The organism is Escherichia sp. WS1451, assembly GCF_046487365.1.
Classification (GTDB): Bacteria; Pseudomonadota; Gammaproteobacteria; order Enterobacterales; family Enterobacteriaceae; genus Escherichia; species Escherichia coli.
This window is the reverse complement of record NZ_JBJQJP010000009.1, coordinates 57,672-173,014: the sequence shown is the minus strand read 5'-3', so window position 1 is coordinate 173,014 and position 115,343 is coordinate 57,672. Positions and strand designations below refer to the sequence as shown.

General features: G+C 49.4%; 103 protein-coding genes, 1 tRNA gene and 1 pseudogene (2 of these 105 cut by a window edge). 60 read left to right on the top strand and 45 right to left on the bottom strand.

The window, feature by feature from the left end; translation table 11 throughout:
* The 3 genes from ibpA to ACJHX7_RS13790 form a co-directional block, all read left to right on the top strand.
* Positions 1-120, top strand: the 3' portion of a protein-coding gene (gene ibpA, locus ACJHX7_RS13800) for a small heat shock chaperone IbpA (RefSeq protein ID WP_001243437.1). 294 nt of this gene lie to the left of the window's left edge; 120 of the gene's 414 nt are visible here — the last part of the coding sequence; its start codon lies beyond the left edge, outside the window; it ends in the stop codon at positions 118-120.
* A gap of 111 nt (positions 121-231) precedes the next feature.
* The gene (ibpB, locus tag ACJHX7_RS13795) at positions 232-660 is read left to right on the top strand and encodes a small heat shock chaperone IbpB (protein WP_001243431.1); all 429 of its coding nucleotides are present in this window, start codon (positions 232-234) and stop codon (positions 658-660) included.
* Positions 661-855: 195 nt separating this feature from the next.
* Complete coding sequence (locus ACJHX7_RS13790; protein WP_001279763.1) at positions 856-2,517, top strand: putative transporter; 1,662 nt, start codon at positions 856-858, stop codon at positions 2,515-2,517.
* On the opposite strand, the gene ACJHX7_RS13785 is transcribed toward ACJHX7_RS13790, so the two are convergent.
* Positions 2,514-3,230 carry a GntR family transcriptional regulator gene (locus tag ACJHX7_RS13785; protein ID WP_001300779.1) on the bottom strand — a complete coding sequence of 239 codons (717 nt, stop codon included), beginning with the start codon at positions 3,228-3,230 and terminating at the stop codon, positions 2,514-2,516. The genes ACJHX7_RS13790 and ACJHX7_RS13785 overlap by 4 nt on opposite strands.
* Positions 3,231-3,525: 295 nt before the next feature.
* On the opposite strand from ACJHX7_RS13785, the gene ACJHX7_RS13780 reads away from it, so the two are divergent.
* Complete coding sequence (locus tag ACJHX7_RS13780; protein WP_089583464.1) at positions 3,526-5,142, top strand: PTS sugar transporter subunit IIB; 1,617 nt, start codon at positions 3,526-3,528, stop codon at positions 5,140-5,142.
* Positions 5,142-6,464 (top strand): 6-phospho-alpha-glucosidase, encoded by a 1,323-nt coding sequence (locus ACJHX7_RS13775; RefSeq protein ID WP_094030240.1) that lies wholly within the window; start codon positions 5,142-5,144, stop codon positions 6,462-6,464. Before ACJHX7_RS13780 ends, ACJHX7_RS13775 begins: the two co-directional genes overlap by 1 nt.
* On the opposite strand, the gene ACJHX7_RS13770 is transcribed toward ACJHX7_RS13775, so the two are convergent.
* Complete coding sequence (locus ACJHX7_RS13770; RefSeq protein WP_012311585.1) at positions 6,461-7,354, bottom strand: helix-turn-helix transcriptional regulator; 894 nt, start codon at positions 7,352-7,354, stop codon at positions 6,461-6,463. The two genes, ACJHX7_RS13775 and ACJHX7_RS13770, sit on opposite strands and share 4 nt — an antisense overlap.
* A gap of 166 nt (positions 7,355-7,520) precedes the next feature.
* Here ACJHX7_RS13770 and ACJHX7_RS13765 point away from each other — a divergent pair, with 166 nt between their 5' ends.
* A complete protein-coding gene (locus tag ACJHX7_RS13765) occupies positions 7,521-9,236 on the top strand; it encodes a solute:sodium symporter family transporter (RefSeq protein ID WP_001087117.1) in 1,716 nt (571 codons plus the stop codon).
* Positions 9,233-10,726 (top strand): sulfatase-like hydrolase/transferase, encoded by a 1,494-nt coding sequence (locus ACJHX7_RS13760; protein WP_000828491.1) that lies wholly within the window; start codon positions 9,233-9,235, stop codon positions 10,724-10,726. The genes ACJHX7_RS13765 and ACJHX7_RS13760 overlap by 4 nt, the downstream gene beginning before the upstream one ends.
* Before the next feature lie 46 nt (positions 10,727-10,772).
* On the opposite strand, the gene yidI is transcribed toward ACJHX7_RS13760, so the two are convergent.
* A complete protein-coding gene (yidI, locus tag ACJHX7_RS13755) occupies positions 10,773-11,222 on the bottom strand; it encodes a protein YidI (RefSeq protein WP_094030241.1) in 450 nt (149 codons plus the stop codon).
* Positions 11,223-11,329: 107 nt separating this feature from the next.
* Here yidI and ACJHX7_RS13750 point away from each other — a divergent pair, with 107 nt between their 5' ends.
* From ACJHX7_RS13750 to ACJHX7_RS13740, 3 genes are read left to right on the top strand one after another with little or no spacing between them, the layout of a single operon-like run.
* Positions 11,330-11,677 carry a YidH family protein gene (locus ACJHX7_RS13750; RefSeq protein ID WP_000703959.1) on the top strand — a complete coding sequence of 116 codons (348 nt, stop codon included), beginning with the start codon at positions 11,330-11,332 and terminating at the stop codon, positions 11,675-11,677.
* On the top strand, positions 11,667-12,029 hold the full coding sequence (locus tag ACJHX7_RS13745; RefSeq protein ID WP_001113432.1) for a DUF202 domain-containing protein: 363 nt from the start codon (positions 11,667-11,669) through the stop codon (positions 12,027-12,029). The genes ACJHX7_RS13750 and ACJHX7_RS13745 overlap by 11 nt, the downstream gene beginning before the upstream one ends.
* Positions 12,026-12,523: a radical SAM protein gene (locus tag ACJHX7_RS13740; RefSeq protein ID WP_000148045.1), complete on the top strand. Its 498-nt coding sequence runs from the start codon at positions 12,026-12,028 to the stop codon at positions 12,521-12,523. The genes ACJHX7_RS13745 and ACJHX7_RS13740 overlap by 4 nt, the downstream gene beginning before the upstream one ends.
* A gap of 7 nt (positions 12,524-12,530) precedes the next feature.
* Here ACJHX7_RS13740 and emrD read toward each other — a convergent pair whose 3' ends face one another.
* Positions 12,531-13,715 carry a multidrug efflux MFS transporter EmrD gene (gene emrD, locus ACJHX7_RS13735; RefSeq protein ID WP_032172559.1) on the bottom strand — a complete coding sequence of 395 codons (1,185 nt, stop codon included), beginning with the start codon at positions 13,713-13,715 and terminating at the stop codon, positions 12,531-12,533.
* Between the two features lie 81 nt (positions 13,716-13,796).
* On the opposite strand from emrD, the gene ysdE reads away from it, so the two are divergent.
* A complete protein-coding gene (gene ysdE / locus ACJHX7_RS13730) occupies positions 13,797-13,871 on the top strand; it encodes a protein YsdE (RefSeq protein ID WP_211180519.1) in 75 nt (24 codons plus the stop codon).
* Positions 13,872-13,994: 123 nt separating this feature from the next.
* Here ysdE and tisB read toward each other — a convergent pair whose 3' ends face one another.
* Positions 13,995-14,084, bottom strand: coding sequence for a type I toxin-antitoxin system toxin TisB (tisB, locus tag ACJHX7_RS13725; protein ID WP_000060506.1), 90 nt, complete (start codon positions 14,082-14,084; stop codon positions 13,995-13,997).
* Between the two features lie 564 nt (positions 14,085-14,648).
* On the opposite strand from tisB, the gene ivbL reads away from it, so the two are divergent.
* From ivbL to uhpT, 9 genes are all read left to right on the top strand, one after another.
* Entirely contained in the window at positions 14,649-14,747 is a 99-nt protein-coding gene (gene ivbL / locus ACJHX7_RS13720) for an ilvB operon leader peptide IvbL (protein WP_001312198.1), read from the top strand.
* A 105-nt stretch (positions 14,748-14,852) separates the two neighbouring features.
* Positions 14,853-16,541 (top strand): acetolactate synthase large subunit, encoded by a 1,689-nt coding sequence (gene ilvB, locus ACJHX7_RS13715; protein WP_094030242.1) that lies wholly within the window; start codon positions 14,853-14,855, stop codon positions 16,539-16,541.
* Between the two features lie 3 nt (positions 16,542-16,544).
* A complete protein-coding gene (gene ilvN / locus ACJHX7_RS13710) occupies positions 16,545-16,835 on the top strand; it encodes an acetolactate synthase small subunit (protein ID WP_001181706.1) in 291 nt (96 codons plus the stop codon).
* A 1,063-nt stretch (positions 16,836-17,898) separates the two neighbouring features.
* Positions 17,899-18,381, top strand: coding sequence for a hypothetical protein (locus ACJHX7_RS13705; RefSeq protein WP_097465944.1), 483 nt, complete (start codon positions 17,899-17,901; stop codon positions 18,379-18,381).
* Positions 18,382-18,657: 276 nt separating this feature from the next.
* Complete coding sequence (locus ACJHX7_RS13700; protein ID WP_410231634.1) at positions 18,658-20,097, top strand: hypothetical protein; 1,440 nt, start codon at positions 18,658-18,660, stop codon at positions 20,095-20,097.
* Between the two features lie 161 nt (positions 20,098-20,258).
* A complete protein-coding gene (gene uhpA, locus ACJHX7_RS13695) occupies positions 20,259-20,849 on the top strand; it encodes a transcriptional regulator UhpA (protein ID WP_000633668.1) in 591 nt (196 codons plus the stop codon).
* A complete protein-coding gene (uhpB, locus tag ACJHX7_RS13690; RefSeq protein ID WP_001361972.1) occupies positions 20,849-22,351 on the top strand; it encodes a signal transduction histidine-protein kinase/phosphatase UhpB in 1,503 nt (500 codons plus the stop codon). The genes uhpA and uhpB overlap by 1 nt, the downstream gene beginning before the upstream one ends.
* A gap of 9 nt (positions 22,352-22,360) precedes the next feature.
* Positions 22,361-23,680 (top strand): MFS transporter family glucose-6-phosphate receptor UhpC, encoded by a 1,320-nt coding sequence (gene uhpC / locus ACJHX7_RS13685; protein ID WP_000936560.1) that lies wholly within the window; start codon positions 22,361-22,363, stop codon positions 23,678-23,680.
* 137 nt (positions 23,681-23,817) lie between these two features.
* On the top strand, positions 23,818-25,209 hold the full coding sequence (gene uhpT, locus ACJHX7_RS13680) for a hexose-6-phosphate:phosphate antiporter (RefSeq protein WP_000879194.1): 1,392 nt from the start codon (positions 23,818-23,820) through the stop codon (positions 25,207-25,209).
* A gap of 46 nt (positions 25,210-25,255) precedes the next feature.
* Here uhpT and adeD read toward each other — a convergent pair whose 3' ends face one another.
* Entirely contained in the window at positions 25,256-27,022 is a 1,767-nt protein-coding gene (gene adeD, locus ACJHX7_RS13675; RefSeq protein WP_094030244.1) for an adenine deaminase, read from the bottom strand.
* Between the two features lie 174 nt (positions 27,023-27,196).
* On the opposite strand from adeD, the gene adeQ reads away from it, so the two are divergent.
* Together adeQ and ACJHX7_RS13665 are read left to right on the top strand one after the other, a co-directional pair.
* A complete protein-coding gene (adeQ, locus tag ACJHX7_RS13670; RefSeq protein ID WP_001349999.1) occupies positions 27,197-28,531 on the top strand; it encodes an adenine permease AdeQ in 1,335 nt (444 codons plus the stop codon).
* Positions 28,532-28,583: 52 nt separating this feature from the next.
* Positions 28,584-29,036, top strand: a complete 453-nt coding sequence (locus tag ACJHX7_RS13665) for a DUF1198 domain-containing protein (protein ID WP_001572096.1) — start codon at positions 28,584-28,586, stop codon at positions 29,034-29,036.
* Between the two features lie 115 nt (positions 29,037-29,151).
* Here the strand turns inward: ACJHX7_RS13665 and ACJHX7_RS13660 are convergent, their stop codons facing one another.
* Both ACJHX7_RS13660 and ACJHX7_RS13655 read right to left on the bottom strand, forming a co-directional pair.
* Positions 29,152-29,475 (bottom strand): helix-turn-helix domain-containing protein, encoded by a 324-nt coding sequence (locus ACJHX7_RS13660; RefSeq protein ID WP_000125643.1) that lies wholly within the window; start codon positions 29,473-29,475, stop codon positions 29,152-29,154.
* Positions 29,459-29,767, bottom strand: a complete 309-nt coding sequence (locus ACJHX7_RS13655; protein ID WP_240090941.1) for a type II toxin-antitoxin system RelE/ParE family toxin — start codon at positions 29,765-29,767, stop codon at positions 29,459-29,461. Before ACJHX7_RS13655 ends, ACJHX7_RS13660 begins: the two co-directional genes overlap by 17 nt.
* A gap of 278 nt (positions 29,768-30,045) precedes the next feature.
* Here ACJHX7_RS13655 and nepI point away from each other — a divergent pair, with 278 nt between their 5' ends.
* Positions 30,046-31,230 carry a purine ribonucleoside efflux pump NepI gene (gene nepI / locus ACJHX7_RS13650; protein ID WP_001288548.1) on the top strand — a complete coding sequence of 395 codons (1,185 nt, stop codon included), beginning with the start codon at positions 30,046-30,048 and terminating at the stop codon, positions 31,228-31,230.
* 201 nt (positions 31,231-31,431) lie between these two features.
* Entirely contained in the window at positions 31,432-39,942 is an 8,511-nt protein-coding gene (gene iatC, locus ACJHX7_RS13645) for an inverse autotransporter adhesin IatC (protein WP_104888970.1), read from the top strand.
* 51 nt (positions 39,943-39,993) lie between these two features.
* Here the strand turns inward: iatC and eilA are convergent, their stop codons facing one another.
* From eilA to yicS, 7 genes are all read right to left on the bottom strand, one after another.
* Positions 39,994-41,691: a HilA family transcriptional regulator EilA gene (gene eilA / locus ACJHX7_RS13640; RefSeq protein WP_410231632.1), complete on the bottom strand. Its 1,698-nt coding sequence runs from the start codon at positions 41,689-41,691 to the stop codon at positions 39,994-39,996.
* A gap of 202 nt (positions 41,692-41,893) precedes the next feature.
* Complete coding sequence (locus ACJHX7_RS13635) at positions 41,894-43,243, bottom strand: IpaD/SipD/SspD family type III secretion system needle tip protein (protein ID WP_000608461.1); 1,350 nt, start codon at positions 43,241-43,243, stop codon at positions 41,894-41,896.
* Between the two features lie 43 nt (positions 43,244-43,286).
* Positions 43,287-44,438, bottom strand: a complete 1,152-nt coding sequence (locus ACJHX7_RS13630; protein ID WP_094030283.1) for a hypothetical protein — start codon at positions 44,436-44,438, stop codon at positions 43,287-43,289.
* Between the two features lie 12 nt (positions 44,439-44,450).
* Entirely contained in the window at positions 44,451-46,232 is a 1,782-nt protein-coding gene (locus ACJHX7_RS13625) for a YopB/SseC family type III secretion system translocon subunit (protein WP_001275753.1), read from the bottom strand.
* Positions 46,233-46,287: 55 nt separating this feature from the next.
* Complete coding sequence (locus ACJHX7_RS13620) at positions 46,288-46,470, bottom strand: hypothetical protein (protein WP_001024521.1); 183 nt, start codon at positions 46,468-46,470, stop codon at positions 46,288-46,290.
* 9 nt (positions 46,471-46,479) lie between these two features.
* Positions 46,480-46,977 (bottom strand): SycD/LcrH family type III secretion system chaperone, encoded by a 498-nt coding sequence (locus ACJHX7_RS13615; protein WP_001604188.1) that lies wholly within the window; start codon positions 46,975-46,977, stop codon positions 46,480-46,482.
* A 301-nt stretch (positions 46,978-47,278) separates the two neighbouring features.
* A complete protein-coding gene (yicS, locus tag ACJHX7_RS13610; protein ID WP_001306625.1) occupies positions 47,279-47,572 on the bottom strand; it encodes a protein YicS in 294 nt (97 codons plus the stop codon).
* A 208-nt stretch (positions 47,573-47,780) separates the two neighbouring features.
* On the opposite strand from yicS, the gene nlpA reads away from it, so the two are divergent.
* Positions 47,781-48,599 (top strand): lipoprotein NlpA, encoded by an 819-nt coding sequence (gene nlpA, locus ACJHX7_RS13605; protein WP_000779398.1) that lies wholly within the window; start codon positions 47,781-47,783, stop codon positions 48,597-48,599.
* A gap of 3 nt (positions 48,600-48,602) precedes the next feature.
* On the opposite strand, the gene ACJHX7_RS13600 is transcribed toward nlpA, so the two are convergent.
* The 4 genes and pseudogenes from ACJHX7_RS13600 to ACJHX7_RS13585 form a co-directional block, all read right to left on the bottom strand.
* A complete protein-coding gene (locus ACJHX7_RS13600; RefSeq protein WP_000535959.1) occupies positions 48,603-49,526 on the bottom strand; it encodes a carboxylate/amino acid/amine transporter in 924 nt (307 codons plus the stop codon).
* A gap of 110 nt (positions 49,527-49,636) precedes the next feature.
* On the bottom strand, positions 49,637-50,821 hold the full coding sequence (locus ACJHX7_RS13595; RefSeq protein WP_001172866.1) for a sugar efflux transporter: 1,185 nt from the start codon (positions 50,819-50,821) through the stop codon (positions 49,637-49,639).
* 396 nt (positions 50,822-51,217) lie between these two features.
* Positions 51,218-51,379 (bottom strand): annotated as a pseudogene (gene rhuM, locus ACJHX7_RS13590) (RhuM family protein); the annotation flags it as partial.
* Between the two features lie 78 nt (positions 51,380-51,457).
* Positions 51,458-51,552 (bottom strand) — tRNA-Sec (locus ACJHX7_RS13585).
* 292 nt (positions 51,553-51,844) lie between these two features.
* Between ACJHX7_RS13585 and ACJHX7_RS13580 the strand changes: the two genes are divergently transcribed.
* The 10 genes from ACJHX7_RS13580 (at position 51,845) to ACJHX7_RS13535 (ending at position 62,793) form a co-directional block, all read left to right on the top strand.
* A complete protein-coding gene (locus ACJHX7_RS13580) occupies positions 51,845-53,227 on the top strand; it encodes a glycoside-pentoside-hexuronide family transporter (RefSeq protein ID WP_094030282.1) in 1,383 nt (460 codons plus the stop codon).
* 9 nt (positions 53,228-53,236) lie between these two features.
* Positions 53,237-55,555 carry an alpha-xylosidase gene (gene yicI, locus ACJHX7_RS13575; protein ID WP_094030281.1) on the top strand — a complete coding sequence of 773 codons (2,319 nt, stop codon included), beginning with the start codon at positions 53,237-53,239 and terminating at the stop codon, positions 55,553-55,555.
* Between the two features lie 294 nt (positions 55,556-55,849).
* Entirely contained in the window at positions 55,850-57,403 is a 1,554-nt protein-coding gene (locus ACJHX7_RS13570) for a BglG family transcription antiterminator (RefSeq protein ID WP_094030280.1), read from the top strand.
* A gap of 26 nt (positions 57,404-57,429) precedes the next feature.
* Positions 57,430-57,900 carry a PTS sugar transporter subunit IIA gene (locus ACJHX7_RS13565; protein ID WP_000355546.1) on the top strand — a complete coding sequence of 157 codons (471 nt, stop codon included), beginning with the start codon at positions 57,430-57,432 and terminating at the stop codon, positions 57,898-57,900.
* A gap of 17 nt (positions 57,901-57,917) precedes the next feature.
* Positions 57,918-58,232: a PTS fructose transporter subunit IIB gene (locus ACJHX7_RS13560; protein ID WP_001028073.1), complete on the top strand. Its 315-nt coding sequence runs from the start codon at positions 57,918-57,920 to the stop codon at positions 58,230-58,232.
* A 24-nt stretch (positions 58,233-58,256) separates the two neighbouring features.
* Positions 58,257-59,348, top strand: a complete 1,092-nt coding sequence (locus tag ACJHX7_RS13555) for a PTS fructose transporter subunit IIC (protein ID WP_000662199.1) — start codon at positions 58,257-58,259, stop codon at positions 59,346-59,348.
* Between the two features lie 11 nt (positions 59,349-59,359).
* Complete coding sequence (locus ACJHX7_RS13550; protein WP_000457128.1) at positions 59,360-60,211, top strand: class II fructose-bisphosphate aldolase; 852 nt, start codon at positions 59,360-59,362, stop codon at positions 60,209-60,211.
* An 80-nt stretch (positions 60,212-60,291) separates the two neighbouring features.
* Complete coding sequence (locus ACJHX7_RS13545) at positions 60,292-61,152, top strand: ketose-bisphosphate aldolase (protein ID WP_000961378.1); 861 nt, start codon at positions 60,292-60,294, stop codon at positions 61,150-61,152.
* A 47-nt stretch (positions 61,153-61,199) separates the two neighbouring features.
* Positions 61,200-62,132, top strand: coding sequence for an ROK family protein (locus ACJHX7_RS13540; RefSeq protein WP_000559089.1), 933 nt, complete (start codon positions 61,200-61,202; stop codon positions 62,130-62,132).
* Positions 62,113-62,793 carry a D-lyxose/D-mannose family sugar isomerase gene (locus ACJHX7_RS13535; protein WP_094030279.1) on the top strand — a complete coding sequence of 227 codons (681 nt, stop codon included), beginning with the start codon at positions 62,113-62,115 and terminating at the stop codon, positions 62,791-62,793. Before ACJHX7_RS13540 ends, ACJHX7_RS13535 begins: the two co-directional genes overlap by 20 nt.
* Positions 62,794-62,835: 42 nt before the next feature.
* Here ACJHX7_RS13535 and ACJHX7_RS13530 read toward each other — a convergent pair whose 3' ends face one another.
* Both ACJHX7_RS13530 and xanP read right to left on the bottom strand, forming a co-directional pair.
* A complete protein-coding gene (locus ACJHX7_RS13530) occupies positions 62,836-64,545 on the bottom strand; it encodes an AsmA family protein (RefSeq protein ID WP_094030278.1) in 1,710 nt (569 codons plus the stop codon).
* A 120-nt stretch (positions 64,546-64,665) separates the two neighbouring features.
* On the bottom strand, positions 64,666-66,057 hold the full coding sequence (gene xanP, locus ACJHX7_RS13525; RefSeq protein ID WP_410231631.1) for a xanthine/proton symporter XanP: 1,392 nt from the start codon (positions 66,055-66,057) through the stop codon (positions 64,666-64,668).
* A 279-nt stretch (positions 66,058-66,336) separates the two neighbouring features.
* Here xanP and gltS point away from each other — a divergent pair, with 279 nt between their 5' ends.
* Positions 66,337-67,542 (top strand): sodium/glutamate symporter, encoded by a 1,206-nt coding sequence (gene gltS, locus ACJHX7_RS13520; protein ID WP_000468822.1) that lies wholly within the window; start codon positions 66,337-66,339, stop codon positions 67,540-67,542.
* Positions 67,543-67,575: 33 nt separating this feature from the next.
* Here gltS and recG read toward each other — a convergent pair whose 3' ends face one another.
* From recG to gmk, 5 genes are read right to left on the bottom strand one after another with little or no spacing between them, the layout of a single operon-like run.
* Complete coding sequence (recG, locus tag ACJHX7_RS13515; RefSeq protein ID WP_094030277.1) at positions 67,576-69,657, bottom strand: ATP-dependent DNA helicase RecG; 2,082 nt, start codon at positions 69,655-69,657, stop codon at positions 67,576-67,578.
* 5 nt (positions 69,658-69,662) lie between these two features.
* A complete protein-coding gene (gene trmH / locus ACJHX7_RS13510; RefSeq protein WP_094030276.1) occupies positions 69,663-70,352 on the bottom strand; it encodes a tRNA (guanosine(18)-2'-O)-methyltransferase TrmH in 690 nt (229 codons plus the stop codon).
* A 6-nt stretch (positions 70,353-70,358) separates the two neighbouring features.
* A complete protein-coding gene (gene spoT, locus ACJHX7_RS13505) occupies positions 70,359-72,467 on the bottom strand; it encodes a bifunctional GTP diphosphokinase/guanosine-3',5'-bis pyrophosphate 3'-pyrophosphohydrolase (protein ID WP_000280488.1) in 2,109 nt (702 codons plus the stop codon).
* A gap of 18 nt (positions 72,468-72,485) precedes the next feature.
* Positions 72,486-72,761 (bottom strand): DNA-directed RNA polymerase subunit omega, encoded by a 276-nt coding sequence (gene rpoZ, locus ACJHX7_RS13500; RefSeq protein WP_000135058.1) that lies wholly within the window; start codon positions 72,759-72,761, stop codon positions 72,486-72,488.
* A gap of 54 nt (positions 72,762-72,815) precedes the next feature.
* Positions 72,816-73,439, bottom strand: a complete 624-nt coding sequence (gene gmk / locus ACJHX7_RS13495) for a guanylate kinase (protein WP_001295237.1) — start codon at positions 73,437-73,439, stop codon at positions 72,816-72,818.
* 257 nt (positions 73,440-73,696) lie between these two features.
* On the opposite strand from gmk, the gene ligB reads away from it, so the two are divergent.
* Complete coding sequence (ligB, locus tag ACJHX7_RS13490; protein ID WP_094030275.1) at positions 73,697-75,379, top strand: NAD-dependent DNA ligase LigB; 1,683 nt, start codon at positions 73,697-73,699, stop codon at positions 75,377-75,379.
* Here ligB and ACJHX7_RS13485 read toward each other — a convergent pair.
* From ACJHX7_RS13485 to ACJHX7_RS13475, 3 genes are all read right to left on the bottom strand, one after another.
* Positions 75,376-75,993 carry a trimeric intracellular cation channel family protein gene (locus ACJHX7_RS13485; protein WP_000924289.1) on the bottom strand — a complete coding sequence of 206 codons (618 nt, stop codon included), beginning with the start codon at positions 75,991-75,993 and terminating at the stop codon, positions 75,376-75,378. The genes ligB and ACJHX7_RS13485 overlap by 4 nt on opposite strands.
* Positions 75,994-76,284: 291 nt before the next feature.
* Entirely contained in the window at positions 76,285-77,109 is an 825-nt protein-coding gene (gene dinD / locus ACJHX7_RS13480) for a DNA damage-inducible protein D (protein ID WP_001297973.1), read from the bottom strand.
* A 220-nt stretch (positions 77,110-77,329) separates the two neighbouring features.
* Positions 77,330-78,193, bottom strand: coding sequence for a YicC/YloC family endoribonuclease (locus ACJHX7_RS13475; protein WP_000621336.1), 864 nt, complete (start codon positions 78,191-78,193; stop codon positions 77,330-77,332).
* 126 nt (positions 78,194-78,319) lie between these two features.
* On the opposite strand from ACJHX7_RS13475, the gene rph reads away from it, so the two are divergent.
* Together rph and pyrE are read left to right on the top strand one after the other, a co-directional pair.
* Positions 78,320-79,036, top strand: coding sequence for a ribonuclease PH (gene rph / locus ACJHX7_RS13470; RefSeq protein ID WP_410231630.1), 717 nt, complete (start codon positions 78,320-78,322; stop codon positions 79,034-79,036).
* A 65-nt stretch (positions 79,037-79,101) separates the two neighbouring features.
* The gene (gene pyrE, locus ACJHX7_RS13465; protein ID WP_089583370.1) at positions 79,102-79,743 is read left to right on the top strand and encodes an orotate phosphoribosyltransferase; all 642 of its coding nucleotides are present in this window, start codon (positions 79,102-79,104) and stop codon (positions 79,741-79,743) included.
* Between the two features lie 36 nt (positions 79,744-79,779).
* Here pyrE and slmA read toward each other — a convergent pair whose 3' ends face one another.
* From slmA to coaBC, 3 genes are all read right to left on the bottom strand, one after another.
* Positions 79,780-80,376 carry a nucleoid occlusion factor SlmA gene (gene slmA / locus ACJHX7_RS13460; RefSeq protein WP_000818598.1) on the bottom strand — a complete coding sequence of 199 codons (597 nt, stop codon included), beginning with the start codon at positions 80,374-80,376 and terminating at the stop codon, positions 79,780-79,782.
* Positions 80,377-80,482: 106 nt separating this feature from the next.
* Positions 80,483-80,941, bottom strand: coding sequence for a dUTP diphosphatase (gene dut, locus ACJHX7_RS13455; protein WP_000976070.1), 459 nt, complete (start codon positions 80,939-80,941; stop codon positions 80,483-80,485).
* Positions 80,919-82,139, bottom strand: a complete 1,221-nt coding sequence (coaBC, locus tag ACJHX7_RS13450; protein WP_000050139.1) for a bifunctional phosphopantothenoylcysteine decarboxylase/phosphopantothenate--cysteine ligase CoaBC — start codon at positions 82,137-82,139, stop codon at positions 80,919-80,921. Before coaBC ends, dut begins: the two co-directional genes overlap by 23 nt.
* Before the next feature lie 171 nt (positions 82,140-82,310).
* Here coaBC and radC point away from each other — a divergent pair, with 171 nt between their 5' ends.
* The 4 genes from radC to mutM all read left to right on the top strand — a co-directional run bounded on the left by radC (position 82,311) and on the right by mutM (position 84,527).
* A complete protein-coding gene (gene radC / locus ACJHX7_RS13445; protein ID WP_001297375.1) occupies positions 82,311-82,979 on the top strand; it encodes a RadC family protein in 669 nt (222 codons plus the stop codon).
* Between the two features lie 216 nt (positions 82,980-83,195).
* Positions 83,196-83,432: a 50S ribosomal protein L28 gene (rpmB, locus tag ACJHX7_RS13440; RefSeq protein WP_000091955.1), complete on the top strand. Its 237-nt coding sequence runs from the start codon at positions 83,196-83,198 to the stop codon at positions 83,430-83,432.
* 20 nt (positions 83,433-83,452) lie between these two features.
* The gene (gene rpmG, locus ACJHX7_RS13435) at positions 83,453-83,620 is read left to right on the top strand and encodes a 50S ribosomal protein L33 (protein WP_001051798.1); all 168 of its coding nucleotides are present in this window, start codon (positions 83,453-83,455) and stop codon (positions 83,618-83,620) included.
* Positions 83,621-83,717: 97 nt separating this feature from the next.
* Positions 83,718-84,527 (top strand): bifunctional DNA-formamidopyrimidine glycosylase/DNA-(apurinic or apyrimidinic site) lyase, encoded by an 810-nt coding sequence (mutM, locus tag ACJHX7_RS13430; protein ID WP_001114533.1) that lies wholly within the window; start codon positions 83,718-83,720, stop codon positions 84,525-84,527.
* A gap of 38 nt (positions 84,528-84,565) precedes the next feature.
* Here the strand turns inward: mutM and coaD are convergent, their stop codons facing one another.
* Complete coding sequence (coaD, locus tag ACJHX7_RS13425; protein ID WP_001171866.1) at positions 84,566-85,045, bottom strand: pantetheine-phosphate adenylyltransferase; 480 nt, start codon at positions 85,043-85,045, stop codon at positions 84,566-84,568.
* 7 nt (positions 85,046-85,052) lie between these two features.
* Positions 85,053-86,330, bottom strand: coding sequence for a lipid IV(A) 3-deoxy-D-manno-octulosonic acid transferase (gene waaA, locus ACJHX7_RS13420; RefSeq protein ID WP_094030274.1), 1,278 nt, complete (start codon positions 86,328-86,330; stop codon positions 85,053-85,055).
* 412 nt (positions 86,331-86,742) lie between these two features.
* Between waaA and rfaQ the strand changes: the two genes are divergently transcribed.
* The 9 genes from rfaQ to ACJHX7_RS13375 all read left to right on the top strand — a co-directional run bounded on the left by rfaQ (position 86,743) and on the right by ACJHX7_RS13375 (position 95,873).
* Complete coding sequence (gene rfaQ, locus ACJHX7_RS13415) at positions 86,743-87,801, top strand: lipopolysaccharide core heptosyltransferase RfaQ (protein ID WP_000360395.1); 1,059 nt, start codon at positions 86,743-86,745, stop codon at positions 87,799-87,801.
* Positions 87,798-88,922: a glycosyltransferase family 4 protein gene (locus ACJHX7_RS13410; RefSeq protein ID WP_000634231.1), complete on the top strand. Its 1,125-nt coding sequence runs from the start codon at positions 87,798-87,800 to the stop codon at positions 88,920-88,922. The genes rfaQ and ACJHX7_RS13410 overlap by 4 nt, the downstream gene beginning before the upstream one ends.
* Positions 88,915-89,712, top strand: coding sequence for a lipopolysaccharide core heptose(I) kinase RfaP (gene rfaP / locus ACJHX7_RS13405; protein WP_001330355.1), 798 nt, complete (start codon positions 88,915-88,917; stop codon positions 89,710-89,712). The genes ACJHX7_RS13410 and rfaP overlap by 8 nt, the downstream gene beginning before the upstream one ends.
* A 15-nt stretch (positions 89,713-89,727) precedes the next feature.
* Positions 89,728-90,744, top strand: coding sequence for a lipopolysaccharide 3-alpha-galactosyltransferase (gene waaO, locus ACJHX7_RS13400; protein ID WP_022646275.1), 1,017 nt, complete (start codon positions 89,728-89,730; stop codon positions 90,742-90,744).
* 16 nt (positions 90,745-90,760) lie between these two features.
* Positions 90,761-91,756 carry a glycosyltransferase family 8 protein gene (locus ACJHX7_RS13395; RefSeq protein WP_001001728.1) on the top strand — a complete coding sequence of 332 codons (996 nt, stop codon included), beginning with the start codon at positions 90,761-90,763 and terminating at the stop codon, positions 91,754-91,756.
* 9 nt (positions 91,757-91,765) lie between these two features.
* Complete coding sequence (rfaY, locus tag ACJHX7_RS13390; protein ID WP_000633082.1) at positions 91,766-92,458, top strand: lipopolysaccharide core heptose(II) kinase RfaY; 693 nt, start codon at positions 91,766-91,768, stop codon at positions 92,456-92,458.
* A 25-nt stretch (positions 92,459-92,483) separates the two neighbouring features.
* Positions 92,484-93,512, top strand: coding sequence for a UDP-galactose--(galactosyl) LPS alpha1,2-galactosyltransferase (locus ACJHX7_RS13385; RefSeq protein WP_000364800.1), 1,029 nt, complete (start codon positions 92,484-92,486; stop codon positions 93,510-93,512).
* Between the two features lie 78 nt (positions 93,513-93,590).
* A complete protein-coding gene (locus tag ACJHX7_RS13380; protein ID WP_060588562.1) occupies positions 93,591-94,574 on the top strand; it encodes a glycosyltransferase family 2 protein in 984 nt (327 codons plus the stop codon).
* A gap of 45 nt (positions 94,575-94,619) precedes the next feature.
* Entirely contained in the window at positions 94,620-95,873 is a 1,254-nt protein-coding gene (locus ACJHX7_RS13375; RefSeq protein ID WP_060588561.1) for an O-antigen ligase family protein, read from the top strand.
* A 69-nt stretch (positions 95,874-95,942) separates the two neighbouring features.
* On the opposite strand, the gene rfaC is transcribed toward ACJHX7_RS13375, so the two are convergent.
* From rfaC to rfaD, 3 genes are read right to left on the bottom strand one after another with little or no spacing between them, the layout of a single operon-like run.
* Entirely contained in the window at positions 95,943-96,914 is a 972-nt protein-coding gene (rfaC, locus tag ACJHX7_RS13370) for a lipopolysaccharide heptosyltransferase RfaC (RefSeq protein ID WP_094030273.1), read from the bottom strand.
* Positions 96,915-96,917: 3 nt separating this feature from the next.
* The gene (gene rfaF, locus ACJHX7_RS13365; protein WP_000699228.1) at positions 96,918-97,964 is read right to left on the bottom strand and encodes an ADP-heptose--LPS heptosyltransferase RfaF; all 1,047 of its coding nucleotides are present in this window, start codon (positions 97,962-97,964) and stop codon (positions 96,918-96,920) included.
* A 9-nt stretch (positions 97,965-97,973) separates the two neighbouring features.
* Complete coding sequence (gene rfaD, locus ACJHX7_RS13360; RefSeq protein ID WP_000587750.1) at positions 97,974-98,906, bottom strand: ADP-glyceromanno-heptose 6-epimerase; 933 nt, start codon at positions 98,904-98,906, stop codon at positions 97,974-97,976.
* A 213-nt stretch (positions 98,907-99,119) separates the two neighbouring features.
* Here rfaD and kbl point away from each other — a divergent pair, with 213 nt between their 5' ends.
* From kbl to waaH, 3 genes are all read left to right on the top strand, one after another.
* A complete protein-coding gene (kbl, locus tag ACJHX7_RS13355) occupies positions 99,120-100,316 on the top strand; it encodes a glycine C-acetyltransferase (RefSeq protein ID WP_001213845.1) in 1,197 nt (398 codons plus the stop codon).
* Positions 100,317-100,325: 9 nt separating this feature from the next.
* Complete coding sequence (gene tdh / locus ACJHX7_RS13350; RefSeq protein ID WP_000646018.1) at positions 100,326-101,351, top strand: L-threonine 3-dehydrogenase; 1,026 nt, start codon at positions 100,326-100,328, stop codon at positions 101,349-101,351.
* A 238-nt stretch (positions 101,352-101,589) separates the two neighbouring features.
* Positions 101,590-102,624 (top strand): UDP-glucuronate:LPS(HepIII) glycosyltransferase, encoded by a 1,035-nt coding sequence (waaH, locus tag ACJHX7_RS13345; RefSeq protein WP_000982118.1) that lies wholly within the window; start codon positions 101,590-101,592, stop codon positions 102,622-102,624.
* Here the strand turns inward: waaH and ACJHX7_RS13340 are convergent.
* The 3 genes from ACJHX7_RS13340 to gpmM are packed head-to-tail and all read right to left on the bottom strand — an operon-like array spanning position 102,611 to position 106,411.
* Positions 102,611-103,570: a divergent polysaccharide deacetylase family protein gene (locus ACJHX7_RS13340; protein ID WP_000483831.1), complete on the bottom strand. Its 960-nt coding sequence runs from the start codon at positions 103,568-103,570 to the stop codon at positions 102,611-102,613. The two genes, waaH and ACJHX7_RS13340, sit on opposite strands and share 14 nt — an antisense overlap.
* Before the next feature lie 3 nt (positions 103,571-103,573).
* Entirely contained in the window at positions 103,574-104,833 is a 1,260-nt protein-coding gene (envC, locus tag ACJHX7_RS13335) for a murein hydrolase activator EnvC (RefSeq protein WP_000196261.1), read from the bottom strand.
* Between the two features lie 33 nt (positions 104,834-104,866).
* A complete protein-coding gene (gpmM, locus tag ACJHX7_RS13330) occupies positions 104,867-106,411 on the bottom strand; it encodes a 2,3-bisphosphoglycerate-independent phosphoglycerate mutase (protein ID WP_094030272.1) in 1,545 nt (514 codons plus the stop codon).
* Between the two features lie 243 nt (positions 106,412-106,654).
* Between gpmM and ACJHX7_RS13325 the strand changes: the two genes are divergently transcribed.
* The 5 genes from ACJHX7_RS13325 (at position 106,655) to cysE (ending at position 109,929) form a co-directional block, all read left to right on the top strand.
* Positions 106,655-107,086 (top strand): rhodanese-like domain-containing protein, encoded by a 432-nt coding sequence (locus ACJHX7_RS13325; protein ID WP_001156181.1) that lies wholly within the window; start codon positions 106,655-106,657, stop codon positions 107,084-107,086.
* 141 nt (positions 107,087-107,227) lie between these two features.
* Positions 107,228-107,479: a glutaredoxin 3 gene (gene grxC, locus ACJHX7_RS13320; protein ID WP_000024392.1), complete on the top strand. Its 252-nt coding sequence runs from the start codon at positions 107,228-107,230 to the stop codon at positions 107,477-107,479.
* Between the two features lie 62 nt (positions 107,480-107,541).
* The gene (gene secB / locus ACJHX7_RS13315; protein ID WP_000003377.1) at positions 107,542-108,009 is read left to right on the top strand and encodes a protein-export chaperone SecB; all 468 of its coding nucleotides are present in this window, start codon (positions 107,542-107,544) and stop codon (positions 108,007-108,009) included.
* Positions 108,009-109,028 carry an NAD(P)H-dependent glycerol-3-phosphate dehydrogenase gene (gene gpsA, locus ACJHX7_RS13310; RefSeq protein WP_033807562.1) on the top strand — a complete coding sequence of 340 codons (1,020 nt, stop codon included), beginning with the start codon at positions 108,009-108,011 and terminating at the stop codon, positions 109,026-109,028. Before secB ends, gpsA begins: the two co-directional genes overlap by 1 nt.
* 79 nt (positions 109,029-109,107) lie before the next feature.
* A complete protein-coding gene (cysE, locus tag ACJHX7_RS13305) occupies positions 109,108-109,929 on the top strand; it encodes a serine O-acetyltransferase (protein WP_001277561.1) in 822 nt (273 codons plus the stop codon).
* Between the two features lie 52 nt (positions 109,930-109,981).
* Here the strand turns inward: cysE and trmL are convergent, their stop codons facing one another.
* The 5 genes from trmL to ACJHX7_RS13280 form a co-directional block, all read right to left on the bottom strand.
* The gene (gene trmL / locus ACJHX7_RS13300; protein WP_000932347.1) at positions 109,982-110,455 is read right to left on the bottom strand and encodes a tRNA (uridine(34)/cytosine(34)/5-carboxymethylaminomethyluridine(34)-2'-O)-methyltransferase TrmL; all 474 of its coding nucleotides are present in this window, start codon (positions 110,453-110,455) and stop codon (positions 109,982-109,984) included.
* Positions 110,456-110,502: 47 nt separating this feature from the next.
* The gene (gene lldD / locus ACJHX7_RS13295; protein ID WP_000586976.1) at positions 110,503-111,693 is read right to left on the bottom strand and encodes a quinone-dependent L-lactate dehydrogenase; all 1,191 of its coding nucleotides are present in this window, start codon (positions 111,691-111,693) and stop codon (positions 110,503-110,505) included.
* Entirely contained in the window at positions 111,690-112,466 is a 777-nt protein-coding gene (gene lldR, locus ACJHX7_RS13290; protein ID WP_001304974.1) for a transcriptional regulator LldR, read from the bottom strand. The genes lldD and lldR overlap by 4 nt, the downstream gene beginning before the upstream one ends.
* Positions 112,466-114,121 (bottom strand): L-lactate permease, encoded by a 1,656-nt coding sequence (gene lldP / locus ACJHX7_RS13285; RefSeq protein WP_001297977.1) that lies wholly within the window; start codon positions 114,119-114,121, stop codon positions 112,466-112,468. The genes lldR and lldP overlap by 1 nt, the downstream gene beginning before the upstream one ends.
* Positions 114,122-114,417: 296 nt before the next feature.
* On the bottom strand, positions 114,418-115,343 hold the 3' end of the coding sequence (locus tag ACJHX7_RS13280; RefSeq protein WP_410231629.1) for a YadA-like family protein. It continues 3,862 nt past the right edge of the window; 926 of the gene's 4,788 nt are visible here — the last part of the coding sequence; its start codon lies beyond the right edge, outside the window; the stop codon is at positions 114,418-114,420.

The window sequence follows — 115,343 nt, the reverse complement described above, 5'->3', positions numbered from 1 at the left end:
TTCCAGTTAGCTGAGAACATTCATGTTCGTGGTGCTAACCTGGTGAATGGTCTGCTGTATATCGATCTTGAACGCGTGATTCCGGAAGCGAAAAAACCGCGCCGTATCGAAATCAACTAATTCCTTAAGGCCGCCTGGCGCGGCCTGACATCTCCATGCTCGCCGTCAGGGAGCATATGCGAATCTTCGGATTTGCAGGTACTTACTCGCTTCTTAGAAGGAGAAATGACTATGCGTAACTTCGATTTATCCCCACTGATGCGTCAATGGATCGGTTTTGACAAACTGGCCAACGCACTGCAAAACGCCGGTGAAAGCCAGAGCTTCCCGCCGTACAACATTGAGAAAAGCGACGATAACCACTACCGCATTACCCTTGCGCTGGCTGGTTTTCGTCAGGAAGATTTAGAGATTCAACTGGAAGGTACGCGCCTGAGCGTAAAAGGCACGCCGGAGCAGCCAAAAGAAGAGAAAAAATGGCTGCATCAAGGGCTTATGAATCAGCCATTTAGCCTGAGCTTTACGCTGGCTGAAAATATGGAAGTCTCTGGTGCAACCTTCGTAAACGGTTTACTGCATATTGATTTAATTCGTAATGAGCCTGAACCCATCGCAGCGCAGCGTATCGCTATCAGCGAACGTCCCGCGTTAAATAGCTAACTAGCTATTCTCTTTGCCCCGCCATTCTGGTGGGGCTTTTTTTGTCTTTCTTCTTCAACAATGCGTTAAATTTCGCCTGTTTAAGATATTTCGGCACGTTCTTTCCCGTGATAATGTGCGCTATGAGGCAAATCTGCTTCACCGATTCAGCCATAATCCGTAGCAATTAAAATGTTATCTCAAGAGAAATGGACGATGAGTGATATAGCATTAACGGTCAGTATTCTGGCTTTGGTGGCAGTCGTCGGTTTGTTTATCGGCAACGTCAAATTTCGCGGCATAGGATTAGGTATTGGCGGCGTGCTGTTTGGTGGGATCATCGTCGGCCATTTTGTTTCTCAGGCGGGGATGACATTAAGTAGCGATATGCTGCATGTTATTCAGGAATTTGGCCTGATCCTGTTCGTTTATACCATCGGGATTCAGGTAGGGCCGGGCTTCTTTGCCTCATTGCGCGTCTCCGGATTACGCCTCAACCTGTTTGCTGTTCTGATCGTCATCATCGGGGGTCTGGTTACCGCCATCCTGCATAAACTGTTTGATATTCCACTGCCGGTAGTGCTGGGGATTTTCTCCGGTGCGGTAACCAATACGCCAGCGCTGGGGGCAGGGCAGCAGATCTTGCGCGACCTGGGTACACCAATGGAAATGGTCGATCAGATGGGGATGAGTTACGCGATGGCGTATCCATTCGGTATTTGCGGGATTTTGTTCACCATGTGGATGTTGCGGGTTATTTTCCGCGTCAATGTCGAGACAGAAGCCCAGCAGCACGAGTCTTCACGCACCAATGGCGGCGCGCTGATCAGGACTATCAATATTCGCGTTGAGAACCCTAACCTGCATGATTTAGCCATTAAAGATGTACCGATTCTCAACGGGGACAAAATTATCTGTTCGCGTCTGAAACGAGAAGAAACCCTAAAAGTACCTTCGCCTGATACCATTATCCAACTGGGCGATTTGCTGCATCTGGTGGGGCAGCCAGCGGATTTACATAATGCGCAACTGGTGATTGGTCAGGAGGTCGATACCTCGCTGTCCACGAAAGGCACTGATTTACGCGTCGAGCGTGTGGTGGTCACCAATGAAAACGTGCTCGGAAAGCGTATTCGCGATCTGCACTTTAAAGAACGCTATGACGTTGTTATTTCGCGTCTGAACCGTGCTGGGGTCGAACTGGTCGCCAGTGGTGATATCAGCCTGCAGTTCGGCGATATCCTCAACCTGGTGGGGCGTCCGTCCGCAATTGATGCCGTTGCCAATGTGCTGGGGAATGCGCAGCAAAAACTGCAACAGGTTCAGATGTTGCCAGTGTTTATTGGTATCGGGCTTGGCGTATTGTTAGGTTCTATTCCCGTCTTTGTGCCGGGATTTCCGGCCGCGTTGAAACTGGGGCTGGCGGGCGGTCCGCTGATTATGGCGTTGATTCTCGGGCGTATCGGCAGTATCGGCAAGCTGTACTGGTTTATGCCGCCAAGTGCCAACCTCGCGCTGCGGGAGCTGGGGATCGTGCTGTTCCTCTCGGTCGTTGGTCTGAAATCTGGTGGGGATTTTGTGAATACCCTGGTCAATGGCGAAGGGCTAAGCTGGATTGGTTATGGTGCGCTGATCACCGCCGTTCCGCTGATTACTGTTGGCATTCTGGCGCGGATGTTAGCCAAAATGAATTACCTGACCATGTGCGGGATGCTGGCTGGCTCCATGACCGATCCACCGGCGCTGGCGTTTGCTAATAATCTTCATCCAACGAGCGGTGCGGCGGCACTCTCTTACGCCACTGTCTATCCGTTGGTGATGTTCCTGCGCATTATCACCCCCCAATTACTGGCGGTGCTCTTCTGGAGTATCGGTTAACTCTTCTCCGGGTGGAGTCGCCGTAAATGGTACTCCACCTGGTATTCACTGGCATTTCTGAACATTACTGAATAATTCAAAAACTCCCCGCTCTCGCTATATGACAACGAGGTGATCCGCAGCAGTGGCGTGTGTTCCGCTACCTTCATTTGCCGCGCCAGTAGTCTATCGGCGAGCACCGGCGTCAGGCTTTCATAATTACCGCCAATCAGAATCCCGCACTCTTGTTCAATATATTCAAACTTCGACCCTTCAAGATGTTGCAGCGATAGGTTGCGGAACAGTTTTACCGGCATATAGCTGTCTTCCAGCATCAGCGGTTTCCCTTCCACAAAACGAACGCGACGGGAGAAGTAGATCTGCTCGTTGATTTGAATCCGTAACTGGCTGGCAATGGCCGGAGGCGCAGGCATGATTTCAAAAATCAGCACCTGGCTGGTGACCGTTTTTCCCTGGCGTTTTAACACCTCCACCAGCCCGGTCAGGCTGGCGGTTTGATGCAGTACATCTTTGCGCACCAGGTAAGTGCCGCTACCGTGGCGGCGGACCACCAGCCCCCACGCTACCAGCAGGTCAATGGCTTTACGGATGGTCATCCGCGATACCGCAAACTCTTCCGCCAGCTTTTTTTCACCGGGAAGAAGGCTGTTTAGCGTGAAATCTGCGGAATTAAGTCGAATTCTTAACCGCTCCGCAATGCTTTTGTAGATCATCTCTAGATCTCTTTTTTGCCTGCAAGCCCGGGTAATGCGCCCACAAGTTCTGCTTAATCGATTGAAAAAACATCTTTTTTTTAAAGATGTGTTCGTTGCTGTGTACCAGTGCTCACAGATGTCTACTTTTTTGCGAAAACGTAGATCTCTACCGCCCAACGAAAAGCATGAAAGCGATCACGAATCCCATTGGGTCGTCATGTTCTGCCGATCGCATCTTCCTATCCTCGCTCCAGGCCTGCCGCATAACCAATCAGGCTTCCTACTTACAGAATTGAGAAAAGAGGATGTGGAAATGCTCAGTCAAATTCAACGCTTTGGCGGCGCGATGTTCACGCCAGTGCTGCTGTTTCCCTTCGCCGGGATTGTGGTGGGTCTTGCCATCTTGCTGCAAAACCCGATGTTTGTCGGGGAATCACTGACCGATCCGAACAGTTTATTCGCGCAAATCGTACATATTATTGAAGAGGGCGGTTGGACGGTATTCCGTAATATGCCGCTGATTTTTGCTGTCGGTTTACCCATTGGCCTTGCTAAGCAAGCGCAGGGGCGAGCTTGTCTGGCGGTGATGGTGAGTTTCCTGACCTGGAACTATTTCATCAACGCGATGGGAATGACCTGGGGAAGCTACTTCGGCGTCGATTTCACTCAGGACGCGGTGGCAGGTAGCGGTCTGACAATGATGGCCGGGATTAAAACCCTCGATACCAGCATTATCGGCGCAATTATCATTTCCGGCATTGTGACGGCGCTGCATAACCGTCTGTTCGATAAAAAACTGCCGGTGTTTCTCGGCATTTTCCAGGGGACATCTTATGTGGTGATTATCGCCTTCCTGGTGATGATCCCCTGCGCCTGGCTGACGTTGCTCGGCTGGCCAAAAGTACAAATGGGGATTGAATCTCTGCAAGCGTTCCTGCGTTCGGCGGGTGCGCTTGGGGTCTGGGTTTACACCTTCCTCGAACGTATTCTGATCCCAACCGGTTTACACCACTTCATCTACGGACCGTTTATCTTTGGTCCGGCAGCTGTTGAAGGCGGCATTCAGATGTACTGGGCGCAGCATCTGCAAGAGTTCAGTTTGAGCGCCGAGCCGCTGAAATCGTTGTTCCCGGAAGGCGGTTTTGCCCTGCACGGTAACTCAAAAATCTTTGGTGCCGTGGGCATTTCTTTAGCGATGTACTTCACTGCCGCACCGGAAAATCGGGTAAAAGTGGCGGGCTTGCTGATCCCCGCAACCTTAACCGCCATGCTGGTGGGAATTACCGAACCGCTGGAATTTACCTTCCTGTTCATTTCACCGTTGCTGTTTGCGGTACACGCTGTGCTTGCGGCCTCAATGTCGACCGTGATGTACCTCTTTGGTGTGGTGGGCAACATGGGCGGAGGTCTGATTGACCAGGTTTTACCGCAAAACTGGATCCCGATGTTCAGCAACCACGCGGATATGATGCTGACCCAAATCGCCATTGGGTTGTGCTTTACCCTGCTGTACTTCGTGGTTTTCCGCACCCTGATTCTGCAATTCAACATGTGCACGCCGGGACGTGAAGATGCGGAAGTGAAACTCTACTCAAAAGCCGAATACAAAGCCTCGCGAGGCCAAACCACCGCTATAGAGCCAAAAAAAGAGCTGGATCAGGCTGCCGGTATCCTGCAAGCCCTGGGCGGGGTCGGCAATATCTCCAGCATTAACAATTGCGCGACGCGTTTACGTATTGCACTGCATGACATGTCACAAACGCTGGATGACGAAGTCTTTAAAAAGCTGGGAGCGCACGGCGTCTTCCGTAGTGGCGATGCCATTCAGGTGATCATTGGTCTGCATGTATCCCAGCTGCGTGAACAGCTCGATAGCTTAATTAATTCTCATCAATCAGCAGAAAATGTTGCCATTACGGAGGCAGTATAATGACCAAATTCTCAGTGGTTGTCGCAGGCGGTGGAAGCACCTTTACGCCAGGCATCGTGTTGATGCTCCTGGCGAATCAGGACCGTTTCCCGCTTCGTGCACTGAAATTTTATGATAACGATGGTGCGCGGCAGGAAGTGATTGCCGAAGCCTGTAAAGTCATCCTTAAAGAAAAAGCGCCGGACATTGCGTTTAGTTACACCACCGATCCTGAAGTGGCATTCAGCGACGTTGATTTTGTCATGGCGCACATCCGCGTCGGCAAATACCCGATGCGCGAACTGGATGAAAAAATCCCGCTGCGCCACGGCGTTGTTGGTCAGGAAACTTGCGGACCCGGCGGAATAGCGTACGGCATGCGTTCCATTGGCGGCGTCCTGGAACTGGTGGATTATATGGAAAAATATTCACCAAATGCCTGGATGCTCAACTACTCCAACCCGGCAGCCATTGTCGCAGAAGCCACGCGTCGTCTGCGCCCGAATGCGAAAATCCTCAACATCTGTGACATGCCAATCGGTATTGAAAGCCGGATGGCGCAAATTGTTGGGCTGCAAGATCGCAAACAGATGCGCGTGCGCTACTACGGCCTGAACCACTTTGGCTGGTGGACATCAATTGAAGATTTGCAGGGCAACGACCTGATGCCCCAGCTGCGGCAATATGTCTCTAAGCACGGTTATGTTCCACCGCAGCAAGATACACATACTGAAGCGAGCTGGAACGACACCTATGCAAAAGCGCGGGATGTCCAGGCACTGGACCCGGATACATTGCCGAACACCTATCTGAAATATTATCTCTTCCCGGATTATGTCGTTCAGCATTCCAACCCTGAACATACCCGCGCGAATGAGGTGATGGAACATCGCGAGAAACAGGTTTTCGATGCTTGCCGCGCCATTACGGCGGCAGGAAATTCAGCGGCGGGCAAGCTGGAAATTGACGAACATGCGTCATACATCGTCGATCTTGCGGCGGCGATTGCCTTCAACACTCAGGAGCGGATGTTGCTAATTGTGCCTAACAACGGGGCAATCCATAACTTTGATGATGAAGCGATGGTCGAAATCCCGTGTCTGGTCGGGCACAACGGACCAGAACCACTGGTGGTCGGCGAGATCCCGCAGTTTCAGAAAGGGTTAATGAGTCAGCAAGTGGCGGTGGAAAAACTGGTCGTGGACGCCTGGGAACAGCGTTCATATCAGCACCTGTGGCAGGCGATTACGTTGTCGAAAACGGTACCGAGCGCCTCGGTCGCCAAAGCTATTCTGGATGAGTTGCTGGAGGCCAACAAAGCGTACTGGCCAGAGTTACGTTAATTGTGTGGACTGGCATCCGTGGGGTGCTGGTCCGTATTCTTCAGCACGGCTGACGGCGCATAACCAAATTTATTTTTAAAGGCTTTGCTGAAATGAAAGGAGTCGAAGAAGTTGAGCGTATCAGCGACTTCGCCAACCGAGTTTCCTTGTTGTTTTAATAGCGATAGCGCCAGATCCAGACGCGCATCGAGGTAATATTCTTTCGGCGTCTTGCCGGTATAGCGTAAAAACAGACGACGCAACCAGGCCTCGCTACAGGGGATCGTGGCAGCCATATCAGCTACGCTCCAGCGTTGTTGCAGACTGGCATGTAAAGTGGCAATTAAATTTTCAATTTGCCGCCGTTGTGGATCTTTTTTACCGTCTGCGTACATAAGACAAATCCACTGATAAATAATTTTCGTCAGAAAAGCGACTGCCAGATTATTTTTTATTGCTTCTGGTGAAGTTATTAACTCAGCAACTTCGGTGAGTTCCTGATTATAAATTTCGCCATTATAAATAACGCTTTGCTGACCAACGGGAATATCCATCATACTGGTGGGGGTAAATTCCATCCAGTACTGTTCCCAGACTAAACCTTCACAGTGATAAGAGTGAATATCCATTGGCTTTAAAAATATAATACAGTTGCCATGCAGAGTTATTTGTTCGCCATTCTTTAAAATAATTTTCCCACATCCTTGTACGGTATACACCGCAACCCATGAGTTGGCGATAAGCGGTTTCTTCTTGTCCCGCGGCCAGATCACCCGGTAATGCTCGTCGGCGTAGGTATGCCAGAGCGAGATCAGAGAAATTCCGCTGGAGATCACATTTTCGTTAATCAATAAGGGAATATTGTACGGAGTTTCGTTTTTTACATCCGAACTTTGCAATTTTCCATTCATTTTAATATCCCTCCGGCGAATTATGCTCACAACCTGAACTTAACAGAAAACAATCCGTTCAGGGATACGACGTTTGTATTTTAAGAATCTGACTGCCTGACCCGACGCATTTTACCTCTCCCTATATTCATGCGTCCGGGACATAAACATAAATAAGGGCTATGAGATGAATTCGTTACAAATCTTGAGTTTTGTCGGTTTTACGCTGCTGGTGGCGATCATCACCTGGTGGAAGGTCCGCAAAACAGATACCGGATCGCAACAAGGCTATTTTCTTGCCGGACGTTCACTAAAAGCGCCGGTTATTGCCGCTTCGTTAATGTTAACCAACCTTTCCACGGAACAACTGGTTGGACTTTCCGGGCAGGCCTACAAAAGCGGCATGTCGGTGATGGGCTGGGAAGTCACTTCTGCGGTGACGCTGATCTTCCTCGCGCTAATCTTTTTACCGCGCTATCTGAAGCGCGGCATTGCCACCATCCCCGATTTTCTGGAGGAACGTTATGATAAAACGACGCGTATTATCATCGACTTCTGCTTCCTCATTGCCACCGGCGTCTGCTTTCTGCCGATTGTTCTCTACTCCGGCGCGTTGGCGCTCAACAGCCTGTTTCACGTCGGGGAATCGCTACAGATTTCTCACGGTGCGGCTATCTGGCTATTGGTAATTTTGCTTGGTCTGGCGGGAATTTTGTATGCGGTGATCGGCGGACTGCGCGCAATGGCAGTGGCGGACTCCATCAACGGTATTGGGCTGGTTATCGGCGGGTTGATGGTGCCGGTATTTGGCCTAATCGCGATGGGCAAGGGCAGCTTTATGCAGGGCATTGAGCAAATTACCACCGTTCACGCCGAGAAATTAAACTCAGTCGGCGGTCCAACCGATCCCTTGCCAATTGGTGCGGCATTTACCGGTTTGATTCTGGTTAACACCTTTTACTGGTGTACAAATCAGGGCATCGTGCAACGCACGCTGGCGTCAAAAAGCCTGGCGGAAGGGCAAAAGGGGGCGCTGTTAACGGCGGTGCTGAAAATGCTCGACCCGCTGGTACTGGTGCTGCCAGGGTTGATTGCGTTTCATCTGTATCAGGATTTACCTAAAGCCGACATGGCCTACCCGACGCTGGTCAATAACGTTCTGCCAGTGCCACTGGTGGGTTTCTTCGGCGCGGTGTTATTTGGTGCGGTGATCAGTACCTTCAACGGCTTTCTGAATAGCGCCAGTACGTTATTCAGTATGGGTATTTACCGGCGCATCATTAACCAGAATGCCGAGCCGCAGCAGCTGGTCACCGTCGGGCGCAAATTTGGTTTCTTTATCGCCATCGTTTCGGTGCTGGTCGCGCCGTGGATCGCCAACGCGCCGCAGGGGCTGTATAGCTGGATGAAACAGCTCAACGGTATTTACAACGTGCCGCTGGTTACCATCATCATTATGGGCTTTTTCTTCCCGCGCATCCCGGCGCTGGCGGCAAAAGTGGCGATGGGGATTGGCATAATCAGCTACATCACCATCAACTATCTGGTGAAGTTCGACTTCCATTTCCTCTATGTGCTGGCCTGTACGTTCTGCATCAACGTGGTCGTGATGCTGGTGATCGGTTTTATCAAACCACGCGCCACGCCGTTCACCTTCAAAGATGCGTTTGCGGTGGACATGAAACCGTGGAAAAACGTCAAGATCGCGTCAATTGGCATCCTGTTCGCTATGATTGGCGTCTATGCCGGGCTGGCTGAATTCGGCGGCTACGGTACGCGCTGGTTAGCGATGATCAGTTATTTCATCGCCGCCGTAGTGATTGTCTACCTGATTTTTGACAGCTGGCGGCATCGTCACGACCCGGCCGTCACCTTTACTCCCGATGCGAAGGATAGCCTATGAAACGCCCTAATTTTCTGTTCATCATGACCGATACCCAGGCCACCAATATGGTCGGTTGCTATAGCGGTAAGCCGCTGAATACGCAAAATATTGATAGTCTGGCGGCAGAAGGTATTCGCTTTAATTCTGCCTACACCTGTTCACCGGTTTGTACACCTGCACGCGCCGGACTATTCACCGGTATCTACGCTAACCAGTCCGGTCCGTGGACCAACAACGTCGCGCCGGGCAAAAACATTTCCACCATGGGGCGCTACTTTAAGGATGCGGGCTATCACACCTGCTACATCGGCAAATGGCATCTCGATGGACATGACTATTTCGGCACTGGCGAGTGTCCGCCTGAGTGGGACGCTGATTACTGGTTCGATGGAGCGAACTATCTTAGTGAACTGACGGAGAAAGAGATTAGCCTGTGGCGCAATGGCCTAAACAGCGTTGAGGATTTACAGGCGAACCATATTGACGAAACCTTCACCTGGGCGCACCGCATCAGCAATCGGGCGGTAGATTTTCTGCAACAGCCCGCGCGCGCCGAGGAACCCTTCCTGATGGTGGTTTCGTATGATGAGCCGCATCACCCGTTCACCTGTCCGGTGGAGTATTTAGAGAAATACGCTGATTTTTACTACGAACTTGGCGAGAAATCACAGGATGACCTGGCGAACAAACCGGAACATCACCGCTTATGGGCGCAGGCGATGCCATCGCCAGTCGGTGATGACGGGCTTTATCACCATCCGCTCTATTTTGCCTGCAATGACTTTGTTGATGACCAAATCGGACGGGTCATCAATGCCTTAACGCCAGAGCAACGTGAAAATACGTGGGTCATTTATACCTCCGATCACGGTGAAATGATGGGCGCACATAAGCTGATCAGTAAAGGAGCGGCGATGTATGACGACATCACCCGTATTCCGCTGATCATCCGTTCGCCGCAAGGGGAGCGGCGACAGGTCGATACGCCAGTCAGTCATATCGATTTACTGCCGACAATGATGGCGCTGGCAGATATTGAAAAACCAGAGATTCTGCCGGGGGAAAATATCCTTGCCGTGAAAGAGCCACGCGGCGTAATGGTGGAATTTAACCGCTACGAGATTGAGCATGACAGCTTTGGCGGTTTTATTCCGGTGCGTTGCTGGGTGACGGATGACTTTAAACTGGTACTCAACCTCTTCACCAGTGATGAACTTTACGATCGCCGTAATGACCTAAATGAAATGCATAATCTGATCGATGATATCCGTTTTGCCGACGTTCGCCGCAAAATGCATGACGCCTTATTGGATTACATGGACAAAATTCGCGATCCGTTCCGCAGTTACCAATGGAGTCTGCGTCCGTGGCGTAAAGATGCACGACCGCGCTGGATGGGGGCGTTTCGTCCACGCCCACAAGATGGCTATTCGCCAGTGGTACGCGACTATGACACCGGCCTACCGACACAAGGGGTGAAGGTGGAAGAGAAAAAACAGAAGTTCTGACGATAATGCCCGCTGATGAACACCCGGCGGGCATTATTCAGGCTGCTTAAACCAGTGAACTGCCGGTCAGGAAGGAAAAGATAAGGAATATCAGCAAAATGCTGCACACGATGCCGATACCAAAAAGCAAGGTATGGAAAGCCAGCGTTCCGCCGCCAAAAACCAGCGCGCCGTGAATGCCCCAGCGATTTTCCTTACGCATACCGCCAATAAATGCGCAAAGTAGCGCAGCAATGGCCAGTGCGATACCGCTTTGATCGAGGATTTTATCGACATCTACGTCCTCTTTTTTCTCCACGGTGGTAATTTTTTCGCCTTTTATTCCGGCGAGAAGACCTCTTTTAATTTCAGCCGTTTTGTCCGCCACGATGCTTTCAAGCGTTGGCGGTGGTGCGGAAAAAGGGCCGAATGAAAAGTGGATAATCCCCATTATTAAAGCGATGGCACCGAACAGCATGCCCAATGAACTGATTTTATTTTGCGCTATGATACCCATCTGACCTCCTTGTAGCGGATGGCAAAAGCATATCAGGAAACAGGTGGACGAAATTCTTAAAAAAACCGCTAAAGGTAGAGCGTTAGTGAAATTGCAAAGGAGCAACAATGAAAATTTCCCGCCTCGGAGAAGCGCCCGATTACCGCTTCTCGCTGGCTAATGAGCGTACTTTTCTGGCGTGGATCCGTACTGCACTAGGATTTCTGGCGGCGGGGGTTGGGCTTGATCAACTTGCGCCAGATTTCGCCACGCCCGTCATTCGCGAACTGCTGGCGTTGTTGTTGTGTCTGTTTTCCGGCGGGTTAGCGATGTATGGCTACCTGCGCTGGTTACGCAATGAAAAAGCGATGCGTCTGAAAGAGGACCTGCCCTACACCAACAGCTTATTAATCATCAGCTTAATATTGATGGTCGTAGCGGTGATCGTTATGGGACTGGTGTTGTATGCCGGATAGCCGCAAAGCCAGACGCATTGCCGACCCAGGGCTGCAGCCGGAGCGTACATCACTGGCGTGGTTTCGTACCATGCTGGGCTACGGCGCGTTGATGGCGTTGGCTATCAAACACAACTGGCACCAGGCGGGCATGTTATTCTGGATTTCGATTGGCATTCTCGCCATTGTGGCGCTGATCCTCTGGCACTACACCCGTAATCGCAATTTAATGGATGTCACGAATAGCGATTTTTCCCAATTTCACGTAGTCCGTGACAAATTTTTGATCTCCCTCGCGGTGTTATCTCTCGCAATACTGTTTGCTGTAACGCATATACATCAACTTATCGTATTTATTGAGAGAGTCGCATGACAGGAAGTCAGGTCATTGATGCTGAAGAGGACAGGCATAAACTGGTTGTAGAGTATAAGGATGCTCTGCAACCTGCCGATTTTTATCACAATTTCAAACAGCGGGGCATCCGCTCCGTACAGCTTATTCCCCATCTTGAATTTGATGACCGGGGCGATCTGACGGCCGCTTCGGTGACAGCAGAGCTGTGGGGGAAATTTTTAATTGCCCTGTTCGAGTGTTGGGTACGGGCAGATATCAGTCGTATCTCGATTGAGCTTTTTGACGCCACCCTACAAAAATGGTGTGGCAGCGAAAACCCGCAACCGCGCCGTGGCTGCCAGGCGTGCGACTGGCATCGGCTGTGCCCGCACGCTCGGGAGGAGACGCCAGACAACGTGCTTTGTGCGGGCTATCAGGCGTTTTATTCTTACTCCGCGCCGCATATGCGGGTGATGCGTGATCTGATAAAGCAGCATCGTTCTCCCATGGAGCTGATGACGATGCTGCGGTGACGTGAGCTTAAACGGGCTGCCCCTGATGCGACATCCGCGTCGCCAGCGGTAGCCAGCACAGCACGATCAACAATCCCATTAAGGTCATCAACAACCCCAGGCTGCCCTGACCGGTTTGCGGCAACATCGCAGAGAGCGACGCCAGCACGCCGGAACCAATGTTTTGTAGACCGCCGACCAGCGCGCCAGCCGTGCCCGCCAGGAAAGGGAACGGCTCCATCGCGCCGCTGGTCGCCAGCGGAAACAGCATCCCGGCACCGAAAAAGAACAGCGCGGCGGGAACGAGCAGCGTCCAGATATTCATCACGCCAAACCAGTCGGGGATCCACATCAGCAAGCCAGCCAGCAGGCAGCAGATAACCGACTGCCACATCAACGTTGAGAAGCGTTTATTAGGACGTCCGGCAAACCATGCCCCAAAAAATGCCGCCGGAATCGGCAGAATAAACAAAATACTGACCGTCATACTGCTCAGCCCTAACACCGCGCCCATCAGCACGCCGGAGCAGGCTTCAAAGGCGGCAATTCCGGCCAGACCGCCAATCAGCATCAGCAAATAACAGTTAAAACCGCTGTTACCGAAAAGCGTTTTATAACTGGTAAGCAGGCGCGTGCGCGGTGCGTCGACCGGACGCGTTTCCGGCATCCAGCGGGCCATACTGAAAGTCACACCGGCACAAAGTACCAACAAAAAGAGATAACAGGCGCGCCAGTTCCACATCGTATCCAGCAGACCGCCGATTAGCGGTGCGAGCAACGGACTGACAAGAATTCCCATGTTTAACAGGCTATTAGCATGGCGCAACTGTGTCCGTTCATATAAATCACGCGGCAAAGTACGCGCCATTACGCCGCCAACGCCGGTGCCCATCCCCTGCATCGCGCTGGCGGCAATCAATACTGTCAAACTGGAGGTCGTGACCGCGACCAGCGTTGCCAGCATAAAAATGGACATTCCGACGAGGATCACCGGTCGGCGACCCACACGGTCGGAAATCGGGCCATAAAACAGCTGTGAGACACCGTAAGTCAGCAGATAAGCGCCCATTACGCTCTGCACCGCCCCTTCACGGACGTTGAGATCGCGCGCCATATCGGCAATAGCTGGAATATATATGGTTTGCGCCATCTGACCGACGGCCACGAGTAATACCAACATCAATAACAAATTGACGTTTCTATGCCTTTTCATTATCACGGATGCTTTTATAAAAATAATTAGAATAAGTCACTACGCACTCCCATAAATGCGGGAGAGGAATCTATCACATTGATAAATGTTAGCCAGATATACGCCAGGAATGGGGAATTGTTTAGCGGCAGAATATGTAAACAAAAGCGGCAATAAATGTTGCCGGGAGGGATGGTAGGGCGGATAAGATGCATCAGCATTGCATCCGACACCAACCCGCACGCTAAATATGAAAGGGGAGCGGTTACCCGCTCCCCTTTGGTGCGACTTGAATCTGAATTACTTCAGGTATTTCAGAACAGCATCAAGCAGTTGCAGTGCTGCAACAATGAGTTTGAGGATAAGAATGGCGATATCCACCAGGCTCATACGCGTCTCCTGTGGTTCAGGAGCACTGCCAGCTGACGTACCTTTCCGCTGCCTGTTGCCAGCTGTTGTGCACGCGGTATCTCAAGGAGAAACGTTGTGCTTGTTGACATAACACAGTGTGCTCACGCGGGGTTAAGGCGCTGACGGCACCACCCGTTTCAGCCAGGACTTAGTGCGCCGGGTAACGATGCGGCCCCCGCATAACACATTGCGTACAGTGATATTATAGAAGTTTACTGTATAAATAAACAGTAATATTTGGACAAAACGAAAACTGTGAACGATACTCAACTATGTACTAAATACGTCAAAATTCGTGCCGAAATTGCGCGTTCTGCGCGGAACACGTATACTTTCAGTGTTGACATAATACAGTGTGCTTTGCGGTTACCAGCCGCAGGCGACTGACGAAACCTCGCTCCGGCGGGGTTTTTTGTTACCTGCAATTCAGTACAAAACGTGATCAACCCCTCAATTTTCCCTTGCTGAAAAATTTTCCATTGTCTCCCCTGTAAAGCTGTGCTTGTATAAATATTGTTAAACACAAAACCAACAAGGTCCCCAATGACTACTTCCATGTTCAACGCAAAACTACTACCAACTGCGCCATCCGCCGCAGTGGTCGTCGTGCGTGTGGTGGTGGTCGTCGGCAATGCGCCGTAGGGACTGGAACAACACACGATTCCAAAACCCCGCCGGCGCAAACCGGGCGGGGTTTTTCGTTTAAGCACCTCCCGGAAAGTCGGCCCAGAAGAAAAGGACTGGAGCATGGCAAGTTCGGGCACAACATCGACGCGTAAGCGCTTTACCGGCGCAGAATTTATCGTTCATTTCCTGGAACAGCAGGGCATTAAGATTGTGACGGGCATTCCGGGCGGTTCTATCCTGCCTGTTTACGATGCCTTAAGCCAAAGCACGCAAATCCGCCATATTCTGGCTCGCCATGAACAGGGCGCGGGGTTTATCGCTCAGGGAATGGCGCGCACCGACGGTAAACCGGCGGTCTGTATGGCCTGTAGCGGACCGGGTGCGACTAACCTGGTGACCGCCATTGCCGATGCGCGGCTGGATTCCATCCCGCTGATTTGCATCACCGGTCAGGTTCCTGCCTCGATGATCGGCACCGACGCCTTCCAGGAAGTGGACACCTACGGCATCTCTATCCCCATCACCAAACACAACTATCTGGTCAGACATATCGAAGAGCTCCCACAGGTCATGAGCGACGCCTTTCGTATTGCGCAATCAGGCCGCCCTGGCCCGGTGTGGATAGACATTCCTAAGGATGTGCAAACGGCAGTTTTTGAGATTGAAGAACAGCCCGGTATGACAGAAAAAGCTGCCGCGCCTGCGTTTAGTGAAGAGAGTATTCGTGACGCAGCGGCAATGATTAACGCCGCCAAACGCCCGGTGCTTTATCTGGGCGGCGGTGTGATCAATGCGCCCGCACGGGTGCGTGAACTGGCAGAGAAAGCGCAATTGCCAACTACCATGACCTTAATGGCGCTGGGCATGCTGCCAAAAGCGCATCCGCTGTCGCTGGGTATGCTGGGGATGCACGGCGTGCGCAGCACCAACTATATACTGCAGGAGGCGGATCTGCTGATTGTGCTCGGTGCGCGTTTTGATGACCGGGCGATTGGCAAAACCGAGCAGTTCTGCCCGAATGCGAAAATCATTCATGTCGATATCGACCGTGCAGAGCTGGGCAAAATCAAGCAACCGCACGTAGCGATTCAGGCGGATGTTGATGACGTGCTGGCGCAATTGATCCCGCTGGTGGAAGCGCAACCGCGTGCAGAATGGCACCAGTTGGTAGCGGATTTGCAGCGCGAATTCCCGTGTCCAATCCCGAAAGCGTGCGATCCATTAAGCCATTACGGCCTGATTAACGCCGTTGCCGCCTGTGTCGATGACAGCGCGATTATCACCACCGACGTGGGTCAGCATCAGATGTGGACCGCGCAGGCTTATCCGCTCAATCGCCCGCGCCAGTGGCTGACCTCCGGCGGGCTGGGCACGATGGGCTTTGGCCTGCCTGCGGCGATTGGCGCAGCGCTGGCGAACCCGGATCGCAAAGTGTTGTGTTTCTCCGGCGACGGCAGCCTGATGATGAATATTCAGGAGATGGCGACCGCCAGTGAAAATCAGCTGGATGTCAAAATCATTCTGATGAACAACGAAGCGCTGGGGCTGGTACATCAGCAACAGAGTCTGTTCTACAAGCAGGGCGTTTTTGCCGCTACCTATCCGGGAAAAATCAACTTTATGCAGATTGCCGCCGGATTCGGCCTCGAAACCTGTGATTTGAATAACGAAACCGATCCGCAGGCTGCATTACAGGAAATCATCAATCGCCCTGGCCCGGCGCTGATCCATGTGCGTATTGATGCCGAAGAAAAAGTGTACCCGATGGTGCCGCCAGGTGCGGCGAATACTGAAATGGTGGGGGAATAAGCCATGCAAAACACAACTCATGACAACGTGATTCTCGAACTCACCGTTCGCAACCATCCGGGCGTAATGACCCACGTTTGTGGCCTTTTTGCCCGTCGCGCTTTTAACGTTGAAGGCATTCTCTGCCTGCCGATTCAGGACAGCGACAAAAGCCACATCTGGCTACTGGTCAATGACGACCAGCGTCTGGAGCAGATGATAAGCCAAATCGATAAGCTGGAAGATGTGGTGAAAGTGCAGCGTAATCAGTCTGATCCGACAATGTTTAACAAGATCGCGGTGTTTTTTCAGTAAGGAGCGACATTAAACCGCCCGGGGGGGTACTGATGAGCGATTTTTGATAGATCCGTTCAGATATATAGGGTGAAATTGTGCCAGAGACCATCTCAGGCACAATTTATTAGCCCTGAATGTTAATTTAAGTCGCTGCACCGGTAATTTGGGGGTTAACAGTTAGGGCTAAAATTTCCAGCGATGGTGTTAAATTCTGATTGCTGTCTATACCAATGGTCATGACCAGCATTCTATTAATTAATGGTTCATCGTGAGGTATATTATGGCAAGCCCTATAATCAGCGGAACAATGATGTCAAATCCCTGCCCTTCCACCTTTTTGGATAAAAATAGAATTGTTGCTGCTGAGCTTAATATCACAAATAACGAGAAAAAATATTCACCTGGCAGTAATTTCGCAAAATGGATGTTGCAGGAAATAAAACGCTTAATAGCAAATATTATGTCCGGCTCTCGCAGTGTTAATACCGAAATCCTTAACTATTTTCACCCTATGCCAGGCACTGAAAATAATGGTAATCGTACCTGGATGGCGGCAACTGGAGAGGATGAGTATATCGAAATCAAACAAACAGGTGATAAGTTATTTAATATTACTCTGGTTGGTAGAGATAAACGTTTACGAAAAGAAACTCCATATTCAGGAGTGGCTGTAGCGACTATTATCAAATCGTTGTCTGAAAAAACTGCTGCGTTAGAAACACATTCCGCTGACACGGTTTTGAGAAAGAAATTAGTTAATAGTATTGTTATCAATAATACAGACTTTAATTACGAAATTTCTGCGGGAATTTTAAGTAATATATATGATTTATTAAGCCTGCGAGTTCAAAAAGATGAAGGATATGTACCTGTTCAGGAAAGTTTTAAAAGAACAGATGTTTTTTTTGATTCCATAATTATGGATGCTCATAGAACTATAAAAGAACAAAATCAACAAAATGGTGCTACTAAAATAACTTGCTGCGGTGTTGAGTTAAGTAAAGATATTCTTAAAATATTTGCAGAGAAAATTGAAATAATTGAACAAGATACAAAGAATAGTCAAAACACACTTGAACAAATGGTTGAACTGGTTTACTTTAATGATAATGACTGTGCTCGGGTAAGGGAATTATTAAAGAAATCAAATGGTAATATTGCGGATGATAAGATTGATGAAATAATCGCTTGCTTATCCAGTCATCAGGGGATTACATGTTTTTATTATTCTTCCGTACAAGGCTATCAGAGCTATTTAAAAAATACATCTCAAGATGTTAGCGAGTTACTCTTAAAGAGTTTGGATGGTTCCATTTCATCAATATCGGGTTTAAAAAACTCAGGAAATACCTTTTTTGGGACTGGGAAATATCTTAAAGAAATTGATTTTACTATAAATGGGTTTAGTCAGAAGATGTATTTGATGGCGGTTAATAATGTTGGAAATGAAGTTAAGCTTCAGTGTTCTCGTTATTTTACTACCGGTAGGGTCGACGAACAAAACTCCAAAAACGATAAAGTCGCTTTTACATTTTTCGGTGCCGCAACAACTGCTGATTTATGATTTTTGCCTGATAAATCGCGTTTATCATTAAGGTGAACGCTTATTCTTAACCGTCTGTGTGTAAACAGTCTTTTTGAAAAAAATGAGCGATTTTTGATAGTGAATAAGTAGAATTAGTGATGCAATTGCATTGGGAAAATCGTTAAAAATTAACGACACATGGTCTTATTATTGAAATAAATGAAATATAGCGGTTAGCAATGAAATATTTATCATGCTAGCCATTGATACTTCTAACAATGTCAAAATATGCAAGTGTCATATTGCGAGGTTACTATGGTTAGTGTGACGAGTTATACATATCCAACGGAAACAGAGAATGATAATAGTCATTTTCAGAGTCAAACTCAGAGTCAGGGCCTGAGCCAGAGTCTAAGAGATAGTATCGAGGGTAATATTGAAGCATTTGATGCGATGGAGCAAAGCGGCCTGCTCGATAATTGTAGAACATTATCTAAAGATGCCACTTTTCGTGAGGTTTTCCGAAATATATTATTATACATTTTAGATTCTTTTCATATATATCGGCATGATATCAGTGGTAAATTGGTTTCTTATTTTCATGTTACGCCTGAATCAGCGAATGCGAATTATAAGACATGGATCGCTACCACTGGCATGGATAGCTATATAAAAATTGAGCAGACCGGCAGTGATAAGTTTAAAGTCACTGATGTGTATCGTGAGTCAAAAGGCAACAGTTTGAAAAAACAGAGTAGAGACAGGGATTTTAGTGGTCGAAATGTGAAAGAGTTTATAGGGTTATTATCAGAGCACGATGTATTGGAAAAGTATCAACTCTCAAAAGTAACAGTTGCTGCAAATGCTCTTAAGCTAGAAGTTGTTAATAATAATTCTGAAAATAAACGCAGTTTTGGAGTTACTGATGCTGAGCGCCAATTAAAAAAAGCGTTAAATGAACAAACTCAATTAACTCCAGATAAATTAATTCCAAATGATTGTAGTTATAAATCAGACATAAAAAAACTAGATGTTCTGGAGGGAGAGTTTAGTTCACTTCTTGCTGATGCAGCAAGACACGTTGGAGAGGGTAGCTCAATTATTTCATGTTGTGGAGTTAAAATAAATAGCACAATCCATGAATTTCTGAGGAATAAAACCATGGCTTTGTCTGGCCATGGAGGTGTTAGAAAATATAAAGCTTTCGAAAAGCTTTTTAGTGAAATTGTATTTACGCCAGATGAATGTAATATTGTGAGAAACTCTCTACAGAAAAATGGTGTTGAGAAAAAAATCAGAGAAAATATTATTTCTTGCCTCTCCAGTATTTCAGGAATAGGTAACCTGTATTATGCTTGTTCACAGGCATTTCCTGTCGCGCTTGATAGGGGGGATATTAATGTAATACAGGCAAACGATTCTGTTTCTGCCGGGCTTGATGATAACCCAGGGTTTTGTGCTTTGCTGGGAAAAACAAATTTGCTTGTTGCTGACTTTTCACAGCATACATTCACACAAACCCATTATATTGTAAAAGCCGAAATAAATGAAGCTGGTAACGATTTTAATATTGCTAATTTCATTTATCGAACATACGGTGAGGATTATATTCATAACGACTCAGTGGATGACTCTCTTAATGAGCGTTCCGCTGAAGATTATAGGTTTCTGGATGACTCTTTGTTACCTGAAAACGATTTCCGCAACAGGAGGAGAAATTTTTCAGGCAATATTGCAATCGCAACCTACAAATAATTCGCTTTTTCTCAATAACACGCACCAAACGCTTACCTTTCAGGTAAGCGTTTTGACGATAAGCCCAACATCATTAGGCCAATACATACCCCATATCCAACTTGAACAACATCGCGCTTATCGTTAAGGTATGCGCGTTTTTTATCCGCCAGGACCCAATCATGATCACCGTTGCCCTTATAGACGATCACCTCATCGTCCGCTCCGGCTTTGCGCAGTTGCTGGGGTTGGAACCTGATTTGCAGGTAGTTGCCGAGTTTGGTTCGGGGCGCGAGGCGTTGGCGGGGCTGCCGGGGCGCGGTGTGCAGGTGTGTATTTGCGATATCTCCATGCCCGATATCTCCGGTCTGGAGCTGCTAAGCCAGCTGCCGAAAGGTATGGCGACGATTATGCTCTCTGTTCATGACAGTCCGGCGCTGGTTGAGCAGGCGCTTAACGCGGGGGCGCGCGGCTTTCTCTCCAAGCGTTGTAGCCCTGACGAACTGATTGCTGCGGTGCATACGGTTGCCACGGGCGGCTGTTATCTGACGCCGGATATTGCTATTAAACTGGCATCTGGTCGCCAGGACCCGCTGACCAAACGTGAACGGCAGGTGGCAGAAAAACTGGCGCAAGGAATGGCGGTGAAAGAGATTGCCGCCGAACTGGGCTTGTCACCGAAAACGGTACACGTCCATCGCGCTAACCTGATGGAAAAACTGGGCGTCAGTAACGACGTTGAACTGGCGCGCCGCATGTTTGATGGCTGGTGATGAAGACGTTTTTCTCTCGCTTAATTACCGTTATTGCCTGCTTTTTTATCTTCTCTGCCGCGTGGTTTTGCTTGTGGAGTATCAGCCTGCACCTGGTTGAGCGCCCTGATATGGCGGTGCTGTTATTTCCGTTTGGTCTGCGTCTGGGGCTAATGCTGCAATGCCCGCGCGGCTACTGGTCGGTGCTGCTGGGCGCGGAGTGGCTGCTGATTTACTGGCTAACGCAGGCGGTCGGTTTAACCCATTTCTCCTTATTGATGATCGGTAGTTTACTGACGTTATTGCCCGTGGCGCTGATCTCGCGCTATCGCCATCAACGTGACTGGCGCACCTTGCTGTTACAGGGTGCGGCGCTGACGGCGGCGGCGTTGTTGCAGTCGCTGCCCTGGCTTTGGCACGGGAAAGAGTCGTGGAATGCGCTGTTGCTGACTTTAACTGGCGGCCTGACGCTGGCCCCGATATGTCTGGTGTTCTGGCACTATCTCGCCAATAACATCTGGCTGCCGCTCGGGCCGTCGTTAGTTTCTCAACCGATCAACTGGCGCGGGCGGCATCTGGTCTGGTACTTGCTGCTGTTTGTTATCAGTCTCTGGCTCCAGTTGGGATTGCCGGACGAACTGTCGCGCTTTACGCCATTCTGCCTGGCGCTGCCGATTATCGCGCTGGCCTGGCACTACGGCTGGCAAGGGGCGCTGATTGCGACGTTGATGAACGCCATCGCGCTGATTGCCAGTCAAACCTGGCGCGATCATCCGGTGGATTTATTGCTCTCGCTGCTGGTGCAAAGTCTGACAGGGTTGTTACTGGGCGCAGGCATCCAGCGGTTGCGTGAACTTAACCAGTCGCTGCAAAAGGAACTGGCGCGCAATCAGCATCTGGCTGAACGTTTGTTAGAAACTGAAGAGAGCGTACGCCGCGACGTGGCGCGTGAGCTGCACGATGATATCGGCCAGACCATCACTGCCATTCGTACTCAGGCGGGCATTGTCCAGCGACTGGCGGCAGATAACGCCAGTGTGAAGCAGAGCGGGCAGCTCATCGAACAACTATCGCTGGGCGTTTACGATGCGGTGCGCCGTTTGTTAGGGCGGTTGCGTCCGCGCCAGCTGGATGATCTCACCCTGGAGCAGGCCATCCGCTCACTGATGCGGGAAATGGAGCTGGAAGGGCGCGGCATTGTCAGTCATCTCGAATGGCGAATCGATGAATCAGCGTTAAGCGAAAACCAGCGCGTGACGCTGTTTCGCGTCTGCCAGGAAGGGTTGAACAACATTGTGAAACATGCCGATGCCAGCGCGGTCACGCTGCAAGGCTGGCAGCAGGATGAGCGGTTAATGCTGGTGATTGAAGACGATGGCAGCGGTTTACCGCCAGATTCCGGGCAACACGGTTTTGGCCTTACCGGAATGCGCGAGCGCGTAACGGCGCTGGGTGGCACCTTGACCATCTCCTGCCTGCACGGCACGCGTGTCAGCGTTTCTCTACCTCAACGTTATGTCTAAGGTTCGATGATGTTGCCGTTTCTGAAAGCGCCTGCCGATGCGCCATTAATGACTGATAAACATGAAATTGATGCTCGCTATCGCTACTGGCGTCGGCATATTCTGCTGACCATCTGGCTGGGTTACGCGCTGTTTTACTTCACGCGTAAAAGTTTTAACGCCGCCGTACCAGAAATCCTTGCTAACGGCGTGCTCAGCCGTAGCGATATTGGCCTGTTAGCGACCCTGTTTTACATTACCTACGGTGTGTCGAAGTTTGTCTCCGGCATTGTCAGCGATCGCTCAAATGCCCGTTATTTTATGGGGATAGGGCTTATCGCCACGGGCATTATCAACATTCTGTTTGGCTTCTCGACGTCGCTATGGGCGTTTGCCGTGCTCTGGGTGTTGAACGCCTTTTTCCAGGGCTGGGGTTCACCGGTGTGTGCGCGTCTGTTAACCGCCTGGTATTCTCGTACCGAGCGCGGCGGTTGGTGGGCATTATGGAACACGGCGCATAACGTTGGCGGTGCGCTCATTCCCATTGTGATGGCAGCAGCTGCGCTGCATTACGGCTGGCGTGCCGGGATGATGATTGCGGGTTGTATGGCGATCGTCGTGGGGATTTTTCTCTGCTGGCGGCTGCGCGATCGCCCGCAGGCGTTAGGTTTACCAGCGGTTGGTGAATGGCGGCACGACGCGCTGGAGATTGCTCAACAACAAGAAGGGGCAGGGCTGACGCGTAAAGAGATCCTCACCAAGTATGTGTTGCTGAATCCGTATATCTGGCTGCTTTCGTTTTGCTATGTGCTGGTCTATGTGGTTCGGGCGGCGATCAACGACTGGGGCAATTTGTATATGTCCGAGACGCTGGGCGTCGATCTGGTCACGGCGAATACGGCTGTGACGATGTTTGAACTGGGCGGATTTATCGGTGCGCTGGTAGCGGGTTGGGGCTCGGACAAATTGTTTAACGGCAACCGCGGGCCGATGAATTTGATTTTCGCTGCCGGAATTTTGCTTTCAGTCGGCTCGCTGTGGCTGATGCCATTTGCCAGCTACGTGATGCAGGCAACCTGCTTCTTCACCATTGGTTTTTTTGTCTTTGGCCCGCAGATGTTAATCGGCATGGCGGCGGCAGAATGTTCCCACAAAGAGGCGGCAGGGGCGGCGACGGGGTTTGTCGGCTTGTTTGCTTATCTTGGTGCGTCGCTTGCTGGTTGGCCGCTGGCGAAAGTGCTCGATACCTGGCACTGGAGCGGATTTTTTGTGGTTATCTCTATCGCCGCCGGGATTTCCGCACTGCTGTTACTGCCCTTTTTGAACGCCCAGACACCGCGCGAAGCGTGATGCATCTCACCTTTTCACTTCATATCCGGCAAAACTAAGAAATTTTCCAGGTTTTGCCTGGACGCTATCTCAGGCCTGATTTGCTACTGATTTTTACAATGCATGCCTCACGCAGGTATTCATTTCAGGAGTAACCCATGCTGGCTTTCTTAAACCAGGTTCGCAAGCCGACCCTGGACCTTCCGCTCGAAGTGCGGCGCAAAATGTGGTTCAAACCGTTCATGCAATCCTACCTGGTGGTCTTTATCGGCTACCTTACGATGTACCTGATTCGCAAGAACTTTAACATCGCGCAGAACGACATGATCTCGACCTACGGGTTGAGCATGACGCAGCTGGGGATGATCGGCCTGGGCTTCTCCATCACTTATGGCGTGGGTAAAACGCTGGTTTCTTACTACGCCGACGGCAAAAACACCAAACAATTCCTGCCGTTCATGCTGATCCTGTCTGCCATTTGTATGCTGGGCTTCAGTGCCAGTATGGGCAGCGGCTCGGTTAGCCTGTTCCTGATGATTGCCTTCTACGCCTTGAGCGGCTTTTTCCAGAGTACCGGCGGTTCGTGCAGTTACTCCACCATCACCAAATGGACGCCGCGTCGTAAACGCGGGACATTCCTCGGTTTCTGGAACATTTCTCACAACCTTGGTGGTGCAGGCGCAGCAGGTGTGGCGCTGTTCGGCGCAAATTACCTGTTCGATGGTCATGTCATCGGCATGTTTATTTTCCCGTCGATTATCGCGCTGATTGTTGGTTTTATCGGTCTGCGTTACGGCAGCGACTCCCCGGAATCTTATGGCCTCGGCAAAGCTGAAGAGCTGTTTGGCGAGGAGATCAGTGAAGAGGATAAAGAGACAGAATCTACCGATATGACCAAGTGGCAGATCTTTGTTGAGTATGTGCTGAAAAACAAAGTGATCTGGCTGCTGTGCTTTGCCAACATTTTCCTCTATGTGGTGCGTATTGGTATCGACCAGTGGTCAACCGTGTATGCGTTCCAGGAACTGAAACTCTCTAAAGCGGTGGCGATTCAGGGCTTTACGCTGTTTGAAGCTGGTGCGCTGGTCGGTACGCTGCTGTGGGGCTGGCTCTCTGACCTGGCGAACGGTCGCCGTGGCCTGGTGGCCTGTATCGCGCTGGCGCTGATTATCGCCACGCTCGGTGTGTATCAACACGCCAGCAACGAATATATCTACCTGGCTTCTCTCTTTGCGTTGGGTTTCCTGGTCTTTGGCCCGCAATTGTTGATTGGTGTGGCTGCTGTTGGCTTTGTACCTAAAAAAGCGATTGGCGCTGCCGATGGTATTAAAGGCACCTTTGCTTACCTGATTGGCGACAGCTTTGCCAAGTTAGGTCTGGGGATGATTGCCGATGGGACGCCGGTATTCGGCCTTACCGGCTGGGCAGGCACCTTCGCCGCGCTGGATATCGCCGCGATTGGTTGTATCTGCCTGATGGCGATAGTGGCGGTGATGGAAGAACGCAAAATCCGCCGCGAGAAAAAAATTCAGCAGTTGACAGTGGCATAAACGTAACTGGTGACTTTTGCCCGGCATGACGCCGGGCTTTTTTTTATTATTCCGTGAATTCCAGCGTAGTGAAGGCAAACTTCTCGCCATCAAACAGCCCCTGACTGGTTAGTTTCAGCGCGGGGATCACTGGCAGGGAAAGAAACGCCATCTGAATAAACGGCTCATCCGGTAACGGACCGCATTCACGGGCGGCGGCTTTCAAGGCGTCAATTTGCTCCGCCAGTGACTGCGCCGTGTCGGTGCTCATTAGCCCGGCAATGGGCAACGGTAGATGACTTTGTACCTGACCGTTACGGACCACGCACAGCCCGCCGCCATCCTGAATCACCTGATTGACCGCCAGCGCCATCTCTTCTGCGCTACGACCTATCACCACAATATTATGGCTGTCATGGCTGACCGTCGCCGCCAGCGCACCTTCATTCAGGCCAAAGCTGCCAAGCAAACCACAAGCCGGAGCCAGACGTTGCCCGTAACGCTCAAGTACGGCAATAAAGCACACATCATCGCGATCAAAACCATTTTCGCTGTAGACGCTGGAGCGGGAGTGGGTAATCAATTCGTTATGGATGACGTCAATGACCCGATAGCGTTTTCCGGGCGTGAATTGCAGGGCAAAGTCGCTGGCGGAAACAGGCTGGCGATCAATGGTATTGCCATATGGCGGGGCGGATTGTGCCAGTCTCGCCGACTCTTCCGCCTGTAAGGTTTGCGCATCGATCGGCTCGCCTTTCACCAGTACCTGCTGCACCGTGACCTTACGCGCATCGCTCAACAGGACGATATCGGCCTGCTTGCCGGGTGCCAGTAAGCCGAGGTGATTCAGACCAAAATGGCGCGCCGTCGACCAGCTGGCTACGCGATATGCCACATGCAGCGGTACATTGTGTTGTTCGATCAGGCGGCGAATTAAGGCATCGATGTGTCCTTCATGGGCGATCTCCCACGGGTTACGGTCATCGGTACAGAGCATGCATTGCGGGCTGTTAAATTCGTTGATCAACGGTGCCAGCGCGTTGAGATTGCGGGCTGCGGACCCTTCACGGATCATCAACGACATGCCGAGTTGCAATTTCCGGCGTCCTTCTTCCAACTGATAACTTTCGTGGCAGTTTTCAATACCCGCAGCAATATAGGCGTTAAGTTCTTTACCACCCAAACCCGGGCAGTGACCGTCCAGCGTCAGGTGGCGAAATGCGTCCAGTTTATCGAGCAGCGCATTCTGCCCGCTAATTACGCCAGGGTAGTCCATCATTTCTGCAAGGCCGGTAACCTGCGGATGGTCCCGCCAGGCGAGCATCTGTTCAAGGGTAAAACTGGCACCGTTAACATCGCAGCCTTCCAGAGCGGGTACGCAAGAGCTGACCTGTAAGTACTGGTTTTGCCTTGCCTGTTCGGCACAGCGGGCAAACCAGGCGAATCCGGCTTCGCCCATCACGTTGACGATTTCATGAGGGTCGCAAATAACGGTCGTCAGGCCGCGCGGCAGGGTCGCGGTTTCAAAAGTGACCGGCGTCATCATGCTGGATTCAATATGCAGGTGAGCATCAATAAAACCTGGCACCGCCGTTGCGCCGCGGGCATCAATCCGCTGCAACGCCGGAGCATCAGCGTATTCTGCGCCAACACCGGCAATGTAACGTCCTTTAATCACAATTGGGCCGGAAATTTCTCCGCCATTGATCAGGTCGAGAATAGAGACATTATCAATAATATAATCGGCAACAGCGTCTCCACGGGAAACGGCTAACAATTCCTGGTATTCAGCCCGGCTAATGTGATGAAATTTATGGTTAATAGAATTATTCATATTTTTCTCATTTTGATTTTATCAATTTGATTATTATTTATCATAAAGAAACGTCGCGAGATTATTAAAGAATATCCATTAATGTGCAATTGAAATGTGATAATTATCACTGAACCGTTGTTGTCATTTGTTTTACAAAAGCAAGGGATTAAATCTCCTCCAATGGACAAAAAAATGAATAATGACAATACCGATTACGTGAGTAATGAATCAGGGACGCTTTCGCGATTATTTAAACTACCTCAGCATGGGACCACCGTCCGCACAGAATTGATTGCGGGGATGACCACTTTTTTAACCATGGTGTACATCGTTTTTGTGAACCCGCAAATCCTCGGCGCGGCACAAATGGACCCGAAAGTGGTGTTTGTTACCACCTGTTTGATTGCCGGTATCGGCAGTATTGCGATGGGGATATTTGCTAACTTACCCGTGGCGCTGGCTCCGGCAATGGGGCTGAACGCCTTCTTTGCGTTCGTGGTCGTGGGGGCGATGGGTATCTCCTGGCAGACCGGGATGGGCGCGATATTCTGGGGCGCAGTTGGGCTATTTTTGCTCACGCTGTTTCGTATCCGGTACTGGATGATCTCCAACATTCCATTAAGTTTACGTATTGGTATCACCAGCGGAATCGGATTATTTATCGCCTTAATGGGATTAAAAAATACTGGCGTTATTGTCGCCAATAAAGACACCCTGGTGATGATTGGCGATTTAAGTTCTCACGGCGTGTTGTTAGGTATTTTAGGGTTTTTTATTATAACTGTGTTGTCATCACGTCATTTTCATGCCGCGGTGCTTGTTTCTATTGTGGTGACGTCTTGCTGTGGATTATTTTTCGGTGATGTTCATTTTAGCGGCGTCTATTCCATTCCGCCTGATATTAGCGGCGTCATTGGTGAAGTGGATTTGAGCGGTGCGTTAACACTTGAACTCGCCGGTATCATTTTCTCCTTTATGCTGATCAACCTATTTGATTCATCAGGAACATTAATTGGTGTAACTGATAAAGCTGGCTTAATAGATAGTAACGGTAAATTCCCCAATATGAATAAGGCGCTGTATGTTGATAGCGTCAGTTCGGTGGCGGGTGCGTTTATCGGTACCTCGTCTGTTACCGCCTATATTGAAAGTACTTCAGGTGTGGCTGTCGGTGGTCGCACGGGGCTGACTGCGGTTGTGGTCGGCGTTATGTTCCTGTTGGTTATGTTCTTCTCACCGCTGGTGGCGATGGTTCCTCCTTACGCAACCGCCGGAGCGTTAATCTTTGTTGGCGTGCTGATGACTTCGAGCCTGGCGCGCGTTAACTGGGATGATTTTACCGAATCGGTGCCCGCATTTATTACCACGGTGATGATGCCCTTTACTTTCTCGATCACCGAAGGGATTGCACTCGGCTTTATGTCGTACTGCATCATGAAAGTGTGCACCGGGCGCTGGCGCGATCTGAACCTGTGTGTGGTGGTGGTCGCAGCTCTGTTTGCACTGAAGATTATTCTGGTGGATTAGTAACTGGCGAGGGTTTCCAGATATTATGAGTTCTGATTACGCAGGAGAACTCATGATCTGGATAATGCTCGCCACGCTGGCGGTAGTGTTTGTGATTGGTTTTCGGGTGCTGACATCCGGGGCCAGAAAAGCGATTCGCCGTCTCAGCGATCGGCTGAACATCGATGTCGTACCCGTGGAGTCGATGGTCGATCAAATGGGAAAGTCAGCCGGTGACGAATTTTTACGTTATTTGCATCGCCCGGATGAGTCGCACCTGCAAAACGCCGCGCAGGTGTTGCTCATCTGGCAAATTGTCATTGTCGATGGTAGCGAACAGAACATGCTGCAATGGCATCGGATTTTACAAAAAGCCCGCCTTGCCGCGCCGATTACTGATGCTCAGGTCAGGCTGGCGCTGGGTTTTCTGCGCGAAACCGAACCTGAAATGCAGGATATTAATGCTTTTCAGATGCGCTATAACGCGTTCTTTCAGCCTGCCGAGGGCGTTCACTGGCTGCATTAAAACCGCTTCGTCTTATCAGCCTACAGACCGCGCCTGACCTGTAGGGTGGATTAGGCGTTCACGCCGCATCCGGTATTGGAACTGACAGTAGGTGAACGCATTATCTACGTTCTATTTACAGCAGCACCTCCAGCCCGTGTTTTTGCACAATGCTGAGCAGTTTTAATGAAATGCCATTGGGGCGTTTAGCGCCACTTTCCCATTTTTGTACAGTTGAAACGCTGGTATTGAGATAGTGAGCGAAGACGGGTTGACTCACTTTTAATTTTTCCCGCAGTGCTTTTATCTCAACAGGTTGTAAGTCTTGCACGCTGGTCAGGCAGGCTTTGTCAAAAGTACGCATTGTTTCGGCAGAAATAGCATCGACGCTGGACAATCCAGCCGCTGCGCTGTGAATAGCCTCAAATGCAGGACTTTTAAATTTAGTTTTTGCAGTCATAGCAGATCTCTGTCAGTTCTTTAGTGTTAATCATTGCTGTCAGTTGGGCTTTCGTCAGGAAGGCATAATGCTTTGCAGGTTCACGAAACCCAGCCAGTACCTGACTATTAATGTTCGACATATCCTGTTTTGCATATAAAAACGTGTAAAACCAATTGCTTCCCCCTTTCGCCAGAATAATTGCACGCTCACGATTTCGGTGAAGGCGCTTTTTAAAAACGCCACCACCAAGTACATCAGCTTTACCTTGTTCCGTTTCTAAAATGGCCCGGCACAACTCTTCATCTGTCATTGCATGAGACCTGGCTTCCCTTGCAAACTATTTGGTTTTAAACACGCGTATATCGTTGAGATCCTGTTATTAAAGTATATCACCAAGTGCAATACTTTATCCCTTATTCCCAACCCAATCGCGAAAATGCATATCACCTTGCCCTATGATTTTTATTTCTTCGAGCAGCCTCGAACTTTTCCCACAACACCGTAAAAGTTGCAAAAACGTTAAATGTGTCACACATTTCAATGTTAAAGTGGTCGGCTTTTCCCCTGAAACATGCCACGGGTAACACCATGAGTGAATTTATTGCCGAAAACCGCGGCGCGGATGCCATCACCCGACCGAACTGGTCAGCCGTTTTCTCGGTGGCGTTTTGCGTCGCCTGTCTGATTATCGTTGAGTTTTTGCCCGTCAGTTTGTTGACGCCAATGGCCCAGGATTTAGGCATTTCGGAAGGGGTTGCCGGGCAATCGGTGACCGTGACCGCCTTTGTGGCAATGTTTGCCAGTTTGTTTATTACCCAGACAATTCAGGCCACTGACCGCCGCTATGTTGTTATTTTGTTTGCCGTTTTGCTGACGCTCTCCTGCTTGCTGGTTTCCTTTGCTAACTCATTCAGTTTGCTTTTAATCGGTCGTGCCTGTCTGGGGCTGGCGCTGGGTGGGTTCTGGGCGATGTCGGCGTCGCTGACCATGCGTCTGGTACCGCCGCGTACGGTGCCGAAGGCGCTGTCGGTGATCTTCGGCGCGGTTTCTATTGCGCTGGTGATTGCCGCACCGTTGGGCAGTTTTTTAGGCGAGCTTATCGGTTGGCGCAATGTCTTTAATGCGGCGGCGGTGATGGGCGTGCTGTGTATTTTCTGGATTATCAAATCATTGCCTTCGCTGCCAGGCGAACCCTCGCATCAGAAACAAAATACTTTCCGCTTATTACAACGTCCGGGTGTGATGGCAGGGATGATCGCCATCTTCATGTCTTTCGCCGGGCAGTTTGCTTTCTTCACGTATATTCGCCCGGTGTATATGAACCTGGCGGGATTCGGCGTGGATGGCTTAACGCTGGTGCTGTTGAGTTTTGGTATCGCCAGCTTTATTGGTACGTCGCTTTCGTCGTTCATTCTTAAACGTTCGGTAAAACTGGCCTTAGCAGGCGCGCCGTTAATACTGGCTGTGAGTGCGTTGGTGCTGACGTTGTGGGGAAGCGATAAAATCGTTGCTACCGGCGTGGCGATTATCTGGGGGCTAACTTTTGCATTGGTTCCTGTCGGCTGGTCAACGTGGATCACCCGCTCACTGGCCGATCAGGCAGAAAAAGCCGGGTCTATTCAGGTGGCGGTTATTCAGCTTGCTAATACCTGTGGCGCGGCAATCGGCGGTTATGCGCTGGATAATATTGGTCTGACTTCGCCGTTGATGTTGTCCGGCACATTGATGTTGCTGACGGCGTTATTGGTCACCGCAAAGGTGAAAATGAAGTAACGTATTTACAGGAGGGTTATTGCTCTGGCGGGAAAGCTCTCCTGTTCTTCCCCCTGATAACCCTTGATCAGGTATTGTTCTTATCTTGTTGTTATTTCCATTATTCCGCCTGTATTCATCATTTGCTAATCATGAATCATCATTTTCCCTCATGTTAAAGAAAGGTCATTTAATCTGAACGCATAGCGACAGGGATGACAAATGGCAGGGAAAGCGCATGGGAACGGCGATCGTCGGGGCGATAACATCATATGTGGATTGGGGGATCGTTTACGTCGTCTGACCGCCGGTATTTGCCTGATAACACAAACTATATTCCCTGTTATGGCTGCTGCCCCTACGCATATTAATCCTGCGCACTCGGATACTGCCGCGTCACTGATCCTGCCGAACGTTAAAACTATTCCATATACCCTGGGTGCGTTGGAATCGCCACCAACGGTCGCGGCACGCTTTGGTATCACCGTTGATGAATTACGTCGCCTGAATCAGTTCCGTACCTTTGCGCGGGGCTTTGACAATGTGCGTCAGGGCGATGAAATAGATGTGCCCCTCATTAACAGTAACAGCCCTGAAGCGCGCAACCTGAAAGCAATGCAGATGGAGCGCGATGGCAAAGATCCGCAAATGCAGGTCGCGGAAGTGGCGCAGCAAAGCGGAACACTTTTAGCGCGCGATATGGACAGCGAACAGGCTGCAAGTATGGCGCGTGGCTGGGTGGCTTCTTCTGCCTCTGCGCAGGCAACGGACTGGCTCAGTCGTTGGGGAACTGCCCGGGTATCTCTTGGTGTGGATGAAGATTTCAGCCTTAAAAGCTCGTCATTTGAATTTCTCCATCCCTGGTACGAAACGCCGGATAACCTGGTCTTCAGCCAGCACACACTTCACCGTACGGATGATCGCACTCAAACCAACCACGGTATCGGCTGGCGTTATTTCACATCGAGCTGGATGTCTGGCGTCAATATGTTTATCGATCATGACCTGACCCGCTATCACACCCGAACCGGGATGGGCGTTGAATACTGGCGCGATTACCTGAAACTGAGCGGCAACGGTTATCTGCGCCTCAGTAACTGGCGTAGTGCACCGGAACTCGACAATGACTATGAAGCACGTCCGGCGAACGGGTGGGATCTTCGCGCCGAAGGCTGGTTACCGGCCTGGCCGCAGCTGGGCGGCAAGCTGGTCTATGAACAATATTATGGCGATGAAGTGGCGCTGTTTGGTAAAGACGAGCGACAAAATGATCCTCACGCGATTACCGCAGGTTTGAGTTACACCCCCGTTCCCCTGATCTCCTTTAGTGCCGAGCAACGGCAGGGCAAACAGGGAGAAAACGACACCCGAATTGGTATGGAGTTGACGTTGCAACCCGGCCATTCACTGCAAAAACAGCTCGATCCGGCTGAAGTTGCAGCACGACGCAGCCTTGTGGGCAGTCGCTATGACCTGGTCGATCGTAATAACAATATTGTCCTTGAATATCGCAAGAAAGAGCTGGTGCGGCTGACGCTGACCGATCCGTTGAAAGGCAAGCCGGGCGAGGTTAAATCGCTGGTTTCTTCCTTACAAACCAAATATGCGCTGAAAGGTTATGACATTGAAGCCGCCTCCCTGCAATCAGCGGGCGGAAAAGTAGCAGTTTCCGGCAAGGATATTCAGGTCACTATTCCTCCCTACCGATTCACGGCAATGCCTGAAACCGACAACACTTACCCGATAGCGGTTACAGCGGAAGATTCGAAAGGAAATTTCTCCCGGCGTGAAGAAAGTATGGTGGTCGTGGAAAAACCCACACTAAGCCTCACCGATTCAACGCTTTCTGTCGATCTGCAAATCCTGCTTGCTGATGGAAAATCAACCTCAACGCTGACCTATACCGCGCGAGATTCCAGCGGCAAGCCAATCCCCGGTATGACGTTAAAAACACAGGTGAAAGGTTTGCAGGATTTCGCCTTAAGCGAATGGAAAGACAACGGTAACGGAACCTATACCCAAATAGTTACCGCCGGGAAGACGTCTGGCGCGTTATCGCTGATGCCGCAATTTAACGGCGACGATATCGCTAAGACGCCAGCGCTGATTGCTATCGTGGCGAATACGGCATCCCGCGCTGACTCCACGATTGAGACAGACCAGGATAATTACGTCGCGGGTAAGCCGATAGTCGTTAAAGTGACCCTGAGAGATGATAACGGCAACGGGGTTACCGGACGAAAAGAACTTCTCAAACAAACCGTTAAAGTTGACAACACGAAGGCTGATGACGTTAGTGCCTGGACGGAAGAAAGTGAGGGAATTTACAAAGCAAGCTATACGGCCCATCTCATTGGCGACAAATTAACGGCCCAGCTGACGATGCCCGGCTGGCAAACCAAACATTCGGATGCGTTCAGTATTGCGGGTGATAAAGATACCGCCAAAATCGCTGCGATGCAGATCACCGCGAATAACGCAGTTGCCAGACGCGATCACAATACCGTCGCTGTGACGGTCAGGGATGTGCATCAAAATTTACTGCAGGGACAAAATGTTACCTTCACGGTCGTGAATGGTGCGGCGGTTTTTGCCGATCCAAATGGCGGTATTGTGACGACAGATAAAGACGGGATTGCCAGCGTTAACCTTGCCAGTGACCAGGCGGTAAACAGTCTTATCAAGGCCGAGATCAATGGCAGTAGTCAGTCTGTGGAAGTGAGCTTTATCACTGGCGATATCTCGCAGCTGACCTCCACCATCAAGACGGACGATGTGTCATACACCGCGGGTGGCAAGATAAAAGTGTCAGTCACCCTTATGGATGAGCAGAAAAACCGGGTGAAAGGGATGGCTTCGCTGCTGGCTGGTAGCGGTGTGGTCGAGGTGAGCGGTACAGATAAAAATGAAACGGGTAACTGGAGCGAAGAGTCTGATGGCGTTTACACCACCACCCGAACCGCGAAGATTGCTGGCGATCGCCATTACGCCACGCTGAAACTATCGACATGGAGTAGCGCGCAGCAATCCGATGCGTATGCCATCCGCGAAAGCGGAGCTGTGCTGGCTTATTCCTCCATCGTTACCGACAAAACGGCCTACACCGCTGGCGGCGCGATAAAAGTTACGGTAACACTCAAGGATAGCTATGAAAACCTGGTCGGGGGGCAACGAGACGCTATCAACCTGGCTATCCAGCTGCCAAATACAAAAGCGGAAAGCATCGCCTGGAATGAAGATCAAAAAGGAATTTATACCGCAACGTATACCGCCTTACTCCCTGGCACCGGTTTAAAAGCACAGCTACAGATGTCCGGCTGGGCGAACGCTCTGACTTCAAATGATTACAGTATTAGTGGCGATGCCGCCAGCGCACAAATTGTCGCGATGCAAGTGACAACGGGTAACCCGGATGTGCTGGCGAATGGCAGCGATCGACATACGGTGAATGTCCGGGTGGAAGATCAGTTTGGCAATGTGCTGCCGGAGCAGACCGTCACCTTTACGGTGACGAAGGGGGCGGCTGTATTTGCCAATGCAGGGCAGAGCGCAGATATCAGGACGGATGCGCATGGCATGGCAGAGGTTGATCTGAGCAGTACCGTAGCGGATGCCAGCACTGTTGAGGCTAAGATCAATCAAAGCAGCGATAGTAAAACGGTGAACTTTGTTGCTGATGTCAGTACGGCGCAGATCGCTGATCTGGTGGTGACGCAGGACGGCTCAGTGGCAGATGGCGCGACGGCGAACACGCTGCGGGCGAGGGTCACCGATGTGTTCGGGAATGCACTTGCCGGGCAGACGGTTAGCGTGTTGGCAGGCAACGGCGCAACGACTGCTCCGACGGTCACCACGCAGCCGGATGGCACGGTGGAGATCAGTGTCACCAGCCAGACCGCCGGAACCAGTGTGATCACCGCCAGCGTCAACAACAGCAGCCAGAGCCGGGATGTGACGTTTATCGCCGATGTCAGGACGGCGCAGATCGCTGATCTGGTGGTCATTAAGGACGGTTCAGAGGCAGACGGTGCGACGGCGAACACGCTGCGGGCGAGGGTAACCGATGCATTCGGTAATGCGCTTGCCGGGCAGACGGTCAGCGTGTTGGCGGACAACGGCGCAACGGTCGCTCCGGTGGTCACCACGCAGCCGGACGGCACGGTGGAAATCAGTGTCACCAGCCAGACGGCGGGCAGCAGTGCGGTCACCGTCAGTATCAACAGCAGCAGTCAGAGCCGGGACGTGACATTTATCGCGGATGTCAGAACGGCGCAGATCGCGGACCTGGTGGTCATTAAGGACGACTCAGTGGCAGACGGTGCAATGGCGAATATGCTGCGGGCGAGGGTCACCGATGTGTTCGGTAATGCGCTTGCCGGGCAGTCGGTCAGCGTGTTGGCAGGCAACGGTGCCACGACTGCTCCGACGGTCACCACGCAACCGGACGGCACGGTGGAGATCAGTATCACCAGCCAGACGGCGGGCACCAGTGCCGTCACTGCAACCATCAACAACAGCAGCCTGAGCCGGAACGTGACGTTTGTCGCCGATGTCAGGACGGCGAAGCTCGCTGAGCTGGTAGTCACCCGGGATAACTCAGTGGCAGACGGTGCAATGGCGAATATGCTGCGGGCGAGGGTCACCGATGCGTTCGGTAATGCGCTTGCCGGGCAGACGGTCAGCGTGTTGGCGGACAACGGCGCAACGACTGCCCCGACGGTAATCACAGAGCCGGACGGCACGGTGGAGATCTCAGTCACCAGCCAGACCGCCGGAACCAGTGCGGTCACCGCCAGCATCAACAACAGCAGCCAGAGCCGAAACGTGACGTTTATTGCCGATGTCAGCACGGCGAAGATCGCTGATCTGGTGGTCATTAAGGATGGTTCAGAGGCAGACGGTTCGACGGCGAATACGCTGCAGGTGAAGGTCACCGATGCTAACGGTAATACGCTTGCCGGGCAGACGGTCAGCGTGATTGCAGACAACGGCGCAACGGTTGCTCCGGCGGTCATCACAGAGCCGGACGGGACGGTGGAGATCAGTGTCACCAGCCGGACGGCGGGGATCAGTACTGTCACTGCAACCATCAACAGCAGTAGTCAGAGTCAGAACGTGACGTTTATCGCCGATATCAGGACGGCGCAGATCGCTGATCTGGTGGTCATTAAGGACGGCTCAGCGGCAGACGGTGCGACGGCGAATACGCTGCAGGCGAGGGTCACCGACGCGTTCGGGAATGCGCTTGCCGGACAGACGGTCAGCGTGTTGGCAGGCAACGGTGCCACGACTGCTCCGACGGTCACCACGCAACCGGACGGCACGGTGGAGATCAGTATCACCAGCCAGACGGCGGGAGTCAGTGCAGTCACCGTCAGCATCAACAACAGCAGCCAGAGCCGGGATGTGACGTTTATCGCCGATATCAGGACGGCGCAGATCGCGAGTCTGGAGGTGACGCAGGATAACGCCGTGGCTGACGGCGCAATGGCGAATACGCTGCAGGTGAGGGTCACCGATGCTAACGGTAATACGCTTGCCGGGCAGACGGTCAGCGTGTTGGCGGACAACGGCGCAACGGTCGCTCCGACTGTCATCACAGGGCAGGACGGCACGGTGGAGATCAGTGTCACCAGCCAGACGGCGGGAGTCAGTGCAGTCACCGCCAGCATCAACAGCAGCAGCCAGAGCCGGGATGTGACGTTTATCGCCGATGTCAGGACGGCGCAGATCGCTGATCTGGTGGTCACCCGGGATAACTCAGTGGCTGACGGCGCGACGGCGAACACGCTGCGGGCGAGGGTAACCGATGCATTCGGTAATGCGCTTGCCGGGCAGACGGTCAGCGTGTCGGCAGGCAACGGCGCAACGGTTGCCCCGACTGTCATCACAGGGCAGGACGGTACGGTGGAGATCTCAGTCACCAGCCAGACGGCGGGAATCAGTGCAGTCACTGCCAGCATCAACAGCAGCAGTCAGAGCCGAAACGTGACGTTTATCGCCGATGTCAGGACGGCGCAGATCGCGGATCTGGTGGTCATTAAGGACGGTTCAGAGGCGGACGGTGCGACGGCGAACACGCTACGGGCGAGGGTGACCGATGCATTCGGTAATGCGCTTGCCGGGCAGACGGTCAGCGTGTTGGCAGGCAACGGCGCAACGGTTGCCCCGACTGTCATCACAGGGCAGGACGGTACGGTGGAGATCTCAGTCACCAGCCAGACGGCGGGAGTCAGTGCAGTCACTGCGACCATCAACAACAGCAGCCAGAGCCGGAACGTGACGTTTGTCGCCGATGTCAGGACGGCGCAGATCGCGGACCTGGTGGTCATTAAGGACGACTCAGTGGCAGACGGTTCGACGGCGAACACGCTGCGGGCGAGGGTGACCGATGCGTTCGGGAACATGCTAGCCGGACAGACGGTCAGCGTGTTGGCAGGCAACAGCGCAACGGTCGCTTCGACGGTGACCACAAAGCCGGACGGCACGGTGGAGATCAGTGTCACCAGCCAGACGGCGGGCACCAGTACAGTCACCGCCAGCATCAACAACAGCAGCCAGAGCCAGAACGTCACCTTTGTACCTGGTGATGCATCGCAGCTCACTTCAACCGTTGAAACAAATAAGTCGAACTATACGGTTGGAGAGACAATCACCATCACGGTAACGCTCCGGGATGCGTTCGATAATCTGGTAACCGGTGCAGCTTCACAGTTAGCCGCTGATGGTGTGCTGACGGTGGCTGGCACTGACCCGTCAGAAACGGGAAGCTGGGTTGAATCAGGTGGCGTGTATACCACAACCCGAATGGCGACGATTGCCAGTACCAATCAGCACGCCAACCTGCAATTGCAGACGTGGAGTGATGGCGTAACGTCAGATCGCTATGACATACAGTCCGGTTCTCCGGCGCAAGCCACATCAACTATCGCTACGGATAAAAACGCCTACACCGCTGGTGACACTATAACCGTCGCTGTGACGCTGAAAGACGCGCACGGTAACCTGGTTGAAGGGGGCGAGTCCTTATTGTCTGGTGATAACGTAACAGTAGAAGGAGCCGTACGTTCAGGAGGATGGTCTGAAACCGCCGGTGTTTATACTGCTACATGGTCGGCGCAAATGGCGGGAGACTCTCACCACGCGACGCTGAAGTTGTCTGAATGGGGCAGCAGTAAACAATCAGAGAGTTATTCCATCCACAGCGGTGCTCCGGTGCAGGCAAATTCTGCTATCAGGACAGATAAATCGGCATATATCGCCGGGGAGCCATTAACCGTCACAATAACGTTGCGGGATGAGTTTGGTAACCCTGCTTTAGGGCTGACATCAGAAGTCATCGAGTCTTATATTGATAGTTTCGCGGTAGGCGGCGCAACTCCCGATTCTATGCGGTGGGTCGAGCAGAATAATGGTGAATATACCATTGTCTGGACAGCATGGGTTGCCGAGGAAAATCTGGTTGCCAGTCTGAAATTAAAAACATGGGCAACGGAGATTAAGTCCTCGTTATACGGAATACAACCAGGTGCAGCGGCAAAAAATCAATCCACGATTGTCACGGACAAAACGATATATATCGCTGGGGATAGCATAACGGTAACCGTTGTTCTTAAAGACGCCCAGGGTAACTTTATTACTGATGGTGTCGTTCAGCTTAATGAGGAAAACGTACAAGTCAGGAATGCGGATCCTATCCAGGGCAATAATTGGGTTTACAACGGCAATGGGCAATATCAAAGACAGTATATGGCGCATTTTGCGGAAGCGAATTTGAATGCGCAACTGAAGATGGCTGGTTGGAGCGATGCCAATTATTCAAACAATTACACTATCAAACCAGGTGAAGTGAGTCCGCTTGGTTCACAGCTTCGTATACGAGAAGTTTTAGTAGTGGAAGGGGCGGATTTACCTGTCAGTGTTTTATTAGTTGATGATTTTGGAAATCCGGTGGATAACGGTCTGGATTTGCTGGATGATACAGTGTACTTACAAAATGTAGAAAAAAAAGAAGGGGAAAAATGGAGATATGTGGGTGATGGCATATATGAACGTACATATATGGCCTACCAAGAAGGAGAAAATTTAACTTCATTTATGGAGATTAAAGGTTGGCGTATATACGGACAACCATCCTATACCATCCTTCCTTTTGTGGAAGTCGAGTTGCTGAGTGTTAATGGTGTAAAATTCAGGGCGACAGATGGTTTTCCAGAAACAGGGTTTGATGGTGCAAAATTCACGCTGTTACTAACCCATAATATGAAAAATACGGATTATAATTGGACGGCTGGGATTTATGGAATTAATGTTGACAGTAATGGAGAAGTAACATTATCTGTGCTGATAAGAAGTGAAGTTACTATTACCGGGAAACCCAAGAATGGTAAAGGGAATGATGTTGTATTTAAATTCAAGATTAAAAAATGGTTTACTAGTTTAGGTGCTACCAGTAGTAATACCTGGGATATCATAAACACTTCATGTAGCTATGGTCAAATGCCGTCATCTTTAGAATTAGCGCAGCGGCCAAGCGGTGGGGTAGTACCGCGAAAAGTAGGTACGTTGTGGGGCGAATATGGTAATTTAAAAACTTATGGGAACGCTTTTAGCGGTACGGATTATTGGACAAGCACTCAGCTCATGGGAGTACACGAGAAATTTAATCCTGAAACTGGTATATCAGAGCTTGGGACAGGAAAGTCTTCTGGCTTGTGCGTAGAGTATTATTAACGAAGTAATTACTAAATTGCCCTGCATCAGCAGGGCAATTTATATTCGTCATTACGCAGAAGTACGCATCACACCAATAGTATTAAATTCGTTTTTCACACTGAGTAAACGGGGGTCATGAAGCAAAACATTTGACCATAAATCATTCTCTTTAATTAATTGTTGCCAGCGCTTTTCATATTCTTTCTTACCGTAAACAGTGTAAATTAACGGCAAAATAACACCATTGATTTTGTTAGTGTTAATATTTGCCAGTAACTTCATAATGTCATTTTTTATAGATGCGCCATAGATCAGAAACTTCGTATAAAGCGAGTTAACGCAGGTGTAATCAAGACCATGTTCAGGTTCAAGTTTAAGCAATAAACTTTTGGCTTTGTCATTATGTCCTTTCAGTGCCATGAACATAGCCAGAATAGAGGTAATAATTGGATTGTTACAGGTGTTTTGACTGTTAAGATTTAATGCAAAAGATATCGCGTTATCGAGTGGTGATGTATAATAAAGTATCATTAATTTAAGAATGCTTATGCCCATTTTATTGGGTTCAAGAGCAATGCTTTTTTCTATTAAATTAAATGCTCTTGCAAGGTCGCCGTTCAAAAAATATAGCAGCGACTGATAATAATAAACGTCTGGCGAATTAGGTTTGAGTAAATGTGCTTGTTTAAATAGCACATTAGAGACTGAATGTTCATCTTTTAGCCCACTGATTAAACCCAGTAAACCCAATGCTTGAGAATTTGAAGGGTTAATTTCCAGAGCCTTTTCAATGGAGGTTACTGCCGTAGTTATTGCTTGTTTTTGTTCACTGATTCCAAGGCGTGCTAATGATATATGGCATTCCGCCAGGCAACAGTAGGGCAAGGTATTTTGCGGTTGCGTACTCACACAATCTCTAAATATTACTAATGCTCGTTTCAAACTTTCTGGTGTATAACGGTACATTTCCATCCTGCCATTCATATACATAACAGCAGAATCCAGAGATGGCATTTGTTGTGTATTAATAGATTTAAAATTAATGTTGGGTATTTTTTCAATAAGAATATTAATTACTTGTGATAATAATACGGAAAGAGGATTATCGGGGTTGAAATCAATACTTTGATGATCAATCAATTTATGCGTTCTGGCATGGATTAACTCAATAAATAAACGCCAGTTTTTACCATAGTGAACGACCTGACCCATAATATAATATTCTGGACCTGTTTTATTGATAAACTGATGGATGGTGGAGAAATCACTGGCCTCATTTGTTACCGAAGCGGGTAAAATATCTAAACCACAAAAAGCATATTTTGAAAGGCCCTGGACAAGTTCGTAATGGAGTTTTAGAACATTGATCGAACCTTCAGTACGAAAGGGAAAAACGGCAAGAGTGGTGGTCGACTTTACCGGTTCATTATCGGTCACAATCACAATAGGTACAGTAAAACGGTATCCACGACCATAGACCGTTTCGATATACTTACACTGTTTATTCTCATGCAAAAGTTTGCGCAATGCATAAATACATCGTGTTAGAGATTCATCACTGGCAACACTCGCGCTCCAGACCTTATCGATAATCTCTTCTTTGCTAACAATTTCACCGTCAGCATTAAGTAATAGAATGATAACGCCAAGTTCTTTCGGGGGAATATGATATTCTTTGTTTTTGAATAATAATATTCCATTGTTTTTTAATACAAAGTCGCCAAATATATATTGTTGTGTATTATTTTTTCCATGTTGCAGTTGCATAGAACGCTCCTTCCGTTTTCTCTATTCATAGTATTAATTTGATTAATATAAAATAAAGTATTGGCAGAATTGCTCTATCAAAAAACGCTCATTTTGTAAGATTGTGATGAAGAAATGAATGAAAGCTGATGCTTAATAATATGAAACGCTGGTCCCATTTTTCGGGACCAGATAGTGGGCGATAATTGTGGGTATTACTTAATCAGAAACGTAAATAATCTTTCGCTGAATCAAACAACGCAGTAATGGTTGAAGATAATAATTTGATAATTGTATCGTAGGTGGAGTTAGCTGTACTGTATTTAGTCGTGATAACCTGCACGTCGGTTTTCATGTTTTCTGTCTGGCCGTTATAACCCGCCAGCCATGCCTGGTATTCAGCTGTGCTTATTTCATAACCGGTGAATTCTTTAGATATATTTTTTTCCTTCCCTTTATCGTCCCTATGCACCATTGAGTCTGAAGACTGACTCATACTGTCAATAATCTGAGGGTTGGGAATAATAACATACAGACCGCTACCTTGCGGTTCAACTTCGACAATCGGAGAAGGTGTGCGGTGTTTGGGATCGGGTGGAATTACCGGAAGTCCTAAAGCGGCGCACCATTTTTCTGCTTCTTCTAGTGGTACACCAATTTTGTCAGCAGGTGCCGGAGGGTATAAAACATAGTCTGGATTGTAATGATAGTGGAAATCACCATTAGGATATTTATCGATATAATAAAAATGCATCAAGGCTTTTTGGAATGCATTGACGTCAAAAACTATCGCATCGCCTTTTTTATTAGAGTGAGTCCATTTTCCCATATTGCTTTGGATATGTTCACTGAAGTCCTGCCAGTATGCGCTCATTATCTCAACGCTATTTGCATAGATTTCGAGGTAGTCGCTACCGAGCACACTCATCAAATCAGCAATATCACTGCATATATATTTATCACTTTTAAATTCGTTTGAACTACTGGCCGTTAAAGTACTGCTGGTTGCTGAACTTCTCATTTCAGGCACAGAACTGTCTAAAGAAGCGATAGCGTGATTTAAGGTACCTTTGGTCGTTGCCATTGCACTTGACCCGGTTGTGTTGTGAGCAACGTTAGCCAGGGTTTTTCTCACAGAGTTATGCAGGGTCAATATTGTAGCGGTATCCTTTAATTTTACGTCAATAGTATTAACATTTTCTGTAAGCTGCAGAACGTTTTTTATCAGCAAATAACTTTCGTGTAAGAGCGCGGATCCTTTCTCTGACAGGTTCTCAGTTGGGAAATTTCTGAGCATGTTTTTAACGAAGTTAAGCTGTATGTCATGCTGGCATTTCCAGTCTTCATTTCGCGGGCCACGTTCACTGACTAAAGTTGATAGTTTTTCAACATCTTTCTTGAGCATAGCGCCAATATTATTATCCTTACTGGCGCTGTTATGCAAATTACCCTCGCTTTTGCTGTTTCCCAGTTGATGAGGCTCCTCACTTTGCGAGGATGCCTCTTGAAGAGGAATGTTTGCATTCTGCTGACGTAGAATATCTATATTTAAATTATTATCTTTATTAATCATGTGTCATTCCTCCTTAAATATAAGAAACTATTATTGCAATAATTTATGAGCGAATTCCTTGAACAATAGCACTATCAGTATCAATAATGGTTTGTATTATTTGCTGTAATAAATTGAGTGCCTGATCTCTTCCTTGAACATCACGATTAATTTGATCCAGATAGCTACTCATAACTGAATGCATGACATTTTTAGCCTGTTCAACAATGTCTTTTTCTGCATGAGTAGTACTTTCTAGAATTCTAAGTGATGCTTGAGTTGATTGATTAACAAGCTGTGAAAGTACATCTGCTTTACCTATAGTAAAATATTTATTATATTTCCTGTTATGTTTTATACTAATACGCTCGTTTTTATCTCTAATTTTTTCTTCCGTAGTTTCTTTTTCTTTATCGTAATATTTCAGGGTCTCTTCTTTTTGTTCTTCATCAAGTGTTGTATCTTTCGTTGTTGTTTTTATTTCTTCATCTATTTGCTTGAGATAAGCTTGTTGATCTTGAACTTCCCTTTTTAATCCTCGCTGTGTTTTATCATCAGTTCCACTGATAGTGTGCTTCTGATCAGGTGTAAGGGTTTGCATCTTTTCGGGATGGCTTCTGAAATTTGCTACAACAGATGTTGCAGCTCCAGCTGCGCCAACTGTTGACCCGGCAAGAACACCTGCCGAACTTGCCATTGTGGCGTGTACGGTTTCTGTTTTCTGATACTGGACAAGTTGTTCAAAAACGTTGCTCATAATAGCCTCAGACATAGCAGAGGCTTTATACATTGATGTGAATACCCTTAAAAATTCCTCCATAACAGCCTGTTGTCGCATGGTCAAATTATCTAGCATATCAAGGATATTATATTTAGATATTTTAATAGAACTCTGTTCTGCAGAACTGCTTGATTGACTGAATGAAATTGTAGCTTGGTCAAGGTCACCCCTCAAATTATCTAGCGTATTCCTTGAGTAATTAAGATTATCCAAAAGTTTTACTCTTAGTTCCGGACAGACTTCTCTGTCTGTATTTTTTAATATTATAAACTGAGAGCTTATGTCATGCTTAATATCTTTAAGGTTATAGTATTGCACAATTTTATTATCATTTGGTATGTTGTTTTCTTTACCATAATCTCTATCAAAGATTGTTTTATCAAGACTGTTAATATTAGATGTGCTGGACGCATTTTTAATTTCATAGGTGGCCATGTTAAAACCCTCTTATACGATAGAATGGGAAGCAAATTTTAAGGCTTCAGTTCGGTGTTGTAATACTCGTACCATCTGGCTTACCTCTTGTTCGACGGTTTTATCCACCCTTTGCAATACTGAAAGCATTTGTTCACGCGTTTTTGATAGATTACTCATGTCCTGTTGTAAAATTGCCATGTCGGCAGAGTTTCCAGCAACAAAACAATTCATCGTCGATGTTGCTATTGCACAGATGAGTAAGCCTATTTTCTCCAGGCCATTACTTATTTTGGCAATCAACTTCAACACTACGGCTGATGTTTGTAGCACGCTGCATACGCTGTCTAATACCTTTATAATATTTTTTGAAACTGAATTAATAATTGATTCAATGGTTGATTTTATAGTGCTTGTTATTTCTTTGGTGACTTCTTCGGCGGCTGTTTTTGATAATGCAGAAACAACGGCCCCTATTGCTACAGAACATATTACAGCTGCACCAATCATTACTGTCGCCATGACAATAGAAGCGGCTGCACTTGCGTAAATACTTTTAACCAGTTCAATCGTATTTTGATCGACACCAATAACGTCCAGAAGCGCGGTGATTGCGAGCAGAGTGGGATCAACTGTTTTAATAGCAGCCGAAAGACCTTCAACAACTTTCCCTAAAATCCAGCCGGTAGCCGTGGTGCCCAGAGCGATTTGACAAGTGATATCTACACCTAATACTACTGCGCCCGCTATTCCTCCAATAAGTGCCAATGCACCCGCAATACTTGAACCACCACTTGGAACTGCAGCAAGAAGACCAACAACAATTAAGACTGCGCTTACGGCAAAGGTAACTACAGTTACACACTCATTAACGATTTTTAAAACTTTAGTCGTGGTAGTATATTTACGCGCTGTTTCATTGAGTTTATTTTCCCTGACATGGTTAATCTCTTTCATTACCTCAGATTGATTTTTAATAGAGTCGCAATTGGTATCACCAATAACTTCCATTACTGAAGTAATCAAAAGGATAAATGTGGCTGTCGCGTTTCTATTTTTCTGGTTTTCCTGTGTCAGGCAAATATTGGTGGTGAAGTTATTAATCTGTTCTTGCTGTTGAATTTCGTCAAAAATTTCCATACTTTGGCCGATCGCAGCATCAGCATCCATAATGGCTGTATTTAACGATTGCTCAGCTAACGATTTTTTTTGTAATGACAGCGTGAGTGTTTTTTCAGCCGCATTTTTTTGCGTCAGTACTTTATTATATTGCGGATCGCCAGGTTGCAGTTGTGACAGCTCTTGATTCAATGTGTTGACTTTTTTCTCCAGCGATTGCACCTTTTTATCGACCGCATTGTAATTATTATTGGCCTGATGCATGATATCGTCGGCTTTTTGCGCATCATCTAATGATGAGGAGTAAGCGTCACTTAATTCACGAAACTTATTATGTGCCATTTCGTGTCGAAGCAGGGTGCTGTCAAGGTTATTATGCAATCGTTTTGTAATATCCTGATCGGCAATGCCTGTTAAATTACCCAAAATCATTGTCAGGCGGGCATCATTCGTCTTTGCTGTAGTGGCGTTGTCTGAATCTGAAACCTGTATTTCAGGCGGAGCAAGCATCGGTTTGTTTTCAAGACGAGCGCGAATATCGTTATCAAGGGATTTCGGGTTTTTATTAAGCCGCATGGGATCAACTTGCGTTTTGCTGCTGTCCTGCAGTCTTTTTTCCGCATCGCTATACTGTGTACGCAATGTTTCACTGATTTGTTCAAACGTGATCGTTTGTCCCGTAATCGGTGCCGACATAATTCACCTCCTTTTTAAGCTATCATCGGGTGTAATTAATTCTTTTTTATTTAACTCATGGCAGATGTTTATTCCCATCTAAAATGGCATCAACGGGAAAGTAAGTAATGTGTTTATTGTTATTCTTCTCATTTATTTTATCGCCATGGTTATTTTTTAAATCAACCGTGGCTTCCTCATGATATTTCCTGGCTAACTCTTCAGACGTAAAAGAAGCGTTTTTTCCATTTATGTTCATTTTGCCGACTCACTCTGTTTGAACTTCCTCTTCGGTATTGGCTGTCAAAAGTTCAAGATAAGCAGTAGCCATCTCTTTAATTTTTTCATTTTGACTATAGGTTACGACAGTATTAAATAACTCAGTGGCCATTTTAATGTTTTTTAAGCCCATCTGGCATTGACCCATATAATAAACCAAAGAGAAATCGTTATCGGGAGATAGCATTAAACAGATATGATACATGTCGAATGCCTTTTGATAATCTTTCTTCAATTGACAGACGGCGGCATATCCTTTTAGATAGTTATAATTTTGGAAATCATAAATACAGAGAAATTTAAAAAAGAGTTCAGCTTCGTCAAGTCTTCCTTTTTCATAAAAGTTATAAGCGTAAGCATAAACGCCTTCAAGGGTATCCGGGGTTATGCCATGCAGCTCTGCAAGCGTTGCTCCCATACCTAATGCACGTTCGAACTTACTGGCAATTTCTTTATTTTCTTCTAAATCCAGATTTGCGCTTTCCATCTCTACTCTCTCCTTTCGAACATTCTTTGTTCAGACTTCACCATTTTTTAGAGGGTGGTGATATCAAAATTCGCTCATTTTTATGCCCATCCGTTGGGCTTCGTTTTCTGCATTAAAAACAAGTATTGTTTCAATGAGATAAGATTTTCTATGTGATGAAATGAAAATAATGTAGAGGGAAATTTATCCACAATCCTGATGAACGGGTTCAATTTTGATTGGAATTTGAAAAAGCAGGTGATTTACTGATGTGCGAGCTTAAGTCAGCGGCTGCTGGCCTGAGCGCGGAGGTGTGCGAAATTCACATATCCGGGCATTCCACCTTACCCAGCGCTTCCCAGTAGTTATTCTGATTATTACGCTCCATCGCCACAATAGCTTCGCGGATATGTTGTTTGTTACTCTCATCAGACAACATTAATTTTTCCCACGCTTCGTCTGATAATGACGCCTGTGGCGTGCAAATTTTACGTAAATCTTGCAATACCGTGGTTTTCTCTTTTGCCGACTGTAGCGAGCTGAATGGCGACTCGGCCTGAGAAATGGCTGGAAAAGTCAGGAATACGGTAATCATGAGTAGCATCGTTGGCTTCATAGCGGCAACCTTCTGCAAATGTGCATCGAATGAAGCATAAGTGTAGTTTGCTTTTACCGCTCTCATCATGCTGTACGAAAGGTGTTTGCGTGGTCAGTAAGAAGTGCCAGTTTTTTATACCTTTTTCTTCTATTCGATAGCTTTTCGTTTTTTAAATCGTAGTGATCTTGCCATTATAGTCAGTTAATGATTAAAAAAAGGATAAAAAATGAAACTGACAACACATCATCTACGGGCGGGGGCCGCATTATTGCTGGCAGGAATTCTGCTGGCAGGTTGCGACCAGAGTAGCAGCGATGCAAAACACATTAAAGTTGGCGTTATAAATGGCGCAGAACAAGATGTCGCGGAAGTCGCTAAAAAGGTGGCAAAAGAGAAATATGGCCTCGATGTTGAACTGGTAGGATTTAGCGGTTCGTTGCTACCGAACGATGCGACAAATCATGGCGAGCTTGATGCGAATGTCTTCCAGCATCGGCCCTTTCTTGAACAAGATAATCAGGCGCATGGTTATAAACTGGTAGCGGTGGGAAATACGTTTGTCTTCCCTATGGCGGGTTATTCCAAAAAAATCAAAACCGTGGCGCAAATAAAAGAAGGCGCGACAGTGGCGATCCCCAACGACCCGACCAACCTTGGTCGCGCGCTTTTACTGTTGCAAAAAGAGAAGCTAATTATTCTGAAAGAGGGAAAAGGGTTATTACCTACCGCGCTGGATATAACCGATAATCCTCGTCATTTGCAGATTATGGAACTCGAGGGGGCGCAACTCCCGCGCGTACTGGATGATCCCAAAGTTGATGTGGCGATTATCAGCACCACTTACATTCAGCAGACCGGGCTTTCTCCGGTGCACGACAGCGTATTTATTGAAGATAAGAATTCGCCGTATGTGAATATTCTGGTGGCACGGGAAGATAATAAGAATGCAGAAAACGTGAAGGAATTTCTGCAATCTTATCAATCATCCGAAGTCGCTAAAGCGGCAGAAACCATCTTTAACGGTGGCGCGGTGCCTGGCTGGTAATTCTCACTCATCCCGCGCCGGACGATTTATTTTTCTGGCGCGGCGACGGGAATCCATTGAAATCAAAATCACTGATGACAGAATCAGAAGCGTTCCCAGCCAGTCCGGTAATGTGAATGTGATCCCCAGCAACAGCAAAGAGAGCAGCGCGCTACTTAATGGTTCTGCACAGCTCAAAATGCTGGCTTTTGGACCGCCAATTAATTGTGCTCCTTTCAGGTACAGACTAAATGTCAGGGACGTACCAATGACCACCAAATAAAAAAACGCCAGAATCAAACTGCCGTTAACGACAAAGTTTGTCCCTTGTCTGGCATAAAAAGGCAACAGAATCAGACCGCCGATCAGCATACTCCAGCCGACGACAGGCAACGTGCCATAGCGGGCAATCAGCGTTGAGGGATAGGTGGTATAGAATGCAGCAGCAAATGCCGAGGCAATGCCCCAGAATAACGCGGCCGGAGAGATCGATAATGACGTCGGATTACCGTGTGTCACCAGTAAAAAAGTCCCGACCAGCGATGTCAAAATAGCGCAAAAAACCAGAATGCCCGGGCGCGATTTACGTACCAGTGAGAACCAGGCGACGATAATCGTCGGTGAGAGGAATTGCAGCACCGTTGCCGTGGCTGCGTTCGATTTTTCGATGGTTAGCAAAAAAGTGAGCTGTACGGTTAGCGCGCCAACCACGGAAAAAATCAGCAGACTAATGGCATCTTTGTGATTGTTAATAATAGAAAAGATTTTATCGCCATGAACAAATGACAGCGTCAGCAGAATCAAACCGGCGAATATCAAACGCGTCATAGTCAAAAACTGCGACGACATCTGGCTTTGCTCCATGATGTATTGCGCGCAGACCCCTGAACTTCCCCACAACACGGCGGCAATCAGAACGTTCAGCATCCCCTTTCTGGTGGAACCCATTTTTCCCTCTGCATACTGTTTTGTCGTTTATGTATGCAGGCATGATAGCAAAAATGGCGAGGATGGCTCTGTTTGCGCCACGCCGATTTTTCTTAGCCCAGACTGGTGAGCTAAATATCTTTAATAAACAGCAGGCAAATCATCGCAATACCCAACATCCCTATCGCCAGCCAGAACAACGCGTGGTAGCTCCAGATTTCAACCATAATTCCGTCAACAGAGCCGGCGATAATCCAGCCGACGCGTGAGGTATTTGCATATAACGTTGTCGCAGAGCCTATTTTTTCAGGCATCAGATCCTGAAAATAAAGCATGCCGATACCACAGAGAATACCAAGGAAAATGGCATTTAGAATTTGCAATTCCAGCTCAATTGCCGGAGTCGTCGCCATGAGTACGCTGGCGTAAAAACACATACCACTCACGATAGCAATGAGCATTAATAGTCGCTTGCCAATACGTTTCATGTAATAGCCTGCGATTAACATCATCGGAATTTCCAGACCGGCAGCAATACCAATCATTTCTCCAGCCAGTTTATCGGTTAGATGCAGTTCATCAATAATAAATAGCGGCATATTTATCATGTAGAGATTATTCGCCGCCCACATCATTGAACAGACCACAAAAAGTAGCCGTGTATCCCGCTTTCTATGGATGGAGGGTAAAATTTCTACGGGTTGGGTAACGACAGGAATATTTCTTTGTATTGATGGCAAAAACAACCAGACTATCAGCCCGCAAACAACAAATGCGATGGCTGCGGTGAGATACATCACTTTAAAACTAAATCCCATTGCCAGCTCATAAGCGAGCGGTGGCCCGATAACCCAGGCAAGCGAGATCTGAGCACGTAAAAATGTACTGAACATGACCGTCTCACGGCCTGTTCTGTCGGCGTGTTCACGGGCGAGGGCGAACATTTGCGGGTTTGCAGTGGAAGCAAAACTACTCAGAAGTACGCCCGTAGAGAGGAGAATGAAGTAGTTGCGATTCCACGCAAAAAGCGTGCAGGCCAACACTCCAAATAAGCAACATAGCAGGATCAGTAATTTACGGTCGCCTTGTTTATCGGAGTGCCTTGCCAGAAATTGACTGACCAGAATCCCCATAATAGCGCTACCGGTGAAGAAAAAACCTACCATTATAGGACGGGCTTTCAGTTCATCTGCGAGGAATATACTTAGGGTGGGAGTCTGGAGAGCGCCCGCAATACCCGTCAGAAAGGCGACAAGTAAAAATGCCGCGGCAGTGAGATCAAGTATTTTTGATGGAGTGGTAGCCGTTTTTTGCATTCTTCTGAATCACCGGGCGACAAAATATAACTGAGTTACAAATAAGTACCAGTCGAATGAGTATTGTATTAAGAATTTTTGAGTGTCGCTGATACAACCAGAAAGCAATGCTAGCGCAATATTATAGGGCCAGCAATTGAGATTATTAGCAAAAGCATGTTAAGAGTTAATCACCGAATTTATATATTAATTATAGTAAGGCAATGAGCTATTTTTGATAGTAAAAATAAAACAAGTTGATTTGATATATTACATGAATAAATTAATCTTGATGGCAGTCTGATTATTGGTGAAGTTTACAGGTCAGTTTTTTTCGCCAGCTGTTAAAGGAATAGAATAGTCGTATCAAAAGGGTGTGCAGAAGCGTGTAAAACAACATCTTCACCTTAATGGCGATACAGTTGGCTGAGAGTCAGCAGGGGGGCAAATCACCTGCAAATAAACACGGCGCATGCTGGCGCGAATATCGCGGATGCGTTCGAGGACAGAAGAACCGACAGGCGGATTCTTCAGCCGCTCATCGTCCATCACAAAACCTTTGACCAGGTATTCCTGAAGCCGATTGAATATTGAGCAGTAGAAAATATCTGGATTGACAGTATTACGAGGGGTTGGAGAACGTATGAAGAGGAATTTTGGCGGAAGATCACAGGAGTCGAACCTGCCCGGGACCGCTGGCGGCCCCAACTGGATTTGAAGTCCAGCCGCCTCACCGGAGACGACGATCTTCCGCGCCTCGATTGCTACATGGAGGCGGGGCGCATTATAGCTACTTCCTTGAGTTTCTACATCCCCCAGATCAGTTTTTTCCGCCTAATACACGCAGCGTATTATCACGAAAGCATTATAATTCATATAAAACCCATATTTTACAATGATATATGAGCGTAATTTACGCTACCACGATCACATAAAACAAGAATCATAAATTAATAACCAGATATCGGAATATTCGCTCTCGCAGGGATGGTTTACAAAATGCGTTATCGGTCTCAGCACCCCTATAGCATCAAGGAAAAGCAGATGAAGAGTGAAGTGTTGTCCGTTAAAGAGAAAATTGGTTATGGCATGGGAGACGCCGCCAGCCACATTATTTTCGATAACGTAATGTTATATATGATGTTCTTTTATACCGATATTTTTGGCATTCCTGCCGGATTTGTCGGAACCATGTTTTTGGTCGCTCGTGCACTGGATGCGATTTCCGATCCTTGCATGGGGTTGTTGGCCGATCGAACGCGCTCTCGCTGGGGTAAATTTCGTCCGTGGGTACTGTTTGGCGCACTGCCATTCGGGATCGTCTGTGTACTGGCCTATAGCACGCCAGATCTCAGTATGAACGGCAAAATGATCTATGCAGCAATTACTTACACCCTACTTACCTTACTTTATACCATCGTCAATATCCCTTACTGCGCATTGGGTGGTGTAATCACCAATGACCCGACTCAGCGTATCTCGCTGCAATCCTGGCGTTTTGTGCTGGCGACTGCGGGAGGCATGCTCTCTACTGTGCTGATGATGCCGCTGGTTAATTTAATTGGTGGTGATAATAAACCACTCGGTTTCCAGGGCGGTATCGCGGTCCTTTCCGTGGTGGCATTCATGATGCTGGCATTTTGTTTCTTCACCACTAAAGAACGCGTTGAAGCACCACCTACAACGACGTCTATGAGGGAAGATTTACGTGATATCTGGCAAAACGACCAGTGGCGTATTGTCGGTTTACTAACCATTTTCAATATTCTGGCGGTATGCGTACGCGGCGGGGCGATGATGTATTACGTCACATGGATTTTGGGTACGCCGGAAGTGTTTGTCGCTTTTCTTACCACTTATTGCGTGGATAACCTGATTGGTTCCGCACTGGCGAAACCGCTGACCGACTGGAAATGTAAAGTCACTATCTTCTGGTGGACGAACGCCCTGCTGGCAGTGATTAGCCTGGCGATGTTCTTTGTTCCTATGCAGGCCAGCATCACCATGTTTGTCTTCATCTTCGTGATTGGTGTGCTGCATCAACTGGTGACACCTATCCAGTGGGTAATGATGTCCGATACCGTCGATTACGGCGAGTGGTGCAATGGTAAACGCCTGACCGGGATCAGTTTTGCTGGCACGCTGTTTGTGCTCAAACTGGGGTTGGCCTTCGGCGGCGCTCTTATCGGCTGGATGCTGGCTTATGGCGGATATGATGCGGCAGAAAAAGCGCAGAACAGCGCCACGATTAGCATCATTATTGCGCTATTCACGATTGTTCCGGCGATCTGTTATTTGCTGAGCGCGATTATCGCTAAACGCTACTACTCACTCACGACGCACAATCTGAAAACCGTTATGGAACAGCTGGCCCAGGGCAAACGCCGTTGCCAGCAACAATTCACCTCTCAAGAAGTGCAGAACTAAGGAACGGCAATGAAAATTAGCGACGGAAACTGGTTGATTCAACCTGGTCTCAATTTGATTCACCCGCTTCAGGTGTTCGAGGTTGAAGAGCAGGGTAATGAAATGGTGGTCTATGCTGCCCCTCGTGATGTGCGTGAACGTACCTGGCAGCTTGATACGCCTTTATTTACGCTGCGCTTTTTCTCCCCACAGGAAGGTATTGTCGGTGTACGGATTGAGCATTTTCAGGGGGCGCTGAATAACGGTCCTCATTATCCGCTCAATATTTTGCAGGACGTGAAGGTCACAATCGAAAACTCAGAACGTTACGCTGAGTTTAAAAGTGGCAACTTAAGCGCGCGTGTCAGCAAAGGTGAGTTCTGGTCACTGGATTTTCTGCGCAACGGCGAACGTATTACCGGTAGTCAGGTGAAAAATAATGGCTACGTGCAGGACACGAATAATCAACGAAATTATATGTTTGAGCGGCTGGATCTTGGCGTTGGCGAAACAGTTTACGGTCTGGGAGAGCGCTTTACTGCCCTGGTGCGCAATGGCCAGACGGTAGAGACCTGGAACCGGGACGGCGGCACAAGTACTGAACAGGCGTATAAAAATATTCCGTTCTATATGACTAACCGTGGTTATGGGGTACTGGTCAATCATCCTCAATGCGTCTCTTTTGAAGTGGGATCGGAGAAAGTCTCCAAAGTGCAGTTCAGCGTTGAGAGTGAATATCTCGAATACTTTGTTATCGACGGCCCGACGCCGAAAGCGGTACTTGATCGTTATACCCGTTTTACTGGTCGTCCGGCGCTGCCGCCCGCGTGGTCCTTCGGCCTGTGGCTAACCACTTCATTTACCACCAACTACGACGAAGCGACGGTAAACAGCTTTATCGATGGTATGGCGGAACGCAATCTGCCACTGCATGTTTTCCACTTTGACTGTTTCTGGATGAAAGCCTTCCAGTGGTGCGATTTTGAGTGGGATCCGCTGACTTTTCCGGACCCGGAAGGGATGATCCGCCGTCTGAAAGCGAAAGGGCTGAAAATCTGCGTCTGGATTAACCCCTATATTGGGCAAAAATCCCCCGTCTTTAAAGAGTTACAAGAGAAAGGTTATTTACTCAAACGCCCGGATGGTTCGCTGTGGCAGTGGGATAAATGGCAGCCAGGTCTGGCGATTTATGACTTTACCAATCCGGATGCCTGCAAATGGTACGCCGACAAACTGAAAGGTCTGGTCGCGATGGGCGTTGATTGCTTTAAGACCGACTTTGGCGAACGTATTCCAACCGATGTTCAGTGGTTTGATGGTTCCGATCCGCAGAAAATGCATAACCATTATGCGTACATCTACAACGAACTGGTGTGGAACGTGCTCAAGGACACCGTTGGTGAGGAAGAAGCCGTCTTGTTTGCCCGCTCGGCCTCCGTTGGTGCGCAGAAATTTCCGGTACACTGGGGTGGCGACTGTTACGCTAACTACGAATCAATGGCGGAAAGCCTGCGCGGTGGTTTGTCTATTGGCCTTTCAGGTTTTGGCTTCTGGAGCCACGATATCGGCGGCTTTGAAAATACCGCTCCGGCGCACGTTTACAAACGCTGGTGCGCGTTTGGTTTGCTCTCCAGCCATAGCCGTTTACACGGCAGCAAATCTTATCGTGTGCCGTGGGCCTATGATGATGAGTCCTGTGATGTGGTGCGCTTCTTCACGCAACTGAAATGCCGCATGATGCCGTATCTGTATCGTGAAGCTGCACGTGCAAACGCGCGGGGTACCCCGATGATGCGGGCCATGATGATGGAGTTCCCGGACGATCCGGCTTGTGATTACCTTGACCGTCAATACATGTTAGGCGACAACGTGATGGTTGCGCCTGTGTTCACTGAAGCGGGCGATGTGCAGTTCTACCTGCCGGAAGGTCGCTGGACACACCTGTGGCACAACGATGAACTCGATGGTAGTCGCTGGCATAAACAGCAGCACGGCTTCCTGAGTCTGCCCGTTTATGTGCGTGATAGCACCCTACTGGCGCTGGGCAACAACGATCAACGTCCCGATTACGCGTGGCACGAAGGTACAGCATTCCACCTCTTTAATCTGCAAGACGGGCATGAAGCCATCTGTGAAGTGCCCACTGCTGACGGTTCGGTGATCTTTACTTTGAAAGCAACACGTACTGGCAACACGATTACTGTGACTGGTACGGGCGAGGCGAAGAACTGGACACTGTGCTTGCGCAATGTTGTGAAAGTAAATGGTCTGCAAGGCGGTTCGCAGGCTGAAAGTGAGCAGGGACTGGTGGTGACTCCTCAAGGGAATGTGCTGACAATTACGTTGTAATCTATTGAAGAATGCCGGATACGAATGGTTTTGTGTCGTATCCGGTAAATAATCTCACATCTGGTAATAAATATTTCTTCCATCGTATTTGCGAGCATGATCACGATTATTCATCACGAAAATGTGATCTGTGCTGAAAAATATCCCTTAACCGCCTTGCTTTGTTTTATCACTGTCCGGATTACGGACATATTTTAGTATTGTTGTGAAATTATTCTGCTTTATATTTACCCTCAGAGATGGCAACTGAAGCTCTTCCTCATGGGGCTTCTTAATCTGTGATAAGGGTAAAAAATGCAAATGATTACCTCGCGACAAAACAGATTATTACGATTCCTTCTACCACGAAGGGAATATACGACTATTGTTACGATTGCCGGCTATTTAAATGTTTCGGAAAAAACCATTCAACGTGATTTACGTTTACTTGAGCAATGGCTGGGGCAATGGAGAATAAATGTTGAGAAGCGTGCTGGCGCGGGTGTGATGTTAAGCGCGGAGAATATTGCTGATTTGCTGCATCTTGATCATTTGTTGGGAGCAGAATGTGAAGAGATTGATGGTGTAATGAATAATGCCAGGCGCGTTAAAATAGCGTCGCAGTTATTAAGTGAAACACCGAATGAAACGTCGATCAGTAAATTGTCAGAACGCTACTTTATCAGCGGAGCCTCTATTGTTAATGACCTGAGAGTAATTGAGTCCTGGCTTGCGCCGTTGGGGTTATCATTGATCCGCAGCCCAAGTGGTACGCATATTGAAGGTAGTGAAGGGCAAGTCCGACAGGCAATGGCATTACTGATTAACGGCATTATTAACCATAATGAGCCGCAAGGTGTCGTGTATTCACGTCTGGATCCCGGAAGCTATAAAGCATTAGTCCATTATTTTGGAGAGGAAGAAGTGTTATTTGTCCAGTCATTGTTACTGGATATGGAAAATGAATTAAGTTGGTCTTTGGGAGAACCTTATTACGTTAACATTTTTACTCACATCCTTATTATGATGTATCGCAACACGCACGGGAATGCGTTATCAAGAGAAGAAGAGCAAACCAGGCAATATGATGAAAATATCTTTAATGTTGCCAGTCAGATGATTCATAAGATAGAACAACGAATTGCACATACATTGCCCGATGATGAAGTCTGGTTTATTTATCAATATATCATTTCATCAGGTGTGGCGATTGATGGACAAAAAGATGTGAGCATTATTTCACATATGCAGGCCAGCAATGAAGCGCGTCTGATTACCTGGCGTTTAATTACGGTATTCAGTGACATCGTGGACTGCGATTTTAGTGAAGACAGCGCATTATATGATGGCTTAATGGTGCATATTAAACCGCTGATTAACCGACTAAATTATCGTATTCATATCCGTAATCCATTGTTGGAAGATATTAAAGCAGAACTAGCGGATGTCTGGCGGTTGACGCAATATGTGGTGAATCAGGTATTTAAAACCTGGGGTGAGAATGCAGTGAGCGAGGATGAAGTGGGTTATCTGACCGTTCATTTTCAGGCTGCGATGGAGCGGCAAATTGCCCGTAAACGTGTATTACTGGTCTGTTCAACCGGAATCGGAACTTCGCATCTACTGAAAAGCCGTATTCTGCGAGCATTTCCTGAATGGACGATTGTTGATGTTATTTCAGCAGCGAATTTATCACAGGTTTTGCCTGACAATATCGAACTGATTATTTCGACAATTAATTTGCCTACAGTCACTATGCCGGTCGCTTATGTTACCGCTTTTTTTAATGATGCCGATATTAAGCGGGTCACTGAAATGGTGATTACGGAAAAATTACATCATGCGACGTCTCGGGTCGTTGAAATTTAATGTCAGAATTTTATGAGGTATGACGAATGGACATAACAAAAATCCTGAATACGAATCGCGTTATTTTAGATATGCAAGCGACGAATAAAGCGGAGGCGATTGAAGAATTAACTAATCTTCTCAAAAAAGATGGTGCGATCGATTGTCGGGAAACCTTTATTAAAGATGTCTGGCAGCGCGAAGCGGAAGGCTCGACTGGTTTTGAAAATCATATTGCGATCCCGCATGGTAAATCTTCTGCGGTAATTAATACTACGCTGGCAATTGGCCGTACCCGCCAGGATATTCCCTGGGAAACGCTGGATGGCAGTAGCGTGCGCTGTATTATTTTATTTGCGGTACGTCTTGAAGATCAAAATACCACCCATATCCGTTTACTTTCCCAGGTCGCGGGCGCGCTGGCGGATGATGACATCATAGAACAATTGTTAGTTGAGACGAGTCCGCAAAAAATCATTGATCTCTTTAGTCAGTATGCACAATCCGATGTCTGCTAAATAACAGGGAGTATGTCATGAATATTGTCTGTGTTGCCGCCTGTACGGCGGGTATTGCTCATACCTATATTGCTCGTGAAAAGTTAATCAAAGGAGCAAAAGCTCTGGGCCATACCATTAAAGTTGAAACCCAGGGAACCATTGGTACAGAAAATGAATTACAGGCGGCAGATATCTCTGCTGCTGACGTCGTGATTCTTGCTGTAGATGTGAAAATAAAAGGAGAAGAACGCTTCACCAATAAACGTATTGTGCGAGTAAAGACAGAGATCGTCATTAAATCGCCCGTTCAATTTCTTGAAAAGGTCGAAAAATCACTGGGAAACAAATGATCCTTATACTGGAGGGATCTTAATATGAAAGAAAATAAAATTCCGGTTTCACAGGAAATTAAAAAACATTTATTAACCGGCATCTCGTGGATGATACCCCTTATTGTGGCCGCCGGGATATGTATTGCGTTGGGGCAAGTTCTTGGCGGTACAGATGTTGGTGAAAAAACAGGAACAATCCCGTGGATGCTTAATCAGATTGGCGGCTGGGGAATGGGGCTGATTGTGCCGCTGATTAGCGCGGCAATTGCCTATTCTATTGCTGATCGTCCCGGTTTTGCCCCGGGCCTGATTGTCGGCTTTCTCTGTGGGCAAATCCATACCGGATTTATTGGCGGTATGTTGGGTGGTTTCCTGGTGGGCTACACCATTTTGCTACTTAAACGCTATATCCGCCTGCCGCAGTCGATGCAAGGACTCATGCCAATCATGGTGTTGCCGGTATTAAGCACCATTATCGGTGGGCTGTTAATGATGACGCTGATTGGTAAACCCATCGCCTGGTTACAAGAAGCACTGATTCATTTGCTCGAGTCGATGCAGGGCGGATCGCGCTTCCTGATGGGGGCCATACTTGGCGCGATGGCAACCTTCGATTTCGGTGGTCCGGTCAACAAAACCATGTCGCTGTTTTCCGATGGCTTGCTGGTCAGTGGCGTCTACGGACCAGAAGCCGTGAAATTTGTCGGCTCAATCATCCCTCCGTTTGGCATCACACTTTCGTTCTTACTGACACGCCATAAATACACCCGTGCGGAGCGCGAGGCGCTGAAAGCCGCGTTTCCGATGGGGATCTGCATGATCACTGAAGGAGTCATTCCGATCGCCGCGCGTGACCTGCTGCGAGTAGTGGGATCTTGTGTGGTGGCATCGGCGGTTGCGGGCGGCTTAATCATGGTGTGGGGCGTGGAGAGTCCGGTTCCGCATGGCGGCATGTTTGTTGTGCCTCTGTTCACCCATCCTCTGCTGTTTTGCCTGGCGCTGGGTATAGGCACGGTGATTTGTGGCGTGATGCTTTCACTCTGGAAGAAACCGGTAACGGAACGCGACGAAGAGTTTGACGAACTGAGCGATCAAAAGCTGAAAGATGAAGAGATCACTTTCACCCTCGAATAACCGGAGGCCCTATGTTTGCCGATATGAAAAGTATGGTGATGAAAGCCTGGCATGAACATTACGCCTTACTGGCGATCAACTGTATGAATCTGGAAAGTGCTCACGCAGCTATCCGCGTGGCGGAGAAGAATCGCGCTCCGATCATTCTCAATCTCTATCAGGGGCATCTGGCGCATTTTCCAGCACCCGTCGCGGCGGCAGTGGTTAAAACGCTCGCGGAATCTGCCTCAGTACCGGTCGCTCTGGCGCTTGATCATGGCAAAAATCCGGACTGTATTCGTCAGGCGTTTCGTGCTGGTTTCAGCGGATTAATGATTGATGCTTCTGCTTTTCCCCTGGAGGAAAACGTGCGCCAGACCAGGGCGGTGGTGGAACTCGCCGCCAGCGTGCAGCTCTGCGTGGAAGGCGAACTGGGCCATCTGGCAGATGCGCCGCGTTACGACCAGGCCGCCAATGCAGACCTGATGACGCAACCCACTGATGTGGAACCGTTTATCGCGCAGACAGGCATTGATCTACTGGCCGTCTCGGTAGGCACGGCGCACGGCATGTACGCGCCTGGTGTTGTACCTGCTATTGATTTTCAGCGTCTGGCGGAGATTTTCCACTGCTCGAGCGTGCCTCTGGCATTACATGGCGGTAGCGGTACGCCGTTCGATCAGCTCCAGCTCTGTACGACGCTGGGGGTAGCAAAAATCAACGTGGGGGCGGCCATTTTTGAACGGGGGAAATCCGCGCTCCTGCATACCCTCTGTCACGATATATCCATTGAACTGGTGGACGCGCTGAAAGCTATGGAACTGGCCTTCGAAGAAGCGATTACACCGTATTTACAGGCGAGCGGCTCTATCGGCAAAGCCTGATTCATTTTCTGTCATGGCCTTTATGCCAGTGCAATAACGCACCGGCAGGGCGGACTACACGCTGAAACTGGAGATTTAACATGTTAGTTTCGATGAAAGAATTACTGCAACCTACCCGCCAGCACGGCTTTGCCATTGGCGCATTTAATGTGGCGGATAACTGTTTCCTTCGCGCAGTCGTGGATGAAGCAGAAGCGACAAATACTCCGGCGATTATTGCCATCCATCCCAGCGAACATGATTTTGTGGGCGATGCCTTTTTCGCTCACGTTCGCGAAATTACCCAGCGTAGTCCGGTCCCGTTTGTACTGCACCTCGATCATGGTGCCTCTGTAGAGCATGTTTTGCGTGCGATTCGCTGCGGATTTACCTCAGTAATGATCGACGGTTCGCTGCTGCCGTATGAAGAAAACGTGGCGCTGACCGCAGAAGTGGTTCGCCTCGCTCACGCGGTTGGAGTGTCGGTTGAGGGTGAACTGGGAACCATCGGACAAACAGGAACGTCGGTAGAAGGTGGTGTTTCACAAGTGACCTACACAGATCCGGCGCAGGCCGCCGATTTTATTGCTCGTACAGGTGCCGACACTCTGGCTGTGGCGATTGGTACAGCGCATGGCATCTATCCAAAAGGGATGCAGCCGAAGCTGCAAATGGACATTTTGCGCGACATTGCCGGACGTATTGATATTCCGCTGGTGCTACACGGTGGTTCGGCAAACCCGGACGCGGAGATTGCTGAATCAGTTACGCTCGGCGTCGGCAAAATCAATATCTCCAGCGATATGAAATACGCCTATTTCCAGAAAGTGCGTGAAATTCTCGCTAAAGAGAGCTGGTGGGACCCGAACGTCATCTATCCGGATGCGATTAACGCGGCGCGGGAAGTCATTCGCCACAAAATGAAACTGTTCGGTTCGCTCGGTAAAGCGTCACTGTACTAAGCCAGAAGGGCGGGGCAACCCGCCTTTTACGCAACAAGGAACGAGATATGCACTATCTGGGGTTGGATATTGGTGGGACCAAAATCGCCGCCGTCGTCATGGATGCGCATGGCTGGGAGATTCGCCGTTACCGCTGCCCGACGCAAAAGTCGACATATCAACAATTTGTCTCATGCGTTGTGGCGCTTATCGAGCAGATTAGGCGGGACGTTCAACGACCGATGCTGACAGGGATCGCCTTACCCGGCAGTATCTCGCCACTCACTGGCCTGATTAAAAACGCGAATATTCAGGTGATTAACGGTCATGCGTTACAGGCTGATTTGCAGCAATTGCTTGGGCAACCGGTGGTGATAGCCAATGATGGTAACTGTTTCGCGCTATCAGAAGCTTGCGACGGTGCCGGGCAAGATTATGACGTGGTATTTGGTATTACGCTTGGTACGGGCTGCGGCGGTGGCATTGCCATCAAGCAACGACCGTTTATAGGGGCCTGGGGAAATGCTGCCGAATGCGGTCATATCACGTTGCCAGGCTATACGGAGCAGGAAGATGGTCCATCAGTCAGTTGCTATTGCGGCAAACACAACTGCGTGGAGTCGTTTGTTTCCGGCAGCGGTTTTAGTGAACGCTATCAACAGATGACTGGTAACTTGCTCACTCCTGCGGCGATTGTCACCCTGGCACAACGTGGTGATGCTGGTGCCATGCAGCAGGTGGCACGTTTTCGCCAACAGCTTGCCCGCACGCTGGCAACCATCGTTAATGTTGTTGACCCTGGCGTGATTGTGATCGGCGGCGGGCTTTCGAATGTGGAACTGCTTATCACCGATCTGAACGCAGAAGTTGCTCCACTGGTTTTCACCGATCAATTCACCACTCCCATTGTAAAAGCACAGCACGGCGACAGTAGCGGAATGCGTGGCGCTGCCTGGCTTGCTATGCGCAACGGAGAAGCCAATGAAACGTTCACAAATTAATTATGTTATTGATAAAGCACATGCCATTGCGCAGACCTTCCGCGTTTGTTTGCCAGAGTTCGCCTATTTTACGGTGGATGACTGGCTGCAGCTGGAACGGGATAACTGGCAAGAAGTGGTCGACTTACAGCTCGGTTGGGATATCACCGATTTTGGTCGTGGTGATTTCAACCAAACGGGACTAACACTGCTAACGATGCGCAACGGCGCGCTGGGGGCGGCGGCATATCCAAAACCGTATGCTGAGAAAATGTTGCAGATCCAACAAGATCAGCAGACTCCCTGGCATTTTCACACCCACAAAATGGAAGATATCCTCAATCGGGGCGGTGGAGACTTATGCATGCAGTTGGCCTGGGCCAACGAAGCCAATCTCTGTGATGATCAGCGGGTTATTACCGTGAGTGTTGATGGTCAGCGGCGTACCGTGAAACCTGGTGAAACGCTGGTGCTAAAGCCGGGGCAGGGCATTTGCCTGCCGCCGCGTCTGTATCATCGCTTCTGGGCGGAAAAAGCGTTTGTTCTCGGCTGGGAAATTTCGATGGTAAATGATGACCAACATGATAACCATTTTCTTGAGCCGGGAGGACGTTTTCCGGCGATAGAAGAAGATGAACCGGTGAAATGGTTATTGTGTAGTGAGTATGCTGTTTTGCGGTAATAGCGGGGACGCTAACGTTGATATCCGTTAGCGCCCGCGTATTTACTGCACCGGCTCCGTCGATGTAACTTCGCCACTGGAAACGACGCCTGCATTCATGGTTTGAGTCACTTGCTGCTTTGTGGCGTTCACGGCATGCAATTGCCCGCTAACCGTAGGTTTCAGCGGGATATTGGCCTGAATATTGCCGCTGGCGGTAAGCTGAATATTGCCGTCGCCAGTCAACGGTAATTCAGGCCATCCCCACTGTTGCAAAATATTCACCGGCACACCGCGTCCATTCAGGCTGATATGGGTCTGACGTTGTGGCGTTTGTGAAACACTGGCGGTGGCTTCCAGAATGCCTTTTTCAGTAAATGCACTCAGTTCGCTGATATTCACCGTGCTGCTGTTGGCGGTCAGCGCCAGCGATGGGCGACGAACATCAACACGATTGAATGTCGCGGCGGCGGCATTCAGATTCGCCGAACCACTCCAGACGCCCCATTTATGATCGGTAACCAGCGTCAGGTTGGCACCGTAACCATCGAGCGCGGTGAGCTGCCACGGGAAGTCAGGGTCGATATCAATGATCAGATTGCGGCTGGCGCTAAATCTCTTCAGTTGCAGGCTGTTTAACCAACCGGGTGTCGTTTCCATCCACAACTGTTGCCAGTTTTTTGGCAAGGTATATTCCAGTCCGGCAATTGCCGCATCATCGAGGATCAACATTTTCCCGTCACGCAACCAGTACCCTGACGTTCTGACCATGCCCCCTTCCCAGCGGCTGGTGAACTGGCGCAGTGCTACGCCCTGCGGGGAAAATTCCGCGTTTATAATCGGATCAAATAAATGCAGCGAGCCATAAATAAACTCGCTGGCGTTCATCGACAGTTTACCTTCCTGTGTCTGCCAGTCATCTTTACTGAAGGTCATGTTGCGCAAGCTGAGATCGAGGTCGGTCACCGCCCAGTCCGGACCTTGCAAACGAGCGTCGATGACTTCCAGGCGACCAATCTGCAACGACGGGACAGAGCGTAATGGTGCAAAGAAGTCGGTTAGCGATTTTTCGCTTTGTAGACGGATATCCGCCATGCGCAGGTTTTCCACTTGCCAGCTGACGTCAGCGTTACGCTGCGCGTTTCCGGTTAATGTCCCGCGGGCGATGTCGGCACCCAGGTTAGTCAGCGTAACGCGATCGTTATCAATACTGCCTTCAATCAGTACATTGGTGGCAGGAACATCATTGAGCGAAAGCGATCCGGCACTAAACTGAATCTGCGCCTTCGTACCCAGCACTTTACCGGCTTCTGGTGACCAAGGAACCACGCCGCCATTTACCCGCTGCGCGCTCAGTTTCCATTCGCTATTCGGGCTATTAAACGCCATATCACGTAGTTGCAGACGATCGGCTTTGAACGGTAGCGGCGCGGTCTGGTCGGTGAGATTCAGCGTCCCGTTTTCCAGCAGGATGGTATCGACATGGCGTGGTTCGGTCAGTTGCCGACTGCTTAGCGCAATGTCGACACTTTTTGCCACCAGGGTCGCGGGCTGGCCATCACGGCCAAACGTGACGTTCTCCAGCACGATATGAGATGGCGCGGAAAAACGGTGATCCATCGCCCCGAAGGCCAGATGATAGTCGCTATTCTCGGAAACCCATGCGCTGATATGTTCTGCTCCCCAGCGAGTTTGCAGAAGAAAATAGAGGCCAGCGATCACCACTAACAGAGCGATGAGAATGTAGAGAAGCAGCTTCCCAATAAATTTCATGGTCTTCCATCCCGTGAAATGCACATAAGGGAGTTATGCACGATTTACGCGCAATCCTCAAGGCGGGAATGGTGAAAGAGGTGAGACTGCGGCGGTAATTATCTTACCGCCGCCAGTGAATTACTGTTTTTCTGGTGGGAAAATCAGATTCAGCACGATGGCAGTAATACCGCCCGCGGCGATCCCGGAGGAGAGCAGGTTTTTCAGCCATTCAGGGGCAAACTGCAAAATCAGCGGCTGCTGAGACACGCCCAGACCGACCGCCAGCGACAGCGCGATAATCAGAATCGCCCGGCGGTTCAGCGGCTCACGAGAAACGATACGCACACCGGAGGCGGCGATGGTGCCAAACATTACAAGCGTTGCGCCGCCCAGAACCGGTTCTGGAATGTGTTGTACAAAACCGCTCACTGCCGGGAACAGACCCAGCACGATCAACATCAGCGCGACGACAAAACCGACATAGCGGCTGGCAACACCGGTTAACTGGATCACCCCGTTGTTCTGCCCGAAGCAGGAGTTCGGGAAGGTATTAAATACCGCCGAGACAAACGAGTTCAGGCCGTTTGCCAGCACGCCGCCTTTCAGGCGTTTCATGTACAGCGGACCGGAAATCGGCTGTTCGGAAACGTCAGAGGTCGCCGTGATATCGCCAATGGTTTCCAGCGAAGTGATCATAAAGACCAGCATCAGCGGCAGCAGCAGACTCCATTCAATGCCAAGACCGTAATAGAGCGGCGTTGGCACCATAATCAGTTCTTGCGTCATCGGTTCGTTGCTTTCTGGCAACATGTCCATAAACCACGCCAGCGCATATCCGGCCGCCATCGCAATCACCAGTGAGGCCACGCGTAAGTAAGGGTTACGTTGACGGTTAAGCAGGATAATTAAGGCTAAGACCACGCCTGCCAGCAGCAGATTTTTCGGTGCGCCGAAGGTGTTATCGCTCATGGCTGCGTAACCGCCGCCAATGGAGGTCAGCCCCACCTGAATTAGCGACAGGCCGATAATCATCACCACAACGCCAGAAACCAGCGGCGTAATAATGCGGCGCGCCAGATGCAGAACGCGGGAGATCACCATCTCGGTACAACTTGCCAGCATCAACGTGCCGAACAAAGCCGCCATCATGGTAGGAACATCAGCACCACCGGTCTTCAGCGCTGTGCCGCCCATAATCAGCGGAGCAACAAAGTTGAAGCTGGTGCCCTGAATAGACAACAACCCGGAGCCAACCGGACCCCAGGCCTTAATTTGAATAATCGATGCCACACCGGAGGCAAACAGCGACATACTAATAATGTGTTGCGTGTCTTGTGCCGGTAAACCCAGCGCCTGGCAGATTAATAGCGCTGGCGTGATCACCGCAACGAACATCGCCAGCAAATGCTGACAGGCGGCAAACAGGGTTTGAGGAAGCGGCGGACGATCTTCAAGACGGTAAATCAGTTCGCTGTTTTGAGTCTGCGCAACCGGTTGCGCATTTTCTGACTCGAGGGTGGAAACAGACATCGAAAACAATCCCGTGGTAGCAAAGCGGGCATTTTAGCTGACCGAAAAAGAAAAGCAAACGTTTGCTACATCCTCATCTAAATATTTAAATGAGATAAATGTACTTTTTTATATAACTTTTAGTTGTTTTCTGCTTAAAATCCATGCCATTTTTCTATTTTCAGCGAAGAATTCGAACCAGGAAAGCATGACTCGATACTCGTCATATTTCGCCTTACTGCAAATGCGCGATGAAGTATGACGAGTATGAAAGAGTGATGCGGACACAAAGGAGTAACTATGTTTCATCTCGATACTTTAGCAACGCTTGTTGCCGCAACGCTGACGTTGCTGCTCGGGCGCAAGTTGGTCCATTCCGTCTCCTTTTTGAAGAAATACACCATACCGGAACCTGTTGCGGGTGGTTTATTAGTGGCGCTGGCGCTGCTGATACTGAAAAAAAGCATGGGCTGGGAAGTCAACTTTGATATGTCCCTGCGCGATCCGTTGATGCTGGCTTTCTTCGCCACCATTGGCCTGAACGCCAACATTGCCAGTTTGCGTGCCGGTGGGCGTGTGGTTGGCATCTTCTTGATTGTGGTTGTTGGTTTGTTGGTGATGCAAAATGCCATTGGCATTGGTATGGCTAGCCTGTTAGGGCTTGATCCGCTGATGGGGCTGTTGGCCGGTTCAATTACGCTTTCCGGCGGCCACGGTACGGGTGCTGCATGGAGTAAATTGTTCATTGAACGTTATGGCTTCACCAACGCGACAGAAGTGGCGATGGCCTGTGCAACGTTCGGTTTGGTGCTGGGCGGCTTGATTGGCGGTCCGGTGGCGCGCTATCTGGTGAAACACTCCACCACACCGAACGGTATTCCGGATGACCAGGAAGTTCCGACCGCGTTCGAAAAGCCGGATGTGGGCCGCATGATCACCTCGCTGGTGTTGATTGAAACTATCGCGCTGATTGCTATCTGCCTGACGGTGGGGAAAATTGTTGCGCAACTTTTGGCTGGTACTGCTTTTGAACTACCGACCTTCGTCTGTGTACTATTTGTTGGCGTGATTCTGAGCAACGGTCTGTCAATGATGGGCTTTTACCGCGTCTTTGAGCGAGCGGTATCCGTGCTGGGTAACGTAAGCCTGTCGTTGTTCCTAGCGATGGCGCTGATGGGGCTGAAACTGTGGGAGCTGGCTTCGCTGGCGTTGCCGATGCTGGCGATTCTGGTGGTACAGACCATCTTCATGGCGTTGTATGCCATCTTCGTTACCTGGCGCATGATGGGCAAAAACTACGATGCGGCGGTGCTGGCTGCGGGTCATTGTGGTTTTGGCCTTGGCGCAACGCCAACGGCAATCGCTAACATGCAGGCGATCACTGAACGCTTTGGCCCGTCGCACATGGCGTTCCTGGTCGTGCCGATGGTCGGTGCGTTCTTTATCGATATCGTCAATGCGCTGGTGATTAAGCTGTATTTGATGTTGCCGATTTTTGCGGGTTAACCGATGAAGCGGCGGTCTTCTCACCGCCGCTTTTTACGCATTCGAGTAACGTTCTGTTTCTGGCATCCAGCGTTCTATCAGGGCTTTTGCCTGCTGTGGGTAACGTTCGTGAATATGTCGCGCCAGGCGCTGAACTTCCGGGATCATCGCCTGATCGCGCAGTAAATCCGCCACTTTAAATTCAGCATTACCCGTCTGACGCGTACCTAACAGTTCACCCGGTCCGCGAATCTCTAAGTCTTTCTGTGCAATCACAAAACCGTCGTTGCTGTCGCGCAGCACTTGCAGCCGAATTTGCGCGGTTTTGGAGAGCGGCGTTTTGTAGAGCAGCACGCAGTGAGAAGCCACCGCACCACGACCTACACGCCCGCGAAGCTGGTGTAACTGCGCCAGACCCAGACGCTCAGGGTTTTCGATAATCATCAGACTGGCATTGGGCACATCAACACCGACTTCAATAACGGTAGTGGCAACCAGCAGGTGTAACTCGCCTTGTTTAAATGATGCCATGACGGCCTGCTTCTCGGCTGGTTTCATCCGTCCGTGTACCAGACCAACATTCAACTCTGGTAGCGCCAGTTTCAACTCTTCCCAGGTAGCTTCCGCCGCCTGTGCTTCCAGTAATTCTGATTCTTCAATGAGTGTGCACACCCAGTACGCCTGACGACCTTCAGTTATGCAGGCGTGGCGCACGCGGTCAATAATGTCGGTACGGCGGGTATCAGGAATAGCGACCGTAGTCACTGGCGTGCGGCCTGGCGGCAGCTCATCTATCACCGAGGTATCGAGATCAGCATACGCAGTCATCGCCAGCGTGCGGGGGATGGGCGTGGCGGTCATGATCAACTGATGAGGATGGAAGCCCTGCTGCTGGCCTTTCTCCCATAACGCCAGACGCTGATGCACGCCAAAACGATGCTGTTCGTCGATAATCACCAGCGCCAGACCGTTAAACTGCACCTGTTCCTGGAAGATGGCGTGTGTTCCGACAATCATCTGCACCTGACCGCTGGCGATGGCTTCCTGCTGTGCCAGCCGCGCTTTACCTTTCTGCTTACCGGCGAGCCAGCCCACTTCGATACCGAGCGGTGCAAACCAGTTACGGAAGTTATTGGCGTGCTGCTCGGCGAGTAATTCGGTTGGTGCCATCAATGCCACCTGTTTGCCGTGGGCAATCGCACGCAACGCGGCGAGGGCGGCGACCAGCGTTTTACCGGAACCTACATCGCCCTGCACCAGGCGCATCATCGGCGCATCCAGCGCCATATCGCGCTCGATCTCCGCCACCACGCGTGCCTGTGCGCCCGTTGGCTTGAACGGTAAGGCGGCGAGGAGTTTATTTTTCAGCGCGTCATTGGCGCTCAGCGGCTGGGCATGAAAACGCTGTGCTCCGGCACGTAAGGCTAACATGCTGAGGTTGTGCGCCAGCAGTTCTTCCAGAATCAGACGGCGTTGTGCCGGATGCTGGCCGGTGTCCAGATCGCTAAGCTGTAGCGTCGGCGGCGGGCGGTGCAAAGTGCGCAACGCTTCCGGTAGCGTCATCATTCCTTGTGACAGTTCCGGCGGCAGGAGTTCTTCAATGGCGCAGGTGTCGAGCAGATCAAGCGCCTGGTCGGTTAATTTACGCAGCGTGGCCTGCTTTACGCCTTCGGTTGTTGGATAAACCGGCGTAAGCGTTTCCTGCAACTCTGGCGTACTGAGATCGCCCTGCACGCGGTATTCCGGGTGGATCATCTCCGCGCCATATTTACCGCGCTTTGCTTCTCCATAGGCCAGCACGCGGCGGCCCGTCGCCAGGCTATTTTTCATTGCCGCGTTGAAGTTGAAAAAGCGCATGGTGAGAATGCCGGAACCGTCGCTGATCTGGCAGGTCATCATCCGCCGACCGCCGAAGGAGATATTGCAGTTCAGCACTTCGCCTTCCACCGTGGCATAAACGCCCGGTAGTAGTTCTCCGATGGGGTAGAGATGGGTGCGATCTTCGTAGCGCAGGGGAAGGTGTAAGAGTAGATCCTGCACGGTATGCAGGTTGATTTTCGCCAGCTTGTTACTAAGCGCTGCGCCAACGCCCGTTAGGGAACTGAGCGGGACAGCATCTAACAGGCGACCTTTCATGGTACTTACCCTGCAGCTTGCATAGTGGCCCACCAGTCGGCATCGGCTTCAATTTCGCCCTGCTGATTGACGTGGGGGTAAGGCAGGCCTTTGCGTTTTGCGACTTTCGCCAGCACCGGATAGCCGCCTTCAAACAACAGGCGTTGTTGCTCTGCTTCCGGCAACATGCTGTTTTCACGCAGGTACATGCCCGCATTTTGCCGCTGGCGCTGGGCTTCGTAAAGAATGAGGGCTGAGGCAACGGAAACATTCAGCGATTGCACCATGCCAATCATCGGAATGATGATGTCCCGATCCGCCAGGGCCAACGCTTCCTGCGTGATGCCTGTTTTCTCCTGTCCCATCAAAATACAGGTCGGGCGAGTGTAATCAATTTCGCGGAAATCGACAGCGTTATCAGAAAGATGGGTTGCCAGAATCTGCATGCCCTGGCCTTTCAGATGAGCGACGGCATCGCCAATGGTGCGGTGCGTTTTCACCTGTACCCAGCTGTTACTACCCGCAGCTGCCGAAGCCATGGTGCGCATCCGGCTACTAGGCCAGACAGCATGAACTTCATGTACACCAACGGCATCTGCGGTACGAATAATCGCAGAAACGTTATGAGGTTTGTGGACCTGCTCCATGCAGACGGTCAGATCAGGCTGCCGCCTGGCGAGCATTTCGCAGATACGTGCATAACGTGTTGGGTTCATAAAACATTAATTTCGGTTTCGGGTGACTTTAATCACGTCTGGCATCACGCGGATTTTGCGCATGATATTCGCCAGATGCACACGGTCACGGGCGGTCAGACGAATAAAGGCGCTGTAGACGCGACCATCTTTCTCTTCCGTATTCAAACTTTGAATATTCGAGGTCGTGGTGTTAATTGCCGCTGTCAGGTTTGCCAGCGCGCCCTGATGATTGAACATCTCCACTTTGATTTCGGTGATGAACTCCTGCGCCGTCTCTTTATCCCATTCCACAGCCATAAACTTCTCTGGCTCTTTCTGGTAGCCACGGATGTTACGGCAGGATTCATGGTGGATCACCAGACCTTTACCGGGGCTGACGTGGGCGATAATCGGGTCGCCAGGAATAGGGCGGCAGCATTTCGCAAAGGTGATCAGCACGCCATCGGCACCTTTAATGGGCAGATGTCCGTGACTTTGGGTTGCCGGTGGAATGGAGGCGTCCCCATGTTGCAGATTTTTCGCGACCACCACGCTCATTGCGTTACCAAGGCCGATTTCAGCCAGCAGATCGTCAAGCGTTGCCAGCTTCATGCGGTCCAGCTCGCGCTGAATATTTTCCTGCGGGATTTCATTGAGCTTACGGCTACCACCCAACGCATGGTTGAGCAGACGACGTCCCAGGCTTACAGAATCATCACGCTTGAGGTTTTTCAGCAACTGACGAATTTTGGCGCGCGCTTTCGAGCTAACGACAAAGTTCAGCCACGCGGCATTCGGGCGAGCGCCCGGTGCGGTAATAATTTCAACGGTTTGACCGCTGGTAAGCGGCTGCGACAGCGGGTAAGGCTGGCGGTCGACGCGTGCGCCCACGCAGGCATGGCCGATATCGGTATGCACCGCATAAGCGAAGTCGACGGGCGTTGCACCGGCAGGCAGCTCTACAATGCGCCCTTCCGGTGTGAAAACGTAAATCTCATCGGGGAAGAGATCGGATTTAACGCTCTCGATAAATTCAAACGAACTACCGGCGCTCTGTTGCAGCTCCAGCAGGCTTTGCATCCAGCGCTGGGCGCGGATTTGTGCGGTAGTACTGGTTTCGCCGTGCTCTTTATAAGCCCAGTGCGCGGCAACACCCATCTCCGCCATCTGATCCATATCTTCGGTACGGATTTGGACCTCAACCGGCACGCCGTGCGGGCCAATCATCGAGGTGTGCAAAGACTGATAGCCGTTCGCTTTTGGAATGGCGATGTAGTCTTTCACGCGACCCGGACGCGGCTTGTACAGGCTATGCATTTGCCCGAGCACGCGATAACAGGTGTCGGAATCATTGACGATCACGCGGAAAGCGTAGATGTCCATGATTGAGTGAAAACGCTGCTCTTTGAGCACCATTTTGCAGTAGATCGAATAAAGATGCTTCTCGCGACCACTGACGCGGCACGGTATTCCCGCTTCCTGCAAACGCCCTTCGATTTCAGAGAGGATTTTTTGGATCATCTCTTTACGGTTGCCGCGTGCGGCTTTCACCACTTCTTTGATTACGCGGTAACGGTTGGGATACAGCGCCTCAAAACCCAGCTCTTCGAGTTCGGTTTTAATGTGGTGGATACCTAAACGGTGCGCCAGCGGGCTGTAAATTTCGAGTGTTTCACGGGCGATGCGGCGACGTTTGTCCGGGCGAAGTGAGCCCAGCGTGCGCATGTTGTGGGTACGGTCGGCAAGTTTGATGAGAATGACGCGGATATCCTGCACCATCGCCATAATCATCTTGCGAAAGTTTTCGGCCTGCGCCTCTTTCTTATCGCGGAACTTGAGCTTATCAAGTTTCGACACCCCCTCTACCAGCTCGGCGACGCTTTTACCAAAAAGCTGTTCCATGTCCTGGTAGGTGGCGGGAGTATCTTCAATCACGTCATGCAGCAGCGCCGCCATCAGCGTTTCATAGTCGAGTTTCATCTCGGCCAGAATGCAGGCAACCGCCACCGGGTGCGTGATATAGGGTTCACCGCTTGAACGTGTTTGCCCCTCGTGAGCATCACGTGCAACGAGATACGCCTGCCGCAGACGCTTGATTTGGTCTTCCGGCAGGTAGGTTTGAATCAGTTGATTCAGGCTTTCAAACAGATACAAGGGCGACCCGCTTTGTGATTAACGACGACCTTCAGCAATAGCGGTAACGGCTTGTAATTCAGCGGCTTCCTGCTCTTGCTGTTCCTGGCGTTCACGAACGTCGAGGATCTGGTTGTTGATCAGACCTTCTTCGATTTCGCGCAGCGCGATTACAGTGGTTTTATCGTTTTCTTCCGGTACCAGCGGATCCTTTCCGCCTACCTGCATCTGACGAGCGCGACGCGCGGCGACCAGTACCAGGTCAAAACGGTTACCAATTTTCTCTACAGCGTCCTGAACAGTTACGCGTGCCATACTTAAAAAGCTCCACAGGTGAAGAAATGACTGGGCATGATACTGAAATCAGGTTCAGTCTGCCAACAATTTGCTGATTAAAGCGTCATGACGCTGCTTTTGGCGGCTCATGCGCAGACGTTCGGCGCGAATAATGGTCTTCAAATCGGTCAACGCGGTATCGAAGTCATCATTCACAATCAGGTAATCATATTCGGCGTAATGGCTCATTTCTGCAACAGCTTGCGCCATACGCTTTGCAATGACCTCTTCGCTGTCCTGACCGCGACCGCGTAGACGGCGGTCCAGTTCAATTTTGGACGGCGGTAAAATAAAGATACTCCGCGCGTGCGGCATCTTCTGGCGAATTTGCTGCGCGCCCTGCCAGTCGATATCGAGAAAAACATCGACACCGGTCGCCAGGACTTGCTCAATGGCCTCACGCGAAGTGCCATAGTAATTACCAAAAACTTCTGCGTGTTCGAGGAACGCATCTCTGCTAATCATTTCTTTAAATTCATCATGATTAACAAAGAAATAATGTTCACCGTGGACTTCACCAGGACGCGGTTGGCGTGTGGTGTGTGAAACAGAAACCTGGGTGTCATACAACGGTTGGGTTTTTAATAAAGCCTGAATCAGGCTGGATTTACCCGCGCCACTGGGGGCAGAAACAATATAAAGCGTGCCTTGAGCCATGAGTATCTTTCGTATGTGATTAGCGAAATAAAGCCTACATACGAGCTTATTATACACGGCGCGGCCATGTGACGTAGCCCTTGCTCACACTTTTTGCGCAAAGTTGTTGCGTTTTGCGTAGCTGCTTCCGCATTTGCCTGTGATTCACTGCAATAAAGACGATTCTCAGGAAGCGTCCTCGCAGACTCCGTTTTTGCCACTCGGCTTTGCTTTCATCACGTTGTATATCTGCCTGACTATCTACAGCGGAGGTGATGATGAAAGTATGGATGGCGATATTAATAAGTATCTTGTGCTGGCAATCATCGGCGTGGGCAGTCTGTCCGGCCTGGTCGCCAGCCAGAGCACAGGAAGAAATTTCCCGCCTGCAACAGCAAATAAAACAGTGGGACGATGACTACTGGAAGGAAGGGAAAAGTGAGGTGGAAGACGGTGTTTACGATCAGTTAAGCGCCCGTCTCACGCAGTGGCAACGCTGTTTTGGGAACGAGACTCGCGACGCTATGATGCCGCCTTTAAACGGTGCGGTTATGCATCCGGTTGCCCATACGGGTGTACGCAAAATGGCGGATAAAAACGCATTAAGTCTGTGGATGCGCGAACGTAGCGATCTTTGGGTGCAGCCAAAAGTTGATGGCGTTGCGGTAACCCTGGTTTATCGGGACGGGAAACTGAACAAAGCAATAAGTCGCGGTAATGGCCTGAAAGGCGAGGACTGGACGCAGAAAGTTCGCTTAATTTCCGCTGTGCCGCAAACCGTTAGCGGGCCTTTAGCCAACAGCACGCTTCAGGGGGAAATATTTCTCAAGCGTAAGGGGCATATCCAACAACAAATGGGGGGAATAAATGCCCGCGCAAAAGTTGCTGGCCTGATGATGCGCCAGGGGAATAGCGATACGCTAAACTCACTGGCTGTTTTTGTCTGGGCATGGCCGGATGGACCGCAGTTAATGACCGATCGTTTAAAGGAGCTGGCTACCGCAGGTTTTACTCTAACGCAGACGTATACCCGTGCGGTTAAAAATGCTGATGAGGTTGCGCACGTACGCAATGAGTGGTGGAAAGCAAAATTACCCTTCGTCACCGATGGCGTGGTTGTGCGAGCGGCGAAAGAACCCGAATCCCGTCATTGGCTACCGGGCCAGGCGGAGTGGCTGGTGGCCTGGAAATATCAACCTGTAGCTCAGGTTGCCGAAGTGAAGGCGATTCAGTTTGCGGTGGGTAAGAGCGGTAAAATATCGGTGGTTGCGTCACTCGCACCTGTCATGCTGGATGATAAAAAAGTCCAGCGGGTGAATATTGGTTCCGTCAGGCGCTGGCAGGAGTGGGATATTGCGCCTGGTGATCAGATCCTCGTCAGCCTTGCCGGTCAGGGTATTCCTCGCATTGATGATGTGGTCTGGCGCGGTGCAGAACGTACAAAACCGACACCACCAGAAAACCGCTTTAACTCGTTGACCTGCTACTTTGCTTCTGATGTTTGTCAGGAACAGTTCATTTCACGCTTAGTCTGGCTGGGGTCAAAACAGGTTCTGGGGCTTGATGGCATTGGTAAGGCCGGCTGGCGCGCCCTGCATCAGACTCATCGCTTTGAGCATATCTTTTCCTGGCTTTTATTAACGCCAGAGCAATTACAGAACACGCCGGGGATCGCGAAAAGTAAAAGTGCGCAGTTATGGCATCAGTTTAATCTGGCTCGTCAGCAGCCTTTTACTCGCTGGGTGATGGCAATGGGAATACCGCTAACCCGGGCGGCGCTTAATGCCAGTGATGAACGGTCCTGGTCGCAACTTTTATTGAGCACAGAACAGTTCTGGCAGCAGTTGCCGGGGACTGGATCGGGGCGCGCCAGACAGGTTATTGAATGGAAGGAAAATGCGCAAATCAAGAAGCTGGGCAGTTGGCTGGCTGCCCAGCAGATCACAGGTTTTGAACCTTAGTGACCTTCGTGGCTGTAGTAAAAGACCGGTAATCCCAGCTTAAGACGTAGCGCCAGTAAACGGGCAAAAAAGCCGAATACCAGGGTGGAGATAATCACCACATCATGGTTAGAAACATAGTGTTGCAGCGCGATGTACAGCACGGCGGAGGCAAATGAGACACCGGCATACAACTCTTTCTGGAATACCAGTGGGATGCGTTTACAGAACATATCGCGCAAAACGCCGCCAAATACGCCGGTCGTCACAGCTGCGACAACGGCAATGATCGGGCCGTGTCCCATATCCAGTGCAACCTGTGCGCCAATGATAGAAAAGACTACCAGTCCGAGCGCATCGAGCACCAGAAACACTTTGCGCAGGTAAGGCATTACAGGAGCAACGATAGTGGTGAGTACTGCGGCGGTAGCGACGATAATCACATATTCCGGGTGTTTGACCCAGCCGAGCGGATAGTGGCCCAGCAGAATATCGCGCACTGACCCTCCGCCAATTGCCGTGGCGGTCGCAATAATAATTACGCCAAATGTATCCATGCGCCGTCGTCCGGCCGCCAGCGCCCCCGTCATGGCTTCGGCAGTAATGCCAACCAAATACAAAATGTGTAACAGCATGGTTCTCTCCCTAAAAATCTGTCTGGAAGGGTAGCGATTTGTGCGCATTGTCACGATTGAGATTTTTTAAGGTGAGAGGAAATTGATAACTTGTAGTTATGTGAAATCGCTATTTTCTGTAGCGTAGATGCATTCTTCTGACTTCCTGTCTGAGAAAATGCATAAGAAAAAATAGGTTAAAATTGAGGAGTGGAAAAGAAAGGTGCAATGTTTAGCCATTGTGTTCACTGCACCTGGACCTTGGCTTACGCATCGGGTGTCTCAATCATCAAAAAGAGTTTTTAGTTTCTGCTATTTTTTCTCTGTAATTTTTACACTGTTTTCCAACTGCTTGATGCTGACCTGCGGGGTCGGCAACTCCTCAGGCATGGTTCCGCCAAGTTCCTGAATGGTTTGCCTCACCTTGCGACCCACGTCAAAGTGTGTGGTGTTAGCTTGCTGTTTTGAATTCACGCCATCCCGCTTGAGTTTTTCTTCTGTTTGGGTAGCTCGAAAGAGATTAGCCGCCAGTTCTGTTGAACCCATATGATCCAGGATCTTCTGACTCTTTTTCAGCCCCTTCCGCTGATGGATGGCTTTCTGATCTAATCCACCATACAGTCCCCGGTAACCATGATTCTGAAATATGGCGAAATCGATAGCTGTCGCTACCCCAGCTTGCTGCGCTGCCTCAACTAATTGTTTGTTATGTTCTTTCAACTCATTTCTCAGAAAAAGACGCTTTTCGTCTTCACGAAGTTGCCTGAAAGCTTCATCGTCAGCCAGCTCCTGCCGTCGGGTCTGGATAGCAAAATAAGTTTGCCCTGCCGCAATAACCGGTTTCGCAGGGTCGCCGTTTTGTACTACCAGGTAACAGGCATAGCGGGAGAGATGAACATCTTCAAGTTCTCGTTGAGCCCCTGAACCTAATACAACCATTTTGGTGGTTTCAACGAAATGGTCAGATGCAGCTTGATTGCTGGCTTCGCACGCTTGAGTCGCGCGGGCCAGTACCTTTTGAAAATTGCGCCAGTCCCGATAATCTAGTAACGGTGCCAATTCTCTCGCTGACCAAAATTCTTGCCCTTCAGTGCCATAATGCCGTATTTCTTCAAAAGGTTGATGATGTTCGTTCATTGCCCACTCCATGTGATATCGATTGCAAGGAAAGTAAGTTTACAACTGTGTTTATATACAGTTGTGAGTATCTCACGTTCTCAGTGTGCTGGGCAAAAAAACATCGCAAAATCTGGAGCAGGCACGCAAAACAGAATTGAAGTTGCGGGGAAGAAAAATGCCGCTCTGTTTGAGTGGGCGGCATTTGTGAAGGCTGAAAAGTAAGAATTGGCGTTACGAGTTATTCAATGTTCTGAATCTGCTCGCGCATCTGCTCAATCAACACTTTCAGCTCAATCGCGGAGTTTGTCACTTCGGCATTGATAGACTTCGAAGCAAGAGTGTTCGACTCGCGGTTGAACTCCTGCATCATAAAGTCCAGACGACGGCCAACCGCTTCTTTTTTCTTCAGAATGTTGTAGGTCTCTTTGACATGCGCTTCGAGGCGGTCCAGTTCTTCGGCAACGTCAATTCGTTGTGCCAGCAGAACCAACTCCTGCTCCAGACGGTTGTTTTCCAGTTGCACCTGAGCATCTTCCAGCTTCGCGACCAGACGCTCACGCTGCCATTGCAGGATTTCCGGCATATGGGCGCGGACTTTGACCACTTCGGCGGTGACGCCTTCCAGACGCTGCTCGATCAATGCTTTCAGCGCCTGACCTTCGGTTTCGCGCGCGACGATAAAGTCGTCCAGCGTACCATCCAACGCCGCGAGAATTTCAGCGGCAATCGCGTCGAGATCCTGCTCCTGGGCTGCCATCACGCCCGGCCAGCGTAGAATATCAACCGGGTTGATTTCCCCTTCATCACTCTGCATTTTTACCCAGTTCGCGGCGGTTACCAGCTGTTTAGCCAGTTTTTCGTTGAGGATCAGCTCACCTTGCGCGCTAACATCTGGCTCATAGCGCAGGGTACATTCCACTTTACCGCGCGTCAGGCGAGAACGAATACGCTCGCGAACGACAGGTTCAAGGCTACGGAACTGCTCCGGCAGACGAAAGTAAGTTTCCAGATAACGCTGGTTTACCGAGCGCATTTCCCAGGTTGCGCTCCCCCATTCACCCTTGATTTCACGCCGGGCGTAGGCGGTCATACTGCGGATCATAGACGTTCCTGTTTATAAAAGGAGAGGTGGAAGGATTATAGCCATCGATGCCTTGTCAGGATAGGAATAACCGCCGGAAGTCCGTATAATGCGCAGCCACATTTGTTTCAAGCCGGAGATTTCAATATGCGTCCAGCAGGCCGTAGCAATAATCAGGTGCGTCCCGTTACCCTGACTCGTAACTATACAAAACATGCAGAAGGCTCGGTGCTGGTCGAATTTGGCGATACCAAAGTGTTGTGTACCGCCTCTATTGAAGAAGGCGTGCCGCGCTTCCTGAAAGGTCAGGGCCAGGGTTGGATCACCGCAGAATACGGTATGCTGCCGCGTTCTACTCATACCCGTAATGCCCGTGAAGCGGCGAAGGGTAAGCAGGGCGGCCGCACGATGGAAATCCAGCGTCTGATCGCTCGTGCATTGCGCGCCGCGGTAGATTTGAAAGTCCTCGGTGAGTTTACCATTACGCTGGATTGTGACGTACTTCAGGCCGATGGCGGCACCCGCACTGCTTCTATCACCGGTGCTTGTGTTGCACTAGCCGATGCCCTGAATAAACTGGTTGAAAATGGCAAGCTGAAAACTAATCCAATGAAAGGGATGGTAGCCGCGGTTTCTGTCGGCATTGTCAACGGCGAAGCGGTTTGCGATCTGGAATACGTTGAAGACTCTGCCGCAGAGACCGACATGAACGTAGTGATGACCGAAGACGGGCGCATCATTGAAGTGCAGGGGACGGCAGAAGGCGAGCCGTTCACCCATGAAGAGTTACTCACCTTGTTGGCGCTGGCCCGAGGGGGAATCGAATCCATTGTAGCGACGCAGAAGGCGGCGCTGGCAAACTGATTTTTAAGGCGACTGATGAGTCGCCTTTTTTTTGTCTGTAGAAAAGTAAGATGAGGAGCGAAGGCATGAAACCATATCAGCGCCAGTTTATTGAATTTGCGCTTAGCAAGCAGGTGTTAAAGTTTGGCGAGTTTACGCTGAAATCCGGGCGCAAAAGCCCCTATTTCTTCAACGCCGGGCTGTTTAATACCGGGCGCGATCTGGCACTGTTAGGCCGTTTTTACGCTGAAGCATTGGTGGATTCCGGCATTGAGTTCGATCTGCTGTTTGGCCCTGCTTACAAAGGGATCCCGATTGCCACCACAACTGCCGTGGCGCTGGCGGAGCATCATGACCTGGACCTGCCGTACTGCTTTAACCGCAAAGAAGCAAAAGACCACGGTGAAGGCGGCAATCTGGTTGGTAGCGCGTTACAAGGACGCGTAATGCTGGTGGATGATGTGATCACCGCCGGAACGGCGATTCGCGAGTCGATGGAAATTATTCAGGCCAATGGCGCGACGCTTGCTGGCGTAATGATTTCGCTCGATCGTCAGGAACGGGGGCGCGGCGAGATTTCGGCAATTCAGGAAGTTGAGCGTGATTACAACTGCAAAGTGATCTCTATCATCACCCTGAAAGACCTGATTGCTTACCTGGAAGAGAAGCCGGAAATGGCGGAACATTTGGCGGCGGTTAAGGCCTATCGCGAAGAGTTCGGCGTTTAAAGAAACTCGCCGGATGAAAAGTCATCCGGCGTCATATTACTGCAACTGTGCGGCAATTAGCGGCCAGCGGGCGTCAAAATCATCCGTCGGGCGGTATTTAAACTCGCTGCGGACAAAACGTGACAGCATACCTTCACAGAAGGCCAGGATCTGGCTTGCCAGCAGGGTTTCATCCGTCGCGTAGCCTTCGCCCTCACGCATTCTCTTTTCGCGCAATACCTGACGCAACTGCGCTTCAATACGCTCGAATAGCTGGTTGATGCGCCCTTGCAGGCGATCCTGTTCAAACATTAGCGCATGACCAGTGAGGATGCGGGTCAGGCCAGGATTACGCTCACCAAAACCGAGAAGCAGCAACACAATCAGACGCAGGCGCGCTGTGGTGTCCTTCTCATCTTTCAGAATCAGATTGATGCGAGTAATCAGGCTATCTTCGATAAACTCAATCAGGCTATCGAACATGCGGGTCTTACTGGGGAAGTGGCGATACAGTGCCGCTTCGGAAACGCCGACAGAGGCGGCCAGTTTTGCCGTCGTGATACGTTGGCTTCCATCGCTGGATTCCAGCATCAGCGCCAGAGACTGAAGTATTTCCTCGCGACGGTTCCTTTTCGCAGTTTGTTTTTCTGCCATGTTACAAAATACCCCTGAAAATAAGCACTTGCCAGGCGGCACCCACGCTATGACCGCAAACGAAATGTTTGCGGCTATGTTATGACGTTATTCGGATGCGTATGTGTTACTGACGACCAGAGTGACCAAAGCCGCCTTCACCGCGGTCGGTGGCGTCGAAATCTTCCACCAGATTAAATTCAGCCTGTACTACCGGAACAAAAATCATCTGGGCGATGCGTTCGCCTGGTTGAATGGTGAAGCTGTCCTGACCACGGTTCCACACGGAAATCATCAACTGGCCCTGATAGTCAGAATCGATCAATCCTACCAGGTTACCAAGCACGATACCGTGCTTATGTCCCAATCCGGAGCGCGGCAGCATCATTGCCGCCAGTGAAGGATCGGCAATATGAATCGCCAGCCCGGTCGGAACCAGCGTAGTGTCACCCGGAGCCAGTTCTACGGCGTCGTCGAGACAGGCACGCAGGTCAAGTCCGGCAGAGCCAGAGGTGGCATAAGTCGGGAGCGGAAATTCCTTCCCAACGCGCGGGTCCAGAATCTTAACGTCGATTTTTTTCATCATAACGGGTCACGATCTCGTCGAGTAATAATTGGCCAAGGAGCTCTTTGCGCTCAAGCGGTAAGACTTTATCTCCGTCCTGCCAGAAAAGGTGTAATGCGTTGTTGTCGCTGTTAAATCCTTGAGTTGGCTGGGAAACATCGTTCGCGCAGATCAGATCAAGGTTTTTACGGATACGTTTTTGCCGAGCGTATTCTTCCACATTATTTGTTTCGGCGGCAAATCCAACGACGTAGGGTCGATGGTCTTTTAGTGCGGCAACGCCTGCGACGATATCGGGGTTTTTAACCATTTTTATTGTTAATTCATCACCCTGCGTGGCCTGCTTTTTGATTTTTTCTGGGGCCACGGTAGCTGCGCGATAATCCGCCACGGCGGCGCAACCGATAAAAATATTTTGCTGCTGTACAGATGCATTCACGGCGGCTTCCATTTCCAGCGCGGTCATCACATCAACACGTTTAACAAACGGTGGCGTCGGTAGCGAAACCGGACCTGATACCAGCGTGACGTTCGCGCCACGACGGGCAGCGGCGGCGGCGATAGCAAAACCCATCTTGCCGGAGCTGTGATTAGAGATATAACGCACCGGATCGAGCGGTTCACGCGTCGGGCCGGCGGTAATCATAATGTTCAGATGTTTCAGGTCGTTGACGGGCGAAAAATGCGCCACCGCCATATCCACAATGGTTAACGGATCGAGCATTCGCCCAGGGCCGATATCACCACAAGCCTGACTGCCACTGTCTGGCCCCCAGATGAGCAAACCACGGGAAGCAAGTACCTCTAAATTATGCTGCGTGGCGGCGGCACGGTACATCTGCTGGTTCATGGCGGGGAGCACGGCTACAGGCGCAGGTGTGGCCAGACAAATCGTCGATACCAGATCATTCGCCATTCCGGCAGCAACACGGGCAATCAAATCTGCCGTGGCAGGGGCGAGAATCACTAAATCAGCCCATTTACCCAGCTCAATATGGCCCATAGCGGCTTCGGCTGCCGGGTCCAGCAGACTGTCGGAAACGGGATAACCAGAAACCGCCTGCAAGCTAAGTGGGGTGATAAAGGCTTTTGCCGCTTCGGTCATGGCTACGCGGACGTCGGCCCCGCGATCGCGCAAACGACGCACCAGTTCAGGGGTTTTATAGGCAGCAATACCGCCGCTGACGCCGAGAACGATTTTTTTACCGGCCAGGCTCATGATGATTTTTCCTGTTGGGTGACACCAGAAGTTGGCGATTTTATCACAATACTTTTGTTGTCGTGCCTTCACCTGAGAATCACTTTGCGAGGCGCTTTCCAGGATTGAAAACTGGCCGTCGATTTAACGGAACGGCTATGACAGGATGCGAGCACCACAAAGGAGGTGAAGGTGAAAAACAATGCACAGCTGTTGATGCCGCGCGAAAAAATGCTGAAGTTTGGTATTAGCGCCTTAACGGATGTCGAGCTGCTGGCGCTATTTCTGCGTACCGGAACGCGCGGTAAAGATGTATTAACCCTGGCAAAAGAGATGCTGGAGAATTTCGGCTCTCTTTATGGCTTGTTAACCTCTGAATATGAACAGTTTAGTGGCGTTCATGGAATTGGCGTGGCGAAATTCGCCCAGTTAAAGGGGATTGCCGAACTGGCGCGGCGTTACTACAACGTGCGGATGCGTGAAGAAAGCCCTTTACTCAGCCCGGAGATGACGAGGGAATTTTTACAAAGCCAGCTTACGGGCGAGGAGCGGGAGATCTTTATGGTGATCTTTCTCGACTCACAACACCGGGTTATAACGCATAGCCGTCTTTTTTCCGGCACGCTAAACCATGTTGAAGTCCATCCTCGGGAAATTATCCGCGAAGCGATAAAAATAAATGCCTCGGCGCTGATCCTTGCACATAATCACCCTTCGGGTTGTGCTGAACCCAGTAAAGCGGATAAACTCATTACTGAACGGATAATAAAGAGTTGTCAGTTCATGGATTTACGCGTGCTCGACCATATCGTGATTGGGCGTGGAGAGTATGTTTCTTTTGCCGAACGCGGCTGGATTTAACCCGCTATGCGCGATCCTTCGGGATCTTTGTCTGTTCGGGACTTGAGCACATCGCTGAGTCAGCGTATACTACGCCACCTTTGAGAATCTCGGGTTTGGCATTTGGGCCTGGCAATCGAGAGTTCACATAGAACTGCGATGACCGGGCTGTAAAGCCTGACGAGGCGCCAATACCCCATACGAAGCTCGAGCTAATTTGATTTTTGGAGAATAGACATGTCCCGAGTCTGCCAAGTTACTGGCAAGCGTCCGGTGACCGGTAACAACCGTTCCCACGCACTGAACGCGACTAAACGCCGTTTCCTGCCGAACCTGCACTCTCACCGTTTCTGGGTTGAGAGCGAGAAGCGTTTTGTCACCCTGCGCGTATCTGCTAAAGGTATGCGTGTAATCGATAAAAAAGGCATCGATACAGTTCTGGCTGAACTGCGTGCCCGTGGCGAAAAGTACTAAGTACTTAGAGGAAATAAATCATGGCTAAAGGTATTCGTGAGAAAATCAAGCTGGTTTCTTCTGCTGGTACTGGTCACTTCTATACCACTACGAAGAACAAACGTACTAAGCCGGAAAAACTGGAACTGAAAAAATTCGATCCAGTTGTTCGCCAGCACGTGATCTACAAAGAAGCGAAAATCAAATAATTCTCGCTTTGATGTAACGAAAAACCTCGCTCCGGCGGGGTTTTTTGTTATCTGCTTGCCCCCATATTGACTGCATCTGTTCATTCCTGGAGATGCTATGCCTGAATTACCCGAAGTTGAAACCAGCCGTCGCGGCATAGAACCGCATCTCGTTGGTGCAACCATTCTTCATGCGGTGGTGCGCAACGGACGCTTGCGCTGGCCGGTTTCAGAAGAGATCTACCGTTTAAGCGACCAACCAGTGCTTAGCGTGCAGCGGCGGGCTAAATATCTGCTGCTGGAGCTGCCTGAGGGCTGGATTATCATTCATTTGGGGATGTCTGGCAGCCTGCGCATCCTTCCAGAAGAACTTCCCCCTGAAAAGCATGACCATGTTGATTTGGTGATGAGCAACGGTAAAGTGCTGCGCTACACCGATCCGCGCCGCTTTGGTGCCTGGCTGTGGACCAAAGAGCTGGAAGGGCACAACGTGCTGGCCCATCTTGGACCGGAGCCGCTTAGCGACGATTTCAACGGTGAGTACCTGCATCAGAAGTGCGCGAAGAAAAAAACGGCGATTAAACCATGGCTGATGGATAACAAGCTGGTGGTAGGGGTAGGGAATATCTATGCCAGCGAATCTCTGTTTGCTGCGGGGATCCATCCGGATCGGCTGGCGTCATCACTGTCGCTGGCAGAGTGTGAATTGTTAGCTCGGGTGATTAAAGCGGTGTTGCTGCGTTCGATTGAGCAGGGTGGTACAACTCTGAAAGATTTTCTGCAAAGTGATGGTAAACCGGGCTATTTCGCGCAGGAATTGCAGGTTTACGGGCGAAAAGGCGAGCCGTGTCGGGTGTGCGGTACGCCAATTGTGGCGACTAAACATGCGCAGCGGGCAACGTTTTATTGTCGGCAGTGCCAGAAGTAATTGATGCGAGCCGGATGGCATACCATCCGGCATAAACGCTACGCTAACTTCGCCATCAGCGCCTGATGGACATTCTCCGGCAGGAAATGTGTGACATCGCCCTGATGGCGCGCCACCTCTTTCACCAACGATGAAGAGATAAACGACCACTCTTTCGACGGCATCAGAAACACACTTTCCAGTTCCGGCATTAAGTGGCGATTCATATGCGCCAGCTGCATTTCATATTCAAAATCCGCCACCGCACGCAGGCCACGAATCAGCACCGTAGCGTGTTGATTCCGGGCGAAGTTCGCCATCAAATCACTAAACCCGACCACTTCCACGTTCCCCAGATGCGCGGTTGCCTGCTGTGCCAGCGCCACACGCTCTTCCAGAGTAAACATCGGTTTTTTACTGGGGCTGGCAGCAATCGCCAGAATAACGTGATCGAACATTTGCGTGGCGCGCGTCACGATATCGATATGACCATTGGTAATGGGATCGAAAGTACCCGGATAAATCGCCCGTTTTTGCATAACAACCTCAATGCGTTTTCGGTGGCAGATAAGGTTCCAGCAGTTGAAGCAGACGCTGTAGCGCGCCCTGGTTTTGATACAGTACTTCAACGGCATGACGGCCATAGAAACTACGGTAATCGGCGTCGGTGAGTAAAGAGGAAACCTCTTTTGCAAGCGACGTGGCATCGGTAACGGTAATCAGCCCGCTTGCCTGCTCCAGCCGCGCGCAAATGTCTTTAAAGTTAAAAGTATGCGGCCCCATCAATACCGGAATAGCGTGTGCGGCAGCTTCCAGCGGATTATGCCCACCACGTTCAACCAGTGAACCGCCAACAAAGGCGAGATCGGCAATGCCATACAGTAACATCAACTCGCCCATCGTATCGCCAACCACAACCTGCGTGCTGGTGGAGGGGACTTCCCCTGAAGATCGTGTGATATAGCTTAGTCCAGCCTGGCGGACAAGGTTAATCGCATCCGGGAAGCGTTCCGGATGACGGGGTACCAGGATGAGCAATAAATTCGGGAATTGCTGTAACAATGCCTGATGTGCGGCGATCACCACACTCTCTTCGCCTTCATGAGTGCTGGTGGCAATCCATACCGGGCGGTGTGGTGCCCACTGGAGGCGCAGCGTCACGGCTTTAGCAGCCAACTGCGGCGTTACAGAAATATCGAATTTCAGGCTACCGGTAACGGTCACCTGATTATTTTTTGCGCCCAGCGCCACAAAACGTGCACCATCTTCTTCATTTTGGGCGGCAATCAGCGTAATACGACGCAGCAAGCGGCGGACGAATTTACCCAGTTTGGCATAACCTGCGGCCGAGCGGGCAGAGAGTCGCGCGTTAGCGATCACCAGCGGAATTTTACGTTTATGTAGCGCCGCAATCAGGTTAGGCCATAGTTCGGTTTCCATAATCAACACCAGTTTAGGGTCGACTTTATTCAGGAAACGGTTGAGTGCATCGGGCAGGTCATACGGCAGATAAACGTGCTGAACATCCTTCCCGAAAGCCGATTGTACGCGCTCCGAACCGGTTGGAGTCATGGTTGTTACGGTAATCGGTAAATCAGGATAACGATGACGCAGTGCGCGCACCAACGGGATCGCCGCCAGAGTTTCACCGACGGAGACGGAGTGCAGCATAATGCCGCCTGGTTTTAGCGGATAGCGGTAAAAACCGTAACGTTCACCCCAGCGTTTTCGATAGGCCGGAGCCTTACGTCCGCGCACCCAGAGCCGTATCCAGATCAGCGGCTGAATAAGGTAGAGAAGGGCGGTGTAAAGCAATTCGAGCATAGTAAATAGCTGACTTATGGATGTGCTGGGGATTCTATGTATTTAGCTGTGGCTTTACCATTACTTTTCCCGTTTTTGACTTAAATAGCAATTTACCCGCCAATTCTTGCTGAACATCTATACTTTTTTTGTATTTTTATGCGATTCATTGATTTCTGCAGTACGTGCAGGAAGGAATCGCAGAGCAACAGTAAAAGAATATGGTTGCTAATGATTTTATTTGATTGATTTCTTTATTGAAAATCAACAATGTGCTTAAAAATCATTCGGGTCGGATTGCCGCGAAAGAAGTGATACACTAGCGCGTCAATATCAGTGCGGTATCAGTATTCAGGTAGCTGTTGAGCCTGGGGCGGTAGCGTGCTTTTTCTGCTTCACCTTAATCGGATAATCTCAACAAAAAGAGTTACTTGTGGATAAGCCATTTCGAAGAATTTTGCTCATTAAGATGCGTTTTCATGGGGATATGTTATTAACTACTCCCGTCATTAGTTCGCTGAAAAAAAATTACCCTGACGCAAAAATCGATGTGCTGCTTTATCAGGACACCATCCCGATCCTGTCTGAAAATCCAGAGATTAACGCGCTCTACGGCATAAAAAATAAAAAAGCAAAAGCCTCAGAAAAAATTGCCAACTTTTTCCATCTCATCAAGATATTACGTGCCAATAAGTATGACCTTATCGTTAATCTTACCGATCAATGGATGGTTGCTATACTGGTTCGCTTATTAAATGCCCGTGTGAAAATTTCCCAGGATTATCATCATCGGCAGTCTGCTTTTTGGCGTAATAGTTTCACTCATTTGGTGCCGTTGCAGGGTGGAAATGTGGTGGAAAGTAACTTATCCGTGCTGACGCCATTGGGACTTGAATCGTTGGTGAAGCAGACAACCATGAGTTACCCGCCTGCAAGCTGGAAACGTATGCGTCGCGAACTTGATCACGCTGGTGTTGGACAAAATTATGTGGTTATCCAACCTACGGCGCGGCAAATCTTCAAATGCTGGGACAACGCCAAGTTTTCCGCTGTGATTGATGCCTTACATGCTCGTGGTTATGAAGTCGTTCTGACTTCCGGCCCAGATAAAGACGATCTGGCCTGCGTCAATGAAATTGCCCAGGGATGCCAGACGCCACCAGTAACGGCGCTGGCCGGAAAGGTGACCTTCCCGGAACTTGGTGCGTTAATCGATCATGCGCAGCTGTTTATTGGCGTTGATTCCGCACCGGCGCATATTGCCGCTGCAGTTAATACGCCGCTGATATCGCTGTTTGGTGCGACAGACCATATTTTCTGGCGTCCCTGGTCAAATAACATGATTCAATTCTGGGCGGGAGATTACCGGGAAATGCCAACGCGCGATCAGCGTGACCGAAATGAGATGTATCTTTCGGTTATTCCGGCGGCAGATGTCATTGCTGCTGTCGATAAATTACTGCCCTCCTCCACGACAGGTACGTCGTTATGATCGTTGCTTTTTGTTTATATAAATATTTTCCCTTTGGCGGTTTGCAGCGCGATTTTATGCGCATTGCTCAGACAGTCGCCGCCCGAGGTCATCATGTTCGGGTTTATGCCCAGTCGTGGGAAGGCGAATGCCCTGATGTATTTGAACTGATCAAAGTGCCGGTTAAATCGCATACCAATCACGGGCGCAATGCGGAGTATTTTGCCTGGGTGCAAAAACATTTACGTGAACATCCCGTCGATAGAGTCGTTGGATTCAACAAAATGCCGGGGCTGGACGTTTATTATGCCGCTGATGTTTGTTATGCCGAGAAAGTAGCGCAGGAGAAAGGCTTTTTCTATCGCCTGACGTCACGTTATCGCCATTATGCCGCCTTTGAGCGGGCAACCTTCGAACAGGGCAAGCCGACACAGCTGCTGATGCTGACAGATAAGCAAATCGCCGATTTCCAGAAACATTATCAGACTGAAGCGGAGCGTTTTCATATTCTGCCACCGGGGATTTATCCTGATCGTAAATATAGTCAGCAACCAGCGAATAGCCGTGAAATCTTCCGTAAGAAGAATGGAATAACCGAACAACAATATTTATTGTTGCAGGTCGGTTCAGACTTCACGCGTAAAGGTGTCGATCGTTCCATTGAAGCACTTGCTTCGTTACCGGATTCGCTGCGCCACAACACATTACTATATGTTGTTGGGCAGGATAAACCGCGAAAATTTGAGGCGCTGGCAGAAAAACGCGGCGTGCGCAGTAATGTTCACTTCTTCTCGGGGCGCAACGATGTCTCGGAATTAATGGCGGCGGCGGATTTATTACTTCATCCTGCCTACCAGGAAGCGGCGGGAATTGTGTTGCTGGAAGCGATAACTGCAGGATTACCGGTACTAACAACAGCCGTTTGTGGCTATGCGCATTATATTGTCGACGCCAATTGCGGCGAGGCTATTGCTGAGCCATTCCGCCAGGAAACATTGAATGAGATTTTACGCAAAGCGTTAACGCAATCTTCATTGCGCCAGGCCTGGGCGGAAAATGCGCGACATTATGCTGATACACAAGATTTATACAGTCTGCCAGAGAAAGCGGCGGACATCATAACGGGTGGTCTGGATGGTTGAACTTAAAGAGCCGTTTGCCACGTTATGGCGCGGTAAAGATCCTTTTGAGGAAGTTAAAATCTTGCAGGGTGAGGTATTTCGTGAACTGGAAACTCGCCGCACTCTGCGCTTTGAAATGGCGGGCAAAAGCTATTTTCTCAAATGGCATCGCGGCACGACCCTGAAAGAGATAATCAAAAATTTACTCTCATTGCGGATGCCAGTATTAGGCGCAGACCGCGAATGGAATGCGATTCATCGACTGCGGGATGTCGGCGTTGATACTATGTATGGGGTGGCATTCGGCGAAAAAGGCATTAATCCGCTGACCAGAACCTCGTTTATTATTACCGAAGATCTGACACCAACCATCAGTCTGGAAGATTACTGTGCTGACTGGGCGACCAACCCACCAGATGTTCGCGTAAAGCGTATGCTTATTAAGCGTGTCGCGACGATGGTGCGCGATATGCATGCTGCGGGCATTAACCACCGTGACTGTTATATCTGTCATTTCCTGCTGCACTTGCCTTTTTCCGGTAAGGAAGAGGAGTTAAAAATTTCAGTAATTGACCTGCACCGGGCGCAGCTTCGCACGCGCGTTCCACGTCGTTGGCGCGATAAAGATCTTATTGGGCTTTATTTTTCTTCGATGAATATCGGCCTGACTCAGCGGGATATCTGGCGGTTTATGAAAGTGTATTTTGTCGCCCCGCTTAAAGACATTCTCAAGCAGGAACAAGGGCTGCTGTCGCAAGCAGAAGAAAAAGCCACAAAAATCAGGGAAAGAACGATTCGAAAATCGTTGTAATTTCCGGAGAGAAATATGAGTGCCCACTATTTTAATCCACAAGAGATGATCAATAAGACAATCATCTTCGATGAAAGGCCAGCGGCGTCAGTGGCATCATCATTCCATGTTGCTTATGGCATTGATAAAAACTTTCTTTTTGGTTGTGGTGTTTCAATCACGTCAGTTTTGTTACATAACAACGACGTGAGTTTTGTTTTCCACGTTTTTATTGATGATATCCCTGAAGCCGATATCCAGCGTTTAGCCCAATTGGCGAAAAGCTATCGTACCTGTATCCAGATCCATCTGGTAAATTGTGAACGGCTTAAGGCATTACCGACGACCAAAAATTGGTCTATTGCCATGTATTTCCGTTTTGTAATTGCAGATTACTTTATTGATCAACAAGATAAGATCCTTTACCTGGATGCTGATATCGCCTGTCAGGGAAACTTAAAGCCGCTGATAACAATGGATCTTGCCAATAACGTTGCTGCTGTTGTTACTGAACGCGATGCTAACTGGTGGTCGTTACGGGGTCAAAGTCTGCAGTGTAATGAACTTGAAAAGGGTTACTTTAATTCAGGTGTCCTGTTAATTAATACACTAGCGTGGGCGCAGGAGTCCGTTTCTGCTAAAGCGATGTCGATGCTTGCTGATAAAGCCATCGTTTCCCGTTTAACCTATATGGATCAAGATATCCTTAATCTTATCCTGTTAGGGAAAGTTAAACTCATTGATGCTAAATACAATACGCAGTTTAGTTTAAATTATGAATTAAAAAAATCATTTGTTTGTCCAATTAATGATGAAACCGTATTAATTCATTATGTCGGCCCGACAAAACCCTGGCATTACTGGGCCGGTTATCCAAGTGCGCAACCTTTTATCAAAGCCAAAGAAGCATCGCCCTGGAAAAATGAACCGTTAATGCGGCCAGTTAACTCAAACTATGCTCGTTATTGCGCGAAGCATAATTTTAAACAAAATAAACCAATTAACGGGATAATGAATTATATTTATTATTTTTATTTAAAGATAATAAAATGAAATTGAGAAAAGTTAAATGAATGAATTTATAAAAGAACGGTTTTCGTATTTAGCAGATAATAAAAAAGAAAACGCCCCAGAGCTAAATGTTTCCTACGGTATCGATAAGAATTTTTTGTATGGTGCTGGCGTTTCAATTTCTTCCGTTTTGATTAATAATTCAGATATTAATTTTGTCTTTCATGTTTTCACTGATTATGTGGATGATGATTATTTAAAGTCATTTAATGAAACAGCAAAACAATTTAATACCTCAATTATTGTATATTTAATTGACCCCAAATACTTTGCTGATCTGCCGACGTCACAGTTTTGGTCGTACGCGACATACTTCAGGGTATTGTCCTTTGAATATCTGAGTGAAAGTATTTCCACACTGCTGTATCTGGATGCCGATGTCGTTTGTAAAGGAAGTCTGAAACCTCTCACAAAAATTATATTTAAAGATGAGTTTGCTGCGGTTATTCCTGACAATGATAGTACTCAGGCGGCATGTGCAAAACGTCTTAACATTCCCGAAATGAATGGACGTTATTTCAATGCAGGCGTTATCTATGTCAATCTTAAAAAATGGCATGAAGCAAATTTGACACCGTATTTACTCACGCTTTTACGAGGGGAAACTAAATATGGCTCTCTTAAATATTTAGATCAGGATGCGTTGAATATCGCATTTAATATGAATAATATCTACCTCGCGAAGGATTTTGATACTATTTATACCCTGAAAAACGAACTTCATGATCGTAGTCATCGAAAGTATCAGCAAACCATTACAGATAAAACAGTATTGATTCACTATACAGGGATAACTAAACCATGGCATAGCTGGGCTGGATATCCGTCTGCATCATACTTTAATATCGCGCGTGAACAATCTCCCTGGAAGAAATATCCTCTTAAAGAGGCGCGGACTGTTGCAGAAATGCAGAAACAATATAAGCATCTGTTTGCCCATGGTGAGTATATTAAAGGTATAACTTCATTAATTAAGTACAAGCTTAAGAAATAAATTACTCTTATGATTACAAGTATACGCTATCGCGGCTTCTCATTTTATTACAAAGATAACGATAATAAATATAAAGAAATCTTTGATGAAATACTGGCCTATAATTTTAAAACAGTAAAAGTATTACGTAATATTGATGATACCAAAGTATCGTTGATTGATACGAAATATGGTCGCTATGTTTTTAAAGTCTTTGCCCCGAAAACGAAAAGGAATGAACGTTTTTTAAAATCTTTTGTAAAAGGTGACTACTATCAGAATTTGATCGTTGAAACCGATCGTGTCAGAAGTGCAGGTCTTACTTTTCCTAATGATTTTTATTTTCTGGCTGAGCGTAAAATTTTCAACTATGCCAGTGTTTTTATCATGCTTATCGAGTATGTCGAGGGCGTAGAGCTCAATGATATGCCGATTATTCCAGAAGATGTTAAAGCAGAAATTAAGGCTTCAATGGAAAAATTGCATGCCTTAAATATGCTATCGGGCGACCCACACCGGGGTAACTTTATCGTTAGTAAAGATGGTGTCAGGATAATTGACCTATCCGGTAAAAGCTGTACGGCAGAGCGGAAAGCCCGTGATCGTCTGGCCATGGAACGTCACCTGGGTATTGCCAACGAAATAAAAGATTATGGCTACTATTCAGTAATCTACAGAACCAAACTACGCAAATTTATTAAAAAATTAAAAGGCAAAGCGTAAACCACACAGTCAAAACGGAACCAACATGGATTTATTAGCTGAGAGTATTACTGAAGTCGCTGTCTCTGGGGAAATTGCTAACACCGATCGTGTGTTAAATATCGCTTACGGTATTGACCGCAACTTTTTATTTGGTGCGGCAGTATCTATGCAATCAGTTGTTATGCATAACCCGGACCTTGCGGTTAAGTTTCATCTCTTTACTGACTACATTGATGAAGATTATCTACAACGTGTTAATGCTTTTACCAGCAAAAATGCTAACGTTGAAGTAAGAATTTATAAAGTATCCAGTGCCTTTATTGATATCTTCCCCAGCCTGAAACAGTGGTCTTATGCAACATTCTTCCGTTTAGTTGCGTTCCAGTATCTGAGTGAAACTATTGAAAATCTGTTATATATCGATGCAGATGTCATCTGTAAAGGCTCATTAGCTGGATTGCTTGATATTAATTTTGATGGCGATAAGTTCGCAGCTGTTATTAAAGATGTGCCTTTTATGCAGGAAAAACCAGCGAAGCGTCTGGCTATAGAGGGACTTCCAGGGAATTATTTCAACGCCGGTGTAGTATATCTGCAGCTTGAAGCATGGGCGAAAAATGATTTTATGAATAAAGCCATTGCTATGCTGGCAAGTGACCCGCAGCACACGAAATATAAATGCCTTGATCAGGATATTTTAAATATTCTGTTCTTTGGTCATTGTATTTTTATTAGCGGCGATTATGATTGCTTTTATGGCATTGACTATGAGTTAAAAAATAAAAGCGATGAAGATTATAAAAAGACCATTACCGATGATACTAAGCTGATTCATTATGTTGGCGTAACGAAGCCCTGGAACGACTGGACGAATTATCCCTGCCAGAAGTATTTTAATGAGGCTTATCAGGCTTCTTGCTGGAATGATGTGGCGTTTATTCCAGCCACGAATGAAAAGCAGTATCAAGTGAAATACCAACATGCAAAGAAAAATGGTGATACGTTTAACGCTTTTATTTACTTCATTAAATTCAAATTAAATAAGTATAAAAGAAAACTATTTGGGCAATAAAAATCATGGATGTCTGAGATACAATAATAATTAAGGATGAGTACTATCATATTTTATTAGTTCAGGCAAGAGAACACGATGAGCAATGATTACCCTTTAGTGTCCATAATAATACCGACGTATAATTCATCTGATTACATTACTGAAACTCTAACGAAATTAGAAAAACAAACTTACCCAAATTTTGAAATTGTTATTGTTAATGATGGTTCTAAAGATAACACATCAAATGTTTTGAGAGAGTATGGGTTAACCCACTCTCGATTAATTATTATCAATAAAGAAAATGGCGGCGTTTCGTCTGCCAGGAATACAGGTATCCGCAAGGCGCAAGGACAGTTTATATGTTTTATGGATGATGATGATGAGATAGATCCTAACTATCTGCTGAAGATGTATTCCAGACAACATGAGACGGGAGGGGATGCGATTTATTGTGGGCTTTATGGACATCATATAAAAAATGGTGTTACTTACTCACCTATAAATACAGAGTTTAATGAAGGGTCTTTACTTTTCGATTTTTTTTATAAAAAGGTCAGATTCCATATAGGGTGCTTGTTTATAAGAAAACAACTCCTGGAAGATAATAATCTTTTTTTTGATGAAGATTTACGACTAGGAGAAGATCTGGATTTTATCTATCGACTGCTAATTACATGCGATATGTATGCGGTTCCATATTATATGTATAAGCATAACTATAGAGAAAATTCCTTAATGAACTCATGTAGAACCATCATTCATTATCGACATGAGTCATTTGCGCACGAAAGAATCTACTCTTCTGTGATGCAGTTATACAAAGGTAACCGGAAAGAAGAAATTCATACATTATTGAGTAAAAATAGAACTTATCATAAAACTCGTTATTTATGGAATGTTCTACTTAATGGCGATTTTGAATTATTAAATCAATTAGTTGAAAGCAATGAAAAAGAATTGAAAGATTGTAATCTTCTTGGCAAGAGAGATAAGAGGCGAGCAAAAATATTAGCATCAAAAAACTATATTCTCTGGAGGATGGTAAGACTGGTAAATAGAAAAAAGAATAAACGTTAGGTCTTGCATTAAATAACCCATCCTCGTAGCATAGGTTGAAATTATATGTCGTTTTGTTGGAATGAAATTAACTCTGGTGTCAAGTCTTTAATTCTCATATTATGTATGTTGTCTTTAATGACTTTGTCTTTGTGGGATGATGTTGCAACAAAGTTTCTTCATGCAGCTGGAATTATATCTGCATTATATTTTCTAGCGACACCAAAAAAAACAATAACTAATAATCCTACTTTGTTAATTTTCATCTCATTATGTCTTTTGGGTATCGTTAATATCATCTGGTATTCACATTATAAAGTTTCAGGCTCGGTTTATACCAATGCATATCGTGGCCCAATGGAAACTGGAAAAATTGCCTTGTGTAGTGCTTTTATTTTCTTAGTTCTTTTTGCTAAAGATGAGATGAGAACCAAAATAAAATTTGGGAAACTAATTTTGTTCGCATCCTTGGCAACGCAGTTACTTTTTTTTGCGCATGCCATGTGGCAACATTTCTATTTAAACGTCGACCGTGTTGCATTATCAGCTTCCCACGCTACAACAGCAGGCTACATCATCCTTTTCCCTTCTTTACTGGCATCAATTCTCATTTTAAAATCCGACTTTAGACATAAAACAACATTATATACAATTAACTTCATGCTTAGCTTATGTGCTGTTATAGTAACTGAAACGCGTGCAGCCATATTAGTGTTTCCATTCTTTGCGTTACTATTAATCGTAATGGATAGTTATATTAATAAGCGAATTAATTATAAGTTATATTGTTTTATTGCGATTGCATTATTAGCAGGTATGTTTTCTTTTAAAGATACATTACTTACGAGAATGAATGACTTAAATAGGGATTTAGTTAATTATTCGCATGATAATACCAGAACTTCGGTCGGTGCCCGTCTGGCAATGTATGAAGTTGGTTTAAAAACATATTCTCCAATAGGACAATCACTGGAAAAACGTGCGGAAAAAATACATGAACTAGAAGAAAAAGAGCCTAGATTAAGTGGCGCTTTACCCTATGTAGATTCTCATTTACATAACGATCTCATAGATACGTTATCAACGCGTGGCATTCCTGGAGTAGTATTAACAATTTTAGCCTTTTCAGCAATACTCATATATGCCTTAAGAACTGCAAAAGAACCTTATATTTTAATCTTACTTTTTTCACTACTGGTAGTAGGCCTAAGTGATGTAATACTCTTTTCTAAACCGGTTCCGACTGCTGTGTTTGTCACCATAATATTGCTTTGTGCTTATTTTAAAGCACAATCAGACCAATGTTTATTAGAGAAGTAATGAATATGTGAAATAAAATCAGCAAGGAAGCTGATTTTATTTCAAAATTATCTATTAAAGAGTTGTAATTTAAATCATGGCAGCGTTTTCTTCAATGAACCGCTTAACAGCATTTGCTGTCAATTGAGACAACTCATTCCCCGGAGCCCTACAAACCATCTGATTCTTCCCATACCCACCAATTAATCCCGGATCGGTAGGTCCATAAACCGTGATATTGGGTCTATCCAGTGCCGCCGTTAAATGGCTTAACCCCGTATCCACCGACACTACAAATTTAGCCCCGGCCAGTACGCGGGCAACGCCTTCCAGACTCATCTTCGGCAATACTTCAACATAAGCAAATCCTTCCGCCAGTCGTTTCGCCCGTTCTTCCTCATGCGGCGCGCCCCACGGAAGTTTAATCCGTATTCCTGAATCAGCCAGTAAACCAATCAATTCTCGCCAGTGTTCTTCCGGCCAGTGTTTATCATCTCGGGTTGTTGCATGAAGAAATACGGCATATTCGCCAGCATCTGTAGGCAGGTTCGTCAGGAAATGCTGTGCGATAGCATAATCGCCCTGGGTTTGTGGTTTGCTATAGCCCAGACTTTTGGCAAACAGTTCGCGGGTGCGTTCTACGGCGTGCTGCTGTTTTGCAATATGATGTTTACGATTGTAAAACAGGCTGGCTAACGGTTCGCGAGCGGTTTGCCAGTCCATTCCATGCTTTACGCCATGCGCCAGACGCGTCACCAGCGCCGCGCTTTTTACCAGCCCCTGGGCGTCGATAACTGCGTCATAGTTCTTTGCTTGTAGCGCTTCACGAAACGCTTTGCGTTCAGCTTTTATGGGGGCCGAGAACCAGGCTTTACGCCAGCGACGTATTGCCACAGGAATAACTCGCTCAACGGCAGCGTGCCAGGAAGGAATCTGCGCGAACCCTTCTTCCACCACCCAGTCAAACTTAATCCCTGGGATTGCCTGCTGGGCATCAGTGAGTGCGGGCAGCGTGTGGAGAACATCGCCCATCGACGATGTTTTAACGATCAGAACCCGCATCCGTCAGGCTTCCTCTTGTAACAATAGCGCGTTGAGTTCTTCCAGTACGCGCTGGGGAGTAATGTCGATCAAGCTCTGGTGATAACCCTCCGCTGCGTCACCTTTACGCACTTTGTGATAGCCGGTAATCAGGCGGATCACGCGTGCTTTATGGGATAGCGGCGGTGTGAAGTCCGGGCTACTCGGACCATACAAGGCAACCAGCGGACGATTGAGCGCCGCCGCAACGTGCATCAGGCCAGAATCGTTAGTGACAATGGCTTTACAGGCTGCAATCAGGATAACCGCTTGATCAAGCTGTGTTTCCCCCGCCAGGTTCCGGCACCATGCCTGCTGCTCGGTATTTAAAGCGGCAAGAATCTCATTGCCCGCTTCATGATCTTTCGCCGAGCCAAACAGAACCACCTGATAACCTTCATCAATCAGTTGCTTTGCCAGTTCCGCATAGTGGTAGTGTGGCCAGCGTTTTGCCGGACCAAACTCCGCACCCGGGCAAAAACCAATCATTGGACGTTCTGATGAAAGCGAAAATTGATTACAGGTATATGATTTTTCACCTTCGCTCACCTGCAACTGCGGCCATAACAATGGTTGCGGCAGATCTTGTGCTGTGCGCATAATGCCTTTGTCATAGGCCAGCGCGACATAGCGTTCCACCATTAGCGGCCAGGCTTCTTTATCGAGCACGCGTACATCGTTAAGTAAACCGTAGCGCATCTCGCCGCGCCAGCCGGTGCGATGAGGAATACCCGCGAAGAAAGGCACTAATGCGGACTTGAAGGAGTTGGGTAAGACGTAGGCGCGGTCGTAGCGCTTTTCACGCAGACTATGACCCAGTTTGCGGCGTTCGCCGATTTCCAGCGCTCCGTGACCGAGAGGCATAGGAATAGCTTCGTTAACTTCCGGCATCCGCGATAATAATGGACGGCACCATGCCGGTGCCATCACGTCGATTATCGCCTGGGGATAGCGCGCCTGGAGCGTGCGATAGAGACTTTGCGACATCATCATGTCGCCAACCCAAGACGGGCCGATCACCAGTATTTTCATGCAGAGCTCTTATGCGTCACGATTCAGCCAGGCCATGTATTCCGTTACGCCTTCGGCAACGGTTTTGAACGGTTTGTCGTAACCCGCCGCGCGCAGATTCGTCAGATCTGCCTGCGTGAACGCCTGATAGCGGCCTTTCAGTTTATCCGGGAACGGAATGTATTCGATCTGGCCTTTCTTGTGATAAGCAAGCGTAGCATCTGCTACAGCCTGGAAGGATTCCGCACGACCAGTACCGAGGTTGAAGATGCCGGAAACGCCATTTTCCAGGAACCACAGGTTTACATCTGCCACGTCGCCCACATAGACGAAGTCGCGTTTAAAGTTCTCGCTACCTTCGAACAGCTTCGGTGATTCACCGTTATTAAGCTGGGTGTTGAGATGGAAAGCGACGCTCGCCATGCTGCCTTTATGGCCTTCACGCGGTCCATAAACGTTGAAATAACGGAAGCCAACAATCTGCGAGTTCGCTTCAGGCAGGATTTGGCGAACATATTCATCAAACAGGAATTTTGAGTAACCGTAGACATTCAACGGTTTTTCATATTCGCGGGATTCAATAAAGTCGGAAGTGCGTCCGCCGTAAGTGGCTGCGGAAGAGGCGTACAGGAACGGGATTTCGCGCTCCAGACAGTAGTGCAGCAGCTCTTTGGAGTATTGATAGTTGTTATCCATCATATACTTGCCGTCCCACTCGGTGGTGGAAGAGCACGCGCCTTCGTGGAAAATCGCTTCGACATCGCCGAACTCTTCGCCAGCCATAATCTGGATCAGGAAGTCTTCCTTATCCATATAGTCCGCGATATCCAGATCCACCAGGTTCACAAACTTGGTGCCGTCTTTCAGGTTGTCCACCACCAGAATATCGGTGATGCCTTTATCATTCAGGGCTTTAACGATGTTGCTGCCGATAAAGCCCGCGCCGCCGGTAACGATGATCATAACTGTAACCTTCGAATTATGGAGTCAGAGACAATCTCAGACACGAATACTTCTATCATATCACTACACGGCGTTGGCTTCAGCCATTCGCCAAAAGTGAGATTGATGGACGTTATTTATCCTGAATTTTGCAGAAGTGTTAACGCGTCATCTCGTCGCGACCTATAAGTTTGGGTAATATGTGCTGGAATTTGCCCTGTCTGGAGAATCGCAATGCGTGGAGAATTTTATCAGCAGTTAACCAACGATCTGGAAACCGCACGGGCGGAAGGGTTGTTTAAAGAAGAGCGCATTATTACGTCTGCGCAGCAAGCAGATATCACTGTGGCTGATGGAAGCCACGTCATTAACTTTTGTGCCAACAACTATCTCGGGCTGGCGAATCATCCGGATCTGATTGCGGCGGCAAAGGCGGGAATGGATTCTCACGGTTTCGGCATGGCTTCGGTGCGTTTTATTTGCGGCACTCAGGACAGCCATAAAGAGCTTGAACAAAAACTGGCGGCCTTCCTGGGGATGGAAGATGCGATTCTCTACTCTTCCTGCTTTGATGCTAACGGTGGCCTGTTTGAAACGCTGCTGAGCGCGGAAGACGCCATTATCTCCGACGCACTGAACCACGCGTCTATTATTGATGGTGTGCGTCTGTGCAAAGCTAAACGCTATCGTTATGCCAACAACGATATGCAGGAGCTGGAAGCACGTCTGAAAGAAGCGCGTGAAGCCGGTGCGCGTCATGTGCTGATTGCCACCGATGGTGTGTTCTCGATGGACGGCGTGATTGCCAACCTGAAAGGTGTTTGCGATCTCGCAGATAAATACGATGCCCTGGTGATGGTAGACGACTCCCACGCGGTCGGTTTTGTCGGTGAAAATGGTCGTGGTTCCCATGAATACTGCGATGTGATGGGGCGTGTAGACATCATTACCGGTACGTTGGGTAAAGCATTGGGCGGGGCTTCTGGTGGTTATACCGCGGCGCGCAAAGAAGTGGTTGAGTGGCTGCGCCAGCGTTCTCGTCCGTACCTGTTCTCCAACTCGCTGGCACCGGCCATTGTTGCCGCTTCCATCAAAGTGCTGGAGATGGTTGAAGCGGGTAGCGAGCTGCGTGACCGTCTGTGGGCGAACGCGCGTCAGTTCCGTGAGCAAATGTCGGCGGCGGGCTTTACCCTGGCGGGAGCCGATCACGCCATTATTCCGGTCATGCTTGGCGATGCGGTAGTAGCGCAGAAATTTGCTCGTGAGCTGCAAAAAGAGGGCATTTACGTCACCGGTTTCTTCTATCCGGTCGTTCCGAAAGGTCAGGCGCGTATTCGTACCCAGATGTCTGCGGCGCATACCCCTGAGCAAATTACGCGTGCAGTAGAAGCATTCACGCGTATTGGTAAACAACTGGGCGTTATCGCCTGAGGATGTGAGATGAAAGCGTTATCCAAACTGAAAGCGGAAGAGGGCATCTGGATGACCGACGTTCCTGTACCGGAACTCGGGCATAACGATCTGCTGATTAAAATCCGTAAAACAGCCATCTGCGGGACTGACGTTCACATCTATAACTGGGATGAGTGGTCGCAAAAAACCATCCCGGTGCCGATGGTCGTGGGCCATGAATATGTCGGTGAAGTGGTAGGTATTGGTCAGGAAGTGAAAGGCTTCAAGATTGGCGATCGCGTTTCTGGCGAAGGCCATATCACCTGCGGTCACTGTCGCAACTGTCGTGGCGGTCGTACCCATCTGTGCCGCAACACGATCGGCGTCGGCGTTAACCGTCCGGGCTGCTTTGCCGAGTATCTGGTGATTCCGGCGTTCAACGCTTTCAAAATCCCCGACAATATCTCCGATGATCTGGCTTCCATTTTTGATCCCTTCGGTAACGCCGTGCATACCGCGCTGTCGTTTGATCTGGTGGGCGAGGATGTGCTGGTCTCTGGTGCAGGCCCGATTGGTATTATGGCGGCGGCGGTGGCGAAACACGTTGGTGCACGTAACGTGGTGATTACTGATGTTAACGAATACCGCCTTGAGCTGGCGCGTAAAATGGGTATCACCCGTGCGGTTAACGTCGCGAAAGAAAACCTTAATGATGTGATGACAGAACTGGGCATGACCGAAGGCTTTGATGTCGGTCTGGAAATGTCCGGTGCGCCGCCAGCGTTTCGTACCATGCTCGACACCATGAACCACGGCGGTCGTATTGCGATGCTGGGTATTCCACCGTCCGATATGTCTATCGACTGGACCAAAGTAATCTTTAAAGGCTTGTTCATTAAAGGTATTTACGGTCGTGAGATGTTTGAAACCTGGTACAAGATGGCGGCGCTGATTCAGTCTGGCCTCGATCTCTCGCCGATCATTACCCATCGTTTCTCTATCGATGATTTCCAGAAGGGCTTTGACGCTATGCGTTCGGGCCAGTCCGGGAAAGTTATTCTGAGCTGGGATTAACACGAACAAGGGCTGGTATTCCAGCCCTTTTGCCTGAGGAAAATCCGTTAAATATGTAAAATCCTGTCAGTGTAATCAAGATATCGTAATTGCGCTGATCTCTTATATAGCTGCTCTCATTATCTCTCTACCCTGAAGTGACTCTCTCACCGGTAAAAATAATATCTCACAGGCTTAATAGTTTCTTAATACAAAGCCTGTAAAACGTCAGGGTAACTTCAGAGATCGTTGGTAATTTATGATGAACAGCACTAATAAACTAAGTGTTATTATCCCGTTATATAATGCGGGCGATGATTTCAGCGCTTGCATGGAATCTTTAATCGCGCAAACCTGGACTGCTCTGGAAATCATTATTATTAACGATGGTTCAACGGATAATTCTGTTGAAATAGCAAAGCATTACGCGGAAAACTATCCGCATGTTCGTTTGTTGCATCAGGCGAATGCTGGCGCATCGGTGGCGCGTAATCGTGGGATCGAGGTGGCAACGGGAAAATATGTCGCTTTTGTCGATGCTGACGATGAGGTCTATCCCACCATGTACGAAACGCTGATGACCATGGCGTTAGAGGACGACCTCGACGTGGCGCAGTGCAACGCTGATTGGTGTTTTCGTGAAACGGGTGAAACCTGGCAATCCATCCCTACCGATCGCCTTCGCTCAACCGGTGTATTAACCGGTCCGGACTGGCTGCGGATGGGGCTTTCTTCCCGCCGTTGGACACACGTGGTCTGGATGGGGGTTTATCGCCGCGATGTTATTGTTAAAAATAACATTAAATTTATTGCCGGATTACATCATCAGGATATTGTCTGGACAACAGAATTTATGTTTAACGCGCTGCGTGCGCGATATACCGAGCAATCATTATATAAATACTATCTGCATAATACGTCAGTGAGTCGGTTGAACAGACAAGGGAACAAAAACCTTAATTATCAACGTCACTATATTAAGATTACCCGCCTGCTGGAGAAATTAAATCGAAATTATGCCGACAAAATTACGATTTATCCGGAATTTCATCAGCAAATAACTTACGAAGCATTGCGTGTTTGCCATGCGGTGCGCAAAGAGCCGGATATTATTACCCGCCAACGGATGATTGCCGAGATATTTACTTCCGGTATGTATAAGCGCCTGATTACCAATGTGCGCAGCGTGAAGGTGGGTTATCAGGCGTTACTGTGGTCTTTCCGCTTATGGCAATGGCGCGACAAAACGCGGTCGCACCATCGCATTACGCGTAGCGCCTTTAATTTGCGCTAGCGTTAAGCTTCGCCGCTTCAGGCTGTTTGCCCCAGCCTTGCCACTGATGCTGGAAGTAAACGATCAGCGTGCTCTGGCTGATGCTTTCGCTTAATACTTCAAAGAAGCGATTAGCATAAACAGGTTCCAGCGGCTTCTTCGGTTTGCACAGCTTCACGCCACGGAATGGATTACGCGGTGTGTCGGGCACAGTGTTTTTCGGCGGTGTAGACGTATCAACCTGCGGTTCATTCAACAAGCTGCTGGCTTTCACCAGCGTAATGTCTGGCGGCAGGTTATAAACCATCTGTTGTAGCACGCGTACCGTTGAAGGGTGAGGATGTCCAATGGCAATGGTTGAACCGTTGCGACGCGCCAGGTCAATTGCGCGATTGAATTGCACACGGATGTCCGCTTCATTTTGCGAATCGTCGAGGAACACCTTCCGTTTGATCACCTTCACGCCAGTGCCTTGCGCGGCGCGCATCGCCTGGGTATTACCGATGGTTACGCTGTCGAGGAAGTAAAGATTGTAACGCTCCAGCGCCTGCATCACTTTCTGCATACCAAACAGGTTAGAGGTCATCTTGCTGCCCATGTGGTTATTGATCCCCACGGCATAGGGCACGTTATTGACCGCACTACGAATAATGCGCTCAATTTCGTCGCTGCTCATCTCCGGGCGCAGCGTATTTTTCTCCAGCGGCTGTTTACTCAACGGTGCCATCGGGAGATGAATCAACACTTCGTGACCGCTGTTATGCGCTTTGGTCGCCATCTCTCTGGCGTGCGGTGAATCGGGTAATACAGCGACGGAGATAGCGGAAGGCATCGCCAGCACCTGGTTTTCGTTGTGCGGGCGATACCCAAAATCATCAATGACGATGGCAAGTTTGCCAGCAATTACGGGGGAGGAGAGCGCCAACAGAGCGGCAAATGCAAGAACGTTACGACGAAATGGAAACAAAACTTATCTTCCCAACCACGGCTGTGGATTGACCGCCTGACCCTGGCGGCGAATTTCGAAATAGAGTGAAGGCCGACCCTGACCGCCACTGCTGCCCACCAGTGCAATTGGCTGGCCCGCGCGAACCTGCGAACCAACGCTCACCAGTGCGCTCTGATTATAGCCGTAAAGACTCATGTCGCCTTTACCGTGCTCAACCACCACCACCAGACCGTAGCCTTGCAGCCAGTCAGCCAGAATCACCCGGCCGTCGGCAATCGCTTTAACTTCAGTACCTTCAGAGGCACCGATAACCATTCCTTTCCAGCGTAGTTCGCCCTGTAGCTGTTCACCATAGCGATGCAGCGTCGGCCCGCGAACTGGCCAGAATGCCTGACCGCGCGGTGCGCCCAGACCACCGGTACGGGACATCAGCGATTTTTCGCTTTCGGTCGGCTTGTAGGTGGTGCCTTTGCGCGTCGCTTCTTTCTGGCGGTCGCGAACCGCCTGGGCTTCGCGCGCTTCACGTTCAGCACGCGCTTTCGCCGCGGCTTCCGCACGGGCAATGCTGTTACGCAGGCGGGATTCGTTGGCGCGCAGCTCGCTCAACTGTTGCTGACCTTGCTGGATGGAAGACTCCAGCCCTGCCAGCGTTTTCTTACGCTCGCTCAACGCCTGGGTCAGCTTCGCCTGTTGGGCGCGCTGCTCATATAAAAGCGTTTGTTGCTCGCTCTGTTTCTCTTCCAGTTCGGCACGCTGCATAGCGACTTCTTCACGCGTTTGTTTCAACTGAGCAATGGTTTCTTGTCGCGCCTGGTTGAGATAGCCGAAATAAGCCTGTAAGCGCTGCCCACGCTGGCTTTCTTCACCGCTGAGAATCAGCTGAATACCGGTATGTTCACCCTGACGAAACGCGGCATCCAGTTGCGCGGCGAGGCTGCGCTCCTGGGCGGCTTTTTGCTGCTCCAGTTTGGCAATCGACGCGTTCATCTCATCAATCTGTTTATTGAGTTGATTGAGCGTATTTTGCGTTTCGCGCAGTTTGCGAGTGGCTTCAGAGATCGCCTCTTCCTGCTTTTTCAATTGTGCGAGCAGGCTTGCGCGTTGTTGTTGCTTTTGGCGTACCGCGCGCTCTTTCGCGGCGATGTCAGCCTGAATGGATTTGAGTTGGTCACGCTCATCCGCGTGGGCGGAAAAGGCGCACAACAATACGCCAGCGCTCAGAACGCTGGCGTAGATGATGGGCCTGATTGCAAACCTGCGCGGTTTCACGGCCCGTGTCATGGTATTAATCGCCTTTCCCCTCATGGGGAGGGATTATTCCACGATGAACAGCGGCTTACCAGTCATCTCTTGCGGGATTTCCATACCCATCAGCGACAACATGGTCGGCGCGATGTCAGAAAGTTTGCCGCCTTCAACCGCTTTCACGTTCTTATCACCAACGTAAATCAGCGGAACTGGCAGGTTGGTGTGTGCTGTGTGCGCCTGACCCGTTGCCGGATCGCGCATCTGTTCAGCGTTACCGTGGTCAGCGGTGATCAGCAGTTGTCCACCCACGGACTCAACCGCTTTCGCGACTTCTTCCACGCAGTGATCCAGCGCTTCAACCGCTTTAACCGCCGCTTCCATCACCCCGGTGTGACCTACCATGTCGCCGTTCGGATAGTTACAGATAATGGTGTCGTATTTGCCGCTCTTGATTGCCGCAACCAGTTTTTCGGTCAGCTCTGCGGAGCTCATTTCCGGTTGCAGATCGTAAGTTGCCACTTTCGGTGAGTTGATCAGAATGCGGTCTTCGCCTTTGAACGACTCTTCTACACCACCGTTAAAGAAGAAAGTGACGTGGGCATATTTTTCGGTTTCGGAAATACGCAGCTGAGTTTTGTCGTTTTTCGCCATCCACTCGCCGAAGGTGTTAACCAGGGAAGCTGGTGGGTAAGCAACCGCAGTTTTGATGTCAGCGGCGTATTCGGTCAGCATCACGAAATCCACGTTAACCACTTTCTTACGCGCGAAGCCATCGAAATCAGCGTTCACGAAAGCACGAGTGATTTCACGCGCACGGTCAGCACGGAAGTTCATGAAAATCAGCGCATCGCCGTCTTCCATTGCCGCGTCTGACTGACCTTCTGCACGAATAACGGTCGCTTTCACGAATTCGTCGTTTTCGTCACGAGCATAAGCAGCCTGCAAACCGGCAACGGCGGTATCGGCCTGGAACTCGCCCTGCGCCAGAGTCAGCAGGTCATAAGCTTTTTCAACGCGATCCCAACGGTTATCGCGATCCATGGCGTAGTAACGACCAATGATAGACGCTACGCGGCCTTTACCCAGCGCGGCAAATTTCTCTTCGAATTTTTTCAGCGAGGATTCAGCACTGCGCGGCGGAGTGTCGCGACCGTCAAGGAATGCGTGCAGGTAAATTTTTTCTGCGCCGCGTTCAGCTGCCAGTTCTACCATCGCCATGATGTGATCTTCGTGGCTGTGTACGCCGCCTGCGGAGAGCAGACCCATAATGTGTACTGCTTTACCTGCGTTTTTCGCTTTATCTACCGCACCAGTCAGCACCGGATTAGCAAAGAAAGTGCGATCTTTGATTTCAACGTCCAGACGAGTCAGGTCCTGATACACGATGCGGCCGGCACCCAGGTTAACGTGACCTACTTCGGAGTTACCCATCTGACGGTCAGGCAGACCGACTTCCAGACCGGAAGCGTCGATCAGGGTATGCGGACGATTGGCCCACAGTGCATCCATTACCGGGGTTTTAGCACTAAAAATGGCGTTATCCTGCTGTTCTTCGCGATAGCCATAGCCATCCAGAATCACCAGTACCATAGGTTTTTTAGAAACCGACATTGCGACAACCTCATACTCAAGAGTCAAAATTTGCGTAATTTTACTACAGCTGAATCGATAAAATAGCCTCTGAAGATCAAAATATACGACCGCTCGCGGCAAGCCGATGCCAGATTTGCGCTTTTTTTCGTCGCGCCCCGCAAAATTGCATTCCAGTTAACGCGCTGGCTGTATTTGCCGCACTGCGCAGGTATACTCCTTTCCTGGTTTTTTTAATCACTACGTCGGGAGTTGTTACCCCCCATGCAAGAAATTATGCAATTTGTTGGCCGTCATCCCATACTGAGTATCGCCTGGATCGCGTTACTGGTGGCGGTTCTTGTGACTACGTTTAAGAGCCTGACCTCGAAAGTGAAGGTGATTACTCGTGGTGAAGCTACGCGTCTGATCAACAAAGAAGACGCTGTGGTTGTGGATTTACGTCAGCGTGATGACTTCCGTAAAGGCCATATCGCAGGTTCTATCAACCTGTTGCCGAGCGAAATCAAAGCCAACAATGTTGGTGAGCTTGAGAAGCACAAAGACAAACCGGTTATCGTGGTAGATGGTTCTGGCATGCAGTGCCAGGAGCCTGCAAACGCGCTGACGAAAGCTGGTTTTGCGCAAGTATTCGTGCTGAAAGAGGGCGTTGCTGGCTGGGCTGGCGAAAACTTACCTCTGGTGCGCGGCAAATAATTTACCTGTCGTCTTTCATGATGCAGGCCGTTAGCTGCAATTAGGCCCCCAGCGACTTATTGTTATAAGCTTCTGGGGACACTCCATTTTGCAGCCGCCCTGCAACAAGAAATTTCAGGGTAAAAAAACAGGAGCTAAGTTATGGCCAATGTTGAAATCTATACCAAAGAAACCTGCCCGTATTGCCATCGTGCGAAAGCACTGCTGAGCAGCAAGGGCGTGAGTTTTCAGGAGTTGCCGATCGATGGCAACGCCGCTAAGCGTGAAGAGATGATCAAACGCAGCGGTCGCACCACGGTTCCCCAGATTTTTATTGACGCACAGCACATTGGCGGCTGTGATGACTTGTATGCATTGGATGCACGTGGTGGACTGGATCCCCTGCTGAAATAACGTGTGAACGTTGGCATTACATTGCGCAGTATTTAAGGACAACACTTAAGGGTTTTCTACACATGTCAGAACAAAACAACACCGAAATGACTTTCCAGATCCAACGTATTTATACCAAGGATATTTCTTTCGAAGCGCCGAACGCGCCGCACGTTTTCCAGAAAGATTGGCAGCCAGAAGTTAAACTTGATCTGGATACGGCATCTTCTCAACTGGCAGATGACGTTTACGAAGTGGTACTGCGTGTTACCGTAACGGCCTCCCTGGGCGAAGAAACCGCGTTCCTGTGTGAAGTTCAGCAGGGCGGTATTTTCTCCATCGCGGGTATCGAGGGCACCCAGATGGCACATTGCCTGGGTGCATACTGCCCGAACATTCTGTTCCCGTATGCTCGTGAGTGCATCACCAGCATGGTATCCCGCGGTACATTCCCGCAACTGAACCTTGCGCCGGTTAACTTCGATGCGCTGTTCATGAACTATTTGCAGCAGCAGGCTGGCGAAGGTACTGAAGAACATCAGGATGCCTGATGAACCAACGTAATGCTTCAATGACTGTGATCGGTGCCGGCTCGTACGGCACCGCTCTTGCCATCACCCTGGCAAGAAATGGCCACGAGGTTGTCCTCTGGGGCCATGACCCTGAACATATCGCAACGCTTGAACGCGAGCGCTGTAACGCCGCGTTTCTCCCCGATGTGCCTTTTCCCGATACGCTCCATCTTGAAAGCGATCTCGCCACTGCGCTGGCAGCCAGCCGTAATATTCTCGTCGTCGTACCCAGCCATGTCTTTGGTGAAGTGCTGCGTCAGATTAAACCGCTGATGCGTCCTGATGCGCGTCTGGTGTGGGCGACCAAAGGGCTGGAAGCAGAAACCGGACGTCTGTTACAGGACGTGGCGCGTGAGGCCTTAGGCGATCAAATTCCGTTGGCGGTTATCTCTGGCCCAACGTTTGCGAAAGAACTGGCGGCAGGTCTACCAACGGCCATTTCGCTGGCCTCTACCGACCAGACCTTTGCCGATGATCTCCAGCAATTGTTGCACTGTGGCAAAAGTTTCCGCGTTTACAGCAACCCGGATTTCATCGGTGTGCAGCTTGGCGGCGCGGTGAAAAACGTCATTGCCATTGGCGCGGGGATGTCCGACGGTATCGGTTTTGGTGCGAATGCGCGTACGGCACTGATCACCCGTGGGCTGGCTGAAATGTCGCGTCTTGGTGCGGCGCTGGGTGCCGATCCTGCCACCTTTATGGGCATGGCGGGGCTGGGCGATCTGGTGCTTACCTGTACTGATAACCAGTCGCGTAACCGCCGTTTTGGCATGATGCTCGGTCAGGGCATGGATGTACAAAGCGCGCAGGAGAAAATTGGTCAGGTGGTGGAAGGCTACCGCAATACGAAAGAAGTCCGCGAACTGGCGCATCGCTTCGGCGTTGAAATGCCAATAACCGAGGAAATTTATCAAGTATTATATTGCGGAAAAAACGCGCGCGAGGCAGCATTGACTTTACTAGGTCGTGCACGCAAGGACGAGCGCAGCAGCCACTAAACCCAGGGAACCTTTGTTACCACTATGACCCGGCCCGCGCAGAACGGGTCGGTCATTATCTTATCGTGTGGAGTAAGCAATGTCGTGTGAAGAACTGGAAATTGTCTGGAACAATATTAAAGCTGAAGCCAGAACGCTGGCGGACTGTGAGCCAATGCTGGCCAGTTTTTACCACGCGACGCTACTCAAGCACGAAAACCTTGGCAGTGCACTGAGCTACATGCTGGCGAACAAGCTGTCATCGCCCATTATGCCGGCTATTGCTATCCGTGAAGTGGTGGAAGAAGCCTACGCCGCCGACCCGGAAATGATCGCCTCTGCGGCCTGTGATATTCAGGCGGTGCGTACCCGTGACCCGGCGGTGGATAAATACTCAACCCCGTTGCTATACCTGAAGGGTTTTCATGCTTTGCAGGCGTATCGCATCGGTCACTGGTTGTGGAATCAGGGGCGTCGCGCACTGGCAATCTTTCTGCAAAACCAGGTTTCTGTGACGTTCCAGGTTGATATTCACCCGGCAGCAAAAATTGGCCGCGGTATCATGCTTGACCACGCCACGGGCATCGTTGTGGGTGAAACGGCGGTGATTGAAAACGACGTATCGATTCTGCAATCTGTGACGCTTGGCGGTACGGGTAAATCTGGTGGCGACCGTCATCCGAAAATTCGTGAAGGTGTGATGATTGGCGCGGGCGCGAAAATTCTCGGCAATATTGAAGTTGGGCGCGGCGCGAAGATTGGCGCAGGTTCCGTGGTGCTGCAACCGGTGCCGCCGCATACCACCGCCGCTGGCGTTCCGGCACGCATTGTCGGCAAACCGGATAGCGATAAACCGTCAATGGATATGGATCAGCATTTCAACGGTATTAACCATACGTTTGAATATGGGGATGGGATCTGACGTCCTGTGATTGTGCCGGATGCGATGTAATCATCTATCCGGCATACAGTAACTAATCTCTCAACACCGCTCCCGGATATCCCAGCTGCCGCCAGGCTTCATACACCACGACCGACACCGCATTGGACAGGTTCATGCTGCGGCTGTCCGGCACCATTGGAATGCGAATTTTTTGTTCAGCGGGCAGGGCATCAAGAATGCTCGCTGGCAGGCCGCGTGTTTCCGGGCCGAACATCAGATAATCGCCATCCTGATAGCTTACGGCGCTGTGAGCAGGCGTACCTTTCGTGGTGAGGGCAAACAGGCGCTGGGGATTTTCTGCTTCGAGAAACGCGCGATAGTCATGATGACGCGTAACGGCGGTAAACTCGTGATAGTCCAGCCCCGCGCGGCGCAGGCGCTTATCGTCCCAGGCAAATCCCATCGGTTCGATGATATGCAGACGAAAGCCGGTATTAGCGCAAAGACGGATGATGTTGCCAGTATTTGGCGGAATTTCTGGTTCGTAAAGTACGATGTTTAGCATACTGCCCCCTTAGTGCGGGGGCAGGATAGCAGATATTCATCTAACCCTTAAGCTGCATTCCCTTTCGCCATCGGAGCTAGTGCCGCAGGCAATTCTTTACCCAGCCCCTGCACCAGCGAATCTTGCGTAATTTCGCTAATCGATTTCGCGCCAGTCAGCGTCATTGCCACTTTCATCTCTTTTTCGATCAGATTTAGCAGGTTAGCTACACCCGCCTGGCCCGCTGTTGCCAGCGCATACAGGAAAGCACGACCCAGCAGTACGGTGTCGGCACCGAGCGCAATCATACGCACGACATCAAGCCCGTTACGTATTCCGCTATCCGCCAGAATGGCGATATCACCTTTCACCGCATCTGCAATAGCGGGCAACGCACGAGCGGAAGAGAGTACACCGTCCAGCTGGCGGCCACCGTGGTTAGAAACCACAATCCCATCAGCACCAAAACGTACTGCATCGCGCGCATCTTCCGGATCGAGGATCCCTTTGATCACCATCGGGCCATCCCAGAAATCGCGGATCCACTCAAGGTCTTTCCATGAGATGGACGGATCGAAGTTATTCCCCAGCCAGCCGATGTAATCTTCCAGTCCGGTCGGTTTGCCGAGATAAGCTGAGATATTACCTAAATCATGCGGACGACCGTTCAGGCCCACATCCCACGCCCATTGCGGATGCGTCACCGCCTGCAAATAGCGGCGCATTGCCGCGTTCGGGCCGCTCATCCCAGAATGCGCATCACGATAACGCGCTCCCGGTGTTGGCATATCCACGGTGAAAACCAGTGTCGAACAACCCGCTGCTTTTGCTCGCTCCAGTGCGTTACGCATAAAGCCGCGATCGCGCAGCACATAAAGCTGGAACCACATCGGACGTTTGATAGCCGGAGCCACTTCTTCAATCGGGCAAACGGAAACCGTCGAGAGAGTAAACGGAATGCCATGCGCATCCGCTGCTTTGGCAGCCTGAACTTCGCCGCGTCGCGCATACATGCCACACAAACCTACCGGACCTAGCGCCACCGGCATCGACAATTTCTCATTAAACAGCGTCGTTTCCAGGCTTAAGTCAGACATGTTTTTCAGAATACGCTGGCGCAGCGCCACTTCTGACAAATCTTCCACGTTGCGGCGCAGCGTGTATTCAGAATATGCCCCCCCATCCATATAGTGGAACAGGAACGGCGGCAGAATGCGTTGCGCTGCGGCGCGATAATCGCTGGCTGCGGAAATAATCATGCGTTTTTCTCCCTCGAATGCTCATTATGGTCACCAGGCAGGCGGGTAATGCGTGCATGGCGAGCCTGATCTTCATCGAATCGTTTCATGGTGGTGTGAACAAAGCTAAGGTGCGCCATCATTGCTTTACGCGCCCCGTCAGCATCACCGGCAAAAATGGCGTCAATGACTGCCTGATGTTGTTCGGTCAGCTGTGAAAAAACCGGGGGTACCAGATACATCCGCTGGCGGCTATGCTTCACGGAGGATTGCAGGACATCGAAGAAACCGCGCATGGTTTGCAGCAGCACGATGTTATGCGAGGCTTCGGCAATCGCCAGATGAAAACGAACGTCCGCTTGTGAGGCGAGATCCGGGTCTTCACTTAGCGTTGCTTCAAAGCAAAGCTGAATTTTCTCTTTTTCGCCTGGTGTGGCGCGCATTGCCGCATGCCACGCGGTGCTGGCTTCAATGGCGTAGCGGGCTTCCAGAATATCGAAACTGTAATCCGGATCATCGGCCATCAGCGTTTTCAGCGGCTGGACGATGTTTTGCTCCGACCATGTGTCATGACGCCAGCGAATAAACGTCCCGCCGCCACGTCGACTGAGCAGCACACCTTCGCTTACCAGTTTCGCCAGCGCCTCGCGCAGTGAATTTCTCGACACGCCGAGTTGCATCGCCAGTTGACGTTCAGCGGGCAACTTCATGCCCGCTTCCAGGTTTTTTTCATCAATCAGCGCCCGCACACGATCGGCAACCTCGTCTGACAGGCGTCTGGGTAAAACAATCATTAAGGAATCATCCACGTTAAGACATAGGCCTGAAGCGTGGTGATCACGCCCACCATACAGGTGAAGATCAGGCTGTGTTTGACAGTAAAGCGGAACAAATCAGACTCTTTGCCCACCAGGCCTACCGCCGCACAGGCGATAGCGATAGATTGCGGAGAGATCATTTTGCCGGTGACACCACCGGTGGTGTTGGCAGCAACCAGCAACAGGTCAGAAACGCCAATTTGTTGTGCGGCGGTAGCCTGCAAAGCGGCAAACAAAGCATTAGATGACGTATCCGACCCGGTCAGGAATACCCCAAGCCAGCCGAGGAACGGCGAGAAGAAGGTGAATGCATGACCGGTGTGCGCCAGTGCCAGCGCCAGTGTTGATGACAAACCGGAATAGTTCGAGATAAAGGCGAATGCCAGCACCATACCGATGGAGTAGATGGGCAGAGCCAGTTCTTTCAGCGTGCTGCCGAAGGTGCTGATAGCGTCAGATGGTTTCATCTTCAGCCAGACAATCGAGAGCAGGGCAGCAAACAGAATGGCGGTACCGGTGGCAGAGAACCAGTCAAACTTAAACACGGCGGCATACGCTGTCGCTTCGCTGACCACTGGCGGCATACGGGCAACCAGTTTATCGAGGTACGGCACCGGAATGTTGATCACCCACTCATACAGCGCACCGCCTGAAGCGAACAGGGCTTTAAACGGCGGGATACTCCACAGCGTTACGGTGGCGGTCAGGAACAGAAACGGTGTCCAGGCGCGCAGCACCTGACCTGCCGTGTAACCTGTGTGAGCCAGCGTCATATCAACCTGTGACGCCCCCAAGTCACCGAAGCGGAATACGCGCACTGGTTGCCAGCGTTTGAGGAACAGCGTCAGGCAGAGCAGTGATACCAGCGAAGAGATAATGTCTGGCAGTTCCGGCCCAATGAAGTTAGAGCTGAGGTATTGAGCAATGGCAAACGAACCACCTGCAACCACGACCGCAGGCCACGTCTCTTTGATACCGCGCCAACCGTCCATAATCGCCATGATCCAGAACAGCACGATAATGGTCATAAACGGCAGCTGACGCCCCACCATCTGACCAATCTCAAAGCTGTCGATGCCTGTTACCTGCCCGGCGACCAGAATCGGAATACCCATCGCGCCAAATGCCACTGGTGCGGTGTTAACAATCAGGCACAGTCCGGCGGCGTAGAGTGGTTTAAAGCCCAGACCGACCAGCAATGCGGCGGTAATTGCTACCGGTGCGCCAAAGCCTGCGGCTCCTTCAAGGAAAGCGCCGAAACAGAAACCGACAATCAGCATTTGCAGGCGCTGGTCAGGGGTTATCGAAAGAATAGACGAGCGGATGATGTCAAACTGCCCGGTTTTCACCGAGATCTTATAGACGAACACCGCTGCAATAATGATCCACGCGATGGGCCACAACCCGTAGAAGAAGCCATAAACCACCGAGGCCAGCGCGTTAGCGACCGGCATTTTATAGAACAGCAAAGCCACGGCAAGGGCGATTGCCACCGTCCATGAGGCGGCGACGTATCCTTTCAGTTTGAGCTTAATCAGCGCAAAGAAGAAAAACAGGATGGGAAGCGATGCTATCAGGCTGGAAAGCCAGATATTCCCGGCGGGATCGTAGTTTTGTTGCCAGAGATTCATTGCAGGTCTCCTGCAGTCCACACACGCCGTGTAATGAGTCTGTTGCTCATCTCCTTGTCACACGTTGTGTAAAAGTGGCACTGCCAATTGTGTTGTGTAGGGATAATGACAATGGATAGTTAACTAAATGTTATGCATTAGCAACATTGATGTGAGTTTTAATTGGGGAATTGTGAACCAGAGGTCAGATAAGCGAAGAATTGGTAGGGCCAATTCTTGTGGGGGGAGATGTCTGGTAAAGAAAAGGGCAATCCTCATCAGAGAATTGCCCTTAGTCACACTAACTTAATGGATCATTACCACTGAATACCGGCACCGAGTGCGGCGGAGTATTCACCCTGGCTATTGGTACTACCTTGTAATTTGTAGACCCAACGACCATTGGCGCTCACCATCGACACACCTAAAGCAACAGCCGATTCACCGTTGTAAGTACCACCACCAATAGAGGCCATGCTGGCTCCCGGCGTGTAAGCCTGCGGCAGACCGGTCATTGCCATTGCAGAAGCGATACCACCACTCAGCTTGCTTTCAGTTTTGGACAGTTTGTTATCCATCTCAACCATGCGCTGATCGGTGTATTGCTTCGTTTCCTGCACGCTTTGCTTCAACTGCGCATAGTTCACTGCGTCGTTGTTGTTGACGCCAGCGGAGACGTTGCTGATGCGAGTCGTACCGCCATTACCACCACCGAGAGTGATGTTGCTGTAGTCTATAGAACCATCAGCTTTGGTGTCGTAACGAACGCCGCCTGCCTCAGAAGACTTCAGCTGCGAAACGTTAACCGCATCGGTGGCATTAACACCTGCAGCAACGTTGGTGATACGACGCTGGTTGGTAGAAGAACCCACAGAGATGGTGTTTTCTTCGTTGGCCACGGAACCGGTACCCAGCGCGACGCTGTTGTCAGCGGCAGCAATGGAACCAGAACCAATTGCAACACTGTCTTTACCCTGCGCGTTGGCATCTACGCCATCGGTGTTGGTCTTGAAGTATTTGGTGCTACCGGTGGTTACGATATCGCCAATGCCGTTTTCGATATTGGTAACGCGAGTATCCAGATTCGTCACCTGATTGTTCAGGTTAGTAATACTCTGGGTATTCTGGGAAACCTGCGCGTCCGTTACTTTCAATTGACCCACGTTGACCGCATCGGTATCAGCCGAACCTGCTGCGACGTTGGTGATCTGACGTTGACCGTCTTCACTGCCGACAGAGAACT

Bases quoted from the DNA above. Each gene is read 5' to 3' on its own strand.
- ilvN (WP_001181706.1), top strand. From the start codon at position 16,545: ATGCAAAACACAACTCATGACAACGTGATTCTCGAACTCACCGTTCGC.
- rpmB (WP_000091955.1), top strand. From the start codon at position 83,196: ATGTCCCGAGTCTGCCAAGTTACTGGCAAGCGTCCGGTGACCGGTAAC.
- ACJHX7_RS13540 (WP_000559089.1), top strand. From the start codon at position 61,200: ATGCACTATCTGGGGTTGGATATTGGTGGGACCAAAATCGCCGCCGTC.
- recG (WP_094030277.1), bottom strand. From the start codon at position 69,657: ATGAAAGGTCGCCTGTTAGATGCTGTCCCGCTCAGTTCCCTAACGGGC.
- ibpB (WP_001243431.1), top strand. From the start codon at position 232: ATGCGTAACTTCGATTTATCCCCACTGATGCGTCAATGGATCGGTTTT.
- ACJHX7_RS13570 (WP_094030280.1), top strand. From the start codon at position 55,850: ATGCAAATGATTACCTCGCGACAAAACAGATTATTACGATTCCTTCTA.
- ACJHX7_RS13635 (WP_000608461.1), bottom strand. From the start codon at position 43,243: ATGATTAATAAAGATAATAATTTAAATATAGATATTCTACGTCAGCAG.
- rfaF (WP_000699228.1), bottom strand. From the start codon at position 97,964: ATGAAAATACTGGTGATCGGCCCGTCTTGGGTTGGCGACATGATGATG.
- ACJHX7_RS13375 (WP_060588561.1), top strand. From the start codon at position 94,620: ATGTCGTTTTGTTGGAATGAAATTAACTCTGGTGTCAAGTCTTTAATT.
- secB (WP_000003377.1), top strand. From the start codon at position 107,542: ATGTCAGAACAAAACAACACCGAAATGACTTTCCAGATCCAACGTATT.
- rfaP (WP_001330355.1), top strand. From the start codon at position 88,915: ATGGTTGAACTTAAAGAGCCGTTTGCCACGTTATGGCGCGGTAAAGAT.
- ACJHX7_RS13655 (WP_240090941.1), bottom strand. From the start codon at position 29,767: ATGACAGATGAAGAGTTGTGCCGGGCCATTTTAGAAACGGAACAAGGT.
- kbl (WP_001213845.1), top strand. From the start codon at position 99,120: ATGCGTGGAGAATTTTATCAGCAGTTAACCAACGATCTGGAAACCGCA.
- rfaD (WP_000587750.1), bottom strand. From the start codon at position 98,906: ATGATCATCGTTACCGGCGGCGCGGGCTTTATCGGCAGCAACATCGTT.
- ACJHX7_RS13660 (WP_000125643.1), bottom strand. From the start codon at position 29,475: ATGACTGCAAAAACTAAATTTAAAAGTCCTGCATTTGAGGCTATTCAC.
- dinD (WP_001297973.1), bottom strand. From the start codon at position 77,109: ATGAACGAACATCATCAACCTTTTGAAGAAATACGGCATTATGGCACT.
- uhpC (WP_000936560.1), top strand. From the start codon at position 22,361: ATGTTGCCGTTTCTGAAAGCGCCTGCCGATGCGCCATTAATGACTGAT.
- iatC (WP_104888970.1), top strand. From the start codon at position 31,432: ATGGCAGGGAAAGCGCATGGGAACGGCGATCGTCGGGGCGATAACATC.
- ACJHX7_RS13535 (WP_094030279.1), top strand. From the start codon at position 62,113: ATGAAACGTTCACAAATTAATTATGTTATTGATAAAGCACATGCCATT.
- ACJHX7_RS13765 (WP_001087117.1), top strand. From the start codon at position 7,521: ATGAATTCGTTACAAATCTTGAGTTTTGTCGGTTTTACGCTGCTGGTG.
- uhpA (WP_000633668.1), top strand. From the start codon at position 20,259: ATGATCACCGTTGCCCTTATAGACGATCACCTCATCGTCCGCTCCGGC.
- nlpA (WP_000779398.1), top strand. From the start codon at position 47,781: ATGAAACTGACAACACATCATCTACGGGCGGGGGCCGCATTATTGCTG.
- rfaC (WP_094030273.1), bottom strand. From the start codon at position 96,914: ATGCGGGTTCTGATCGTTAAAACATCGTCGATGGGCGATGTTCTCCAC.
- ACJHX7_RS13625 (WP_001275753.1), bottom strand. From the start codon at position 46,232: ATGTCGGCACCGATTACGGGACAAACGATCACGTTTGAACAAATCAGT.
- ACJHX7_RS13790 (WP_001279763.1), top strand. From the start codon at position 856: ATGAGTGATATAGCATTAACGGTCAGTATTCTGGCTTTGGTGGCAGTC.
- gpsA (WP_033807562.1), top strand. From the start codon at position 108,009: ATGAACCAACGTAATGCTTCAATGACTGTGATCGGTGCCGGCTCGTAC.
- lldR (WP_001304974.1), bottom strand. From the start codon at position 112,466: ATGATTGTTTTACCCAGACGCCTGTCAGACGAGGTTGCCGATCGTGTG.
- ACJHX7_RS13630 (WP_094030283.1), bottom strand. From the start codon at position 44,438: ATGGCCACCTATGAAATTAAAAATGCGTCCAGCACATCTAATATTAAC.
- ACJHX7_RS13325 (WP_001156181.1), top strand. From the start codon at position 106,655: ATGCAAGAAATTATGCAATTTGTTGGCCGTCATCCCATACTGAGTATC.
- coaD (WP_001171866.1), bottom strand. From the start codon at position 85,045: ATGCAAAAACGGGCGATTTATCCGGGTACTTTCGATCCCATTACCAAT.
- ACJHX7_RS13410 (WP_000634231.1), top strand. From the start codon at position 87,798: ATGATCGTTGCTTTTTGTTTATATAAATATTTTCCCTTTGGCGGTTTG.
- adeD (WP_094030244.1), bottom strand. From the start codon at position 27,022: ATGAATAATTCTATTAACCATAAATTTCATCACATTAGCCGGGCTGAA.
- ACJHX7_RS13770 (WP_012311585.1), bottom strand. From the start codon at position 7,354: ATGAATGGAAAATTGCAAAGTTCGGATGTAAAAAACGAAACTCCGTAC.
- ACJHX7_RS13595 (WP_001172866.1), bottom strand. From the start codon at position 50,821: ATGCAAAAAACGGCTACCACTCCATCAAAAATACTTGATCTCACTGCC.
- adeQ (WP_001349999.1), top strand. From the start codon at position 27,197: ATGAATAATGACAATACCGATTACGTGAGTAATGAATCAGGGACGCTT.
- lldP (WP_001297977.1), bottom strand. From the start codon at position 114,121: ATGAATCTCTGGCAACAAAACTACGATCCCGCCGGGAATATCTGGCTT.
- ACJHX7_RS13475 (WP_000621336.1), bottom strand. From the start codon at position 78,193: ATGATCCGCAGTATGACCGCCTACGCCCGGCGTGAAATCAAGGGTGAA.
- ACJHX7_RS13620 (WP_001024521.1), bottom strand. From the start codon at position 46,470: ATGAACATAAATGGAAAAAACGCTTCTTTTACGTCTGAAGAGTTAGCC.
- ACJHX7_RS13705 (WP_097465944.1), top strand. From the start codon at position 17,899: ATGGTTGAACTGGTTTACTTTAATGATAATGACTGTGCTCGGGTAAGG.
- ACJHX7_RS13775 (WP_094030240.1), top strand. From the start codon at position 5,142: ATGACCAAATTCTCAGTGGTTGTCGCAGGCGGTGGAAGCACCTTTACG.
- cysE (WP_001277561.1), top strand. From the start codon at position 109,108: ATGTCGTGTGAAGAACTGGAAATTGTCTGGAACAATATTAAAGCTGAA.
- coaBC (WP_000050139.1), bottom strand. From the start codon at position 82,139: ATGAGCCTGGCCGGTAAAAAAATCGTTCTCGGCGTCAGCGGCGGTATT.
- emrD (WP_032172559.1), bottom strand. From the start codon at position 13,715: ATGAAAAGGCATAGAAACGTCAATTTGTTATTGATGTTGGTATTACTC.
- rfaY (WP_000633082.1), top strand. From the start codon at position 91,766: ATGATTACAAGTATACGCTATCGCGGCTTCTCATTTTATTACAAAGAT.
- waaH (WP_000982118.1), top strand. From the start codon at position 101,590: ATGATGAACAGCACTAATAAACTAAGTGTTATTATCCCGTTATATAAT.
- uhpT (WP_000879194.1), top strand. From the start codon at position 23,818: ATGCTGGCTTTCTTAAACCAGGTTCGCAAGCCGACCCTGGACCTTCCG.
- ACJHX7_RS13750 (WP_000703959.1), top strand. From the start codon at position 11,330: ATGAAAATTTCCCGCCTCGGAGAAGCGCCCGATTACCGCTTCTCGCTG.
- ACJHX7_RS13580 (WP_094030282.1), top strand. From the start codon at position 51,845: ATGAAGAGTGAAGTGTTGTCCGTTAAAGAGAAAATTGGTTATGGCATG.
- ACJHX7_RS13615 (WP_001604188.1), bottom strand. From the start codon at position 46,977: ATGGAAAGCGCAAATCTGGATTTAGAAGAAAATAAAGAAATTGCCAGT.
- envC (WP_000196261.1), bottom strand. From the start codon at position 104,833: ATGACACGGGCCGTGAAACCGCGCAGGTTTGCAATCAGGCCCATCATC.
- ACJHX7_RS13760 (WP_000828491.1), top strand. From the start codon at position 9,233: ATGAAACGCCCTAATTTTCTGTTCATCATGACCGATACCCAGGCCACC.
- rpmG (WP_001051798.1), top strand. From the start codon at position 83,453: ATGGCTAAAGGTATTCGTGAGAAAATCAAGCTGGTTTCTTCTGCTGGT.
- gpmM (WP_094030272.1), bottom strand. From the start codon at position 106,411: ATGTCGGTTTCTAAAAAACCTATGGTACTGGTGATTCTGGATGGCTAT.
- nepI (WP_001288548.1), top strand. From the start codon at position 30,046: ATGAGTGAATTTATTGCCGAAAACCGCGGCGCGGATGCCATCACCCGA.
- ACJHX7_RS13530 (WP_094030278.1), bottom strand. From the start codon at position 64,545: ATGAAATTTATTGGGAAGCTGCTTCTCTACATTCTCATCGCTCTGTTA.
- trmL (WP_000932347.1), bottom strand. From the start codon at position 110,455: ATGCTAAACATCGTACTTTACGAACCAGAAATTCCGCCAAATACTGGC.
- ACJHX7_RS13600 (WP_000535959.1), bottom strand. From the start codon at position 49,526: ATGGGTTCCACCAGAAAGGGGATGCTGAACGTTCTGATTGCCGCCGTG.
- uhpB (WP_001361972.1), top strand. From the start codon at position 20,849: ATGAAGACGTTTTTCTCTCGCTTAATTACCGTTATTGCCTGCTTTTTT.
- rpoZ (WP_000135058.1), bottom strand. From the start codon at position 72,761: ATGGCACGCGTAACTGTTCAGGACGCTGTAGAGAAAATTGGTAACCGT.
- pyrE (WP_089583370.1), top strand. From the start codon at position 79,102: ATGAAACCATATCAGCGCCAGTTTATTGAATTTGCGCTTAGCAAGCAG.
- tdh (WP_000646018.1), top strand. From the start codon at position 100,326: ATGAAAGCGTTATCCAAACTGAAAGCGGAAGAGGGCATCTGGATGACC.
- ACJHX7_RS13740 (WP_000148045.1), top strand. From the start codon at position 12,026: ATGACAGGAAGTCAGGTCATTGATGCTGAAGAGGACAGGCATAAACTG.
- ACJHX7_RS13745 (WP_001113432.1), top strand. From the start codon at position 11,667: ATGCCGGATAGCCGCAAAGCCAGACGCATTGCCGACCCAGGGCTGCAG.
- ACJHX7_RS13385 (WP_000364800.1), top strand. From the start codon at position 92,484: ATGGATTTATTAGCTGAGAGTATTACTGAAGTCGCTGTCTCTGGGGAA.
- ACJHX7_RS13560 (WP_001028073.1), top strand. From the start codon at position 57,918: ATGAATATTGTCTGTGTTGCCGCCTGTACGGCGGGTATTGCTCATACC.
- ACJHX7_RS13550 (WP_000457128.1), top strand. From the start codon at position 59,360: ATGTTTGCCGATATGAAAAGTATGGTGATGAAAGCCTGGCATGAACAT.
- slmA (WP_000818598.1), bottom strand. From the start codon at position 80,376: ATGGCAGAAAAACAAACTGCGAAAAGGAACCGTCGCGAGGAAATACTT.
- ACJHX7_RS13485 (WP_000924289.1), bottom strand. From the start codon at position 75,993: ATGCTGTTACACATTTTGTATTTGGTTGGCATTACTGCCGAAGCCATG.
- yicI (WP_094030281.1), top strand. From the start codon at position 53,237: ATGAAAATTAGCGACGGAAACTGGTTGATTCAACCTGGTCTCAATTTG.
- waaA (WP_094030274.1), bottom strand. From the start codon at position 86,330: ATGCTCGAATTGCTTTACACCGCCCTTCTCTACCTTATTCAGCCGCTG.
- waaO (WP_022646275.1), top strand. From the start codon at position 89,728: ATGAGTGCCCACTATTTTAATCCACAAGAGATGATCAATAAGACAATC.
- dut (WP_000976070.1), bottom strand. From the start codon at position 80,941: ATGATGAAAAAAATCGACGTTAAGATTCTGGACCCGCGCGTTGGGAAG.
- ACJHX7_RS13395 (WP_001001728.1), top strand. From the start codon at position 90,761: ATGAATGAATTTATAAAAGAACGGTTTTCGTATTTAGCAGATAATAAA.
- tisB (WP_000060506.1), bottom strand. From the start codon at position 14,084: ATGAGCCTGGTGGATATCGCCATTCTTATCCTCAAACTCATTGTTGCA.
- ACJHX7_RS13785 (WP_001300779.1), bottom strand. From the start codon at position 3,230: ATGATCTACAAAAGCATTGCGGAGCGGTTAAGAATTCGACTTAATTCC.
- ACJHX7_RS13555 (WP_000662199.1), top strand. From the start codon at position 58,257: ATGAAAGAAAATAAAATTCCGGTTTCACAGGAAATTAAAAAACATTTA.
- mutM (WP_001114533.1), top strand. From the start codon at position 83,718: ATGCCTGAATTACCCGAAGTTGAAACCAGCCGTCGCGGCATAGAACCG.
- yicS (WP_001306625.1), bottom strand. From the start codon at position 47,572: ATGAAGCCAACGATGCTACTCATGATTACCGTATTCCTGACTTTTCCA.
- ivbL (WP_001312198.1), top strand. From the start codon at position 14,649: ATGACTACTTCCATGTTCAACGCAAAACTACTACCAACTGCGCCATCC.
- eilA (WP_410231632.1), bottom strand. From the start codon at position 41,691: ATGCAACTGCAACATGGAAAAAATAATACACAACAATATATATTTGGC.
- ACJHX7_RS13780 (WP_089583464.1), top strand. From the start codon at position 3,526: ATGCTCAGTCAAATTCAACGCTTTGGCGGCGCGATGTTCACGCCAGTG.
- xanP (WP_410231631.1), bottom strand. From the start codon at position 66,057: ATGTCTGTTTCCACCCTCGAGTCAGAAAATGCGCAACCGGTTGCGCAG.
- ACJHX7_RS13380 (WP_060588562.1), top strand. From the start codon at position 93,591: ATGAGCAATGATTACCCTTTAGTGTCCATAATAATACCGACGTATAAT.
- ACJHX7_RS13545 (WP_000961378.1), top strand. From the start codon at position 60,292: ATGTTAGTTTCGATGAAAGAATTACTGCAACCTACCCGCCAGCACGGC.
- ACJHX7_RS13565 (WP_000355546.1), top strand. From the start codon at position 57,430: ATGGACATAACAAAAATCCTGAATACGAATCGCGTTATTTTAGATATG.
- rph (WP_410231630.1), top strand. From the start codon at position 78,320: ATGCGTCCAGCAGGCCGTAGCAATAATCAGGTGCGTCCCGTTACCCTG.
- gltS (WP_000468822.1), top strand. From the start codon at position 66,337: ATGTTTCATCTCGATACTTTAGCAACGCTTGTTGCCGCAACGCTGACG.
- yidI (WP_094030241.1), bottom strand. From the start codon at position 11,222: ATGGGTATCATAGCGCAAAATAAAATCAGTTCATTGGGCATGCTGTTC.
- grxC (WP_000024392.1), top strand. From the start codon at position 107,228: ATGGCCAATGTTGAAATCTATACCAAAGAAACCTGCCCGTATTGCCAT.
- lldD (WP_000586976.1), bottom strand. From the start codon at position 111,693: ATGATTATTTCCGCAGCCAGCGATTATCGCGCCGCAGCGCAACGCATT.
- trmH (WP_094030276.1), bottom strand. From the start codon at position 70,352: ATGAACCCAACACGTTATGCACGTATCTGCGAAATGCTCGCCAGGCGG.
- ACJHX7_RS13665 (WP_001572096.1), top strand. From the start codon at position 28,584: ATGATCTGGATAATGCTCGCCACGCTGGCGGTAGTGTTTGTGATTGGT.
- ACJHX7_RS13700 (WP_410231634.1), top strand. From the start codon at position 18,658: ATGGTTAGTGTGACGAGTTATACATATCCAACGGAAACAGAGAATGAT.
- ilvB (WP_094030242.1), top strand. From the start codon at position 14,853: ATGGCAAGTTCGGGCACAACATCGACGCGTAAGCGCTTTACCGGCGCA.
- gmk (WP_001295237.1), bottom strand. From the start codon at position 73,439: ATGGCTCAAGGCACGCTTTATATTGTTTCTGCCCCCAGTGGCGCGGGT.
- ligB (WP_094030275.1), top strand. From the start codon at position 73,697: ATGAAAGTATGGATGGCGATATTAATAAGTATCTTGTGCTGGCAATCA.